The organism is Marinobacter sp. ANT_B65 (assembly GCF_002407605.1).
GTDB lineage: Bacteria > Pseudomonadota > Gammaproteobacteria > Pseudomonadales > Oleiphilaceae > Marinobacter.
Genome location: NZ_NXGV01000003.1, coordinates 287,957 through 403,299, shown reverse-complemented (window position 1 = coordinate 403,299; position 115,343 = coordinate 287,957). Strand labels below are relative to the sequence as shown.

At 53.7% G+C, this 115,343-nt stretch carries 105 protein-coding genes (2 of these 105 running past the window's edge); 64 read left to right on the top strand and 41 right to left on the bottom strand.

The genetic code is table 11. The annotated features are described in order from the left end of the window. From rlmD to CPA50_RS14905, 4 genes are all read left to right on the top strand, one after another. A protein-coding gene (gene rlmD / locus CPA50_RS14920; protein WP_096783323.1) for a 23S rRNA (uracil(1939)-C(5))-methyltransferase RlmD crosses the window boundary here: on the top strand, positions 1-680 show its 3' portion. 670 nt of this gene lie to the left of the window's left edge; only the last 680 of its 1,350 coding nucleotides appear in the window; its start codon lies off the left edge, out of view; its stop codon occupies positions 678-680. Between the two features lie 58 nt (positions 681-738). Next, positions 739-2,979: a GTP diphosphokinase gene (relA, locus tag CPA50_RS14915; protein ID WP_096783322.1), complete on the top strand. Its 2,241-nt coding sequence runs from the start codon at positions 739-741 to the stop codon at positions 2,977-2,979. Next, the gene (gene mazG / locus CPA50_RS14910) at positions 2,976-3,842 is read left to right on the top strand and encodes a nucleoside triphosphate pyrophosphohydrolase (RefSeq protein ID WP_096783321.1); all 867 of its coding nucleotides are present in this window, start codon (positions 2,976-2,978) and stop codon (positions 3,840-3,842) included. Before relA ends, mazG begins: the two co-directional genes overlap by 4 nt. A 118-nt stretch (positions 3,843-3,960) precedes the next feature. Then, a complete protein-coding gene (locus CPA50_RS14905; RefSeq protein ID WP_096783320.1) occupies positions 3,961-4,305 on the top strand; it encodes a pilin assembly protein in 345 nt (114 codons plus the stop codon). Positions 4,306-4,334: 29 nt separating this feature from the next. Here CPA50_RS14905 and CPA50_RS14900 read toward each other — a convergent pair whose 3' ends face one another. Beyond that, positions 4,335-4,568, bottom strand: coding sequence for a hypothetical protein (locus CPA50_RS14900; protein WP_096783319.1), 234 nt, complete (start codon positions 4,566-4,568; stop codon positions 4,335-4,337). A gap of 123 nt (positions 4,569-4,691) precedes the next feature. Here CPA50_RS14900 and ppc point away from each other — a divergent pair, with 123 nt between their 5' ends. The 6 genes from ppc (at position 4,692) to CPA50_RS14870 (ending at position 11,648) form a co-directional block, all read left to right on the top strand. Beyond that, complete coding sequence (gene ppc / locus CPA50_RS14895) at positions 4,692-7,337, top strand: phosphoenolpyruvate carboxylase (protein WP_096783318.1); 2,646 nt, start codon at positions 4,692-4,694, stop codon at positions 7,335-7,337. 57 nt (positions 7,338-7,394) lie between these two features. Continuing rightward, positions 7,395-8,768 carry an HDOD domain-containing protein gene (locus CPA50_RS14890; RefSeq protein WP_096783317.1) on the top strand — a complete coding sequence of 458 codons (1,374 nt, stop codon included), beginning with the start codon at positions 7,395-7,397 and terminating at the stop codon, positions 8,766-8,768. 199 nt (positions 8,769-8,967) lie between these two features. Next, positions 8,968-9,621 (top strand): adenylate kinase, encoded by a 654-nt coding sequence (adk, locus tag CPA50_RS14885; protein ID WP_096783316.1) that lies wholly within the window; start codon positions 8,968-8,970, stop codon positions 9,619-9,621. Positions 9,622-9,654: 33 nt separating this feature from the next. Next, a complete protein-coding gene (tsaB, locus tag CPA50_RS14880; RefSeq protein ID WP_096783545.1) occupies positions 9,655-10,353 on the top strand; it encodes a tRNA (adenosine(37)-N6)-threonylcarbamoyltransferase complex dimerization subunit type 1 TsaB in 699 nt (232 codons plus the stop codon). Positions 10,354-10,431: 78 nt separating this feature from the next. Then, a complete protein-coding gene (locus CPA50_RS14875; RefSeq protein WP_096783315.1) occupies positions 10,432-10,791 on the top strand; it encodes a UDP pyrophosphate phosphatase in 360 nt (119 codons plus the stop codon). Beyond that, positions 10,791-11,648: a class I SAM-dependent methyltransferase gene (locus CPA50_RS14870; protein WP_096783314.1), complete on the top strand. Its 858-nt coding sequence runs from the start codon at positions 10,791-10,793 to the stop codon at positions 11,646-11,648. The genes CPA50_RS14875 and CPA50_RS14870 overlap by 1 nt, the downstream gene beginning before the upstream one ends. 20 nt (positions 11,649-11,668) lie before the next feature. On the opposite strand, the gene plsB is transcribed toward CPA50_RS14870, so the two are convergent. Continuing rightward, positions 11,669-14,137: a glycerol-3-phosphate 1-O-acyltransferase PlsB gene (plsB, locus tag CPA50_RS14865; protein ID WP_096783313.1), complete on the bottom strand. Its 2,469-nt coding sequence runs from the start codon at positions 14,135-14,137 to the stop codon at positions 11,669-11,671. 138 nt (positions 14,138-14,275) lie between these two features. Between plsB and nudC the strand changes: the two genes are divergently transcribed. After that, a complete protein-coding gene (gene nudC, locus CPA50_RS14860; RefSeq protein ID WP_096783312.1) occupies positions 14,276-15,103 on the top strand; it encodes an NAD(+) diphosphatase in 828 nt (275 codons plus the stop codon). Then, the gene (gene murI / locus CPA50_RS14855; RefSeq protein ID WP_096783311.1) at positions 15,100-15,960 is read left to right on the top strand and encodes a glutamate racemase; all 861 of its coding nucleotides are present in this window, start codon (positions 15,100-15,102) and stop codon (positions 15,958-15,960) included. The genes nudC and murI overlap by 4 nt, the downstream gene beginning before the upstream one ends. A 62-nt stretch (positions 15,961-16,022) precedes the next feature. Here murI and CPA50_RS14850 read toward each other — a convergent pair whose 3' ends face one another. Next, the gene (locus tag CPA50_RS14850; RefSeq protein WP_096783310.1) at positions 16,023-18,200 is read right to left on the bottom strand and encodes an EAL domain-containing protein; all 2,178 of its coding nucleotides are present in this window, start codon (positions 18,198-18,200) and stop codon (positions 16,023-16,025) included. Between the two features lie 19 nt (positions 18,201-18,219). After that, complete coding sequence (locus CPA50_RS14845; RefSeq protein WP_096783309.1) at positions 18,220-20,202, bottom strand: HDOD domain-containing protein; 1,983 nt, start codon at positions 20,200-20,202, stop codon at positions 18,220-18,222. A 209-nt stretch (positions 20,203-20,411) separates the two neighbouring features. On the opposite strand from CPA50_RS14845, the gene CPA50_RS14840 reads away from it, so the two are divergent. From CPA50_RS14840 to CPA50_RS14825, 4 genes are all read left to right on the top strand, one after another. Further along, positions 20,412-21,704 carry a MinD/ParA family protein gene (locus tag CPA50_RS14840; protein WP_096783308.1) on the top strand — a complete coding sequence of 431 codons (1,293 nt, stop codon included), beginning with the start codon at positions 20,412-20,414 and terminating at the stop codon, positions 21,702-21,704. Positions 21,705-21,807: 103 nt separating this feature from the next. After that, on the top strand, positions 21,808-23,346 hold the full coding sequence (locus tag CPA50_RS14835; protein WP_096783307.1) for a fatty acyl-CoA reductase: 1,539 nt from the start codon (positions 21,808-21,810) through the stop codon (positions 23,344-23,346). 163 nt (positions 23,347-23,509) lie between these two features. Beyond that, on the top strand, positions 23,510-25,459 hold the full coding sequence (gene acs / locus CPA50_RS14830; protein WP_096783306.1) for an acetate--CoA ligase: 1,950 nt from the start codon (positions 23,510-23,512) through the stop codon (positions 25,457-25,459). A 40-nt stretch (positions 25,460-25,499) separates the two neighbouring features. Further along, positions 25,500-26,165, top strand: coding sequence for a response regulator transcription factor (locus tag CPA50_RS14825; RefSeq protein ID WP_096783305.1), 666 nt, complete (start codon positions 25,500-25,502; stop codon positions 26,163-26,165). A 78-nt stretch (positions 26,166-26,243) separates the two neighbouring features. Here the strand turns inward: CPA50_RS14825 and CPA50_RS14820 are convergent, their stop codons facing one another. Next, positions 26,244-27,227, bottom strand: coding sequence for a D-2-hydroxyacid dehydrogenase (locus CPA50_RS14820; RefSeq protein ID WP_096783304.1), 984 nt, complete (start codon positions 27,225-27,227; stop codon positions 26,244-26,246). 255 nt (positions 27,228-27,482) lie between these two features. Between CPA50_RS14820 and CPA50_RS14815 the strand changes: the two genes are divergently transcribed. Genes CPA50_RS14815 through CPA50_RS14805 form a run of 3 tightly spaced genes read left to right on the top strand, consistent with a single transcriptional unit; the run spans position 27,483 to position 29,534 of the window. Further along, positions 27,483-28,709, top strand: a complete 1,227-nt coding sequence (locus tag CPA50_RS14815) for a pyridoxal phosphate-dependent aminotransferase (protein ID WP_096783303.1) — start codon at positions 27,483-27,485, stop codon at positions 28,707-28,709. A 10-nt stretch (positions 28,710-28,719) separates the two neighbouring features. Next, positions 28,720-28,911: a CPXCG motif-containing cysteine-rich protein gene (locus CPA50_RS14810; RefSeq protein ID WP_096783302.1), complete on the top strand. Its 192-nt coding sequence runs from the start codon at positions 28,720-28,722 to the stop codon at positions 28,909-28,911. A gap of 53 nt (positions 28,912-28,964) precedes the next feature. Next, positions 28,965-29,534 carry a DUF1439 domain-containing protein gene (locus CPA50_RS14805; protein ID WP_096783544.1) on the top strand — a complete coding sequence of 190 codons (570 nt, stop codon included), beginning with the start codon at positions 28,965-28,967 and terminating at the stop codon, positions 29,532-29,534. 64 nt (positions 29,535-29,598) lie between these two features. Here the strand turns inward: CPA50_RS14805 and CPA50_RS14800 are convergent, their stop codons facing one another. Further along, positions 29,599-30,768: an isocitrate/isopropylmalate dehydrogenase family protein gene (locus CPA50_RS14800; protein ID WP_096783301.1), complete on the bottom strand. Its 1,170-nt coding sequence runs from the start codon at positions 30,766-30,768 to the stop codon at positions 29,599-29,601. A 187-nt stretch (positions 30,769-30,955) separates the two neighbouring features. On the opposite strand from CPA50_RS14800, the gene CPA50_RS14795 reads away from it, so the two are divergent. Further along, positions 30,956-31,312: a hypothetical protein gene (locus CPA50_RS14795; RefSeq protein WP_096783300.1), complete on the top strand. Its 357-nt coding sequence runs from the start codon at positions 30,956-30,958 to the stop codon at positions 31,310-31,312. Here CPA50_RS14795 and CPA50_RS14790 read toward each other — a convergent pair. After that, positions 31,306-32,199, bottom strand: coding sequence for a LysR family transcriptional regulator (locus CPA50_RS14790; protein ID WP_096783299.1), 894 nt, complete (start codon positions 32,197-32,199; stop codon positions 31,306-31,308). The genes CPA50_RS14795 and CPA50_RS14790 overlap by 7 nt on opposite strands. 146 nt (positions 32,200-32,345) lie before the next feature. Between CPA50_RS14790 and CPA50_RS14785 the strand changes: the two genes are divergently transcribed. The 6 genes from CPA50_RS14785 to CPA50_RS14760 all read left to right on the top strand — a co-directional run bounded on the left by CPA50_RS14785 (position 32,346) and on the right by CPA50_RS14760 (position 37,432). Beyond that, positions 32,346-33,560, top strand: coding sequence for an acyl-CoA dehydrogenase family protein (locus CPA50_RS14785; RefSeq protein WP_096783298.1), 1,215 nt, complete (start codon positions 32,346-32,348; stop codon positions 33,558-33,560). Positions 33,561-33,573: 13 nt separating this feature from the next. Then, on the top strand, positions 33,574-34,395 hold the full coding sequence (locus CPA50_RS14780; protein WP_096783297.1) for an SDR family oxidoreductase: 822 nt from the start codon (positions 33,574-33,576) through the stop codon (positions 34,393-34,395). Between the two features lie 31 nt (positions 34,396-34,426). Beyond that, positions 34,427-35,491 carry a phosphotransferase family protein gene (locus CPA50_RS14775; RefSeq protein ID WP_096783296.1) on the top strand — a complete coding sequence of 355 codons (1,065 nt, stop codon included), beginning with the start codon at positions 34,427-34,429 and terminating at the stop codon, positions 35,489-35,491. Continuing rightward, positions 35,491-36,180, top strand: a complete 690-nt coding sequence (locus CPA50_RS14770) for a histidine phosphatase family protein (protein ID WP_096783295.1) — start codon at positions 35,491-35,493, stop codon at positions 36,178-36,180. The genes CPA50_RS14775 and CPA50_RS14770 overlap by 1 nt, the downstream gene beginning before the upstream one ends. A 17-nt stretch (positions 36,181-36,197) precedes the next feature. Further along, positions 36,198-36,968, top strand: a complete 771-nt coding sequence (locus CPA50_RS14765; RefSeq protein ID WP_096783294.1) for an SDR family oxidoreductase — start codon at positions 36,198-36,200, stop codon at positions 36,966-36,968. A 197-nt stretch (positions 36,969-37,165) separates the two neighbouring features. Then, positions 37,166-37,432: a DUF2798 domain-containing protein gene (locus CPA50_RS14760; RefSeq protein ID WP_096783293.1), complete on the top strand. Its 267-nt coding sequence runs from the start codon at positions 37,166-37,168 to the stop codon at positions 37,430-37,432. Positions 37,433-37,453: 21 nt separating this feature from the next. On the opposite strand, the gene dacB is transcribed toward CPA50_RS14760, so the two are convergent. Next, positions 37,454-39,022, bottom strand: coding sequence for a D-alanyl-D-alanine carboxypeptidase/D-alanyl-D-alanine-endopeptidase (gene dacB, locus CPA50_RS14755; RefSeq protein ID WP_096783543.1), 1,569 nt, complete (start codon positions 39,020-39,022; stop codon positions 37,454-37,456). A 296-nt stretch (positions 39,023-39,318) separates the two neighbouring features. Here dacB and CPA50_RS14750 point away from each other — a divergent pair, with 296 nt between their 5' ends. Continuing rightward, positions 39,319-39,732, top strand: coding sequence for a GFA family protein (locus CPA50_RS14750; RefSeq protein WP_096783292.1), 414 nt, complete (start codon positions 39,319-39,321; stop codon positions 39,730-39,732). On the opposite strand, the gene CPA50_RS14745 is transcribed toward CPA50_RS14750, so the two are convergent. After that, positions 39,726-40,850: a PQQ-dependent sugar dehydrogenase gene (locus CPA50_RS14745; RefSeq protein WP_096783291.1), complete on the bottom strand. Its 1,125-nt coding sequence runs from the start codon at positions 40,848-40,850 to the stop codon at positions 39,726-39,728. The two genes, CPA50_RS14750 and CPA50_RS14745, sit on opposite strands and share 7 nt — an antisense overlap. A gap of 214 nt (positions 40,851-41,064) precedes the next feature. Continuing rightward, positions 41,065-41,511, bottom strand: a complete 447-nt coding sequence (locus CPA50_RS14740; protein WP_096783290.1) for a YaiI/YqxD family protein — start codon at positions 41,509-41,511, stop codon at positions 41,065-41,067. Between the two features lie 130 nt (positions 41,512-41,641). Between CPA50_RS14740 and CPA50_RS14735 the strand changes: the two genes are divergently transcribed. Both CPA50_RS14735 and CPA50_RS14730 read left to right on the top strand, forming a co-directional pair. Next, positions 41,642-41,980: a zinc ribbon domain-containing protein YjdM gene (locus tag CPA50_RS14735; protein WP_096783542.1), complete on the top strand. Its 339-nt coding sequence runs from the start codon at positions 41,642-41,644 to the stop codon at positions 41,978-41,980. Positions 41,981-42,133: 153 nt separating this feature from the next. Continuing rightward, a complete protein-coding gene (locus CPA50_RS14730; protein WP_096783289.1) occupies positions 42,134-42,664 on the top strand; it encodes a copper chaperone PCu(A)C in 531 nt (176 codons plus the stop codon). Positions 42,665-42,753: 89 nt separating this feature from the next. Here CPA50_RS14730 and CPA50_RS14725 read toward each other — a convergent pair whose 3' ends face one another. Then, positions 42,754-42,954, bottom strand: coding sequence for a CCGSCS motif protein (locus CPA50_RS14725; protein WP_143750753.1), 201 nt, complete (start codon positions 42,952-42,954; stop codon positions 42,754-42,756). A 268-nt stretch (positions 42,955-43,222) separates the two neighbouring features. Here CPA50_RS14725 and CPA50_RS14720 point away from each other — a divergent pair, with 268 nt between their 5' ends. After that, entirely contained in the window at positions 43,223-44,281 is a 1,059-nt protein-coding gene (locus CPA50_RS14720) for a GGDEF domain-containing protein (RefSeq protein ID WP_096783287.1), read from the top strand. 50 nt (positions 44,282-44,331) lie between these two features. Here the strand turns inward: CPA50_RS14720 and CPA50_RS14715 are convergent, their stop codons facing one another. Further along, the gene (locus CPA50_RS14715; protein ID WP_071266268.1) at positions 44,332-44,538 is read right to left on the bottom strand and encodes a cold-shock protein; all 207 of its coding nucleotides are present in this window, start codon (positions 44,536-44,538) and stop codon (positions 44,332-44,334) included. 305 nt (positions 44,539-44,843) lie between these two features. Between CPA50_RS14715 and CPA50_RS14710 the strand changes: the two genes are divergently transcribed. Together CPA50_RS14710 and CPA50_RS14705 are read left to right on the top strand one after the other, a co-directional pair. Continuing rightward, complete coding sequence (locus CPA50_RS14710; RefSeq protein WP_096783286.1) at positions 44,844-45,698, top strand: crotonase/enoyl-CoA hydratase family protein; 855 nt, start codon at positions 44,844-44,846, stop codon at positions 45,696-45,698. Continuing rightward, on the top strand, positions 45,699-46,301 hold the full coding sequence (locus CPA50_RS14705; RefSeq protein ID WP_096783285.1) for a CPBP family intramembrane glutamic endopeptidase: 603 nt from the start codon (positions 45,699-45,701) through the stop codon (positions 46,299-46,301). Here CPA50_RS14705 and CPA50_RS14700 read toward each other — a convergent pair. Further along, positions 46,298-47,164 carry a LysR family transcriptional regulator ArgP gene (locus tag CPA50_RS14700; protein ID WP_096783284.1) on the bottom strand — a complete coding sequence of 289 codons (867 nt, stop codon included), beginning with the start codon at positions 47,162-47,164 and terminating at the stop codon, positions 46,298-46,300. The two genes, CPA50_RS14705 and CPA50_RS14700, sit on opposite strands and share 4 nt — an antisense overlap. Before the next feature lie 89 nt (positions 47,165-47,253). Between CPA50_RS14700 and CPA50_RS14695 the strand changes: the two genes are divergently transcribed. Next, on the top strand, positions 47,254-47,862 hold the full coding sequence (locus CPA50_RS14695; protein ID WP_096783283.1) for a LysE/ArgO family amino acid transporter: 609 nt from the start codon (positions 47,254-47,256) through the stop codon (positions 47,860-47,862). A gap of 15 nt (positions 47,863-47,877) precedes the next feature. Here CPA50_RS14695 and CPA50_RS14690 read toward each other — a convergent pair whose 3' ends face one another. Beyond that, entirely contained in the window at positions 47,878-48,378 is a 501-nt protein-coding gene (locus CPA50_RS14690) for a C40 family peptidase (RefSeq protein WP_179397239.1), read from the bottom strand. 93 nt (positions 48,379-48,471) lie between these two features. On the opposite strand from CPA50_RS14690, the gene arfB reads away from it, so the two are divergent. Continuing rightward, complete coding sequence (gene arfB / locus CPA50_RS14685) at positions 48,472-48,885, top strand: alternative ribosome rescue aminoacyl-tRNA hydrolase ArfB (protein ID WP_096783282.1); 414 nt, start codon at positions 48,472-48,474, stop codon at positions 48,883-48,885. Here the strand turns inward: arfB and CPA50_RS14680 are convergent. After that, positions 48,876-49,952, bottom strand: a complete 1,077-nt coding sequence (locus tag CPA50_RS14680) for an alpha/beta hydrolase (protein ID WP_096783281.1) — start codon at positions 49,950-49,952, stop codon at positions 48,876-48,878. The two genes, arfB and CPA50_RS14680, sit on opposite strands and share 10 nt — an antisense overlap. Positions 49,953-50,067: 115 nt before the next feature. Between CPA50_RS14680 and CPA50_RS14675 the strand changes: the two genes are divergently transcribed. Next, positions 50,068-50,382 (top strand): DUF2007 domain-containing protein, encoded by a 315-nt coding sequence (locus CPA50_RS14675; protein WP_096783280.1) that lies wholly within the window; start codon positions 50,068-50,070, stop codon positions 50,380-50,382. A 21-nt stretch (positions 50,383-50,403) separates the two neighbouring features. Here the strand turns inward: CPA50_RS14675 and rluF are convergent, their stop codons facing one another. After that, positions 50,404-51,333, bottom strand: a complete 930-nt coding sequence (rluF, locus tag CPA50_RS14670) for a 23S rRNA pseudouridine(2604) synthase RluF (RefSeq protein ID WP_096783279.1) — start codon at positions 51,331-51,333, stop codon at positions 50,404-50,406. 170 nt (positions 51,334-51,503) lie between these two features. Between rluF and CPA50_RS14665 the strand changes: the two genes are divergently transcribed. After that, the gene (locus CPA50_RS14665) at positions 51,504-52,175 is read left to right on the top strand and encodes a class I SAM-dependent methyltransferase (protein ID WP_096783278.1); all 672 of its coding nucleotides are present in this window, start codon (positions 51,504-51,506) and stop codon (positions 52,173-52,175) included. Between the two features lie 43 nt (positions 52,176-52,218). On the opposite strand, the gene CPA50_RS14660 is transcribed toward CPA50_RS14665, so the two are convergent. The 7 genes from CPA50_RS14660 to CPA50_RS14630 form a co-directional block, all read right to left on the bottom strand. Next, entirely contained in the window at positions 52,219-53,526 is a 1,308-nt protein-coding gene (locus tag CPA50_RS14660; protein ID WP_096783277.1) for a short-chain fatty acid transporter, read from the bottom strand. 148 nt (positions 53,527-53,674) lie between these two features. Beyond that, positions 53,675-55,120, bottom strand: a complete 1,446-nt coding sequence (locus CPA50_RS14655; RefSeq protein WP_096783276.1) for a phospholipase D family protein — start codon at positions 55,118-55,120, stop codon at positions 53,675-53,677. Positions 55,121-55,138: 18 nt separating this feature from the next. Next, positions 55,139-55,873: a glutamine amidotransferase gene (locus tag CPA50_RS14650; RefSeq protein ID WP_264754002.1), complete on the bottom strand. Its 735-nt coding sequence runs from the start codon at positions 55,871-55,873 to the stop codon at positions 55,139-55,141. Beyond that, complete coding sequence (locus CPA50_RS14645; RefSeq protein WP_096783275.1) at positions 55,870-56,595, bottom strand: YebC/PmpR family DNA-binding transcriptional regulator; 726 nt, start codon at positions 56,593-56,595, stop codon at positions 55,870-55,872. The genes CPA50_RS14650 and CPA50_RS14645 overlap by 4 nt, the downstream gene beginning before the upstream one ends. A gap of 97 nt (positions 56,596-56,692) precedes the next feature. Further along, the gene (locus CPA50_RS14640) at positions 56,693-57,493 is read right to left on the bottom strand and encodes an MBL fold metallo-hydrolase (protein ID WP_096783274.1); all 801 of its coding nucleotides are present in this window, start codon (positions 57,491-57,493) and stop codon (positions 56,693-56,695) included. Between the two features lie 147 nt (positions 57,494-57,640). Then, the gene (locus tag CPA50_RS14635; RefSeq protein WP_096783273.1) at positions 57,641-58,069 is read right to left on the bottom strand and encodes an SRPBCC family protein; all 429 of its coding nucleotides are present in this window, start codon (positions 58,067-58,069) and stop codon (positions 57,641-57,643) included. Positions 58,070-58,158: 89 nt separating this feature from the next. Further along, positions 58,159-59,034, bottom strand: coding sequence for an AraC family transcriptional regulator (locus CPA50_RS14630; RefSeq protein ID WP_096783272.1), 876 nt, complete (start codon positions 59,032-59,034; stop codon positions 58,159-58,161). Positions 59,035-59,198: 164 nt separating this feature from the next. On the opposite strand from CPA50_RS14630, the gene CPA50_RS14625 reads away from it, so the two are divergent. From CPA50_RS14625 to CPA50_RS14590, 8 genes are all read left to right on the top strand, one after another. Next, on the top strand, positions 59,199-60,689 hold the full coding sequence (locus CPA50_RS14625) for a CoA-acylating methylmalonate-semialdehyde dehydrogenase (protein ID WP_096783271.1): 1,491 nt from the start codon (positions 59,199-59,201) through the stop codon (positions 60,687-60,689). A gap of 93 nt (positions 60,690-60,782) precedes the next feature. After that, positions 60,783-61,949 (top strand): acyl-CoA dehydrogenase family protein, encoded by a 1,167-nt coding sequence (locus tag CPA50_RS14620; RefSeq protein WP_096783270.1) that lies wholly within the window; start codon positions 60,783-60,785, stop codon positions 61,947-61,949. Positions 61,950-61,974: 25 nt separating this feature from the next. After that, positions 61,975-62,754: an enoyl-CoA hydratase gene (locus tag CPA50_RS14615; protein WP_096783269.1), complete on the top strand. Its 780-nt coding sequence runs from the start codon at positions 61,975-61,977 to the stop codon at positions 62,752-62,754. 33 nt (positions 62,755-62,787) lie between these two features. Next, complete coding sequence (locus CPA50_RS14610; RefSeq protein ID WP_096783268.1) at positions 62,788-63,870, top strand: enoyl-CoA hydratase/isomerase family protein; 1,083 nt, start codon at positions 62,788-62,790, stop codon at positions 63,868-63,870. Between the two features lie 65 nt (positions 63,871-63,935). After that, entirely contained in the window at positions 63,936-64,823 is an 888-nt protein-coding gene (gene mmsB / locus CPA50_RS14605) for a 3-hydroxyisobutyrate dehydrogenase (RefSeq protein ID WP_096783267.1), read from the top strand. Between the two features lie 199 nt (positions 64,824-65,022). Beyond that, a complete protein-coding gene (locus tag CPA50_RS14600; RefSeq protein ID WP_096783266.1) occupies positions 65,023-65,961 on the top strand; it encodes a DMT family transporter in 939 nt (312 codons plus the stop codon). An 11-nt stretch (positions 65,962-65,972) separates the two neighbouring features. Beyond that, on the top strand, positions 65,973-68,165 hold the full coding sequence (locus CPA50_RS14595; RefSeq protein ID WP_096783265.1) for an OsmC domain/YcaO domain-containing protein: 2,193 nt from the start codon (positions 65,973-65,975) through the stop codon (positions 68,163-68,165). 99 nt (positions 68,166-68,264) lie between these two features. Further along, a complete protein-coding gene (locus CPA50_RS14590; RefSeq protein WP_096783264.1) occupies positions 68,265-68,564 on the top strand; it encodes a YkgJ family cysteine cluster protein in 300 nt (99 codons plus the stop codon). Between the two features lie 23 nt (positions 68,565-68,587). On the opposite strand, the gene CPA50_RS14585 is transcribed toward CPA50_RS14590, so the two are convergent. The 5 genes from CPA50_RS14585 to CPA50_RS14565 form a co-directional block, all read right to left on the bottom strand. After that, entirely contained in the window at positions 68,588-68,836 is a 249-nt protein-coding gene (locus tag CPA50_RS14585) for an RNA recognition motif domain-containing protein (protein WP_096783263.1), read from the bottom strand. An 80-nt stretch (positions 68,837-68,916) separates the two neighbouring features. Further along, on the bottom strand, positions 68,917-70,002 hold the full coding sequence (locus CPA50_RS14580) for a peptidoglycan-binding domain-containing protein (RefSeq protein ID WP_179397238.1): 1,086 nt from the start codon (positions 70,000-70,002) through the stop codon (positions 68,917-68,919). Positions 70,003-70,431: 429 nt separating this feature from the next. Beyond that, positions 70,432-70,761 carry a hypothetical protein gene (locus tag CPA50_RS14575; RefSeq protein WP_096783261.1) on the bottom strand — a complete coding sequence of 110 codons (330 nt, stop codon included), beginning with the start codon at positions 70,759-70,761 and terminating at the stop codon, positions 70,432-70,434. A 46-nt stretch (positions 70,762-70,807) separates the two neighbouring features. Then, positions 70,808-71,503 (bottom strand): PspA/IM30 family protein, encoded by a 696-nt coding sequence (locus tag CPA50_RS14570; RefSeq protein ID WP_096783260.1) that lies wholly within the window; start codon positions 71,501-71,503, stop codon positions 70,808-70,810. Between the two features lie 14 nt (positions 71,504-71,517). Next, positions 71,518-71,922, bottom strand: coding sequence for a YjfI family protein (locus tag CPA50_RS14565; protein WP_096783259.1), 405 nt, complete (start codon positions 71,920-71,922; stop codon positions 71,518-71,520). Between the two features lie 203 nt (positions 71,923-72,125). On the opposite strand from CPA50_RS14565, the gene CPA50_RS14560 reads away from it, so the two are divergent. From CPA50_RS14560 to CPA50_RS14485, 16 genes are all read left to right on the top strand, one after another. Then, positions 72,126-72,752, top strand: coding sequence for a hypothetical protein (locus CPA50_RS14560; RefSeq protein ID WP_096783258.1), 627 nt, complete (start codon positions 72,126-72,128; stop codon positions 72,750-72,752). Positions 72,753-72,794: 42 nt separating this feature from the next. After that, positions 72,795-74,798 carry a flotillin family protein gene (locus tag CPA50_RS14555; protein ID WP_096783257.1) on the top strand — a complete coding sequence of 668 codons (2,004 nt, stop codon included), beginning with the start codon at positions 72,795-72,797 and terminating at the stop codon, positions 74,796-74,798. 82 nt (positions 74,799-74,880) lie between these two features. Beyond that, positions 74,881-80,142 (top strand): DNA repair ATPase, encoded by a 5,262-nt coding sequence (locus CPA50_RS14550; protein WP_096783256.1) that lies wholly within the window; start codon positions 74,881-74,883, stop codon positions 80,140-80,142. 200 nt (positions 80,143-80,342) lie between these two features. After that, positions 80,343-81,455, top strand: a complete 1,113-nt coding sequence (locus CPA50_RS14545) for an AI-2E family transporter (protein WP_096783255.1) — start codon at positions 80,343-80,345, stop codon at positions 81,453-81,455. A gap of 116 nt (positions 81,456-81,571) precedes the next feature. Then, the gene (locus CPA50_RS14540) at positions 81,572-82,717 is read left to right on the top strand and encodes a zinc-binding dehydrogenase (protein ID WP_096783254.1); all 1,146 of its coding nucleotides are present in this window, start codon (positions 81,572-81,574) and stop codon (positions 82,715-82,717) included. Beyond that, positions 82,714-83,757 carry a proline racemase family protein gene (locus tag CPA50_RS14535; protein WP_096783253.1) on the top strand — a complete coding sequence of 348 codons (1,044 nt, stop codon included), beginning with the start codon at positions 82,714-82,716 and terminating at the stop codon, positions 83,755-83,757. The genes CPA50_RS14540 and CPA50_RS14535 overlap by 4 nt, the downstream gene beginning before the upstream one ends. A 93-nt stretch (positions 83,758-83,850) precedes the next feature. Further along, complete coding sequence (locus CPA50_RS14530; protein ID WP_096783252.1) at positions 83,851-85,500, top strand: AMP-binding protein; 1,650 nt, start codon at positions 83,851-83,853, stop codon at positions 85,498-85,500. Continuing rightward, positions 85,497-85,925, top strand: coding sequence for a PaaI family thioesterase (locus CPA50_RS14525; RefSeq protein ID WP_096783251.1), 429 nt, complete (start codon positions 85,497-85,499; stop codon positions 85,923-85,925). The genes CPA50_RS14530 and CPA50_RS14525 overlap by 4 nt, the downstream gene beginning before the upstream one ends. Positions 85,926-86,003: 78 nt before the next feature. Further along, positions 86,004-86,804 carry an ABC transporter ATP-binding protein gene (locus CPA50_RS14520; protein WP_096783250.1) on the top strand — a complete coding sequence of 267 codons (801 nt, stop codon included), beginning with the start codon at positions 86,004-86,006 and terminating at the stop codon, positions 86,802-86,804. Further along, entirely contained in the window at positions 86,801-87,523 is a 723-nt protein-coding gene (locus CPA50_RS14515) for an ABC transporter ATP-binding protein (protein ID WP_096783249.1), read from the top strand. The genes CPA50_RS14520 and CPA50_RS14515 overlap by 4 nt, the downstream gene beginning before the upstream one ends. Before the next feature lie 80 nt (positions 87,524-87,603). Further along, positions 87,604-88,818 carry an ABC transporter substrate-binding protein gene (locus tag CPA50_RS14510; protein ID WP_096783248.1) on the top strand — a complete coding sequence of 405 codons (1,215 nt, stop codon included), beginning with the start codon at positions 87,604-87,606 and terminating at the stop codon, positions 88,816-88,818. 113 nt (positions 88,819-88,931) lie between these two features. Beyond that, positions 88,932-89,819: a branched-chain amino acid ABC transporter permease gene (locus CPA50_RS14505; RefSeq protein WP_096783247.1), complete on the top strand. Its 888-nt coding sequence runs from the start codon at positions 88,932-88,934 to the stop codon at positions 89,817-89,819. 2 nt (positions 89,820-89,821) lie between these two features. Beyond that, positions 89,822-90,817: a branched-chain amino acid ABC transporter permease gene (locus tag CPA50_RS14500; RefSeq protein ID WP_096783246.1), complete on the top strand. Its 996-nt coding sequence runs from the start codon at positions 89,822-89,824 to the stop codon at positions 90,815-90,817. 200 nt (positions 90,818-91,017) lie between these two features. Continuing rightward, positions 91,018-92,160 carry an HlyD family secretion protein gene (locus tag CPA50_RS14495; protein WP_096783245.1) on the top strand — a complete coding sequence of 381 codons (1,143 nt, stop codon included), beginning with the start codon at positions 91,018-91,020 and terminating at the stop codon, positions 92,158-92,160. Positions 92,161-92,216: 56 nt separating this feature from the next. Continuing rightward, positions 92,217-93,653: a DHA2 family efflux MFS transporter permease subunit gene (locus CPA50_RS14490; protein WP_096783539.1), complete on the top strand. Its 1,437-nt coding sequence runs from the start codon at positions 92,217-92,219 to the stop codon at positions 93,651-93,653. Positions 93,654-93,794: 141 nt separating this feature from the next. Next, positions 93,795-95,411: a DUF4124 domain-containing protein gene (locus tag CPA50_RS14485; protein WP_143750752.1), complete on the top strand. Its 1,617-nt coding sequence runs from the start codon at positions 93,795-93,797 to the stop codon at positions 95,409-95,411. Between the two features lie 60 nt (positions 95,412-95,471). Here the strand turns inward: CPA50_RS14485 and CPA50_RS14480 are convergent, their stop codons facing one another. The 13 genes from CPA50_RS14480 to CPA50_RS14420 form a co-directional block, all read right to left on the bottom strand. Next, positions 95,472-96,161 (bottom strand): aspartate/glutamate racemase family protein, encoded by a 690-nt coding sequence (locus CPA50_RS14480; RefSeq protein ID WP_096783243.1) that lies wholly within the window; start codon positions 96,159-96,161, stop codon positions 95,472-95,474. A 79-nt stretch (positions 96,162-96,240) separates the two neighbouring features. Continuing rightward, a complete protein-coding gene (locus tag CPA50_RS14475; RefSeq protein WP_096783242.1) occupies positions 96,241-97,866 on the bottom strand; it encodes a phytoene desaturase family protein in 1,626 nt (541 codons plus the stop codon). Next, positions 97,863-98,534, bottom strand: a complete 672-nt coding sequence (locus CPA50_RS14470; RefSeq protein WP_227519666.1) for a TetR/AcrR family transcriptional regulator — start codon at positions 98,532-98,534, stop codon at positions 97,863-97,865. The genes CPA50_RS14475 and CPA50_RS14470 overlap by 4 nt, the downstream gene beginning before the upstream one ends. A 103-nt stretch (positions 98,535-98,637) precedes the next feature. After that, positions 98,638-100,323 carry an AMP-binding protein gene (locus CPA50_RS14465; protein ID WP_096783241.1) on the bottom strand — a complete coding sequence of 562 codons (1,686 nt, stop codon included), beginning with the start codon at positions 100,321-100,323 and terminating at the stop codon, positions 98,638-98,640. 51 nt (positions 100,324-100,374) lie between these two features. Next, positions 100,375-100,953, bottom strand: coding sequence for a peroxidase-related enzyme (locus CPA50_RS14460; protein ID WP_096783240.1), 579 nt, complete (start codon positions 100,951-100,953; stop codon positions 100,375-100,377). Between the two features lie 9 nt (positions 100,954-100,962). Further along, positions 100,963-101,862, bottom strand: coding sequence for a hydroxymethylglutaryl-CoA lyase (locus CPA50_RS14455; protein ID WP_096783239.1), 900 nt, complete (start codon positions 101,860-101,862; stop codon positions 100,963-100,965). Continuing rightward, entirely contained in the window at positions 101,862-103,865 is a 2,004-nt protein-coding gene (locus tag CPA50_RS14450) for an acetyl/propionyl/methylcrotonyl-CoA carboxylase subunit alpha (RefSeq protein WP_096783238.1), read from the bottom strand. The genes CPA50_RS14455 and CPA50_RS14450 overlap by 1 nt, the downstream gene beginning before the upstream one ends. A gap of 1 nt (position 103,866) precedes the next feature. Next, the gene (locus tag CPA50_RS14445) at positions 103,867-104,673 is read right to left on the bottom strand and encodes an enoyl-CoA hydratase-related protein (protein WP_096783537.1); all 807 of its coding nucleotides are present in this window, start codon (positions 104,671-104,673) and stop codon (positions 103,867-103,869) included. Positions 104,674-104,715: 42 nt separating this feature from the next. Beyond that, positions 104,716-106,323 (bottom strand): carboxyl transferase domain-containing protein, encoded by a 1,608-nt coding sequence (locus CPA50_RS14440; RefSeq protein ID WP_096783237.1) that lies wholly within the window; start codon positions 106,321-106,323, stop codon positions 104,716-104,718. A gap of 177 nt (positions 106,324-106,500) precedes the next feature. Beyond that, positions 106,501-107,667 carry an isovaleryl-CoA dehydrogenase gene (locus CPA50_RS14435; protein ID WP_096783236.1) on the bottom strand — a complete coding sequence of 389 codons (1,167 nt, stop codon included), beginning with the start codon at positions 107,665-107,667 and terminating at the stop codon, positions 106,501-106,503. A 75-nt stretch (positions 107,668-107,742) separates the two neighbouring features. Next, on the bottom strand, positions 107,743-108,183 hold the full coding sequence (locus CPA50_RS14430; RefSeq protein WP_096783235.1) for a MerR family transcriptional regulator: 441 nt from the start codon (positions 108,181-108,183) through the stop codon (positions 107,743-107,745). A gap of 238 nt (positions 108,184-108,421) precedes the next feature. Next, on the bottom strand, positions 108,422-109,996 hold the full coding sequence (locus CPA50_RS14425) for a fatty acyl-CoA synthetase (RefSeq protein ID WP_096783234.1): 1,575 nt from the start codon (positions 109,994-109,996) through the stop codon (positions 108,422-108,424). Between the two features lie 130 nt (positions 109,997-110,126). Beyond that, the gene (locus CPA50_RS14420; protein ID WP_096783536.1) at positions 110,127-111,140 is read right to left on the bottom strand and encodes an AraC family transcriptional regulator; all 1,014 of its coding nucleotides are present in this window, start codon (positions 111,138-111,140) and stop codon (positions 110,127-110,129) included. Between the two features lie 123 nt (positions 111,141-111,263). Here CPA50_RS14420 and CPA50_RS14415 point away from each other — a divergent pair, with 123 nt between their 5' ends. From CPA50_RS14415 to CPA50_RS14400, 4 genes are all read left to right on the top strand, one after another. Further along, positions 111,264-112,406, top strand: a complete 1,143-nt coding sequence (locus CPA50_RS14415) for an acyl-CoA dehydrogenase family protein (protein WP_096783233.1) — start codon at positions 111,264-111,266, stop codon at positions 112,404-112,406. A gap of 50 nt (positions 112,407-112,456) precedes the next feature. Further along, positions 112,457-113,644, top strand: a complete 1,188-nt coding sequence (gene bktB, locus CPA50_RS14410; protein WP_096783232.1) for a beta-ketothiolase BktB — start codon at positions 112,457-112,459, stop codon at positions 113,642-113,644. A 107-nt stretch (positions 113,645-113,751) separates the two neighbouring features. Further along, positions 113,752-114,513 (top strand): SDR family NAD(P)-dependent oxidoreductase, encoded by a 762-nt coding sequence (locus tag CPA50_RS14405; RefSeq protein WP_096783231.1) that lies wholly within the window; start codon positions 113,752-113,754, stop codon positions 114,511-114,513. Between the two features lie 25 nt (positions 114,514-114,538). Beyond that, positions 114,539-115,343 carry the 5' portion of an acyl-CoA dehydrogenase family protein gene (locus CPA50_RS14400; RefSeq protein WP_096783230.1) on the top strand. 347 nt of this gene lie beyond the right edge of the window, so only the first 805 of its 1,152 coding nucleotides appear in the window; the start codon lies at positions 114,539-114,541; its stop codon lies beyond the right edge, outside the window.

Below are 115,343 nucleotides of genomic sequence, written 5' to 3'. Positions count from 1 at the left end.
TGATTTCGTTTGGTCAGGCTAATGATCTGCATGTTTATCTGCAGCCCAAGGGGCCGGACACTGTTCACAGAATCTGGCCTGAGTCAGCAGGCAAGGATGATGAACGTCTCAGCTACAGGCTTGATGCGTTTGATCTGACCATGAAGTTTCATCCCATGGACTTTACCCAGGTTAATGCCGGGATCAACAAGACCATGGTAAGCCGGGCTGTGGAATGGCTGGATGTGCAGCCTGGTGAGCGGGTTCTGGATCTGTTCTGTGGGTTGGGCAACTTTACCCTGCCTCTTGCACGCAGGGGCGCTCAGGTCGTCGGTGTGGAAGGCGATGATGCCATGGTAGCCCGGGGTCGGGAAAATGCTGAACTGAACGGGCTTGAGAACGTGTCCTTCCATGGCGCTGACTTGCATGGCGATTTTACAGGCCAGAGTTGGGCAAAAGAGGGATTTGATAAAATCCTTATCGATCCGCCGCGCTCTGGTGCCGAGGAAATCTGCAAATATCTGACCGCATTTAATGCGAAACGTATTGTGTATGTTTCCTGCAATCCCGCCACTCTGGCCCGGGACGCAGGAGTGATGGCGCAAAACGGGTATCGCCTTGTCCGCGCCGGTGTGATGGATATGTTTCCTCATACTACGCATGTGGAGTCCATGGCACTGTTTGAGCGGGACTCACACTGAATTTTGTTGTCCGCAGCCATGGATGGCTGTGTGAATCACCTGGAACAATAAGACAGATATGGTAAAAGTTCGCGAAGACTATGCAATGACTGGCGATGGCCAGATCGATATTGATGGCTGGGTTCAGCAGATCGCCTCGCAGACCCACCTGGATGATGTGGAGCAGTTTCGCCGGGCCTGTGAAAAAGCCGCTGAAATCGATTTACAGGCTTTCCGGGAAGACCGGTTGTGGGCGTCCGGTTCCAGCAGCTTCCGAACAGGCATTGAAATGGCTCAGGTGCTTGCCGGCCTGCGACTGGATCAGGCCAGCCTTGTAGCTGCCATTCTTTACCGGGCAGTGCGGGAAGAACGGGTTACCCTGGAGGTTATCCGTAAGGAATTCGGTGACGAGATAGCCGGTCTGATTAATGGCGTGCAGCAAATGGCGGCCATTTCTTCCATACATCACCCGCTCAAGGGGAACGTGCTCGGGCAGAGCGAAGGCCAGCTGGATAATGTCCGGAAAATGCTGGTCACCATGATTGACGATGTCCGCGTTGCCCTGATCAAGCTTGCGGAGCGTACCTGTGCTATTCGTGGCGTAAAGAACGCGCCGGAAGAAAAACGCATGAGGGTTGCCCGGGAAGTTTTTGATATATATGCGCCGCTGGCCCACCGCTTGGGTATCGGCCATGTTAAGTGGGAGCTGGAAGACCTCTCGTTCCGGTATCTGCATGAGACAGCGTATAAAAAAATTGCCAAGCTCCTGGATGAGAAGCGCCTCGACCGGGACGGGTATATCCGCCGTGTCATTGACACGTTGCAGTCAGAGTTGAAAGCCTCGGGTATAGACGCCTCTCTTTCCGGTCGAGCCAAACATATTTACAGCATCTGGAGGAAAATGCGTATAAAAGGCATTGATTTCTCCCAGGTGTACGACATAAGGGCGGTTCGGATTCTTGTTCCCGAAGTGCGTGACTGTTATGCCGCACTCGGGATTGTGCACACGCTCTGGCGTCACATTCCTAATGAGTTTGATGATTACGTTGCCAGCCCCAAGGAAAATGGCTATCAGTCGCTGCATACCGCAGTGATCGGGCCGGAAGGAAAAGTGCTGGAAGTTCAGATCCGCACCCATGCGATGCACGAGGATGCAGAGCTGGGCGTTTGTGCGCACTGGTTATATAAGGGTACGGACAAGGGTAATAAATCTGCGGGGTATGATGCCAAGATCAACTGGCTCCGGCAGGTGCTGGAATGGCAGGAGGAACTGGGGGATCTGTCCGATCTGTCGGATCATCTCAAGTCTGACGTGATCTCGGACCGGATATACGTTTTCACGCCCGAAGGCCATGTAGTTGATCTCCCCCAGGGTGCCACTCCGGTTGATTTTGCTTACCGTGTTCACACCGAGATTGGCCATGCCTGTCGTGGTGCCAAAGTGAACGGCCGGATTGTACCTCTGACATATCCCCTGAAAACCGGAGAGCAGATATTCGTTCTTACCTCGAAGAATAATGCTGTGCCCAGCAGGGACTGGCTCAACCCTAGTCTTGGCTATATTCAGACTTCACGGGCTCGGGCGAAGGTAACTCACTGGTTCAAAGAGCAGAATCGCGAGCGGAACATAACAGATGGTCGCGCTATTCTTGAAGATGAATTCAGACGTCTCTCGTTGCACGATGTGGATCTGGGTGAACTGGCTGAAAAAGTGAATTATCACAGTGCCGAAGATATGTTTGCTGCCGTAGGAGCCGGTGACCTTCGCCCAACGCACGTTGCCAATGTCGCCCAGCAAATGCTGGAGCCAAAGTCTGAACAGCTTGATCTGAAGCTGAGCGCTCAGCGGCGTAAACCCTACGATACCGAGTCTGATATCCATATTCTGGGTGTGGGCAAACTGAAGACTCAGGTAGCGAAGTGCTGCAAGCCACTGCCAGGAGACGCTATCGGCGGGTACATTACGGTGGGCAGAGGCGTGACTGTGCACAGCCAGGACTGTCTGACCTTTCTGAACCTGCAGGAATTCGAGCCCAACCGGATTATTGAGGTGAGTTGGGGTGGCCAGCAGGCTTCCGTCTATCCGGTGGATATCGAGATTGAGGCATACGACAGATCCGGTCTGTTGAGGGATATTACCCAGGTCCTGTCATCCTCAAAGAGTGATGTTGTGGCTCTCCATACAGTGACGAACCGTGACGACAATACCGCTACCATGGTGGTAAAAGTGGAAATACATAGTCTGGAGCAGTTAGCACGGTTGCTGGCCAAGATCCGTAACCTGTCCAATGTTATCGACGTCAGGCGCAAGCGCTCATGAGCTATTCCATTGAAGACCTGAAAGTTCTGATGGCCCGGCTGAGAGATCCGGAGACTGGCTGCCCCTGGGATGCAAGGCAGACATTCAAAAGTGTTGTGCCGCATACCCTGGAAGAAGCCCACGAAGTGGCAGATGCCATTGCCCGGGAGGACTATGTAAACCTGAAAGACGAATTGGGTGATCTGTTATTTCAGGTAATTTTTTATTCGCAGATAGGGGCCGAGGAAGGCCGCTTCAGTTTCGATGCTGTTGTGGATAATCTGGTGCGTAAGCTTGTGCGTCGTCATCCCCATGTGTTTCCGGGCGGCACGCTGGAAAGTCGTATTGACCCGAACAACCGGCCAGACGAAGCCTGGATAAAAGAGAGCTGGGAGCGTATCAAAGCCGGGGAGAGGGCTCAGAAGCAGGCTGAGGATGTCCAGCCGGCGACATCACCAAGCCGGCTTGACGGGATTGCCCGGGCTCTGCCAGCGATGGTGCGGGCTGAGAAATTACAGAAACGGGCTGCGCGACACGGGTTTGACTGGCCAGACGTCAGCCAGGTGTTCGACAAGCTCCATGAAGAAATCGACGAATTGAAGGAAGCCTGGCAGGCTGCTGAAGCCGGGCAGGGTGAACACGATGCCGTTGAGGATGAGTTGGGTGATTTACTGTTTGTTTGCGTGAACCTTGCTCGCTTCATGAAGGTCAATCCCGAACAGGCGATTGGAAGGACCAACCACAAGTTCGAAGCGCGTTTCCGCGCTATTGAGCAGGTTCTGGAGCGTGAAGGTCGCTCGTTCGACGCAGAAACTCTCGAGGCACTCGACAAGATCTGGCAATCAGTCAAGGGTGTGGAAAAGAAAAGCTGGCAGCAGAAGTAGGTACAATTCGTTACCAATTTCCTTGGTTGCCAATCCTGAGCTTCGTCTAAACTTTGAAGAACGAGTGCACTTTTTTTGTGCATTGTGTGTCGTCAACAGAATTCAGGAGTCAGGCTTAATGAAAATTAAAGATCTGGTCAGTTATTGGGACAAGCATGCAAGAGGCAGACTGACCCGGGATGCCATGTTTACGGCTTTGTCCGACCAGCATCACCGGCAGCTTGAAAAGCTGGCGGCACTTTATCCCCTCAAGTCTTCGCAAGATCTGATGCGTGATCTGATTTCTGCAGCCCTGGATGAAATAGAAACCAACTTCCCCTATGTTCAGGGCACAGAAGTAGTAGCCCATGACGAAGATGGCTTTGAAATATATGAAGATAAGGGGTTAACCCCCGAATTCGTGCGTCTGAGCCAGAAGCATATCAAACGCCTGAAAGCTCGCCAGCTCGAATCTGCAGCGTGACCGGGACGGCCCCTTTGGGGCCGGTTGACTCAGTTCTTTTTGCTGTCCAGCCGTTCTTTTAACTGGCCCTGGCTGGCGAGATCGTCCAGAGCTGCGCCAATCACGTCGTTGAGAATGTCACTTTCACTTCTGTCAGGATAAAGCTCTGCGAGTGCGGAGATCCTTGCAGCGTCCTCCAGCGGAAGCCTGAGATTGTAATTGTGAGTTCGCTCTGCAGGCTTTTTCTTTTGTTCCCATTGTTTGGGCAGGTCCGTTACTTTCATGAGCACTCCTCATAAATATGGCATCGATGTCACAAGTAAGGCGTTAATGGCCAATAGACTTTTCCGACAATTCCTTAGTATCGTTAGTTTACTTTGTCTCCGTCAATTCAAAAGGAAGCCAATGTGACTGAACTGCACCCTGATCTCCGCGAAAATGTCCGTATGCTGGGTGAGCTGTTAGGGCAGAGTATCCAGCGCCAGCCTGGGCGGGACTGCTTTGAGCTTATTGAGGAAATCCGGGCTGCCGCAAAATCTGATCGCCGGCAGGAAAGCGGTTCAGGTCAGCGCCTGGTAAACCTTCTTGGCAAGCTGCGCGATGATGAGCTGTTACCTGTTACCAGAGCTTTTAACCAGTTTCTTAACCTTGCGAATCTGGCTGAGCAATATCATGGAATTCGCCGCAAGCGGGATCACCATTCCGACCTTATGGTAGAGCCCCTGAGCGGGGTGTTCGATCGCCTGAAAGGCAGTGGTGTGAGTGCCGAAGCACTGCACAAGTGCGTGATGGACCTGCGTGTAGAGTTCGTGCTGACTGCGCACCCTACTGAAGTTGCGCGACGCACGTTGATCATGAAATACGACGAAATGTCTGAGTGTCTCGCCAGCCTGGATCATGATGATCTTTTACCAGCGGAGCGGGAAGCTATTACGGAGCGTTTGTCGCGTCTTGTAGCAGAAGCCTGGCATACGGATGAGATCCGTCATGAGCGCCCGACGGCGATTGATGAAGCCAAATGGGGTTTTGCTGTCATAGAAAACAGTTTGTGGCAGGCTCTTCCGCGTTTTATGGGTAACCTTGATAAATCGCTTCAGGAAGCGACAGGGAAGGGGTTGCCTTTACAGGCTACACCAGTCCGCATTGCTTCCTGGATGGGCGGCGACCGCGACGGTAACCCGAATGTCACTCATCAGGTGACCCGCAAAGTATTCCTGCTTGGGCGCTGGATGGCTGCAGACCTGTTTCTCCGGGATATCCAGTCGCTTCGGGCAGAACTCTCCATGTGGCAGGCGAGCGATGAGCTAGGTGCCATGGCTGGTGACTCCCGGGAGCCTTACCGGCATGTACTGGCGGAACTCCGGGACAGGCTCATCAGCACGCGGGACTGGGCAGAAGCCTGCATCAATGGTGAGCCAACGGATACAGCCGGTATCCTGTTTGAGAATAACGACCTGACAGCGCCGCTTGAGCTCTGTTATCGCTCATTGGTTGAATGCGGGCTTGAATATATTGCCCAAGGCACCTTGCTGGATACCATTCGCCGCGCTCATACCTTTGGGCTGCCCCTGATTCGCCTGGACATCCGTCAGGAGGCGACCCGCCACGCCGAGGCTGTTGCCGAGATGGTGGATTACCTGGGTCTGGGTGATTACCTGTCCTGGCCGGAAGCCGAGCGTCAGGCATTTCTGGTACGGGAGCTTCAGGGCCGGAGGCCGCTTGTTCCCCGGAACTGGGAGCCTTCTGCCCAGGTGCGAGAGGTATTGGATACCTGTGAAGTAATTGCGCAGCAAACGCCGGAAGCATTGGGCTCCTATGTCATTTCCATGGCCAGTAAGCCTTCCGATGTGCTTAGCGTCATCCTGTTGCTTCGTGAGTCAGGCATGAAGTTCCCCATGCGGGTGGTTCCTCTTTTTGAAACCCTTGACGATCTGCGCGGTGCACCCGAGAGCATGGCAGCATTGTACGAAGTAGATTGGTACCGGGATTATTGTAAGGGACGGCAGGAAGTCATGATTGGCTACTCCGATTCCTCCAAGGATGCCGGGCAGCTTATGGCAGCCTGGGCTCAGTATCAGGCTCAGGAAAGGCTCGCTCAGGTTGCGAACAGGTACGATGTCCATCTGACCCTGTTTCACGGTCGCGGCGGAACCGTGGGCCGTGGCGGCGGCCCTGCGAATCGTGCAATTCTGTCCCAGCCTCCCGGGTCGGTTAACGGCAGTTTCCGTATCACTGAGCAGGGCGAAATGATCCGCTTCAAGTTTGGTCTGCCTCAGCTGGCGGTGCAGAGCCTGACGCTTTATACCTCCGCGGTGATTGAAGCGACTCTGGTGCCGCCACCCGAGCCTGAAGATAACTGGCGTGACACCATGGACTGGCTGACTGAGCGTTCGCTTAAGGCGTATAGGGAAGTTGTCCGGGATAATCCGGATTTTGTACCCTATTTCCGCCAGGTGACACCTGAGCAGGCACTGGGAAAACTGGCCCTGGGAAGCCGGCCAGCGCGCCGTAAGGCTTCTGGTGGCGTCGAAAGCCTGCGGGCAATCCCCTGGATTTTTGCCTGGACTCAGATGCGACTGATGCTGCCGAGCTGGCTGGGTAGCGATGTGGCACTTGAAGACGCGGCCAGAGAGGGACGTCTGCCTGTATTGCGTGAGATGATGCAGGGCTGGCCATTTTTCCGCACCTACGTCGATATGCTGGAAATGGTGCTGGCCAAGGCGGACCTGCGCATCGCCGGTTATTACGAAAAAACCCTCTTGGATGACGATAAGCTGAGAGAGCTTGGCGTCAGTCTGGGTAAGCGACTTGAAGGCTGTGTCCGGCGTCTTCTGGAGCTCAAGGAACAAAGTGAGTTGCTGGAAGATGAACCTGTGTTCGCTCATTCAATGCGGGTACGTAACCCCTATACAGACCCCTTGCATTATCTTCAGGCGGAACTGCTGAAGCGTGACCGTGAGAGCGAAGGCAAGGGTGAAGTGCCGGAGCTGGTAGAACGTGCGCTTAAGGTTACAATGGCAGGAATTTCCGCCGGTATGCGTAATACCGGTTAATGCAACCGGGAACGGATAAGGGGCGCAGCCCCTGCCATGGACAACAGGAGTATATCAGTGGCTCTCGCAGTGCGACTGGCGCGGTTCTTCGATCAGCAGGGTATAGCATATAAAGAGCGGTCTATTGATCGGGCTCCAAGTCTCGATGCGGCGGTATCCGCGCTGGGGCAGTCCCGGGAGCTGCTGATCAAGGCGACGCTTCTGATTGATATCACCGGCATAGTGATGGTGGTTCACCGATACGACAGCGCGCTTGATATAGAAGCACTTCAGCACATGACCGGCCGTCATCTGCAACCACTCACCGCGCAGCAGATTGCCCGGTTGTTCAGCGACTGCGATCCGGGCTTCATACCGCCGATAGGCAATGCTTATGATCTGCCTGTGCTGTTGGATGAAGGGGTTGCCCGGGCAGAGCCAGTGCTGTTTTCCAGTGGCACCAATCATTCTCTGGTCGAAGTAGATGGCCGCTCGTTACGCCTGGCAATGGCTGGCTCACGGGAAGGGCACCTGGCTATTCGCGTCCCCGGAAGTGAGGGTGTCCGAGAGGCACTGACGTTGGAAGAAGTAGCCAGCAAACTGAAAAAACTGTATCGGCTTCCACCGATGCCGGCTCTGGCGTTGCGCATTTTGCGGCTGACCTCCAACACTGAGGCAACGGCCCGTGAGCTGGCAGAGCTGATCGAGTTCGACCCCAGTCTGACTGCGCAGGTTATGCGTTATGCACGTTCGGCTCTGTTCCATTACCCAGGGCAGATCAACTCTGTTCAGGAGGCCGTAACCCGGGTATTGGGGTTTGACCGGGTTGCCCATATCGCTTTGGGTATCGCCTCTGTGCGTGCGTTCGATGTGCCAAGAGCAGGTATTCTTGGCATGGATAATTTCTGGCGACATTCACTGTACTGTGCCTTTCTGTGTCAGCGTATGGCGCCACACTGTGGTGCAGACAAGGGCCTTGCATACCTGTGTGGTCTTTTGCACAACTTTGGTTTACTGCTGGTGGGGCATCTGTTTCCGGTGGAATTCAAGGAGCTCAACCGGCTTCGGGAGGCTAACCCCGAGGCAAGCATGCAATCTCTTGAGCAGCAGGTATTTGGCCTTGGCAGCGAGCAGGATATTATTGCCGTTGGACATGGCGCTATCGGTGGTATTCTGCTCCGGTTATGGGAGTTGCCTGACCCCGTTGTCAAGGCTGCCGGTGTCCATCAGCAATCAGGTTATCAGGGCGAGCATGAGAACTATGTGATGATGGTTCAGCTTGCTAATGCTCTGTTAAAGAAGCGCGGTATCGGCGATGAGTTTAACCTTGATGACATTCCCGTGCTGGTACAAGGGTTAGGGCTGGAGCCTGTCGTTATTGATGAACTGGTGGCTGAAATCAATCAGGTTGCTCCGGAGCTGGATGCTCTGGCGCTGTCACTGATCACCTGAAAGCTGCTTTTGAAATTTTCGATATATGTCCATTTTTTGAAGATGCTACGGAGGTCGACTTTCTCTGTGATGCCTGACTTCGTATAATGCGCCATCGCCGTATTCGGCTGACACCTGTTCCGCAGGGAGAGGTTGTCGCAAAGGCACAGATTTTTGCCGCAACTTTTCAAACGATAATGACAAATGGGAGCACAGCGTTATGCGAATCATCATGTTAGGCGCGCCAGGCGCGGGGAAGGGGACTCAGGCCCAGTTCATTACTGAACGTTTTGGCATTCCCCAGATTTCTACCGGTGACATGCTTCGGGCAGCGGTGAAGGCCGGATCCGAGCTCGGCAAGCAGGTCAAGGAAGTTATGGCAACCGGCGGCCTGGTGTCTGACGATATCATTATTGCGCTGATCAAGGAGCGGATTCAGCAGCCGGACTGCAAAAATGGCTTTTTGCTGGATGGCTTCCCACGCACTATTCCGCAAGCTGAAGCCCTGAAAGACCAGGGTATTGTGATCGATTACGTTGTTGAGATAGCAGTGGATGACGAAGAAATTGTCAATCGCCTGTCTGGCCGGCGTGTGCACGAAGGCAGTGGTCGTATCTATCACGTTAAATACGATCCGCCCAAAACGGAAGGCCTGGACGACGAAACCGGTGAACCTCTGATGCAGCGTCCAGACGACAAGGAAGAAACCGTTCGGAAGCGTCTGATGATCCATCATGATCAGACCGCACCTTTGATTGGCTACTATCAGGAGTTGGCTAAAAAACAGCCAGATGTGGCGCCTGAACATGTGCGTGTAGAAGGTGTTGGTAGTCTGGAGAGCATTCGCGAACAGATTCACTCCAGCCTCAAATAATCCACTGATGTTTTGATGAGGCCAGTCACGCCTGTGAAACTTTTGGCACTGGACACCTCCTCAGAGGGCTGCTCTGCAGCCCTTTTTGTTGATGGGGAGGTTGTCGAAAAATTTGAGATTGCGCCCAGAGGGCATACCCGTCTGCTGATGCCGATGATCCGGGCGTTGCTGTCGGAGCAGGGCCTGAAGCCGGAAAATCTCGATGCATTGGCCTTTGCATGTGGCCCCGGATCCTTTACCGGAGTTCGTATCGCTACGGGTGTGGTTCAGGGGCTGGCATGGGGCCTGGATCTCCCTGTCATTTCTGTTTCTTCTCTGGAAACCGTGGCTCTGGGGGCTATCGAAGCCCTACGGGTAGGCGAGGGTGAGGGTGTTGCTGTCGCTTTTGATGCCCGTATGAGTGAGCTGTACTGGGGGTGTTTCCACAATCGGTCGGGATTACCAGAGCTTCTGGGCGAGGAGCGGGTTTGCCCGCCGTCCAGAGTTGTTCTGGCGCCTGGTGTCGTAACCTGGGTTGGTGCAGGGCAGGGCTGGGCTTTCCGCGATGGCATGCCTGATGATGTATCAGACCGGGTCAGTACCGTGGATGTAACTCTTGTCCCCCGTGCAAACTGGGTCGCTCGTCTGGCTGCTGTGAAGTTCGGTCAGGGCCTGGCTGTATCAGCAGAACAGGCGCAGCCGGTATACATCCGGGATGAGGTTACATGGAAGAAACTGCCTGGCCGTGAGTAAGTCTTTTAATCGGCGCAGACTTCTTCCATACTTCAGCAAAGCGCAATTATTTCTTCCCGAGCGAATGGCACCCTGACGATGATTGGTGGTATTAATCCAGGCAGTACACTTTCCTATCAGCCGGGCAGCAATAGCCCCGCGCGGGAACGAAGTGATGTTGCCCGTTCCCCGGCGTCGGCTCCCGAGAAGACTACCGAAACGGCCCGTCGCGATCTTGCAGACAGCCCCCGTTCCCCGGCATCTGAACGAAGTGTCGGTGATAACCCTGAGCGTCGTGTAGAGGCTCGTCGGGCATCTGAGGATGCGCGTCTGGAGCGTTTCCGGGCTGATGAGGTTCCGCTCCCTGCTGCCAGGGCACTGTCTGCGTTTGCCAGCGTTGCCGCAGCAGGACAGGAATCTGATGGCGCAGCACTAGCCGGAATTGATATTCTGGTCTGATGTCACGCTCCAAAACTTCGAACTCCTCCGCTGTAACCGAAACTATTCCGCTGGCAATTGCCAGAGGCCCGCTGGGTGACGAGCACCAGGCTCGGACGTTAAGCCTTGACCTCTCATTGCCTTATCTAGGCGTTGTCTGTCCGAAAGATATAAGGCATGCCAGTGCTTTGCTGTTTCTGGATGAAAGTGGTCTGTGTCTTCAGGTGGCCGGAAAGGGCGCCCCGGGCCCTGTCAGAGCAGAGTTTGTAAGGGGGAAGATGGGTTATCGTCGTGAGCATGGCGGCGGCTCGGGCCAGCTTGTAGCCCGTGCAGTAGGTTTGCAGAAAACCAGGGCCGGCCTGCATGTTCTCGATGCCACTGCGGGCTTGGGTCAGGATGCTTTTGTACTTGCCAGTCTGGGTTGTCGGGTAAGTTTGTTTGAGCGAAACCCGGTGATTCATGCGCTGCTGACTGATGGGCTGGCCCGGGCCGCGCTGAATACGGAGTGCGCGCCAATCGTCGCCCGAATGACACTTCACTCCGGTAGCAGTATTGGCTGGCTGGATCGTGTTGCTGCGAGTTGTGAAGAAGGTGCTGAAGAGACCGCTGCTGATGTTGTTTATCTGGATCCCATGTTCCCTCACAGAGAAAAATCTGCGCTGGTAAAGAAAGAAATGCAGGTGTTCAGAACGATTGTGGGTGACGATGATGACTCAGACGATCTGCTCGCAGCTGCATTGAGTGCCGCGAGGTATCGGGTGGTGGTCAAGCGCCCGCGCAAAGCTCCGGCCATCAATGGTCCGGAGCCTGGCACTCGCATTGAGGGTAAGAGTAGCCGTTACGACATTTACCCTGTCAGGGCTTTACCGCCGCGTTAATCGATACCATGCCACAGGCTTCAGACGCCCAGTATCGTTACTTGTTGTATGGCCTGGCGTTTTTCCACGCTCAGCACTAGCCGGGCATCGTCTGCCACCTCATCCAATCCCTTGCCGTAACAGAGTAAGCCGTTGTCGTCGGTCGTGATGACGCCGTTCTTTTGCATGTTGGCGATAAAATTCCGGAACAGGCTCTTGTCAAAAAACTCAGGTGCATTCAGGCCGAACAGTATGGACATGCGCTCGGCCAGTAGTGTGCTTTGTTCTTCCAGCTCCTCTGCGGTGATTTTCCCTGGGCCATACTTTCGCAGAGTTCCCACGGCGATGTGGTACCGCTCTATAGTCTGAATGATGAACCTTGACAGTATCCTGAGCCTTAGCATGGCTTCGGTGCCCTCTTCCGGGCGGGTGATCCGGTCGTTCGGCGCAGCCTCAAGCAGGCCCTGATTGACCAGCTCATCAATCCACCTGTTAGTCACATCTTCGGCTTCGTCCGGCTGATACCTGAGAAACAGCTCTGATTGCAGGTAGGGGTAGGCAACACCAGCCAGATAGACGATCTTGCTCCGGGTCAGGGAGCTTTTGTTCTCGAACAAGCTGGCAATCAGCGAGGGCAGGGCGAACAGGTGCTGAATGTTGTTGCGGTAGTACGTCATCAGGATGGCATTACTACCCTCCAGGCCGATGATGTCGCCCAGCTTCTGGGGTTGACGTGATACCAGTCCCATGGATTCGCAATAAGCCACCCAGTCCCTGCCCGTGCCCTCGGGTAAGGTTACGGTTTCGGCATAAGGGTAGGCTTTCAAAAGATCCGCGTATTGATCAGCCAGGCGGATAAGCTGTCCCTCATCCATGGCCAGCCTTTCGGCGCCCAGAAGCACGGTTGCAATCATGCCTATTGGATTGACGGCAACAGACGCATTGATGTTGGAGGCAACTCGCAGGGCCAGCTCAGAGACAGTGTCATTAAGCCAGGTGGGGCGAGACGCGGAATCGTAGGTCTCTTCTCTCCAGTTGCCATGAACCTCGTCCAGAACGTCAGAGAGATGTATGGCTTCACCAAAGTTGACTGCAACCCGGCCAAAGGAGTTGTTGAGCTTGCGGGCAGTTTTTGCCAGGCCAAGCACGCTCTCTTTCTGCTTTTTCTTGCCTCTGAGTTCTCCGAGGTACGAGCGACCTTCCATCACTTTTTCGTACCCGATGTATACCGGCACAAACACAATCGGTTTGCGATGATCGCGCAGGAAGCTGCGCACGGTCATGGATAGCATGCCGGGGCGGGGCTGCAACATCCGCCCGGTACGGCTGCGACCGCCTTCTACAAAATACTCAACCGAGTAACCGCGAGTGAACATGACATGCATGTATTCGTTGAAAACCGTTGAGTAGAGTGGGTTATCACGGAAGCTCCTGCGCATGAAAAAAGCTCCGCCCCGGCGGAGGATTGAGCCTACGATTGGCATGTTCAGGTTGATACCGGCCGCAATGTGTGGCGGCATAAGGCCATTTTTATAGAGCACGTAGGACAGCAAAAGGTAGTCGATATGAGACCGGTGGCAGGGCACATAAACCACAGCGCTGCTCTGAGCACTTTCTGTCACTACTTTGATGTTGTTAACGGCGACGCCTTTGTAGAGCCGGTTCCATAGCCAGGCCAGAGCTACTTCGAAGATGCGGATGGTGACAACAGACATGCTGGCGGCGATTTCATCGGCGTATTTGTAGGCACGGGCGCGGACTTTTTCAGGTGCTATGTCTTCTTTGGCTGCGGCTTCCCGGATAGCTTCTTTTACCGCCTGGGTTCTCAGTAGACCCTGAACAAGTGTTCTGCGGTGAGACAGGTCCGGACCCAGAACGGCTTGCCGTACTTTGCGGAAGTGGGTGCGCAGGATTCTGGCAAGCTTGCGGTTGGCACGTTCTTCGTTATCACGGTGCTCATCGATGACTTCTTTCAGGGACAGCGGCTTGTTGAACTGTACATAGGTATTGCGCCCGTGCACCAGAATAATCAGGAATTTCTGTAGCCGGCCAGCAACAGACCAGGTGTCGGATAGCAGCAGCTTTACCAGGGACTTCTCTTTGTCCGGGGAGCGGCCCCAGAACAGGGATACCGGAACAATCTGGACATCCTGGTCCGGGTTATCTAGGCCATAGCGAACCAGGGCCTGGAATTCAGCCGTAGGAACAGGGGTCTGCCTCCTGCGGAACAGGCCCCCAACACGCCGGTAGAGGAAAAAAAAGGAATGAGAAGGGCCATTCTTGACCGGGAGCGACGTGGTTGCACCCGGCAGTTTTGCCCGAATCACTTCCTGCTCAAGCACCAGGCGGCTGGATAGAGAGCTGTATGGCAACACGTAACAAACCGGTTTTTCAGGCGACAACCCCAGGGCCTCGACGCTGTTCCCGCTGACATCTGTCCGGACCCACAAAAATAGCATCTTCCGGAAAAAGGTCAGAATCAGGCTTCGAATACCCTGGTAAAGACGCATAAAATGTCGCTCCGATTAAAACAGGCGCCAAGTTTACTTGGTTGCGAACGGACCGGAAAGTCACGGATGCATTCTTGATGTCCATAGCTCTGTGATACATTTCTGTCTGGCTCGTTTCCCACTAAGGTACTTTGGCAGATGACGGCATCAAAAATTCACTGGAATCCTGGCTGGACCACTAAGGCTCCAGAGCAGGGCGACCTTGTGCTGGAACTGTCCGGGTCCGGGGTAGTCAAACCGGCCGATGGCTGGCTGCGACCTCTGGAAAGCATGACCGGCAACCCGGAAAGCGCTGAATTTGTATCTCTGGGTAGTGCCAACGGTCGTCCGGTTTTCGTAACGGAGGTGCCGGAATCCAAGGCAGAAGGCCAGGAAGTCGTTTCCTTGCGGGATGCGCTTCTGATGATCAGTGATGCACCGGCGGCGATGCTCAGTACCGGTTTTCAGGTGTGGCAGTGGTTTCAGGATCATAAATACTGCGGGCGCTGCGGCGGCAGCACGGGCTTCCATCCTCGGGAGCGGGCAAAGTGGTGCAGTACCTGCAATATTCCCTGGTATCCGCGGCTGGCCCCCTGTGTGATTGTAGTCATACGCCGGCAGGACCAGTATCTCCTGGCAAAGTCGTCCAGGGTCAAGCGTCATTTCTACAGCCTGATTGCAGGCTTTGTGGAACCTGGAGAGAGTCTGGAAGGTGCCGTTGTCAGAGAAGTGAAAGAGGAAACCGGGCTGGATGTAACCAATATCCGCTATCAGGGTTCAGAGCCCTGGCCATTTCCGCATCAGCTTATGGCAGGTTTCTTTGCAGATTATGCGGGGGGAGAGCTGGTTTTGCAGGAAGACGAAATTGCAGACGCGGGCTGGTTTTCGCCTGAAAGCCGGCCCCCAGTGCCCCCGGAAACCACTATTTCCGGGCGCCTGATACGTGATATGGAAAAAGTGATCGTTGCTGGAGGTTCCGGGTCTTGAGTGAAGGTGTCATCCCCCGGATTCTTGTTTTTGATTCTGGTATCGGTGGGCTGAGTGTTGCTGCATGCGTTCACGACAAGCTGCCGGATGCTTCAATTATATATCTTGCTGACAACGCGGCCTTTCCATACGGAGATCAGCCCGGATCTGTGGTGATAGACCGCTGCTGCACTCTTATTGCAGCGGCCCTTGAACAATTCCCTTGTGATGTTGTTGTCATTGCCTGTAATACCGCCAGCACAGTTGCTCTGCCGCGTTTGCGGTCCATATCGGATGTGCCGGTGGTTGGGGTGGTGCCAGCGGTGAAGCCGGCAGCTGCACAGACGTTGAATAATCGCATTGGCCTTTTGGCCACACCTGCAACCATACGAAGGCCTTATCTTGATCAGCTGGTCAGGGATTTTGCATCTGGTTGCCAGGTTGAGCGGGTAGGCCACCCAGGTCTTGTGCAGTGGGCAGAAAACCTGGTTCGGGGAATTCCGGTGCCGCAGGGGGATCTTGATGTTGCTGTTGCCGGCCTGCGTAATGCCGGGGTCGATACTGTTGTTCTCGGGTGTACCCACTATCCGCTTTTGCTGGATAGCCTCAAGCGGAGCCTGCCCGATGTAAAGTTCTGGGTGGATTCCGGGGAAGCAATTGCCCGTCGTGTCAGCTCATTGATAGCGACAGCTGGTCACTCCGTGGAGGCCGCTGGCTGCGCCGGCGAACCTGAGGCTATGGCTTTATTTTCTGGAAGGGCCCCGGAAGGCATCGTTGATTTTATGACAGCTCAGGGGCTGGAGCCGCCAGAGATCAAGGAGAACTGGCCTGAAAATTCATCTGATTCTGATAGGGGAAGTCTCAATATTCCGGGATAAACACGCGAACGCATGGCACTATCTTGAGGCAGGATTACTGATGCAGGGCAGCCAATATGGGTTCAGCTGGATATGGCATTGCAGGCAGTTGTCTGAACCAGTAATTTGCTGATGTCTGTTGCGGGTTGTGCCGGACCATAGAAGAAACCCTGTACCTGATGACAGCGGAGGGTACGCAAGTATTCAAGCTGTTTTTCTGTCTCTACCCCCTCGGCAATAATTTCCAGTTTCAGGCCGTGAGCCATGGCAATAATAGCGTTCACAATGCAGACATCATCGACGCCGCTATGAATTCCCTGAACAAAAGACTGGTCTATTTTCAGGGTATGAATAGGCAATCTGTGCAGATAATTAAGCGATGAATAACCAGTGCCAAAGTCATCAATGGCAATGCGGACGCCCAGACCTGCCAGTTCGCGAAGCTTCAGGCTGATCTGTTCCAGGTCGTTCATGATGACGTTTTCGGTTATTTCGATTTCCAGGTTGCCGGGGGGGAACTTGCAGGCTTTCACCCGTTCCATCAGGGTTTCTACAAATCTGGGATGTTCTACCTCAACAGGTGAGAGGTTTACGGCCAGACGCAGATTCTGATGACCTGCACGAATCCACTGGCCGACATCACGGCAGGCCTGATCGAGAACCTGCTCGCTCAGCTGACTGATCAGCTTTGTTTCTTCTGCCAGCCCCAGAAAGTCTCCAGGGTAGAGCAAACCGCGTTCAGGGTGCTGCCAGCGCACAAGGGCTTCCAGCCCTACGATTTGGTTCGTACTCGCGCAAACCTGGGGCTGGTAAAACACCCGCAACTCATTTCTGTCGAGTGCCAGGCGCAGATCCCGTTCCAGGTGCAGCCGATGAGTGCTGTCAACGCTCATGCTCTCGGAAAAAAAGCTGTAGCTGTCTTTGCCTTTGGCTTTAACGTGGTACATGGCGATATCGGCGTTCTGGATCAGTTGATCCATACTGTCGCCTGCATCCGGGTATATGGCGATACCAATGCTGACACCCACGAACACTTCATGCTCACCCAACAGGAAGGGTGTCTTGAGTGCTTTGATGAGTTTTCTGGCAATCTGGCTGGCGTCTTCTGGTCCACGAATTGACGGCAGCAGCAGTGTGAACTCGTCACCACCGAAGCGTGACAATGTATCGCCCTTGCGCAGACAACTCTCAAGGCGGTGGGTTACGGCTTGTAGCAGCCGGTCCCCCATGGCATGGCCAAGGGTATCGTTGATTATCTTGAAACGGTCAAGATCAAGAAACATCACTGCCAGAGTTTGTTGTTCGCGCCGGGCATGGGTGATCGCAAGTTCCAGTCGGTCTTTGAACAGGGCCCGGTTGGGCAGGCGTGTAAGCAGGTCGTGATACGCCTGGAAATTAATAAACGCCTCGGCCTCCTTGCGCTCGGTGACGTCCCGGGCAGTTCCGTAATAGCAGGCATTCTGGCCACCGCCACCACCTCGGTTGTTTTGATCGTGTGCCCAGGTCTGGGGGTCGACAGGAAAAGCGGTTATTTCAAAATGTCGCGTGGCTTTCTGGCTGCCGCGGGTTTTAAGACGAACCTCCAGAGTGCGGGGATTGTCTGCGCTGATGTCCGGGGCATTTAATGCGTAGATGCCTCTGGCAACATCGCGGTCGTCCAGAATATATCGGAAATTTCGCCCGCAAAGTTCATCTGGCATGTAGCCCAGCATGCTTTCGACTTTGCTGTTGATGAAGCAGAAGCGACCATTCGCATCGAGCATGAAAACGATATCCGGCGAGCTGTTTACAATATAACGGTGCAGGGCTTCAGACTTCTCAAGGCGTACCTGCACGTCCTCATGGGCCTTGACGAGGGTTTGTTTGCCGATGACGCGTTTTACTGTGGCGATTAGTTCTTCCGGATCAAAAGGCTTGCGAATATAGTCAAGGGCGCCGCGACGGAGTGCCCGGCTAACCGCCGCAAACGAGCTTTCTCCGCTGACAACGATGATTCCGCATTCGGGTTGTCTGCGTCCAAGGTGTGTCATAACAGCAAAACCATCGACTTCCGGCATGCGTAAATCCAGCATGGCGAAATCAAAGTTCCGGGTATCTATGAGTTCACAGGCGTGCTTTCCACCATTGGCTTCAGTGACTTCATAACCGCAGTTGCGAAGCAGGGAGGCCAGCGCGCTCACCAGACGTGGCTCGTCGTCCACCACCAGAATGCGCGTTATAGCCTCTGGCGAGAAGTGCCCGTTGGTCTGTCCTGGTGCCATCTGAGTGTATCCGTTTGTGTCAGTCGGATGTCGTTTTTACCTGGCTGGAGGCCGGCAGCAAAACCCGGAAAGTAGTGCCTTTCTTTCCCGTGTGGCAGGCGATGACCCCCTCCATGTCATCAACGAGCTGCTTCACAATACTCAGGCCGAGACCACTGTGCCCCTTTCCCTTTGTGGTTTCTCCCGGCGTAAACAGAGCATCCCTAACTGCGTCAGGGATGCCCGTACCGGTATCAGTAACTTCCATCTCTACCCAGTTGCGGTGACCTTGCCATACCGGGGCTGATGTTTTGATCGTAACTTCACCACCTGCCTCTGGCAGGCTTTCGGCAGCATTTCTGACCAGGTTTATCAGTACCTGGTGGATCGCTGCCGAGTTCGCAATAACAAGCGTGTCAGCATTGCACATTAGCATATTAAAATGTAGGTTGCTGTTGCTGAACAGGCTGGTTTCAAGCATCCGGGCAAGGCTGCGTATTTCTGCGTTCAGGTCGAACGTTTCTTCGCCTGAATCTCTGGTGGAATTGTTGCTCATCTGCAACAGAAGATTCCCCGCGCGGTCCAGTTCGTCCCGCACCACATCCAGATCTTCCCGGGCCTCCGGGTCATCAAGCCGGTTTCGTAGTTGGTGAAGATACTGCCGAATTATGGTGAGAGGGTTACTGATCTCATGCACCTGTTCGCGCAGCTTTTCGAGAGTAGTCTGGTGATGCCTTGCAGCGCTTTCGTTTTCTCTCTCGAAGGTTGTGTCTTTTTCATGAAGAACGGTGGACAGTTGGTGGATAAACAGGCGTATAAGTTCGGTGGTTGAATCGGGAGTGTTGCCGTCAGTTCCCAATACAAATACGCCGGGGCAAAGGTTTCCTGTAACTACCGGAATTGCTGTCAGAGAACGGGTTCGCAGTAGCGATAAAATCTGGCGGTCGAGCACTGCAGGTGCCTGCTCGTCGAGGCTGACGGGTATTCGTGAGGCAAACGCCTCGGTGAGAGCACTGCCCCCGGCTTTTGCCGTTACCTTCAGGTGAGGGTGGGCCCCTGTTGTGCCTGAAAGCAGAACAAGGCTGTCGTCATCGTACCCGAAACATAATGCAGGTAGCCCGGTAATCAGCGTCAGGCTGTTGACCGTCTCGGCAAGAATTGCACTACTCTTGCCTGTAAGGTCGGCAAAGCCTATAGCTTGCCGGGCAATGGCCTGGCGTAATACTACCTGACGAAGCTCTTGTGATGCAGGCTCGGCGTTGTAACTGTTGATCAGCGGTATTCCCAGCGAATCAGCCATAGCGGATACGTCGTGGCTGATGCGCCGATTGATTTCCCGGGTCAGCTCTTCACTGAGCCCGAACATGGTTCCTGCAGCTGCAATGCCTGCGGAATCAGAAAGCGCCAGGCGAGTTGCAAGGCTGATGACTTTGACCAGGTGCCCCGCATCCCGCAACTCAGAAGGCAGAGCCTGTTGATAACGCATGGCGTCAGCTGCCAGGGGCCCGAGACCCCATGATGTAACCAGTTCTGCGGCAATTTCTGACTGCTGATTCATATATTGCTGCCCGGCTTCCAGACTCGGGGTCTTGATCGCAATCAACTCTCCGATGTTATGAAGCATGCCCAGCATAAAGGCTTCGTCAGATTCAGGGTAGCGCGTCAGGGTTGCCAGAGCTCTGGCGGTCAGGGCGGTGGTAAGGGCATGTCGCCAGAAATCCCGCAATTGCTGCCAGGCGCCGTCGCCCAGGTCGAACATGACCTGGCGCAGTGCGGCCGTGAGTATCAAAGTCTTGAATCGCCTGTTTCCAAGACGCAGCAAGGCCTGATCTATTGAACGAACTCCGGGGGTGGGGCCATACAGAGCGGAGTTGGCCAGGGCCAGTATCTGAACTACGAGAGCAGTATCCGAGGCAATGATTTCGCTGATTTCGCGATAGTTGCCGTCCCGGTTACAAACTTCAAGTGCACGCAGTGTGACCTCCGGAAGACTTGGGAGTTGGAGGTCGGATACTGTACTCATAATTTTGCCTGTCGTGCGAGGAGAAAAACTTCTGAAATTCTGTTCGCTATTTCCAGAGTTCAGTGAACGAGCTTAGACAAAAAACCATAAATTTCAAACAACAGCTGTTCTTTATCTGATCAGTGTATTCACCGTAACACGATATGTGTACAATTTTTACATACCAAAGCGTCTTTTGTCGTCATTTCAAGGATGTAAAATCTCCCGCCATGAGTGTGCAGGAACCCCAAAAGCACAGCACAACCCCGCCCCGGACTATTGCGGTAACTGGCGGCAAAGGAGGGGTCGGTAAAACGTCGGTAGCTCTTAACCTGGCCCTCACTCTGGCGCGTTACGGAAAGCGTGTGTTATTGCTTGACGGCGACACCGATCTTGCCAATGTTAGCATCATGTTGGGCCTCTATCCTGAGCGAACCCTGGCAAATGTTGTTGCCGGAGAGTGTCGCCTTGAGGACGTTCTCCTGAAGGCAGATTACGGTCTGCATATTGTTCCAGGCGCTTCCGGTGTTCAGGAATGTATGGAGCTGGAGGCTGAAGAAAGCTTTCGTGTATTGCGAGCCCTCTCAAGGCTTGAGAGCCGGTATGATTACGTTATAACGGATACTGCGGCAGGTCTTCAGTCTGCAGGTTTGCACATGATTGCCGCGGCTGAACTGGCGTGCGTTGTCGTTACTCCGGATCCGGCCTCGCTCACGGATGCGTTTTCGCTGATTAAAGTTCTGAAGCGCAAGGGCTACCGGAGAACGCCCAGTGTGTTGATCAATATGGCTCAGGGCGCCAGCCAGGCCCGCTCGGTTTTTCAGCGCCTTGATTCGGCGGCCCGGCGCCATCTGCAATGCTCTCTTCATTACATGGGGGGCGTATGGCGTGACGAGACTCTGCGCCAGTCTGTGCTGAACCAGCGGCCGGTTGCATTGTTGCCATCTTCCGATCCTTCGTGTCGCCAGTTCAGCACGCTGGCAGATATGCTCGACGTACGTTTGTCACAATTGCCTGCCCGCAAAGCAGGCATTGCGGCTTACTGGCACTCGGTTTCGAAACGCCAGCCCGGGCGCAGGCAAAAAACTGATTCGGCTACAGCCGCTACACCTCGCGAACGCAGCCTGCAGGCTGTCGGCGAACTGGAGTCTGTATTTGCCCAGGCGCCTGAGAGCGCAGAGCTTCGTTACGAAGTGTTCATCCGCTTGTTTGCATTGTTGGGGCGGACGCCAGACAGTGATACGGTTAAGATTATCAAGGCAGGGCTTGGAGTCATTGAGTGGGGGGCGCTGGACCCTGAGCAGCGAAACAATCTGGCAACTCATTTCAGGCGTTTTGCAGATGAACTTCCGCAACCACCGGGCGTCAGAGAGTGCGCTCAGGCCTCCCCGCAACATGCGCTTCCCGAGCCGTTTTATGATCGCGTCAGATTTGGTGATCAGGACGCGCTTGTAAAGGTGCTGAAGGAACAACCCTCCGATATTTCCTTGAATCAGTTCCTCCAGGCGCTGGCCAGCAAATGAAATGACAACACTTGAGGGCTCACAATTTGGTTTGTAACTGCATTGACACAAAAATTGTGCAAGGATCAAAGAGTGTGAGAGGCCCGAAAAAGGAGTTTTCATCATGGCAAAGCAGCAAAAGCGGACGGGGGGAACTTCCTCAAAGGTGCTTGCGCAACTTAGTGGCAAGCATGTTCTGATTACAGGTACTACGGGCTTTCTTGGCAAGGTCGTTCTGGAAAAACTGATTCGTGCGGTGCCAGACATCGGTGGCGTCCACCTGTTGATAAGAGGCAATGCACGCCGTAATGATGCCCGTTGCCGTTTTCTCGAGGAAATTGCGACTTCTTCAGTATTTGATCGCCTGCGCCAGGAAAGAGGAAAGGTTCTCGAGACTTTTCTGGAGGATCGCCTGCATTTTACCACCGGAGAGGTAACGCAGCCCCTTTTTGGCCTGCAGCCCGATGCGTTCCGGAAACTGGCGGGCAGTATCGATGCCGTTATCAACTCCGCAGCCAGTGTTAATTTCCGCGAAGAACTGGACAAGGCTCTGTCCATAAACACATTAAGCCTGGAAAATATCGCCGAGTTGGCCCGCCTGAATCCGGCCCTTGCGGTTGTTCAGGTATCAACCTGCTACGTAAATGGCATGAATTCAGGGCAGATTACCGAGTCGGTGATAAAACCCGCCGGCGAGGAAATTCCCCGTAGTTCTTCAGGCTATTACGAGATTGATGAACTGGTCCGGCTGCTTAACGACAGTATTGCAGACGTTCGTTCGCGCTATTCGGACAAAGCCCTTGAGCGAAAGCTTGTGGACCTCGGAATACGTGAGGCCAACCGCTATGGCTGGAGTGATACCTACACGTTTACCAAATGGCTGGGTGAGCAGTTACTGATCAAGGCTCTGGAAGGTCGCGCACTTACAATTGTGCGCCCGTCCATTATTGAAAGCGCTCTGGAAGAGCCCGCCCCAGGCTGGATTGAAGGTGTGAAAGTGGCTGACGCCATTATCCTTGCCTATGCCAGAGGAAAGGTCACGGTGTTTCCAGGCAAGCGCTCGGGGGTTATTGATGTTATTCCCGTCGACCTTGTGGCGAACTCTATTATCCTGGCAGTAGCAGAAGCTCTTGGGGAGCCCGTCCGGCAGCGGATCTACCAATGCTGCAGCGGAAGCTCCAATCCGGTGACTCTGGGAGAGTTTATCGATCATTTGATGGAGGAAGCCAAAAGCAACTACGCAGAGTACGACCTGCTTTTCTCTCGACAGCCGGTCAAGCCTTTTATCGCGGTAAACAGGACCCTGTTCGATGCCATGGTGAGTGGTGTTCGGTTTCCCCTAAGCCTGGCCCGGCGAACGATGCGAATGCTGGGGCAGAATCATGAGCTGAAAATGTTGCGAAACCTTGATACGACCCGTGCGCTGGCAACGATTTTTGGTTTCTATACTGCCCCGGATTATATTTTCCATAATGACGAATTGCTGGCCCTTGCCTCGCGTATGGGCAAGGAAGATAAAGTGCTGTTCCCGGTAGATGCGCGCAAGATCGATTGGGCAGTGTATCTGCGCAAGATTCATCTGGCAGGTCTGAACCGTTACGCACTCAAGGCGAAAAATAAGCTCCGCCCGCGTTCCTCAAGGGCTCGCAAGCAGGCAGCCTGATCATGCTGCGCTAAAAGTTCAAGAGCGTTAGGACGTTAGTCTAATTCAATGTTTGGTGGTTCGCATGGTGAACTACAGCCATGTGTCCACAGGGCATTGCGCCCTATCGCTCTGAACAAACAAAATTGACAATTACAATAGACTCTGATCTAGGGGGAGCACAATGACTGATAAACACCTTTATCCGGTAAGCCAGGACGTGGCCGAACGGGCATTTGTGAATCGCGAGCAGTATGACGAAATGTATCGTCAGTCTATCGAGGAACCAGATGCGTTCTGGGGAGAGCATGGCAAGCGCCTCGAATGGATCAAGCCGTATTCCAAGGTAAAAAACACCACGTTTGATTACAATAATCTCTCCATCAAGTGGTTTGAAGACGGGCAGCTGAATGCTTCAGCAAACTGCCTGGATCGTCACCTTGCAACCCGGGGCGACCAGACTGCCATTATTTTTGAAGGCGATGACCCCTCTGACTCACGTCACGTTACTTACCGTGAACTGCACGAAGAAACCAGCAAATTCGCCAATGTTCTGAAAGGCCTGGGTGTGAAGAAGGGTGACGTGGTCACTATCTACATGCCAATGATTGTTGAAACCGCTGTAGCCATGCTGGCCTGTGCTCGTATTGGCGCAATCCACTCTGTTGTCTTTGGTGGCTTCTCACCGGAAGCACTGGGTGCCCGTGTCGTAAATGGCAAGTCCCGGTTTGTCATCACTGCCGATGAAGGTCTTCGTGGTGGCCGCAAAGTTCCTCTGAAAAAGAATGTGGATGCGGCTCTCAAAAATGAAGACGGTGCCGGTGTCGAGAAAGTTATCGTTGTCAGCCGGACAGGTAACAAGGATGTGCCCTGGAACGAAGGGCGCGATGAGCGTTATGAAGACCTTATGGCGACTGCCTCTGCAGATTGTCCGCCCGAGCCCATGAACGCGGAAGACCCTCTGTTCATGCTCTATACATCGGGTTCAACCGGTGCGCCCAAAGGTGTTTTGCATACGACTGGCGGTTACATGGTTTATGCCTCCATGACGCACCAGTATGTGTTCGACTATCACGATGGCGATGTTTACTGGTGTACAGCGGATTTTGGCTGGGTTACCGGGCATAGCTACATTCTTTACGGGCCGCTGTGTAACGGAGCGATCTCCGTACTGTTTGAGGGTGTGCCAAACTATCCTGACAGCTCCCGCATGGGGCAGATTGTCGATAAGCATCAGGTTAACACTCTTTATACCGCGCCTACTGCCATCCGTGCACTGATGGCTGAAGGCGAAGCCTGCATGAGCGGCACATCCCGTAAGAGCCTGAAGTTGCTTGGTTCAGTAGGTGAGCCGATCAACCCGGAAGCATGGGAGTGGTACCATCGTGTAATCGGCAACAGCAAATGTCCCATTGTGGATACCTGGTGGCAAACTGAAACCGGCGGTATTCTGATTGCACCGTTACCTGGCGCGATAGATCTTAAACCGGGTTCTGCGACCGTTCCGTTCTTTGGCGTACAGCCGGCGCTGGTGGATAGCGAAGGTAATGTGCTGGAAGGTAAAGCCGACGGCAATCTCGTGATTCTGGACAGCTGGCCTGGTCAGATGCGGACGATATATGGCGATCATGAGCGTTTTGCCCAGACTTATTTCAGTGCCTATAAAGGTATGTACTTTACCGGTGATGGTGCCCGTCGCGATGAAGATGGGTATTACTGGATTACCGGCCGCGTTGATGACGTACTAAACGTTTCAGGGCACCGCCTGGGTACTGCAGAGGTTGAAAGCGCTCTGGTAGCTCACGATAAGGTTGCCGAGGCGGCGGTTGTTGGTTTCCCTCATGACATCAAAGGACAGGGCATTTATGTCTATGTGACGTTGATGCAGGGTGAACAACCTTCAGACGAGCTCAAGAAAGAACTGGTGCAGTGGGTTCGCAAGGAAATCGGTCCAATTGCGTCTCCGGATGTGATTCAGTGGGCACCCGGTTTGCCTAAAACACGATCAGGCAAGATTATGCGCCGGATTTTGCGTAAGATTGCAGCTAACGAGCATGACCAACTGGGAGACACTTCTACTCTGGCAGATCCTGGCGTGGTTGATGAGCTCATTGGCAGTCGCGAGTTCAAATAAGGTCTGAGGGCAGGCCATAAACCTGTGAGGAAATGGTTGAATGACACAAACAATTATCGTCGCTGATGATCACCCACTGTTTCGGGCAGCCCTGAAACAGGCGGTCAATCAAGCAGTGCCTGATGCGGAAACCGTAGAAGTTGACAGCATCAAGGCGCTTCAGGCGTCGGTAGATTCGCACCCGGATGCAGATCTGGTTCTGCTTGATCTCAATATGCCGGGCGCCCATGGCTTTTCGGGGCTGGTGTTCATGCGTGGACAGTATCCCGGATTGCCGGTGGTGGTTGTGTCAGGCTCTGAAGAATTGCAGGTAATGCGTCGCTCGATTGATTACGGGGCGTCTGGCTTTATTCCCAAGTCGGCGCCTCTGCCCACCATTACGGAGGGAATTCGTGCTGTACTGGAGGGTGATGTATGGCTGCCGGAAGGTGTGGCAGACAAGCTTGAGCGCATGCACTCAGATACCACCGATTTTTCCGAAAAGCTCGCATCACTGACCCCGCAACAGTTCCGGGTACTGGGGATGCTGGCAGAAGGGCTGTTGAACAAGCAGATTGCTTACGATCTGGATGTTTCTGAGGCTACTATCAAAGCACATATTACGGCTGTTTTCCGTAAGCTTGGGGTGCGGAACCGTACCCAGGCAGTGATTGCGATACAGCAGATGGAGATTGATCCTTCGGATCAGTCGTTGTCTGGAAGCTGAAGTTCAGATCTTTGGTTTGTACAAAAAACGGGAGCCTATGGGCTTCCGTTTTTTGTAAGGACTTTAATCAGAAATCGGTCATTTGCTTCCGGCGTAACCCAGTTCTTTGTCCACCAGATTGAACAGCTCTTCACCATTGCTCCAGCGGTCAAAATTTTCAAGAAACTGGTCGGTAAGGGCGCGCTTCCAGCCAATGAAATCACCAGCCATGTGGGCCGTCATGATTACGTTCTCCATATCCCACAGCGGATGATTTTCGGGCAGCGGTTCTTCTTCAAACACGTCGAGCCCTGCACCGGCGATCTCCCCAGCCTTGAGTGCAGCGATCAGATCGCCGGTTTTTACAATGGGGCCACGGCCGATATTAATCAGGCGTGCGGTGTTCTTCATGGCCTTGAAGGCATTTTTGTCAAATAACCCTTCCGTCTGGGGCGTCAGCGGCGCGGCTATAACTACGTAATCGGCCTGGCCCAGCTGTTCGTAAAGGTCGTTATTGCCATGCACTGCAACAAAGTCCGGGTCGTCCGTGCGGGCCGTTCTGGCAATGCCGTGGGGTTTCAGTCCCGCCGCAGCAACAAGGCGGCCAATCTGGCGACCGATGGATCCTGCGCCGACCACCAGAACCCGCTTCCCTGAGGCTCTTTCAGTGTCCCTGTGCTTCCATTGATGTTTCATCTGCAAACGAATAGATCCGGGGAAGTCCTTGGCGAACATCAGAATGGTACAAAGCACGTATTCGGCGATGGTTCTGTCAAATATACCTCTGGCATTGGTGACCACAACACTGCCTTTCGTGAGAGCGGGGAACATCAATGCGTCCACCCCTGCACTGGTAGCATGTATCCATCTCAGCTCGTCTGCACAGGCCCAGGCAGCTTCCAGTGCCTCGGTGCGAAAATCTGTCACCATCATCACATGGGTACCCGGAAGAGTGCTCCGCAGAGTGGCTTCGTCACTGGCGAAGCGTACCTCTGCGCGGGCCCTGAGAGAGTCCATGCCTGGCGGCTCCTGCTCTCCGGGCGCAGTAAGAACGGTTACCACGAGCTTGTTGCGCTGAGTCATTGAACCTCCGCCTGGTCAGATGGCTGATTTCGGGTTGAGTTTTCTCTGAGGTTTCCTTTCACACTCTCAGTCTCTCGACACAGTCTGGTAGGCGGATGCGATCGGGTCAACCCGGTGTTTCCGGTAAAAGGGTTTTCAGGCAGGTAAATTATGCCTGCACAATGTTTGTATGTTTTTGCCTTGTATGCCCAGACCTTACTGGCTAACCTGCAAGGTAGTTGATTTTCGCCATCGTTCCCGTTTCAGGAGGTTGTTATGGTAGGCGCCGCCAACAGAGATACCGGCCAGGATGCACCACGTAAAGTGAAGTACCGGAAAACCAAGGCCAGTTGGAATCCAGCCATGCAGGCGGTTCCGGTGCCGGGTATCCGGCGTATGGTGAATATGGCAGCCACTATGAAGGATGTTATTCACCTATCCATCGGCCAGCCGGATCTGCCGACCCCCAGACATATTATTGATGCGTATATTGATGCCTTGAATGCGGGGCAGACCGGCTACACTATGGACGCCGGTCTGCCCGAGTTACTGGTAGCCCTGAGGGACTACTATGGCAAGCGCTATAACCGCAAACTTACCAGAGACAATATTCTGGTTACCAGCGGTGCCACTGAAGCAATGTACCTGGCTATTTCTGCGACTGCAGCGCCAGGGCGTCAGTTTATCGTGACCGATCCTTCTTTCCTGTTGTATGCGCCTCTGATCCGTATGAATGGCGGGGAGGTCAAGTTTGTATCGACTCATGCGGAAAATAATCATCAGCTTGATCCGGATGAGGTCATCAAGGCGATGGGGCCGCGCACTTTTGCCCTGATACTCAACAACCCGAATAACCCGACCGGAGCTGTATATCCCCGCAGCACGGTGGAAACCATTCTGGAAGAGTGCGCTTACCGGGGCATACAGGTTTATGCCGACGAGGTTTATGATCACCTCATTTTTGATGACGAGGATTTTGCCAGTGTCCTGAACTGCTCCATGGACCTGGACAACATCATGTGCATCAGCAGTTTTTCGAAGACATACAGTATGGCGGGGTTACGCGTCGGTTGGGTGATTTCCAGCCAGGCGGCAATCAAATCCCTGAGACGCTATCACATGTTCACCACATCGGTTGCGAATACACCGTCCCAGTTTGCCGGTGTTGCGGCTCTGACGGGCGATCAGCAGTGTGTCGCTGACATGCTGGATATTTACCGGGAACGCCGGGACAAAGTCGTGGAGTTGATAGAGCAGACCCCATACATGACCGGGTATAAGCCTGGCGGCGCATTTTTCGCGTTCCCGGCCTTGCCTCCCCATGTTGATGGTTCTGATCTGGCGCTGCGCATGCTCAAGGAAACCGGAGTGTGCATGGTGCCCGGGGATGCCTTTGGCGAAGGCTCTACAAACGCAGTTCGTATCAGTTTCTCGACCAGCTGTGAGAAGCTTGATGCAGCGTTTGATCGCATCATTCCATGGATGGCTAAACAACAGTTCTGAGGGGGGAGTTATGTCGGCCCTGGATTCTGTACTTATCCAGTGTCCCTATTGCTGGGAGACGCTGGATGTCAGCGTTGATCCGTCAGTAGTGGAGCAGGAATACGTGGAAGACTGCCAGGTATGCTGTCAGCCCATTCTGTTGCGGGTTGTTTTTGATGATAACCTCACTCCTCACGTAGAGGCGCGGGCCGAGAATGAGTAAGTGGCCTGAGGTGCCTGCCCTTGGGTAAGCGCTCAATACATGGAGAACAAATGATGAATGAACTGCGCCTGAGTGGCCTTTGGGGCATGATTATACTCGTGCTTGCCTTGTCCAGTGGCTGTGCCAGCCTGTCCCCCTATTCAATCTCGGAAGGAGAACTGGAAAGTCACCTGCAGGACGTCGTTCGTGATTACGATCGCATGCAGCTGAAAAGCGGGTCGCCGCTAAGCTTAAGCCTTGATGATGCGGATATTACTTTGGGTCCGGATGGCCGTGACGTGGCTGTGATTGATGTCAGAGGACAGGTCGCACTGAATGCGTTTCTGGCCAAGCTGCCGGTTGATATCGCTTTGAAAGTTGAAGGTGCGCCGGTCTATGACAGTCAGGAAAAAGCTATTTACATTCGCAGAATAAAGCTCCTTGAAAGCAGTGTCGATTCAGGCTTTTTCAAGGGCGATCTTGCGCCGGTCACAGACAGTGTGATGAGAGTTGTTGCCCAGATGCTGGAAACCATGCCGGTTTATCGTCTGGATGACACCAAACTCGCCCAGCGGATGTTCGGAATGGTGCCTATGGATATCCGGGTGGCACCCGGTCGTCTCGAATTCGTGATGGCTGAGTAAGTAGCCGCTTTTTGGAAAAGCAGGGCAGGGAAGTATTTCCTGGCCCTGCTTATGATGCATCCTGTCAGGCTGCTGACAGTCTTTGACAGATCGCTTCGCCGACCTCCTGTGTCCTTCGCTGTGCGCCGGAGTTTTCCTTCAGATCCGCTGCCACAGCGCTGAACAGTTCTTTACCTGCCTCTGCCATAGCCGCGTCTTTTCTCCCAAGCCACTCAAGCATGCGGGCGGCCGTAAACAGCATGGCTGTGGGGTCAGCCAGGCCCTGGCCGGCAATGTCGGGAGCGCTGCCGTGTGTAGGCTCAAACATGGACGGCATATCCGGATCCGTAGGGTTGAGATTGCAGGAAGGCGCAACGCCCATGCCGCCAGAGAGCACTGCGGCAAGATCCGTCAGAATGTCTCCCTGAAGGTTGCTGGCGACAACCACGTCGAATGCCCACGGGCTTTGTACGAACTTCATACAGGCTGCATCGACCAGTTCATGGTGCGTGGCGACATCAGGGTACTCTTTACTGATTTCCTCGAATGCTTCGGTGTACATATCACCCCAGTAACGCAGCGCGTTACGCTTGGTGATCAGGCATACCTGACTTTCACAGGGGCGCCCATCACGAGAACCGTCAAGGGTATAGAAGGTCCTGGTGCGGCTTTCCTGAACGCGCTCCGCTGCCCTGGCACGGGCCTGTTCGAAGCCATAGCGAATAATGCGATTGGTGGCTTTGCGGGTAAATACCTCCATCTGGGTCGCGATTTCATCCTCGGTTCCTTTACGGAGCCGTCCGCCCTGGCTGACATACTCACCTTCGGAATTCTCCCGGATAACGAGCATATCTATGTCTTTGGCCCGCTCATCGGCAAGATACTGGCGGGCACCGGGCAGCAGTCGGGCAGGGCGTTCGCACACCCACTGATCAAAGCCTTTACGCATGTCCAGCAAGGGTGCCAGCGAAACGCTGTCAGTTAAAAGATAACGGTTCGGATCGTCCAGCGGGCCCGGATCACCGAGCGCGCCAAGCAGTATGGCGTCGTAGGCTTTGAGCTGCGTCAGTGCATCTTCAGGCATGGATTCGCCATGCTCCTGATGCCAGGCGTGGGAGGGCCAGGGGAAACGGGTCCATTCAAGCGCCAGATTATGCCTGGTACGCAGGATTTCCAGACAGCGTATTGCTTCCCCTACGACTTCAGGGCCAATACCGTCTCCCGGCGTTACAGCAATGCGGGTAGTTTGGGCCATGTTGGCGACTCCTTTTTCAAATTGACGCGTATAGATAACAAGCCCAGTTTAGCCCTCTGGACACGAGACGCCACCGAGCTGGTAAATAAAGCCGTTTTACCCTTATGGGGCCCAGCGTTTATAGTGTCCGCAGTAGCTGGCGTACTAACGCCGAAAATTGGTTTAACGAACTTACAGGACGGTCCCGTTGCTCTATCGACTTATTACCATCATTGGCGCCCTTGTTTTTGTTGCAATCCTGTATGCACTGGTCTGGTTTTTCTGTAAAAAGTTTCTCGAGCATCATGGAGTCAGAGAAGGCGTATCAGACCGTGCCACGGTGCTTGCAACCTGGACATTTGCGGGTATCAGTGTCGGGCTGGTTTTTGCTGTAGTCGGTTCGTTTGTGCTTGGCCCCTGGGCGTTTTACCGTACGCTGCGAGGTCACGGTGTTGATATTTCTGATGGTGCGGCTGTCTGGTGGGGCTTTGGTATTGTGGTCGCTTCACTTGGGATTACGGCTATGGGGCTTTTTGGCTTCCTTGCCCTTGTAGGTGCTTACTGAATCGCGTTGAGCTGTTCCCTGAACCAGATTAAAGCCGGCTCCTGACTGTAAGCTTTATGCCAGTATAAATGCACATCGAGTGACGGCAGATCTGCTGGAGGCTTCATTATTGTAATACTGGCGCGCTCCGAAATGATTCTGGCGTAGGTTTCCGGCATAGTCAGCAGAAGATCGGTCGCTTCCACGACCCGGCAGGCTGCGTAGTAGTGCTGGCAGCGCAGGCGGATACTGCGCTGAACCCCTAGCCGTGATAGTTCAAAATCTTCGATTCCCGGGCCTTCCGTGCGTGATGAAACCAGTATGTGACGTGCTGAAAGGTACCTGTCCATGTCCAGAGCCTGTGATGCCAGGGGATGACCTTCCCGTGCCAGAACCACAAGCCTGTCCTGCCTTAGCAATTCGTGAGATGTCTGGCTGCTGACCGGTAGCAGTACGTCAACAGCGAAGTCCAGTTTGCCGGCCGCAAGCTGTGTTTCCATATCCCGTCGAGGAATACGCTTGCTGACAATTTCCAGTTCCGGATAGGGGTCCAGTCGCTGCATAAGCTGGGGCAGAAAGGTTGATTCCAGAACATCCCTTAGGCCCAGAGAATAGGTTTTGCGCTGATTGGCCGGATCAAAAGCATGGAACTGGTTAACCGCGCCCTGAATCTGGGTAAGTCCGGGTTTCATAGACTCAAGGAAGCGGCGGGCCAGGGGTGTTGGCATCATCTGATTACCCTGCCGCGTAAACAGGGGATCGTCGAAATGATCCCGCAGGCGTGCCAGTGAATGGCTGACGGCCGGCTGCGTCAGGTGTAGTGCCTTTGCGGCACGGGTAAGGCTGCCTTCCCGGTAGATAGTGTCAAAAACATGCAAAAGATTGAGGTCCAGGCGAGTGCTGGCCATAGTAGCAATACCCTTTATTAATAAATATTATTAATAGTAAACGATTAAAATAATTCAGTCGCGTAATAGTTGGCGTAGTCATAGACTGGCATCAATGTGCTTATGTTCATGGCACCAGTATGTGTAATTTCTATGAGGATCAGACAATGGATTTCAGTATCTCCGAGAAAGGTCAGGATTATCTCAAGCGTGTAAAAGCGTTTATGGCGGAAGAGATATTCCCGGTTGAAGCTCAATACCATAAGGAATTGGCGTCCCTTGAAAACCGCTGGGTTGTGCTTCCGGTTATCAAAGAGCTGAAGGACAAGGCCAAGGCCCAGGGGCTCTGGAATATGTTCTTTCCGGATGAGAGGTATGGTTGTGGTCTGCTTAACTCCGATTACGCGCTGATTGCAGAAGAGACCGGTCGCAGCTTTATTGCGCCTGAGATTTTTAACTGTAATGCGCCGGACACAGGCAACATGGAAGTACTGATTCACTATGGCTCCGAGGAGCAGAAGACTGAGTGGCTCCCCCGCCTTCTTAGTGGAGAAATCCGGTCAGCATTCTGCATGACTGAGCCGGCGGTAGCATCATCTGACGCAACCACCATGGAAGCGACTGCAGTAGTTGACGGTGACGAAGTGGTGCTGAATGGCCGCAAATGGTGGAGCACCGGTATTGGTCACCCTGACTGCAAGGTTGCGATTTTCATGGGCCTTTCTGACCCTGATGCCCATAAACACCGCCGCCACTCGATGGTTCTGGTACCTCTGGATACACCGGGGGTGAAAATCGAGCGCATGCTGCCGGTGTTCGGCGAGTATGACGAACCATACGGCCATGGTGAAGTGCTGTTTGACAATGTTCGTTTGCCGAAGAGTGCATTTATTGCCGGCCCGGGACGCGGCTTCGAGATTGCTCAGGGGCGCCTTGGGCCTGGCCGTGTGCACCACTGTATGCGTGCTATCGGAGCAGCTGAGCGTACGCTTGAGTTGCTGATCAAGCGGGCCACAAGTCGCGAGGCGTTTGGTCGCCCACTGGCCAAGCTTGGTGGTAACCCGGATATTATTGCCAATGCCCGTATGTCTATTGAGCAGGCTCGCTTGTTGACACTCAAATGTGCCTGGGCGCTGGACACCAAGGGTATTGCAGGTGCAATTCAGGAGGTTGCCATGATCAAGGCGGTTGTCCCTTCGATGCTGCAAACCATTGTTGATCAGGCAATCCAGATTCACGGCGGTGCTGGTGTGAGCGATGACGACTTCCCACTGACCCAGTTGTTTGCCTATGCACGGGTATTGCGGCTGGCGGATGGACCGGATGAAGTACACAGGGCGACTGTTGCTCGCCTTGAGTTGCGTAAATATAAAAACCAATAAAACGGAAAACACTATGACACAACGAGTATTCATAACAGGCGGCGCAAGCGGCCTTGGTCGTGCCATTGCGCTGCGTTATGCCAGAGAAGGTGCCAGGGTCTGTATCGGTGACATTAATCCCGATCAGGGCGTTGGTGTCGAGCAGGAAATCAATAATGCCGGTGGCGAGGGCTACTTTGTGGAATGTGATGTCCGGCGTCTGACCGATCTGGAGAAGGTCTGTGCAGACCTCACCCGGAAGTGGGGTGGTGTTGACGTTGTGGTGAACAACGCCGGTGTTGCGTCTGCCGGCTCGATCGAAGACACCACTATGGCGGACTGGGAGTGGATTATTGATATCAACGTTCTGGGAGTGGTGAGGGGCTGTAAAGCGTTTACACCGCAGTTCAAGAAACAGGGTTCGGGGGCGTTTGTGAATATTGCTTCCATGGCGGGCCTTATGCTGGCGCCGCTTATGGACAGCTACAATGTATCCAAGGCAGGCGTTATCGCCTTGTCGGAGACGTTGAGCCAGGAATTGCGGGATGATGGCATTCATGTGAGCTGTGTGTGTCCGGCATTTTTCCAGACCAACCTGGCCAGCAGCATGCGTTCGGATATACCGGGTATTCAGCAGAACGTGGGTAAGTTGATGAAGCGCTCCAGTATTTCGGCAGATCACGTTGCCGAAGATATTGTGCGCTCGGTAAAGAACAGGAATTTCTGGGTGTTGCCTCATGCCAGGGAGCGTCGCCTGTGGATGCTCAAGCGTGTTGCCCCTTGGGCGTTTGATCGTTTGATGTACGAGGAGAGCAAGCGCTGGATGAAGAAGATGGGTGGTAAGGCAAAGGCCTGACCGGAACGCTTGAATAAAAGGAGAGCCATGAATGACCCAGATTGATCAGGCAGAAGACATCCGCGAAGGTGAGGAACTGGATCTTCCGGCAGTTGACCGGTTTATGAAAGGCGCAATCCCGGCCTTAACTGGTGAGCCAGAGATCCGCCAGTATCCGGGGGGGGCATCCAACCTGACCTATCAGGTGGACTACGGAGACCGTTCGTTTGTTTTGCGCCGTCCACCTTTTGGCAAAATCGCAAAGTCTGCGCACGACATGCTGCGCGAAGCAAAGGTGATGCAGGCGTTGAAGCCCGTCTATCCATATGTGCCAGGGATCATTGCGATTTGTGATAATCACAGTGTGTTGGGGTGCGATTTTTATGTGATGGAGCGACTGAAGGGCATCATCCTGCGTCAGGATTTCCCCGAAGATCTGGACCTGAATGAAGCTGACACACGTAAACTTTGCCTGAATGTGATCGATAAACTCGTGGAGTTACATCGTGTCGATGCCAGGGCAGCCGGGCTGGATCATCTGGGTAAGGGGCCGGGGTATGTCCAGCGCCAGATTGGCGGCTGGAGCGACCGTCTCCGTAAGTCTCATACAAGCGATGTCGGCGATTTTGAGGCTGTTATGTCCTGGCTGAACAACAAAATGCCAGAGGACATTGCACAGGTTGTTATCCACAACGATTTCCGCTTTGACAATGTTGTGCTGAACCCGGACAACCCCTTTGAGGTGATTGGGGTGCTGGACTGGGAAATGGCGACCATAGGTGATCCCCTTATGGATCTGGGCAACACGCTTGCTTACTGGATCGAGGCAGATGACGAAGGTCCGTTCCAGATGCTGCGCCGTCAGCCAACCCACCGCCCCGGCATGCTGACGCGCAAGGAAGTGGTGGCCTACTACATGGAAAAGTCCGGTTTCAGAGCAGGTAACTTCGATTTTTATGAGGTTTACGGGCTGTTCCGTCTGGCAGTAATTGTCCAGCAGATCTATTACCGCTTCTATCATGGCCAGACCAGCGACAAGCGTTTTGCTGCCTTTGGTCATGCTGCCAACTATCTTGAAAAACGCTGCCAGCGCCTGATTTCGGAGAGCTCCCTGTAATGGCTACTGTGTACCTTGTACGGCATGGTCAGGCGAGTTTCGGAAAAGAGAACTATGACCAGTTGTCTCCGAAGGGGTGGGAACAAGGTAAAGTTCTTGGTCGCTGGATGGTTGATAAAATCACGCCGGCGGCAGTTTTTGGCGGCGACCTGCAGCGCCACAGGGAAACCGTTGAAGCCATTACAACGGGCTACGGTGCGCAGTTACCGGATATGCAGGTAGCTCCCGGTTTCAACGAGTTCGATCATGTTTCTGTCGTTAACCGTTACCGGCCTGAGTGGAGTGACCGGCAGATTATGGCAAGGGATCTTGCCGCATTTCCGAAACCTGCGGCGGCGTTTCAGCAAGAGTTCGTCAACGCGGTGCGTCGATGGGCCTCAGGGAAGTACGACGCAGAATACGAAGAGACATGGACAGATTTCAAAACCCGGGTGCTTGCTGCATTTGATGAAATGATCGAGTACGCAGATGGTGGTGATGTACTGGTTTCGACGTCTGGGGGGCCTATCGCGGTTGTGTGTCAGTATCTTCTGGGTCTGGAAGATGAGCGTGCGCTGGGGCTGAATGATGTTATCGCCAATACCAGCGTCACGCGGGTTTTATATTCCGCTGGCCGTCGTAGCCTGTCTGTTTTCAATAATTACAGCCATCTGGAAGCGGAAGATCCCGCCCTGGTGACGTTCCGATAGCATATTGAGGTGAACGAATGAGTAAGAAAGACCTGTTTGATCTGACTGGCAAAATTGCCCTGATTACTGGTGCCAGCCGAGGCATTGGCGAGAGCATTGCGCGAACTCTGGCGGACTATGGTGCACACGTGATCGTTACCAGCCGCAAGATTGACGCCTGCGAAGCCGTGGCAGGCAGCATTCGCGACGCAGGGGGCAGCGCTGAGGCCTATGCCTGTCATATTGGTGAAATGGAACAGATCGAAGCTATCTGGGCCCATATTGAAAAAGAGCATGGCAAGCTGGATATTCTTGTTAACAATGCGGCAGCCAATCCGTATTTTGGCCCGGTGGAGGACACGGATCCTGGTGCATTCCAGAAAACCGTTGATGTTAACATTCGCGGGTATTTCTTTATGTGTGCCCGTGGCGCGCAGTTGATGAAGAAGAATGGCGGTGGTTCAATCGTTAATGTTGCATCGGTAAACGGTGTGAACCCGGGGCACTTCCAGGGCATCTACTCCATCACCAAAGCCGCCGTTATTTCCATGACGAAATCTTTCGCCATGGAACTGGGCCAGCAGAATATTCGTGTGAATGCACTGCTGCCGGGTCTGACGGATACCAGGTTTGCCAGTGCCCTTACCACCAATGAAGCGATCAAGAAGCAGGCTATGGCACACATTCCCATGAAGCGTGTGGCTGACCCGAGTGAAATGGCTGGCACAGTGCTGTATCTGGCATCGGAAGCCTCCAGTTACACCACGGGTGCCTGCATTAATGCAGACGGCGGCTATCTCACGATTTAATGGTCTTGAGCGTCTGAAGCGACTTTGAAGCCCTGGCGTTACGTAAGGGCTTCAAGGTCGCCGCCTGGTTCTGCTTTGCCCCTATCGCATCTGCCCCGGAAAAAATCTGTCGAATAAAATTCGTAAGCTCATTACCATGGCGTGATTGTGCTTTGACAGTTGGTGTCGGAAGACTTGAAACCTTAGGAACAGAACTCATGAGCCGAATCAAACCAGCACGCGTGCGTCAGCTTGTGTTCGGATTTTACATGTCTGGAATGATGTCAGTGCTGATGTCAGGGGTAATTACCTTCGTCAACACAGGAGTAGACAGCGAATATTTTTCTCGCTGGGGCGCGGGGTTCCTTGTCGCATGGGCGGTTGCTTTCCCATTGATTACCTTTATCGCTCCCATCGCAGTCAAACTCACTGAAGTGACTCTGGGGCGGTTGTACAAGGACGACAAGCCAACTTCTGCAAACTGAACTGGCAAGTACGCCTGGCTGTTATTGGATTGAGCGTCCGGAAGAGCCTGGGGTGGCCTGGGAGAGAGCGGTTCCCGTAGGCGGCCGGAAATGCAGGGAATAAAGAATCCGGTCCAGCACAGCCTGGCCATTCCAGGCAGGATCGTTATTCACCATGCCCACAACGGCCCAGGTCGTGTTATTTTCATCCCGTGTAAAGCCGGCGATAGAACGGACGTTTTCCAGGTAGCCGGTCTTGATTCGACCCTCGCCATCCATGCCGGTGTTGCGCAAGCGCCGGGCCATGGTTCCGTCCATGGCTATAATTGGCATGGAGGCCATAAGGTCAGAGGCGTAGGGGCTGTTCCAGGCGTGCTGTAGTATTCTGGTGCCTTGTCGCGCGGTGATTCTGCCGTGGCGCGTTAGTCCGGCACCGTTGTCGATAACCATTCCTGTGGTATCAATCCCTTTGTTCTCCAGCCACTCGTAAATAGCGCTGATGCCGGCAACCCGGTCGTCGTTCTCATTGTCCTTGCGGTTTTGCGCGCCGATGGTCAGCAGAAGTTGCCTGGCCATCACGTTACTGCTCCACTTATTAATATCCCGCACCATGGTCACCAGATCTGGTGATGTGGTTTTCATCATCAGTCGGGCATTTTCCGGGGTTAATCCGTTCAGGTTCCCGCCGGAAATAACTATGCCCATCTCTCCAAGCAGGGACCGGATCATTGAGGCGCTGTATTGTTCGTGGGGAAGCAGGGAAAGATAGGTCTTTGTGCGACAACCCTGTGGAAGCTCGCCGGTTACCCGCACGGTAACACTTCCCCCGTCCTGAAATACTGGCTCCCATTTGAAACTGCGTCGTGACGGGCAGGGGCCTTCTGCCACTGCGGTTACCCGGTTATCAATAACAATTTCGCTTAGTGCCGGTGTGCTCCAGGCCTGAGTGCCTCGCTCATCGGCACGAATCTGGAAATGCATGAGGTTGAGGTTAGTGAGGTAGGCTGATGGCTCAACCAGAAATGGTGCATGCGGATTGTTCCCGTTATCTTTAAATGCCGGGAAACCGCCATCTGTTTTAAAATAGCTGCCATCAAGCACCAGGCTACCGTCAATGCGGGTGATCCCCATATCACGGAGTTCCCGGAGAGTGCCCCAGAGCCGTTCAAATGTGAGTTTGGGGTCACCACCAAAGCGCACATAAAGATTGCCTTTGAGTGTATCTCCAATTAACTCGCCGTCTGTCAGGAAATCTGTGTTCCAGTGATGAGTGGGGCCAAGAATTTCCAGTGCGGCATAGGTGGTGATCACCTTCATTATAGAGCCGGGGCTCATGGGTACATCGGCATTGATGCTCTGATCTATACCGGGACCGTTCAACGGCACTGCAGCCATGCTCAGCGCTTCTTCACTTTTAAGGGATTTCATGGCGTAGTCGCGCATCTGGCTGGCCCAGAGGCGATTGTCGCTGTAACCCGGGCCGTCGTCATCTGCAGCCTGAGCAGATGGCAGGTATGCCAGAGCAGGGGACAATGCAAGAACTGCTGCGAAAGCCAGCGCTGGACGCTTTTGCCGAAAAGAGACTTTTCCTGCGCTGTTTGAGTGCGGCATGCCCGGAATCACCATAGTGGTCGCTTGATAAGGTATGTGAAGAAGACGTCCTGAAATTAACAATAGCTCATCTTTGGGGGTTGTACTATGCAGAAAACCTCTACATGACGTTAAAAAATGCCAGTAGCCTGCTAGTTTGTATTGGGTTTTTGTGACCGAGTGTAAGGCTGTGGAGAAGCGTTTTATCAGATAGGTAAGATAGTGCTCTGGTTTTATGGGTACTTTGGTAGGTATCCTGAAGATCGATTGAGTGAATTTTTGCGCGCTCGGAACATGAAATGATAAACAGGAAATCTATGTATACCGGCCAGTGTCTGTGTGGTGATATTACATTTGAATATGAAGGGCCTCTGGGGCCGCTTTCGTTATGCCATTGCAGCCAGTGCCGCCGTGCCCATGGCAGTGCGTTTTCTGCCAGTTCTCCGGTGCAGAAAATACGTTTCAGGTTTTTATCGGGGCAGGATCAGGTGTCCGAATATGAGTCGCGCCCGGGTAAATACCGGGCTTTCTGTAGTCGCTGTGGTAGTCATCTATATAGTCGCGTGGATGCGATTCCCGGCATTCTCCGGTTGCGGGTCGGCGTCATCAATGAACCCCTGGGAAGAGGGCCGGCACAGCATGTTTATACCGGCTCAAAGTCTGACTGGTTTGAGATCACCGATGCAGTACCTCAGTACGAAAAAACTGAACGTACGGGGGATCCTCACTGAACCGGCACAGCCTGATAGACTTTCCCCCGGGGTGAGTCTGTCAGCAGCCACAGGCTCCCATTGGGGCCATTTCTGACATCACGTATACGTTCCCCGAGGTTGGTGAGTAAATCCTCTTCCGCGTTTATCCGCCTGTTAGTCACGTCCAGACGAACCAGTTTTCTCAGTTTCAGCGCTCCCACGAACAGGCTGCCTTGCCATTCAGGGAAGTCGGAGCCTGTGTAAAATGCCATCCCTGAAGGCGCAATGGATGGATCCCAGTAATGCAGGGGTTGCGCCATACCTTCCTTTTCAGTTTTCAGAGAGATCGGAAGTCCTGAGTAGTCAATGCCATAGGTTATTTCGGGCCACCCGTAGTTGGTGCCGGCTTCCAGGATATTGATTTCGTCTCCGCCCCGCGGGCCATGTTCATGGGTCCATATATCACCGGTGATGGGGTGAAGAGCCATGCCCTGAATGTTGCGGTTTCCCCAGGTAAACAGGGTGTTATTGATGTTTGGGTCATTAAGCCCGGGATTACCCGGTGCCGGCTCGCCATCAACGGTAATGCGATGGACGCCGCCGGCATCGTCTGTAGTGTCCTGAGCTCTGTCCATATCACCGCGGTCGCCGACAGAAATGTAAAGGTAGCCGGAGGTGTCGAATGCCATTCTGCCACCGAAATGCCGCGATGCTCCTGAACGTGGGAGTGCTTCAAATACGATGTCTACGTCTTTTAGTTGACCGTTCTCAAGCGAGGCGCGGGCAACCCGGGTTGTCATGCCTTCACTGGAACCATGTGCGTAACTCAGGAAGAGTATGCGGTTTTCTTCAAAATCCGGATGCAGAACAACATCGAATAATCCTCCCTGGCCGGATACAACGAGTGAAGGAAGGCCTGGCACAGCCTGGGGTAACAACTTTCCGTTCCGAATGACACGGAGCCTGCCAGTTCGCTCGGTTACGAGCATGGAACCACCGGGAAGAAAGGCCAGGCTCCATGGATGTTCAAGGTTGTCCGCAACGGATTGCAGTTTGAAACGAGCTGTTTCAGAACTGAACGTCTGTTTTTCCGCGGCGTGGGGGAGTCCCGGGATCGACAAAGCACAAAGCAGAAGCAGGGAGCGGTAAGGTCGCATGTTTGTCTTCCTCTGATTATTGCAAATGATAATCAATGCTATTAGTATCTCCTATAAGCCTGTTCTGCCAAGAGTAGCAGGCCTGGGTTCTTCACCAGAAGTGTCAACGTCATAAACCAGGGAAGACGCGATCATGACAGCAGAACAGGAAATGATTGAAGGGCTGAAGATTGCAGCGGGGGCTGGTTTCTTTATTGCGTTGGTTGTTGCCGGGTTAACGGTTGCGCTGTAACCAGCTGTCCAGCTTGTCTGCGAATTCTTTCCGGTCGGTCTGGCTGAATGGTGCCAGACCACCAGTCACCTGCCCGGCATTACGCATTTCTTCCATAAAATTTCTCATGGCCAGTCGCTGGCGGATATTTTCCCGGGTGAAAGCCTGTCCTCTTGGATTAAACACATCAGCGCCTTTCTCAATGGCTTCTGCCGCCAGAGGAATATCCTGGGTGATGACGAGGTCGCCAGAGTTGAGCTGATCCATGATCTCGTTGTCTGCCACATCGAAACCCTGCATAACCTGCCTGGCCTTGATATAGGGGCTGGGGGGCAGTTTGATAACATGGTTGGCAATAAACGTGGTCTGGATTTGCCAGCGCGTGGCTGCCCGACAGAGAATCTCCCGAATGGGAACGGGGCAGGCGTCGGCATCGACCCAGATTGGCATGGCGGTTTCCTCAGGCGGTTTGGTTTTATGGCGCAGTTTACCCGTTGTTGGCCCTTGCCTTCCACTTGGCGGCCACTGCTGGAACGTTGGTGGTATAATCCCCCGTAAATTCAACTACGAGGAAACGCGAATGTCCCAACTTCCACCTTGCCCCAAGTGCGGTTCTGAATATACCTATGAAGATGGTGTTCAGCTTGTTTGTCCAGAGTGCGCCTACGAATGGACAGAAGCAGAAGTTGCCGAAGAAGAAGCGGGTAAAGTGGTGCGCGATGCCAACGGAAATGAACTTCAGGACGGAGATAGTGTTTCTGTAATCAAGGACCTGAAAGTAAAAGGCTCCAGTTCTGTGGTTAAGGTGGGCACCAAGGTCAAGAGTATTCGTCTGGTCGATGGTGATCACGATATTGATTGCAAGATCGATGGCATTGGTGCCATGAAACTCAAGTCCGAGTTTGTCAAAAAGATCTGATATTTGAAGTGCCGGACTCTGGCTGGCTCCATGCGACCATTGGTCGCATGGCTTTTCTTGCGTCGGGCTGGCCTGAAAGTAACACTATGGGCATTACGACCATAAAGCGTGATAACAATCATTTTCGGTTCAACAGTAGCGACGCGAGACACCATGAAAAAACTAATCACACTGCTGTTCGCCAGTGGCGCATTGATCGCATCGGTCTTTGCCAATGTTGCGATGGCTCATGAGTATTCCCACGGGAACATTGATATCGATCACCCGTGGAGCCGGCCGACTCCGCCTGGCACGCCCATGGGTGTGGGTTATCTGGTTATCAGAAATCATGGCGACAAGGAAGTGATGCTGGTTGGCGCAAGTACGCCCAGAGCAAATCATGTTTCAATTCATGAAACGCTTATGAAAGACGGAGTTATGCGCATGCAGCCGGTTAAGAACGGCCTTGCAGTACCTGCGGGTGGAACTGTGGAACTTGAACCTCACAGTTACCATCTGATGCTGGAGCAGCTTGTTGCGCCGCTGAAAGAGGGGGAGTTGATTCCTCTGACTCTGGAGTTCAAAGGCGCGGAAGCTATTGATGTAGAGTTAAGCGTCCAGTCTCTGGACGCTGATATGGATATGCCGGACATGGATCACTCCGGACACAAGATGGACCATTCTGAACACAAGATGGATCACTGATCGTTTCAACTTGAACCGCCAGTGATACTTTCAGTGCCTGATAAAGTGCGCTGGAAGTGTCACTGGTATGTATCTGCTTTGTGCCTCCGTCATGAACAGCCGCCGCAACAAACTCCAGAGCTTCCGTGTGCGTTTTTCTTTTTTGTTTCTTTCTCAATGCCGCTTAAGGCCTCGGCCTTTTTTTCCATAGCGCTATCTTCAGGTGATTCAGTTTCCGCCTTTTCGGCATTTTTCGGGCTGCCTACTTCTTTAAATAATTGCACCATAAGAGATAATTCCCTTTTTTTCAATAAGAGTCATTTTAAATGAATCTTATTGCGTGCGCCTGGGTTAGTCAACAGGTGTTTTGGTTCTCAGGTGGTCGTTGTGTTGGGGAGGAGGGGAATCGCAGGCTATCCGAAAAACAATCCGGGTTGGCCTTTTGTGCTAAAATCATGCGCATTAATACCAGTTGTTCGGGTTTTTTGTGCCCATAGGGCGTGTTGAGCATTTGCTCTGGATTTTCGTGACAGTATTAAGGTCACGCAGACCGTTCTGTTGTAGGGGATTTTGCAGTATATGGATAACAATAACAGGGCTGTAGATCCAGAACCACAGCGTCAGCGTGGGGCGCAATTCTGGCAGGTTATGCTTCGAGTATGTCAGCTTGCTGCGGCTGTCGATATTTCCTTTTTTGTCCTGTTCCATATTCTCGGATCGCCAATTCTGGCATGGGTAAATGTCGGCAGCGTCGCGATGTATGTGACCGCTTATTATGCGCTTAAGCGCAGGTATAATCGTCTGGGCATTTCTCTGATCTGGCTTGAGGCCATGGTTCACTCGGCGCTCGGGACCATTTTGATTGGATGGAGTAGCGGCTTTCACTATTATCTGCTGATGTTTATCCCGGCACTGTGTGTCAGTTCGGTGCGTCGCAACGTTATTCTGTTGTCGGTTATAGCTCTTTGGGGCTATTACATAACGCTTGATATTCTCATGTGGTTCATCGAGCCTGTTCAGCCAATCTCGTCCCAGGCTTTGCTCGGGGTTCATCTGTTCAACCTGAGCGTTGTATTTGCAATGTTCAGTTATCTCTCATTCTTTTACATCAATATGGTTGTTTCAGCGCAACGCAAGCTTCGAAGACTGGCTACCGTCGATTCGCTGACAGGGCTGTTCAATCGTCGCCATGGGAGCTATCTCGCGGAAAATGAAATCGCGCGGTTCCGTCGAACCGGACATCCTGTGGCGTTTATGCTGTTGGATGTGGATTATTTCAAGTCAATCAATGATAGCTTTGGGCATGAGACGGGTGACAGAGTTCTGACTGAAATCGGGCGGCTGATTCCTGATCAGTTACGAACCCAGGACATTGTTGCTCGCTGGGGTGGAGAAGAGTTTCTTGTCATTCTTCCGGGTACCGGAATCGATAGTGCCCTGGTAAGCGCGGAAAGAGTGAAAGATGCGCTTCGGAATCACAACTGGGAAGTTGCGATTGGTACAGTTCTGGATGTAACTGTCAGTGTGGGTGTCAGCGAACTGTGTGAAAGTGATGACATGGCATCAGTCGTCAGTCGTGCTGATAAGGCGCTATATCGTGGTAAAGAGAAGGGAAGGAATCGGGTGGAGCAGATTTAATGCAATAAAAAAGGCAGCCGAAGCTGCCTTTTTTTAACGCAGGCTGTTAATTAAACAGCAACAACGTTCTCGGCCTGAGGACCTTTCTGGCCCTGGGTCACGGTGAAGTCGACTTGCTGGCCTTCAGCCAGAGTCTTGAAACCGCCGCCCTGAATGGCGCTGTAGTGAACAAATACGTCGGGGCCGCCTTCGCGAGTGATAAAGCCAAAACCTTTTGCTTCATTGAAAAACTTAACAGTACCGGTAACAGTAGACATAATAATAAATCCTGAATTCAATCTTTTAAAGTGCCGCCAAGTCATCAAGTTGATGCCTGGTCAGCGGTATGCGGAAACAAAAAACTTGCGTGATCAAAAACAGGACGATGCACTACTTGCGGGTACAAAAATGCGTCTTATTGATGAAGTGCTTTGCTAAATCTTTCCAACGGAGACCACTGTACCCGCTGCCAACCTAAAAGCAAAGCATTTTCTTATAGGCATAAACCCGACATTTTCAGCAACATGAGGTATGTTTGTCTTCATATTTCGGAATTCGCATGAATCAATTGAGGAGCCTTGTCTTGTCTGAACTATCAACTTACGAAAGTTTTTCTGTCAGCGTGGAAAACCATATTGCCCATGTGCAATTCAGTCGTCCGGAAGCACTGAACTCTATGACCAAGGCTTTCTGGCTTGAGTTGCCCAGGTGTATGCAGGAAGTCGAATCAAAAACAGATGCGCGGGTCATTGTAGTGTCATCCACGGGTAAACACTTCTCGGCCGGTATGGATCTTGGCGTTTTCAGCGATCCCAAGGCTGTGCCCATGAGTGGTGATCCTGGCCGTATGGCGGAGAACCTGCGACGTGTTGTACTGCAGCTTCAGGAAACGCTCACATCTCTGGAAAATGTCCGCCTGCCGGTATTGGCGGCAATCCAGGGAGGCTGTATCGGAGGGGCTCTTGATCTGGTGTGTGCGGCTGATAGCCGTTACTGCACCGAAAACGCGTACTTTACTATCAAGGAAACCGAGCTCGGCATGACCGCGGATGTGGGTACTCTCCAGCGTTTACCCAAGCTGATGCCTGAAGGGGTTGTGCGTGAACTGGCCTACACCGGTCGCAGGTTTTCTGCGCAGGAAGCGAAAGACCTTGGTTTTGTTAATGCTATCTATGCGGACCAGGATGCTCTTGTCGCAGGAGTTATGGACGTTGCAGCCCAGATTGCTGCCAACTCGCCGCTTGCGGTCACTGGTTGTAAAGAAATGCTGAATTACAGTCGTGATCACAGCGTAGCCGACAGCCTGAAATACATGGCAACCTGGCAGGCTGGCATGTTCCGTCCTACGGACATGATGAAGACCTTCCAGGCAAAAGCGCAGAAACAGGCGCCCAAGTATGACAATCTGTTTCCAGTGAAAGGTCTCTTCGAACAGTAAATGGCGCTGAAAAAACGGAGCAGATCCAGCCTCTCCCCGATTATCGCCCTGGCCTTCCAGGGCGGAATCGGGGTGGTCGGGATTCTGGTGATTCTGGCTGTGGGCATTCCCGTTCAGGTGGCTGAGGCCGGGGTCTGGCCAAGTGTGTTTTATGGCGTTCTTGGCGCATTCTGCACCTATGGCACATTGCTGCTGCTCACCCGTATTCCTGGATTGTTCCCGGACAACCTCGATAGCCAGATGCGTGGTCTGTACAGGTTCGCATCGGGTTATTCGTGGTTTGCACTTTTTCTGCTTTCGGTTTTTGCCGGTATTGGCGAAGAACTGCTGTTCAGAGGGGCTCTGCAGGGGTGGCTCACTGCCCATACTGGCGCTGCAATCGCTATATTGTCGGCATCAGTGCTTTTCGGACTGGTGCACTACGTTTCCTTTACCTACTTTATCGTGGCGACAGTCCTTGGATTGGTGCTTGGGGCGGCTTATACGTTCACCGACAGTATTCTTCTCGTAATGGTCTGGCATAGCGTTTACGACATGCTAGCGCTGTTCTTCCTGCTTCGGTTTCCGGGCTGGTTCGGTATAACCGGGCGGTCTGAAGGCTAGGGGGATGCTGCTTTCAATGCGGCTGTCAGCCGTTCCATAGTACTTCCGCTGTTGCGCCAGAAGTGCCAGTAAAGTTCCACATCCAGTGACTGGTCCGGAGCTATACTGACAAGTTGTCCTGCCTGTATTTCCCTCCTGGCCTGTATTTCCGGAATCATGCCATAACCCATGCCGGCCAGCGCCAGTTTCACGAAGCCTTCAGATGAAGGGCATAAATGGTACGGGAAGGCACCGTGGTATCCGCTCCGGGCCAGAAACCGATGTTGCAGCTGATCGTTTGGACCGAACACAATCACCGGTGCTGACTTCAGGCTTTGTTCATTAAAGCCCTGGCTGAAATACCTGGCTTTGTATGAGGGCGTCGCCAGCGGCAGATAAGTCATGGTCCCAAGTGGAACGCAGCGGGCCCCTGCTACAGGCTGCGGATTGCTGCACAGGCAGGCAGCAACGTCACCCTCGCGCATTCGTCGCAGTGCGATGTCCTGATCTTCAACCACCATGTCGAGCAAGAGTGATTCGTCATTACAGAACCCCCCAATGGCGTCAGCCCACCAGGTTGCGAGGCTGTCGGCATTGATGGCAATGCGTAGTCGTGCGGCTGGCTCGGAAAGAGTCGGGAGTGATTTCGCCAGATCCCGTTCGAGAAGCTGAACCTGCTGAACGTGGTTCAGCAACTGTTGCCCGGCCGGCGTTGCTCTGGGCACCGGGCTGCGTAACAGAACGGGTTGCCCGGTGCGAACCTCGAGGGTGCGGATGCGCTGAGAAACAGCGGACTGACTCAGCCCGAGCACAGCGCCTGCGCGCTCAAAACCACCAGTCTCGATAACGGTGGCCAGGGCTTCCAGCAATTTATAGTCAATCATAAGTAAAACTTATACATCATTATGAATATGAATTTTAAGTATAGCTGCAAGCGGCTATTCTTGCGGCATCAAAAAAGGAGCTGAATGCAGTGCTTGAAAGTTACCTGACAGGTTTGATTGTCTCGGGCGGTCTTATTGTTGCTATTGGGGCGCAGAACGCCTACGTGCTGAGCCAGTCGATTCGCCGTGAGCATCACTGGTGGGCTGCCGGCTTGTGCATGGTAGCGGATGTGTCTCTTTTTACGCTGGGGATGTTCGGGGTGAGCGCTGCGCTGATGGCCATGCCGCAGGCACTGGAAATACTGCGTTGGCTGGGTGTGGTTTTTCTTGGGTGGCTGGCTGTCCAGGCATTTGTGCGGGCCGGCCGGGGCAGGGCTGCTCTTGAAACCAGAGAGGTGTCACGGCGTAGTTTGAAAGGTGTACTGTTTACGACGCTGGCGGTTACCTTACTGAATCCTCAGGTGTATCTCGATACCCTGCTATTGGTTCCGGCGGTGGGTGCACAGCAGGAAAACGCAACTACTTTTGTGGCGGGCGCTGGCAGTGCGTCTGTTTTGTGGTTTGGTCTACTCGCATGGGGTGGGTCTGCATTGGCTCCGGTGCTGTCAAGCCCGTTGGCCTGGCGGTTTATCGACGGCATTATTGGCACGATGATGGCCGCCATAGCGCTTCATCTGGCCTTCAATGGTGGCTTGTAGTATTAACCGAAAGCTTTAATCAAACCGCCTTGCGCCAGAGAACCGGTCCTTCCAGTAGTAACCGTTCAATTCCGACATGATCACACCGGAAGATGTGGACGCGTGGATAAAACGGTCGTCTCCCATATAGATCCCTGCATGCTGATCTTTCCCGGCGATTCTGAAGAACACGATATCGCCGGGCTTGACGTCTCGGGGATGAACCACATCTCCGTGGCGCAGCATTTGCGATGTTGTGCGCGGCAGTTGCTGTCCCAGCCCCTCACGAAAGGCCGTAGTGATAAAACCTGAGCAGTCGAAGCCGCGTGCTGTGGTGCCACCATACTGATAAGGCGCACCCTCATAGCGTTCGAAAGTCTGCCACAGTTTTTCAGCCTTCGCCGAGCCCGGTGCCGATTCGGCGGGTGAGTACTCGTAGGAAGAGATACCGGACTGTAAATTCTGATTGCTCGCGCAGCCGGTCATTACAAGGGCCAGGCAAACCAACATGAAGGCATATCTGAGAGATTGAAGCATGCAAAATCCTGAGCCGATGTCCTTTCAGTCAACTGTATTACTGATTTACCTCGATGTCAGGTTACGGTTTGTCAGATTTGTTATCCTTGCACCATGCTGAAAATATCCAATGCTGTTGAAATAGCTGACTGGGAGCTGGAAATTACCCAGATCCGGGCTCAGGGTGCCGGTGGCCAGAATGTCAATAAGGTGGCTTCGGCCGTGCACCTGCGCTTTGATATACTGAACTCCGCTTTACCCCCGATCTACAAGGAGCGCCTGATGGCGCTTCAGGATCAGCGTATAAGCAAGGACGGCGTAATCGTGATCAAGGCACAGTCGTTCCGCACCCTGGAGTTGAATAAGGAGGATGCACTCGAACGCCTGAAGGAGTTGATACAGGAAGCAGTTAAGGTGCAGAAGGTGCGTCGTGCTACTCGCCCTTCAAAATCTGCCCGGCGAAAGCGGGTTGACGGCAAAACGCAGAAAGGCAAAACCAAAGCCTTGCGTGGCAAAGTTCAGGTCTGAACGTCTTGCCGTTTGTGTTTGCCCAATTCGATCTCGCGGATAAATGCTTCGATATCAGCGAATGCCTCTTCAGCTGCCGGTAATGTCGGAGTGAAGATCTGCCAGACGTGAACCATGCCAGGCCAGGTGTGCAGCTCCACCCGTGATCCTTGATTTTTCGCCTTTGTGGCATACCGTCTGGCATTGTCCAGAAGCATTTCCGAGTCACTGGCCTGAATCAGGGTTGGAGGCAGGTTGGCGAGGTTTCCCCGAAGCGGTGATGCAACAGGGCTGGTGGGGGAAATACGGAAGGCTGCAAGCGTTGCCCACCAGATAACCGGTAGCGGTATTTTCGACAGCCCACCGAATATGGGGCCCAGCATTGCATCTGTTTCGATGTTATTGCGATTACTCGGTGCGGTAAGTGTCAGGTCTGTAGAAGGTGAAAACGCAAGGGCGCAGTCCGCCTGACGCAGACCGCTGTCCCGGATCCAGGCCAGAAGCCCAAGAGTATGGCTGCCACCGGCAGAATCTCCCGCGACCATAATAAATGTGGCTTTACTCATGCCGTCAGGGCCATTTTCTGTCACCCAGGTGTAGGCAATACGACAATCTCGCACACCGTCCATAAACCTGTGTTCCGGCATAAGGCGATAATCCACGGCAAATACAGCGGCATTGGCAATGCGGGATAAACGATCGGTAATGGCTCGATGGCTGCGCGGGCTGCCTGCTGCCCAGGCACCCCCGTGAATATAGAGGATCCGCCGCCGGGTGTCTGCGCCTGGGGCAATGACCCATTCGCCGTCCGGGCTGGTGTTGCGCCTGAACTCTGAGCGGAAATCCAGTCCATCGCTCAGGGTCTCCATGTGCTCTCGCATCGAGATCAGTCGTGCTTTGCCGCGAAGACCTTTGCCTGCCTTGCCCATGTCGCGAATACGTTCCAGAACCCTCTGGTTTTCCGGGCTGGGGCCTGTCTCTCTCACGGGATAGGTTTCCTTATCCAGATAAGACAAATCCTCTGTGCGAAACAGAAATACAGTCAAGGCAATGATAAGTAAAACAACGGTGGCGATAATCCAGAACATGAGTTGTCCGTATCCTGAGAGTTGGCCCTGATAGCGCAGGCACACTATGCTTGGGTATAAAGCATCGCAGATTTTTTCGATTTATGCCTCTCAATGTCACTAAAGGAGACGGGCGTTGCAAATTGCTTATAAGGCTGGAGACATCACTGAGGCGCATATCGTTGCGGGTCTGTTGAACTCCCACAATATTGAAACGTACGTAGGTGGTCATTACCTGCAGGGTGCGATGGGCGAAATTGGTACAACCGGTTTCAGTAATGTTCACGTCGAGGACGAGGATCTGTACCAGGCGCGACAGGTGATAGCAGAGTATGAGGCAAGTGACCATGCTGGGCTGGTTGAGGATCGCGAGGATGACAAACCGGATTGGTATGCACGCTGGTTTTTGTTGATCCTGGCTGTACTGGCGTTGGTCTGGCTCAATTTTTAACCAGAGTACATTCAGTGTTGCCTAGCGTTTAACGCTGCGCTGTCTTGGTTTTCCAGCTTTTGGGCGCTTTGATGGCTTTGTTTTTTTGCCTGCGGCGGGCCGGGCTCCAGATGTTCCGGGGCCGGTTTTGGTTCCTGCTCTAAGCCCTGTACCCTGGGGTTTTGGTGGGCGTTTGGGCTTGCTGGAAGCCTTCTTTTTTGTAGCTGAGGGTTCTTTCGGGACTCCCTCGGAAGATGAATCACGAACCGCGTCAAACAGCACCGCCAGTTCCTTCTCCGTAAGATCCCGCCATTGGCCTGTGGCCAGGCCTTTCAGGTTGATGTTCATAATACGGACGCGTTCAAGCCGGGTTACTTCATATCCGAAATATTCACTCATTCTGCGGATCTGGCGGTTCAGCCCCTGCACCAGAGTTATGCGAAATACAAAACGGCTCTCCTGCACTACCTTGCACTTTTTGGTCATGGTGCCGAGGATGGGTACCCCTCCTGCCATTCCCTGAATAAATGATCTGGTGATGGGTTTGTCGACGGTTACTACATATTCTTTTTCATGGTTGTTGCCGGCACGCAGAATTTTGTTGACCAGGTCGCCATTGCTGGTCATAAAAATCAGCCCTTGCGAATCCTTGTCCAGTCGCCCGATAGGGAAAATGCGCTCACTGTGGCCAACAAAACGCTGGATGTTGTATTTTTCCGCATCATCTGTAGTGCTGACTATACCAACAGGCTTGTTCAGGGCGATGAACACCAGATCTTCTTCGGCGCGGGGCTCAATAATCTGGCCGTTTACCCTGACCGTATCAGTGGGCAGTACCTGGTCGCCAACAGCAGCTCGCTTGCCATTTATAAAGACATTGCCCTGTTCAATGTATCGGTCGGCTTCCCGGCGAGAGCACATGCCGCTTTCGCTGATGTATTTGTTGAGGCGGGTGGAGTGATTGCTGGTCATCGGTTATCCGGTTGTGTATCTGGGTGGGGGCATCATAACAGGCGGCTGATGCTCCCGCAGCCTGCCGGTTGGCGCTTTGGTGTCGGGTCTGCCATTCTTTTACGCTGGACACTATTCGTCAGGCTACAGTTTACTACGAAGGAGGGCGCTTGCAGGAACCGACTGTGGTAATGGAAAGAGCACAGGAGAGCTTGGTCTGTGCCGGATCTGCCTGCTCTGTATGCAGGGGAGGCCCGCTGGCCGGCTTTCGTGTGGTGGGCGGGCGTGAATATCTGCGTTGCCCGCACTGTGAAGCAACGATCATGGCTCAGGCAAGCTGGCTTGGACCGGATGAGGAGCGAGCGGTTTATGGCCTTCATCATAATGAACCGGGCGACCCCGGGTACCGGGCGTTTCTCAACAAGCTTGCCTTGCCTTTGCTTGATCTCATTGAGTCCGGTAGTTCAGGGCTCGATTTTGGTTGTGGGCCAGGCCCTGCACTGGCAGAGATGCTGCGAGAAGCAGGGATGGATGTGACGCTTTATGACCCCTTTTTCTATCCGTCTCAGGCCGCGCTGGGTCGCCAGTACGATTTCATTACCTGTACAGAGGTGGTGGAACACCTGCACAGCCCTGAAAAAGTGTTCAGCCAACTGGATGGTTTATTAAAGCCTGGGGCCTGGCTCGGTATAATGACGTGCTTTCAGACCTGTGATGACCGGTTTGATAACTGGCACTACCGGAGAGATCCTACTCATGTGGTGTTTTATCGTGAGGTGACACTGGCTCTTTTGGGTAAACGCCTGGGTTGGACTATGTCGGTGCCACGAAAGGATGTGGTGATTTTCCGAAAGCCCTTATGAGGCCGGGGGGCAATATGCCCCCCGGGTGCAGATTTACTTTCAGTTATAGCCAGGTAAGGCCCACGCTGATGATCACGCCCGTGATTATCAGGAGCATAAGGCAGTACCCCATAATGTCTTTGGCTTTGAGCCCTGCAATAGCGAGTACCGGCAATGCCCAGAAGGGTTGGAGCAGATTGGTCCACGCATCTCCCCAGGCAACGGCCATGGCCACTCGTGGAATGCTGGCGCCAAGTTCCTGAGCTGCCGGTAACATAACCGGAGCCTGCACTGCCCACTGGCCGCCACCAGATGGCACAAAAATATTCACCAGGCCTGCGCTGATAAAGCTCCAGAAAGGCAGGCTTTCTGCTGTTGCTATGGATACAAAACCAGATGAAATACTGGCTGCAAGGCCTGATGCTGTCATCACGCCCATGATCCCGGCATAGAAGGGGAACTGAATGACAATACCGGAACCACCTTTGACCGCTTCCTGCAGGCTGCCGAGAAGTCTTTTAGGTGTCTGGTGAAGAATGATCGCCAGAAACAGGAACATGAAATTCACAATGTTAAGGTTCAGACCGCCGCCTTCCATAAAATACTGAAAAATAAATGCCAGACCGCTGAAACCAACAAGCCAGGCCAGGGTTCTGCTGTTTTCGAGATGGTCAGCAGGACGGTTGATAGAAACGCTGGTGTCAGGCTCGTCATCAAGTATTGCAGGGTCTACATAGATGCTGTCTTCTTCTGAGGGCAGCATCATGCGATTAACCAAAGGAACAACAATAAACAGCGCCACAATGATCGCAAGGTTGAAAAACGCAAAAATGGTTTCACCGGTACCGATAACGCCGATTACGTCTGCGGTAAAGTGCCCGTCTGTTGCGATAACCAGGGGGATTGAGCCGGCAAGCCCTCCATGCCATACGATAAAGCCGGAGTAAGCGCTGGCAATCAGCAATGGGTAATGAACCCTGATTTGTCTGGCGAGAGCTTTGGCGAAGAGAGCGCCGACGACCAGGCCAAATCCCCAGTTAATCCAGCTCGCGATAAGTGCAACGAAGGTAACCAGTACAATGGCCTGGCCCGGTGTGCTTGCAAGCGCAGCAACCCGGTTCAGTATTCCCCGTACGAACGGCGTGCTGGCCAACATGAATCCGGTGACCAGAACAAGTAGCATCTGCATCGAGAAGGTCAGAAGACTCCAGAAACCATTCCCCCACATTTCGATCACAGCCATTGGGCTGTGACCTTCAAACACCATGGCGGCGATGAAAGCGAAGAGCGATAGAATCAGCACAAAAATATAGGGATCCGGCAGGTACTTGTCGACCAGTTTGACCATGGGCCGGGCAGCTCTGTCTAGCATTGGGTAGCTCCTTAATTTTTATTGGATTTTGCATACAGCAGCTTAGGTGTTTGCCGGAAAAATGCCAAACCCTGCGAAGTAAGCAACAGGTGAAGGGGAGCTTCGGGAAATAAGGTATCGGTTGTCAGTGTGGAAGGATTTCAGCGTTTCAGAATGTTGAAAGCCCGGTTGCTTCCATCAGGCGATAACGCCAGTAACGCAGGGTCGAATCGTCGGCCCAGTGTTCATAGGGGAGGCTCATGACCGGGTCGCTTTCGGGTCCGGACTGCCACTGCTGTTCGAAAAAGTCAGTAGCCTTTATGGCTACAGCAGAATCCGGCGGGGTGGAGATCCAGACATCGGTTTCCAGGTTCAGATCATCAAGATTGCGCCGGGTAAAGTTGGCTGATCCCAGGAGCAGCTCGGTCTGGCTACCCGGCTGACGCAGGATCAGCAGCTTGCTGTGGCATTGCTCTCCAATAGTATTGCACCAGCGGACAGGAATGCCGGCTTTATGTAGCTCCAGGGCAACCTGGCGGTTGGGAATGCCGCTTTTCTGGTGGCCGAAGGCTTCATTGTTGGCGTCGAGAAGTATGCGCAGGTTGGCACCACGTTCATGGGCGTCGAGCAGGGCGGTAACAATCTTACGGTGCGACAGGTAGAAGAAAGCAAGGTCCAGTCGGCTTCCACTCCGGGCTCCGGAAATCATCTGCAGGGCAGAATCCAGAATGGCGGATTCAGTTTTTACTGCAATCCGACCGTCAGCTCTCGGGGGCATTGTCTGATTGGAGCCCGCCTCACTGATCAGTCTGTCCAGCCCGGGGCTGGCCTGGCCCGACATGGTCAGAACCGCCTGCTCGGTTTTCAGAATGTCGGTTACCGCCGGGCCGGTGAAGCTGATTGCTGTATTGCTGTGCCGGCTGCTGCCATCGTGGGGGTTGGCCGAAGTTACGAGGGCGCGCAGGTTGTCACCTTCGTCGGCCACCAGGACTTTACGATGATTGGCTTTGAAGTTGGGTAGTGCAAGGTAGCTGCGGATGGTGACCGGCTGTGTTCCCAATGCGTTTGGCAGCCAGCCAGCTTCGGGGTCATTGCCGAACCACTGGCAGCAGAGCCTCCATATTGAAGACCAGGCTGGATTGCTGTCCCGTAGCGGTAGCAGGTTGGTTTCTGTTACCGGTATGCCTGCCTCGCGGAGCGCCTGAAACCACGGGGAAACCGAGCCTCCGTAAAGGGTATTCAGCGGATCAGATATCACTACAATTTCCAGCTCAGGCTGTTCAGCCTTTCGCCTGATCAGTGCCTCGGTAAGCTGTTCTGACAGATGCCTGTGTTCCACGCCTTCGGGCCGGCTGCTATTGAACAGGAACATATCGACCAGAATGAAGGATCTGGCCTGGCCGATAAGGTGCAGTATTTCATCGAAAATTTCATGATCGCGGGTTTCAGAGCCATCCCTGTGGTGATAGGTCGCATCTGTCAGCAGTTTCCCATTACTCAGAGGGAATGCGTCGCCGTTGTGACTGATACCGGGAGGCAGGGCTTTGTGGCTGTGATAAAAACCCACACCAGCCAGTATCAGAACAATTATTGCGAGTACTGCCTTCAGAGTCATAAATCGCCCGGTGCTGTTCTAGCCTGATTTGTTTTCTGTAACGAAAGCAGAAAAGCGCTCAAGTAACCCGGATGCCTCCGGGGCACCGGTAACCGCGTCGATCATGGCTTGCGAGTCGAACCCTTCGAGTTCCAGTTCCGGTGCCTGCACGCCCAGATAGGCTCTCATGATCCCTTCGGAAAATTCGGGATGGAACTGCACACCCCAGGCACACTTGCCAACCCGAAATGCCTGGTGCGGTTCAAATTCGTTGCGGCCAAGCAGGGTGGCACTCGGTGGCAGGCGCAATACGGACTGTTTATGGGTGAGATGCGCGCGGAAACTGTCTGGCATGCCACGGAATAACGGATCATTCTGGGCGCTGGCCAGCAGCTCAACGCGCTTTGTGCCACTCTCCCGGCCGCTCGGGTGATAGCCGACATCGCCGCCCAAGGCGTGCGCCAGGAGCTGGTGTCCGTAACATACACCGAGCAAAGGAACGGCTTTGTCCACAGCCTGCGCCAGCCATTCTGCGGCTTTTTCGCTCCAGGGCTCACGATCGCTGACCATGGCGGGGGAGCCCGTTATGACAATGCCATCCCAGGCAGCAGGGTCTCCCGGGAGCTCTCCGGCTTCGGCATTGACCACGGTAAGGTCCAGCGCCTTTGACAGCCCGCGTACGAACCATTCGTCGAAATCACCGAACTGCTTTTTGATGCCGGGATAAGTGCTGCCGGTTTTAAGGATCACCACTCCAGGATTTTGCTTGCTCACTGCTCTGGCAATTCCGCGTTGTGGAAGATGTTCTGCACGTCGTCCAGCTCGTTCAGCATGTCGCAAAATTTCTCGAACATGGGGATGTCATCGCCTTCCACAGGAGTTGTGGTTTTAGGCAGGAACTGGATTTCGTCCACTTCGAAGTCAATGTCGGCAAAGGCGTCTGTCAATGCCTGGCGAGCTTTGGCGTATTCTGTGTTTGGCGTAAATACCGTGATCTGGCCGTCTTCGTTTTCGATGTCAGTCACATCGACATCGGCTTCCATCAGGGCTTCAAGTACGGCGTCTTCGTCTTCACCTTTGAACACAAAAATTGCACTGTGATCAAACATGTGTGCAACGGTACCTGGCGTGCCGATTTTGCTCTTGGTCTTGGTGAAGGCCAGACGGACATCACCGAAAGTACGGTTGGGGTTATCGGTCAGACAGTCCACGATCACCATGCAGTTGCCAGGGCCGTAGCCTTCGTAACGGGCGGGTGAATAGTCCTCGGTGGCGCCGCCACGGGCTTTTTCTATGGCTTTTTCGATAACGTGAGAGGGTACCTGATCTTTTTTGGCGCGTTCAATCAGGCCTCTCAGTGACAGGTTGCCATCAGTGTCTGTTCCGCCGGACTTGGCGCTCATATAGATTTCGCGCCCGTACTTGCTGTAGACCTTGGTTTTGGCTGCGGCCGTCTTGGCCATGGATTCTTTGCGGTTCTGGTAGGCTCTGCCCATTTTTGCGCTGCCTCATGCTTGCTGGAGAAAGGGCTGGATTTTACGCAAGAATCGCCGTTTGGGACAGGCCTATTTGGTTTGCCTGTCCCACGGGCTCTCAGATGTAGTCTGCGGGAGGGCGGTAATTGTCCTGTGTCACCAGGTCGATACCGCATTCTGTATTGCTGACCCACTCAAGAAAATGGTCCACCATCGCGGGGCCTTCGAAGCGCTTTCCGTGCTGGGGTACAATCATTTCAACATCCAGTTGCCGGATCATGTTGGCCCAAAGTCTGCACACTTTGTTTGATGCAATGTAGCGTCTGTGGAACCCCTTCATGTAAGGAATGTGCCGGTCAAAATCTTTAACTGGCATATGATCATCTTCAGCCCCAATGGACGCGCCAAGATCTCCCGAAAACAAAATTTTCGAAACCGGATCGTAGAACTGCAGATTCCCTACCGAGTGCATGAAGTGAGCCGGAAGGCACTGAAGGTAGGTGTCGCCGAACTTTACCTTGGCACCTGCATCCGGAATGCTGACGATGCGGTCGTACACGCTGCCGGTGAGCTGGGAAGTAACGTAACTGGAAACCAGATGTGGCAGGAATCTGGCCCACAGCCTGGAGGTTACGATTTTCGCGCTGGTGTGTACTATCCAGCGATCAATAGCACCGATGATGTCCGGGTCCTGATGCGATGCAAAGACATAGTCCATGTCCCGGAGGTTCATGAACTTGGATGCAGCCACCGCGAGCGGGGTATAGGTGAGGTCGCCGCCAGGATCAATCAACGCTTCATGTTTGCCGTCAACCACCAGAAACTGATTGGACTGGACACCTTCGCCGGTGACCAGAGAATCGAACATCAGACACTTATGGTGCCCGTTATCAAACAGCACAATTGGCTTGTTTGTCATTTTGATCTCCGCAGAATGAGTGCCCACTGAAATGGCCGGATAATGCAAGTTGAGCGGAGGTTATAAAATTGACAGGTTTCAGCAGTTGCCTCAGGTCAATTATCTGATATCCATCAAGTAACATTTTGTTTCGTTAGGTAATCCGGGTTATGCCATTTTTGGCACCTGCCTGACTCCCCGGCGAATGGCCTGTTCCAGAGCTGCGCGCACAAGTTTCCCTGTGAACGGCACAATGTCGTCAAATGAAACGCGATAACGCACGCGAGTATGCCCCTCCGGGGTTTCCTCAAAGCGGATGCGGCCCTGGTGGTTGCGGATCGGGCTGAAGCTTGTGATGGTGTATTCGATCAGCAGGTCAGGTTCGAAGCTTGTTATGGTTTCCTCAAGGCCAATGGGGCTTATGCCCAGTTTGCGTACAGAGCCGAGACCGTTTGGATCGGCCTGATTGCTCTCTTTTATCCGCTTTACTGGCGTACCGAGGAGCTTCCCAAAGCTTTGATGGTCGGCAAACAGTGCAAAAACCTGGCTGCGGGGCAGGTCGAAGGTTTCGTTGATCTCAAAACTATGGGTGGCCATCAGAATGCTCTTGTTGTTGTCGTTCCTGCCAAGACTAGCTGTTATATCTTTCCAGCAAAAGTCGCGGTTGGCGGCAGGTCAGCGCCAGGCTAGTGTCTCGACGTGTGCCGATAGTCCCTCGGTGACTGCCCCATGACTTTTTTGAACAGACGCGAGAAATAGTAGGCGTCGTCATAACCAAGGCGGTGGCTGATTTCTGTGAAGCTCAGGCTGGTAGCATCCAGCATCTGACAAGCCCTTTCTATTTTCAGGTGAAGGAAATGCCGGATAGGGGAAGTGCCTGTCTGTTCTTTATAGCGTGTAGCAAAGTGAGTGGGTGTAAGCCCTGCAAGGTCGGCCAGCTGTTCCAGGGTTATGCGTTCATCCAGGTGTTCGCGCATGTAGTTGTTGATGGTGTCCAGCTCGGCCTGGCCTTCGTGACTGGTTTCATCGACGCTTATGGGAACAGCTGTCATAAGCTGTCGCAAACGATTGGCTGCGTGAATCAGGCCGTGGGCCCGGAAGCCGGTCTGGCGGACAGAGAGCAGGCCGTTAAAGTCCACCAGCAGCCTGGGTTGCCGGCCCAGATGGCGGATCGGGGTGGAATCATCAAACCCCATATATTTGTGAAACTCACTCGCCAATGGTCCTGTGTAATGCACCCAGTGAATAGTCCAGGGGTTCTCCGGGTCGGCGGTGTAACGGTGGTTGGCGCCGGCCGGTAATAGCAGCAGATCCCCGGCTTCTATCGTATGAGGCTCGCCTTTCACGTTCAGAAAAGCCTTTCCTTCGGTGCAGTAAATCAAAAGATTGTCGCGATGATGTTCCCGATGCATGTGGTGGCCCGTCGCCCGGCGGTAATGGCCGAAAGCCAGTGGATACAGGTCCCGGGTAAGGGAATGTTCAGACAAAAGCCTGATGATCGGGGCTGGTACCACATAACGTATGCTGTCTTTTGGCACTGGCCACTGAGAGGTCTGTATCATATTTATCGCTGTTGTTGGTTTTCTGGCAATCGAAAGATAGTCCATCAAGTGCGAAATTTAGTCAATCTTCAAGTGGTGGGGGGCGTGCTATTGTCTTTCCACACATTGCTAAAGCCACGGCGCTTTGGCCCGTCTCTCGCACAACAACAAACAGGGATATTGAGATGAAAAACGTTCCACTGTACTTGGCCGGTGAATTTGTTCAAAGCCAGACCAGCGAATGGATTGATGTCACCAATCCTGCCACCAACGAAGTGATCGCCCGGGCGCCAGCTACCACAGACGCCGAAATGCGTAAGGCTATTGATACCGCTTCTGAAGTGTTCAAAACCTGGAAAGAAGTTCCGGTCTCCGAGCGTGCCCGCGTGATGCTGCGTTACCAGGCGCTGCTTAAAACACATCATGACGAAATAGCTGAAATCCTGTCCCAGGAAACCGGTAAGACCTTCGATGATGCCAAAGGTGATGTATGGCGTGGTATTGAGGTAGTAGAGCACGCGGCCAACGTAGCCTCCATGATGATGGGCGAGACCGTTGAAAACGTAGCGCGGGAGGTGGATACCCACTCCTGGATCCAGCCGCTTGGTGTCTGTGCCGGTATTACCCCGTTTAACTTCCCGGCAATGATTCCTTTGTGGATGTTCCCCATGGCGATTGCCTGCGGAAACACCTTTATCCTGAAGCCATCCGAGCAGGATCCGCTCACCCCGATGCGCCTTGCTGAGCTGTTTGAAGAAGCTGGTGCACCCAAAGGCGTGTTACAGGTGGTACATGGTGGCAAGGCGCAGGTTGATGTACTGCTTTCAGATCCGGCTATCAAAGCCGTGTCTTTTGTAGGCTCCGTGCCGGTTGGCCGTTATATCTACGAAACCGGCACGAAGAACATGAAGCGTGTCCAGAGCTTTGCCGGTGCCAAGAACCACATGGTCATCATGCCGGATGCCGACAAGCAGCAGGTAATCAATGCTCTTGTAGGTGCGTCGGTAGGTGCTGCTGGCCAGCGCTGCATGGCTATTTCTGTCGCTGTATTTGTAGGCGAGGCTCAGGCCTGGATTCCGGAACTGAAAGAAGCCATGGCGAAAGTCCGCCCGGGAGCCTGGAACGATTCCGGAGCAAGCTATGGCCCGGTGATCTCTGCCAAAGCCAAGGACCGTGTTGAATCTCTTATCGCCACCGGCGAAGCCCAGGGTGCCAAGTTACTTCTGGATGGCCGCGGCTGCACAGTCGATGGCTTACCCGATGGCCACTGGGTTGGTCCTACCCTTTTCTCCGGGGTAACTACCGATATGGACATCTACAACGAAGAAATTTTTGGTCCTGTGCTTGCCTGTATGGAAGAGGAAAGCCTGGCCGATGCTATCGCCCTGATCAACAGCAGCCCATACGGCAACGGTGTATCCATTTTCACCAGCTCCGGTGGTGCTGCCCGCCGTTTCCAGCATGAAATCGAAGTAGGCCAGGTTGGCGTGAATATCCCCATTCCTGTACCCCTGCCGTTCTTCTCGTTCACCGGCTGGAAGGGTTCCTTCTACGGTGACCAGCATGCATACGGCAAGCAGGCGGTACGTTTCTACACTGAGACCAAAACGGTTACTTCACGCTGGTTCTCCAGTGAAGCGTCTACAGAAGCGAACTTTTCTATCCAGCTGCGTTAATTGCGTTGACGGTGGGATTATTCGGGCCGGAACCTGTTTCCGGCCCCTTTTTCATCCTGCGTGACCCAAGACTCTTTAATCTGGAGCCTGACGATGGACTTTAATCTGACTGAAGACCAGCTGGCGTTTCGTGAAGCTGCCCGGGCCTTTGCCGTGAAATCCATGGAGCCCCATGCGGCCAAGTGGGACGACGAGCATATTTTCCCGGTAGATGTTTTGAAAGAAGCCGGTGAAATGGGCTTTATGGGAATCTATACACCGGAAGCTCTCGGCGGCATGGGCCTTTCCCGGCTGGATACGTCTGTTATTGTGGAAGAGCTTGCAGCTGCCTGCCCTTCAACGGCAGCGTTTATAACCATCCACAACATGGCGACCTGGATGGTCGCCAGTTTTGCGTCTGATGATCTCAAACAGGATGTTGTGCCGAAGCTGGCCAGTGGTGAATGGCTTGCTTCATATTGCCTGACGGAGCCAGGTGCGGGTTCTGATGCTGCCAGCCTGAGAACCAAAGCGGTTCGTGATGGCGACAGCTATGTGATCAACGGCAGCAAAGTTTTTATCTCCGGAGCGGGGAGCACCGATATCCTTGTGCTCATGGCGCGTACTGGCGCGGTAGATTCTGGTGCCAAAGGCATTTCCACATTTGTGATTCCTGCAAATGCTGAAGGTATTTCCTACGGCAAGAACGAAGAAAAAATGGGTTGGCACAGCCAGCCTACCAGAATGATAAATCTCGAGAATGTCCGCATTCCTGTAGCCAACCGGGTAGGTGAAGAGGGCGACGGCTTTGCCATTGCCATGAAAGGCCTTGATGGTGGCCGTCTCAATATTGCCACCTGTTCTCTTGGTGGTGCACAAGCTGCGCTGCTGCGAGCCCGCAACTATATGCATGAGCGTGAACAGTTCGGTAAGCCCCTGGCAGCTTTCCAGGCTTTGCAGTTCAAACTGGCGGATATGGCGACCAATCTGGTAGCTGCCCGGCAGATGGTGCGCCTGGGAGCCTTCAAACTGGACAAGGGTGATACCGAAGCTACGCTGCACTGTGCCATGGCCAAGCGTTTCGCAACCGATGCCTGTTTCGAGGTAGTGAATGATGCCCTGCAGCTTCACGGTGGCTATGGTTATATCCGGGAATACCCTCTGGAACGTTATCTGCGTGACCTGCGCGTGCATCAGATTCTGGAAGGTACCAATGAAATCATGCGACTGATCGTTGCCCGTCGCATACTGGATAACGGTGTGGCTGAGGCCATTCAATAAACCGCAAAAATAACAGGAGAAACAGATGAGCGATCTGATTCAGCTCGAAAAACGCGGCCACATTGCGGTACTGACTATCAATAATCCGCCGGCCAATACCTGGACAGCGGACTCCCTGCCGGCTCTGACAAAAATCGTCCGGGAACTCAACGAAGACACCAGCATTTTTGCTCTGGTTCTGACCGGGCAGGGCGAGAAGTTTTTCTCCGCCGGCGCAGACCTTAAAACCTTTGCCGATGGCGACAAAGCCCGGGCCAACGAGATGGCTCAGCTCTTCGGCGATGCTTTCGCTGCGCTGACTGCATTCCGGGGTGTCTCCATTGCTGCAGTGAATGGTTATGCAATGGGTGGTGGTCTCGAATGTGCGATGGCCTGCGACATCCGTATTGCTGAAGAACATGCTCAGATGGCACTGCCAGAAGCTTCTGTTGGCCTTCTGCCCTGCGCTGGCGGTACCCAGAACCTGCCCTGGCTGGTGGGTGAGGGGTGGGCCAAACGCATGATTCTGTGTGGAGAGCGGATCAAGGCCAATAAGGCACTGCAGATTGGTCTGGTTGAAGAGGTTGTCCCCAGCGGTAAAGGACTGGAAAAAGCACTGGAGCTGGCGGAAATGGCCTGCAAGCAAAGCCCGTCGTCCATTGCCCGCTGTAAAACTCTGGTGATGAGTGCTCGCGACGGACGCAGTCACAGCGATGCCTGGCGCATGGAGCGTGAGTTGTTTGTTGAGTTGTTCTCAACAGAAGACCAGAGAGAGGGTGTGAATGCGTTTCTCGAAAAACGTAAACCGGAATGGAAAAACCGCTGAAACCCTCGGGCATGCAGGTTCAAGGATTTTTTTATGAGTAATCAACCGATTGTTTTTGAAGAGTGGACGGCAGCTGACGGCGCATTGATTGCTGTAGCCCGGCTGAACACCCCCAAAGCACTCAACTCGCTCTCCCTTGAGATGATTCGGATGCTTACCCCTCAGCTTGAAAGCTGGGCTGGTGACGACCGGATTCGTGCAGTCTGGATCGAGGCAGAAGGCGACAAAGCCTTCTGTGCCGGTGGTGATATCGTTGCTCTGTACCGGAGCATGACAGAACCACAGAGTGGCGGTGGCACGAGTGAAGGAGCCACTTTCTTCACTGAAGAATACGAGATGGATTATCTCATCCACTCGTTTCCCAAGCCGGTTGTGTGTTGGGGCCACGGCATAGTTATGGGTGGTGGCATTGGTATTATGGCTGGCGCCTCGCATCGGGTTGTTACTGAAACCTCCATGCTGGCGATGCCGGAGAGCAGTATTGGTCTGTACCCGGATGTCGCCGCTGGCTGGTTTCTGAACCGTGCTCCCGGACGCACAGGGCTATTTCTGGGGTTGACCGGTGCGCGTATGAATGCAGCTGATGCGATGTTCGTGGGTCTTGCCGATCGCTTTATCAGACATGAACTGAAAGCGGCCGTGGTCGCTGACCTGACGGCCCGCAACTGGCAGGGCGAGGATGCTTTTGCCGTAGTGGGTAGTGTGCTCAGGCAGCATGAGAACCAAAGTGCAGATGCCTTACCGGAATCTCCGGTAAGGGTTCATTTTGATGAGATCAACCGTGTAACCGATGCCGACAGCCTGACGGATATAGTTGCGCAGATGACGGAGTTGACGAGTGGCGATGGCTGGCTGGCCAAAGCAACCCGTGCTTTGAAAACAGCCTCGCCAACGTCTTTGGCCTTGTGTTGGCAGCACCTGCGTAACTGCCGCCAGGACAGCCTCCGTGAGGTTCTCGCCAAAGAACTCACGCTTTCGCGCAACTGTCTGGATAAGGGTGAGTTTGCAGAAGGTGTGCGTGCGCTTCTGATTGATAAAGACAAACAGCCAAGATGGCGCTACGCATCCTTGGCAGAAATGGACAGCGAGTGGATCGACAGTTTTTTTGAAAAATAGCCAAAAGGCCGGCAGTTGAGTAGCTCCGGCCTGATTCAACCGAATACAAAAACAAGGGGATGATTATGGCAACGATTACTTTTATTGGTCTGGGTAACATGGGCGGCCCCATGGCCAGCAATCTTGTAAAAGCAGGGCATGAGGTAACCGTATTTGATCTGTCAAAAGATGCGGTAGCAGCTCTGGTCGCCGAAGGCGCTAAAACAGCATCTACGGCTCATGAGGCTGCCAAAGGTGCGGAGTGTGTTATCACGATGCTGCCTGCCGGCAAGCATGTTGAAGCTGTGTATCTGGGTGATGATGGACTGCTGGCTAACCTGCCTGCGGGCACTCTGGTGATTGATTCGTCCACCATTGCACCGGAAACGGCCCGTGGCGTAGCAGACAAAGCCGAGGCTAACAATATTCTGTTTCTTGATGCCCCGGTCTCTGGCGGCGTAGGTGGTGCGAAAGCCGGTACGCTGAGTTTTATATGTGGTGGTGATGAAGGCACCTTCAGCAAAGCCAAACCGATTCTGGAATCCATGGGCAAGAACATTTTCCTTGCCGGCGGGCACGGTGCAGGGCAGGTTGCCAAAATCTGCAACAACATGCTGCTGGCTATTCTGATGGCAGGCACCAGTGAAGCACTGGCTCTGGGTGTGAAGAATGGACTGGATCCGGCGGTTCTCTCGGAAGTCATGAAGCAGAGCTCTGGCGGAAACTGGGCATTGAATGTATACAATCCCTGGCCGGGCGTTATGGAAGCGGCGCCTGCATCGCGGGGATACGAGGGTGGCTTCCTGGTCGATCTGATGAACAAGGATCTTGGTCTGGCGTTTGATAACGCCGTCAAGAATCATGCTGCAATTCCTATGGGATCTCTGGCCCGAAATCTGTTTGAGCTTCACGCCGGACAGGGCAACGGAACCCTGGATTTCTCCAGCATCCAGCGCCTTTACAAGCCTGAATGATCCCTGCCGGGGCACGGTTCCCGTGCCCCGCTCTTTCCCTCCAGACCGGGAAGGTCCCCCGCTTTCTGAATCCTTGCCATCCTGCTTTATAACTATTGAGCAAGATAACTATGAGGAGGACAATGAACCATCTCATTGTTGAACCGGCCGCGAAGACAATCTGCCCGGTTCCTGATTCAGGTTACAGGCCTATCTACCCATGCTGACGAATACGTTTGTACTTTATTTATCGACGGTGTTGATCTGGGGATCGACATTTATTGCCATACCCCTTCAGTTGGGGGAGGTTCCCGGTGATGTGTCCATTGCCTACAGGTTCGGACTGGCCGCGCTGGTGCTCATGTTCTGGTGTCGCATGACGCGGCGTAACATGGTCTTTGGTTTCCGGCAGCACCTCTGGATGGCTGGCCAGGGTCTGATGCTGTTCGGTTTCAACTACATGCTGGTTTATCAGGCATCTGCTGATATCACCAGTGGATTGATTGCCGTGGTGTTCTCCACAATCATTGTGATGAATATTGTAAATGGTGCTTTGTTTTTCGGTAATCGTGTTCCCCGTGCAGTGATTGCCGGGGCTGCCTTGGGGCTGGCAGGTATCTGTCTGGTATTCCTGCCGGAAGTCCGCGCTCTGGATGCAGACGGCGCCACCTTGCGTGCCATTATCCTGAGCCTGGTCGGTACGTTTATCACTTCATTTGGCAATATGATTTCTGCTCGTAATCAGTCATCAAAACTACCTGTTATGCAAAGTAACGCCTATGGCATGGCTTATGCTGCGCTTGTGCTGGCGCTCATTGCCTGGGGGCGGGGTGAGCCATTTGTATTCGAGGCGAGCTGGACCTATGCGGGGGCTCTGGTTTACCTGGCTCTGGTCGGTTCAGTAATGGGGTTCGGGAGTTTTCTGACTCTGCTGGGGCGAATAGGGCCTGAACGCGCGGCCTATTGTATGGTTCTCTTTCCGATTGTGGCACTTGCGCTTTCAACCGTGTTCGAAAACTACCATTGGACGCCTGAGGCCATGGCGGGTGTTTCGCTGGTACTTGCCGGAAATCTGCTGGTGATTGTTCCCAAACAGCAGTTTTTGCGTATAGTGCGGATATTTCGCCCGGCCATAGCGCGCCAAACTCTGAAAAAATAGGCAGTCTCGCAATGGAAATTAACGTCAATTATCTCGACAACCTCCGTATTGAAGCCAAGTTTGACGACTTCTCGGTGATTGCGGACCAGCCCGTCCGGTACAAGGGCGACGGCTCGGCACCCGGTCCTTTCGACTATTTTCTGGCGTCCTCTGCTCTGTGTGCAGCCTATTTTGTGCGGGTTTATTGCATCGCCCGCAATATTCCCACCGACAATATCCGGCTGTCGCAGAACAACATTGTTGATCCTGAAAACCGTTACAATCAGATTTTCAAAATCCAGGTCGAGTTGCCAGAAGACATTTCTGATAAAGACCGCCAGGGCATTGTGCGTTCAATTGACCGCTGTACGGTCAAAAAAGTTGTGCAAACCGGTCCGGACTTTCAGATTGAAGTGGTAGACAACCTGGATGAAGATGCCCAGGCCCTGCTGATGACCAGGCCCGAGGGTGAGGCCAACACCTATATCCTGGGTAAAGACCTTCCGCTGGAGCAAACCATTGCCAACATGACCGCCATCCTGGCGGATCTGGGCATGAAGATTGAAATTGCATCCTGGCGCAATATCGTGCCGCATGTCTGGTCGCTGCATATTCGCGATGCCGCATCGCCCATGTGTTTCACTAATGGCAAAGGGTCGACGAAAGAAAGCGCCCTGTGTTCTGCATTGGGCGAGTTCATCGAACGCCTGAACTGTAACTTTTTCTACAATGATCAGTTCTTTGGTGAGGAAATTGCCAATAGTGAGTTCGTCCACTACCCGAGGGAACGATGGTTCAAACCAGGGCCAGATGACGAGTTGCCTGAAGAGATCCTGGATGATCACTGCCTGGCCATCTATAACCCGGAAGGTGAGCTCTGCGGTTCCAACCTGATCGATACCAACTCCGGCAAGGTGGAGCGTGGAATATGCTCCCTGCCGTTTGTACGTCAATCTGATGGCAAAGAAGTGTACTTCCCCTCGAATCTGATTGAAAACCTGTTTCTTAGCAACGGTATGAGTGCTGGCAATACGCTTCATGAAGCGCAGGTGCAGTGTCTGTCGGAAATCTTTGAGCGGGCGGTTAAAAAACAGATCATTCAGGAAGAAATTGCATTACCTGACGTGCCGTTGCACGTGCTGGAAAAATACCCGGGCATTCTTGAGGGTATTCAGGCACTGGAGGCTCAGGGGTATCCTGTGCTTGTCAAAGATGCCTCCCTGGGCGGCCAGTTCCCGGTAGCCTGCGTTACCTTGATGAACCCGAAAACCTGCGGAGTTTTTGCCTCTTTTGGCGCGCACCCGACTCTGGAAGTGGCGCTCGAACGCAGTCTGACGGAACTGATGCAGGGCCGCAGTTTTGAGGGTCTGAACGATTTGCCACCACCGACGTTCAACAGTCTGGCGGTCTCCGAACCCAATAATTACGTTGAGCACTTCATTGACTCCAGTGGGGTTGTTTCCTGGCGCTTTTTCAGTGCAAAGCCTGATTATGAGTTTAACGAATGGGACTTTTCGGGCACTAATGAAGAGGAAGCGGCCTGCCTGTACAATATTCTAAAAGACATGGGCAAGGAGGTTTACACGGCAGTCTTTGATGACCTGGGCGCTCCGGTTTGTCGCATACTGGTGCCGGGCTATTCTGAAATCTATGAGGTAGAGGATCTGATCTGGGATAACACCAACCGGGCTCTGGACTACCGTGAAGATATTCTCAACCTTCACTCACTCAGCGATGAGCAACTGGGCGCATTAGTGGAGCGGCTGGAGGAGAGTCAGATCGATGAGCACACGGATATCATTACCCTGATCGGTATCGAGTTCGATGAAAACACTGTTTGGGGGCAGCTTACGATTCTCGAGTTGAAGCTGCTGATCAACCTGGCTCTGCAGGAATACGAAGAAGCCCTTGAGCGGGTAGAAACCTTTATACAGTTCAATGACAACACGGTTGAACGCGGGCTGTTTTATCGGGCGGTGAATGCGGTGCTGGAAATCACTCTGGATGACGAACTTGAGCTGAGTGATTACCTGTTTAATCTCCGGCGCATGTTTGGCGAAGAGATTATGGATGCGGTTGTTGGGTCAGTAGAAGGCCGTGTGCGTTTCTATGGGCTTACCCCAACAAGCATGCAGCTGGAAGGTCTGGATAAACACCTGCGGCTGATTGAAAGCTATAAGAAGCTCCATGCTGCGCGTGCAGCAAGAGTGGGGTGCGCGGACTGACTGGGGGAGTATCTGTCGTTGCCGGTTGCCACGTTACCGTGATGACCTGGCTTTGCAGTATATATCTGAATAGCACGTTCCAAACAGGGTGTAGCAGCGATGATGATAGATGCGATAACCCTTCCAGACCCCAGTATCAGTTGCACAAGTTGCCAGGCATGCTGCTGTCGTCTCGAAGTGATGTTGATCACGGAGACAGGTGTGCCGGAAAGGTTTATTGAGACGGATCATTGGGGCGGTCGAACTATGGCGCGTTTAGACGATGGATGGTGTGCAGCGCTGGACCGCAACACCCTGTCATGTTCGATTTATGAAAAGCGACCCTTGATCTGCCGGGAGTTCGAGATGGGCGGCTATGAGTGTAAAGTCGAACGCGGCCCTGATGCTCCGGTAATGTAAAGTGCCGGTTTATCGCAAGCCGGTTATTCTTCCTTGTCCTGGGCGAACTTCACCCGGATTTTGTTTTTACTGATGCGGGCGTCGTTCAAGCGGGCCTTGGCCATCTTGGCCTCTTTTGGATCTGGCATTTCCACGAAGCCAAAACCCTTTGACAGACCCGTTTCTTTATCCAGAACCAGTGTGCACTCAGTGACCGTGCCGTGAGCAGCAAATAGCTCCTGGATTTCCTGTTCTGTTGTTGTACGTGCGAGGTTGCGGACTAGTAGTTTCATGATTGACCATATAAAAAATGATGATTAATGCTTTGTCTGGCTCCGGTCAAACCGGAGCCCGCCCGAGGATAGGCATCAGGTTAATCTATAATACCCAAGCGTTGTGCTGTTTCTATAGTAATTGCTCCAGAGGCAAGGCCGTTTTCTGTCTGATATTCAGCGAGGGCATTTAGGGTATCGGGGCCGGGTAAGCCGTCCAGCTTCCCGGGGCTATAGCCCAGATTGAGGAGTTTGTTTTGCATCTCCTGAACCATGTCCCGCGTGAGATCCCGGTCGCATACGGCCTGTCGTGCCACGACGTGGGGGCGTCCTTCATATCGCTTGATGTCTACATTCAGTGTTTCTGCCGGCACTTCGCGCTCTTTTGTCTGCGCAGGTTCCACCAGTTCAGTGATTTCGAGCGTATCGATTTCGTCATCCAGTTCAACCGGGATTATCTGGGCCGGGGTATCAACCAGTCGGCGTAAAACTGTTTTGTACTCAGCCGGAATGACCTCGGTGCGGGTAACCTCGGGCGTTATCAGCCTTGATACGGTTACGGTTTTGGTTCTGGCCGGGATCTCTTTGGCACAAAAACCAAAGACAGCTGATGAAGCTCCATAGGCCGCCGCGCCGGAGGTCCTGCAAGCTTCAAGTTCGGTTCTGGCTTGCTCCAGAATCACCTCTTCCTGGAAATCCTTGTAGACCGCGGGCTCTACCACAAGACGGGTTGTTTCGGGTTTAACCAATACCTGTTCTTCGATTTCTCTGTATGAAGCGGGTATTACCCGGAAGGTCTTGGTGCCTTCTCTGGTCACAACCTGTTTGAAACCCCGGCGGAACTCGGCTGGAGTTACATCCAGTCGGGTCTCTGAGTCCCGGACATTGACGGTAACACTATCCATAACCGGGCGAGGGTGAATCTGTGCATAAACCCAGCATTGCCCTGGCCGAATATCCAGCTCCTGGGCATTGATCTGTGGCGGTATCATCGGGGGCAGACCGGAACCTGCACTTGGCGATTGTTCACTAGGTTGGGTATCGGCTATCTCGTCTGCATTTCCGGAAACAGCTTCGACAGGTTCTGGATCGGGCAAAAGGTCCTTGTCGCTACTCTCCAGCGGTTCTGTTCCGTTGGCAGGCGCATCGGTATTTTTTGCAATTTCGTAAGTGTAAATATTCTTCACGTACGAGGCTGGCTGTTTCTTTTGTACTGCACATCCACTTGTAACCAATGAGATGAATACGCCAGCCAGCCAATAGGGTTTATGTATAAATGAAATGTTTGTACCCATGGAGTCTCTCAAGGTTGGCTGGCAGATTGAAGGATTGCAGATGTATGACTACCCGACCCGGTTGCGCTCACCTGCCATCTGTATGGCGCTGTAATTATCCGGATGGGTGCTGTAGCAGCCAGAACGGGGTGATTGCCTGAATATGTTTTAAGTATACCCGAGTAAGGTGAAGTACAGTCGGTCAGATACCATAATTAACAGAAATCAGGCATCCCCGGGCCGGACAACGCTGCAAGAACGCTATGGCAATACTGTTGGCTGAGTGCGGCAGTGTCTCCCGGAACTGCTCGGGATCCAGCAGAAATGAGTGATCCGTATGGGTTAGTCAGATTCTGTCAGGTAGTTGTGGGCAAATGCCTGTAAATCCTCTGAAACACGCTGGCGAATGGTCGCCCGGTCTTGTGGGTCAAGGCCATATTTCCGGGCCAGCAATTCGAAATCCTCATCTTTGAGGGTTATGGTCAGCCGGGGGCGGGCTCTGCCCTTCTTGTAGGGCAGCTGCAGAACTTTCCGGACCATGTCTGAAGCAGCCATGTCCTGCAGTGCTGCAGATACCCGAAAGGCCCGCTGAATATCGTTGGAAAGGTCGAAGGCCATTTGTACTGCCTGAACAGCTTTCTCTTCCTTTGACCAGTCCGGTTTACCTGTCATGGAAATAACCTGAAAATTGGGCCCCCATGTTGCGGGGGCTCCGGATTTATTGTGCGGGGCTGTCTTTCAGGCGAGCGAGTACGTTGTTTACTGCATCTTGCTCGCCATTGATGCCAGCAGCCTTCAGCTTTTCGTCCAGATCTGCGCCGGTGAGTTCTTTTTCGAGGGTGGCGCTGGCGGTCTGGCGGTCTTCTTCCCGAGCCTGGCGCTCCCGAATACGTTCCAGGGTTTCCTTTGCGGTGCTCAGTGAGGATTTTTGGCTGTTGATGCTGGTGTCAATCTGGGCTGTGGTGCGAAGCACTCTCTCGTTGGTTTTTACTACCTGGAGTTCACGGCGGTAGTCGGCCAGTTGTTTTTCTGCCCGCTGAACACGCTCTTTCAGTCCTGTAATCCGTTGTTGCAGCAATTCCCGGGTCTGCGTCAGTTCTGCGGCACGGCGCTCATGGCCAACAATGCGTTCGGCTACTTCTCTGGCCAGATCTTCCTGGCCGGCAACGATGGCCTTGCGGGCATCCTGTTCGCGTTTACTGGCGCTATCCTGTTCAGAACGGATCTGTCGGGCGAGAGAGGCAGACTCGGCCATCAGTGCGGCCAGTTCCTGTTTCGCCTGTTTCAGTTCCTGTTCGGAATCCCGTAGCTCTTGTTCAAGAATACGGTTGCCTTGGCTATCTACTACAGCTTCGCCCAGCTCGTTAACACCACCGCGCATCGCAGTCAGAATTTTATTCAGTACGGATCTCATGTTTCAGTCCTCACTTAAGCCAGGTAGTCTTCAAATGTCTGCAACAGGTCGATTGAATTCTCGGCCAGTGTGACCAGTTCCTGCATGATTTCGGCTGAACCGGAGGTTGGGCTGAGAGCACCGTACGCCACATAGTGGTCACCGGTTTTGCCAAGTGAACTCAGGGGCATGGGTACACTGATGCGCAGCATGTTTTCGTGCAGCTCTGCCAGTCGTTCCGGGTTCAGTTCCTGTTCATCAAAAAGATACACAAGGCACAGAATCTGAGTGTCGGTTACGGTAACGTATACCGGCGTTTCTTCTGCTCCGGAAACGGTAACCTGAAGTACCGGCTCTTCTCCCGCTATGGGCATGACGTCGAAGGTTCGGCCAGCATGAGTAGAGTCACCCAATGCCAGGGTGAGAGTTTGTATATCCACAAATAGCTCCTTCCTGTGGCGTTGAACAGGTTCAGCCGGTTCAGGCGAACCTCTCCTGAGATTTGACATTTTATGTCAATGATTCGAGTCTATACCTCGCAATTAAACATTTGCAAGAAATAGTTTGTATGCGTTATAACGATGCTGTCGTTTGACACAAACTGTCAATTCACAGGTTTACCTGAACGGGTGTCTGGCCGCGTATGGAAACATTTTTCGTTGTAGCCTTCTCTTTCCCGACGGTGGTCTTCTCCGTCTTGTTGTGTGTGGCCATTGTCTATTGGCTGATCTCCCTGCTCGGCATGGGCGATATAGACGCGGACGGCGACATCGATGCGAGTGGTGACTTCAGTGGCCTGATGGTTACTCTGGGGCTTCAGGGGGTACCCCTGCCGTTGGTGCTCACTCTCCTGTTTTTGTTTGGCTGGCTGGCCAGCTATTTCATTGATCTGGTTTGCGGGGCTCTTGTCCCTTCCGGTTTGTTGCATTGGCTATATGGAATCGCTGTTATTTTTGCAGCTCTGGTGGTCGGGGTGCTGACAACGTCAGTTGTGATCCGGCCGCTCAGGCCCCTGTTTCGCCGGGCTTTTCTGCCACCTCTTCAAAAGCGGATTGTCGGCACATCCTGTGTTGTGATTTCGTCGAAGGTTACGGAGGAAACTGGTCGGGGAGAGGCTATTCTTGATGGTGCTCACCTCGTACTTCAGATCCGAAGCCAATCATTACTCTCTCACCGTCAACGGGCAGTCATTATTGAACATATTCCGGAAAAAAATGCCTGGTGGGTAGTTCAGGAATCCGAATTTTATTCCGGTGATTCTGCCGGATAACCCAGTGCTTATACCTTTATAACCAGCTTAGGAGAATTCTGGATGGACTTGTCGTGGATGATGCCGATACTGACAACCGTTGGTGTTTTTGTATTGCTGATATTGGGTGTGCTTGCTCTGTTCAAGGCGTTCTACCGAAAGGTAGATCAGGGGCAGGCTTTGATCGTGAACGATTTGTCTCCTACGCCAAAGGTATACTTCACTGGCGCCATGGTGCTGCCGGTTATTCATCGCTCCGAAACCATGAAGATCTCGGTCATCACCCTGGAACTGAACCGCACCGGCAAGGAAGGCTTGATCTGTAAAGACAACCTGCGTGCTGATATCACGGTTGCCTTCTACCTGCGTGTTAACGAAACCGCTGAAGACGTACTTCGGGTGGCTAAATCTGTAGGGGTCGGGCGCGCTTCTGATCGCGATGCGGTAAACGAGCTTTTCAACGCCAAATTCAGTGAGGCGCTAAAAACCGTTGGTAAGAAGCTGGAGTTTATGCAGCTGTTCGAAGAGCGCCAACACTTCCGTGACTCCATTATCGAAACTATTGGCGAGGATCTCAACGGCTACGTTCTTGAAGATGTAGCCATTGATTACCTGGAACAGACACCCAAAACCTCTCTGGATCCCAACAATATTCTGGATTCTGAAGGTATCAAGCGGATTACTGAAATCACTGCGTTCCACAATGTGGAGACAAACCGCCTGGAGCGCGATCAAGAACTGGAGATTCAGCGTAAGAACGTGTCTGCCCGTGAAGCCTCGCTGGAACTGGAGCGCAGTCAGGCAGATGCAGAGGCTCGTCAGCGCCGTGAAATAGAAACCCTGCAGGCGCGTGAAACCTCCGAGACTGAACAGGTACGTGAACAGGAACGCGCCCGCGCTGAAGCCGCTCGTATCAAAACTGATGAAGAGCTGGCCATTGCGGACGAGAACAAACAGCGCCAGATTGAAATGGCCATGAAAGCTCGTGAACGGGCAGTACAGATCGAAGAAGTGCGAATTCGCCAGGCGCGCGAACTGGAAGATGTAAACCGTGAGCGTGCGGTTGAAATTGAACGGATTGGTATGGAAAAAGCGCTTGAAGGTGAGCGCAAGGAAATTGCTGAAATTACCAGCCAGCGGATCGCAGTTGAGCGCAACGTGGCGGAAGAGGAAGAGAATATCAAGGATGTTCGCAACCGGTCCGAAGCTGAGCGCTTGAAGGTTACGAAAGTGGTGGGGGCTGAGGCCGACGCCGATGAGCTGAAGCTGATGGATGTGAAAGCCGCGGAAGCCGCATTTGAACGCTCCAAGCTGGAGGCAGAACAGATTCGTGTCACTGCTCAGGCGGAACTGGACGCAGCTGAGAAAAAAGCCATTGCCGATGAGAAGCGGGCTCGTGGTCGTCAGGCCATGTCTGCCTCTGACGGGTTGGCTGAGGCCCAGGTCAGGGAAGCTCAGGCGTCTGCCATTCGCGCTGATGGTCTGGCCCGTGCCGAGGTTAAAACGGCCACAGCCAAGGCTGATGAAGACGCCGGGATGGCTGAAGTCCGGGTGCTTGAACAGCGTCTTGAAACGGAAGCCATGGGTGAAGAGAAGTTGGGTCTGGCCAAAGCTGATGCCCGCAAGGCTATGGTGCTGGCAGAAGCCGAAGGTGAGGAACGCATGGGGCATGCGAAAGCCGACGCGCGCGAAGCTATGGCCAAGGCTGAGGCATCCGGCCTGGTTGAGAAGCTGAAAGCCTACGATGGCATGTCTGAAGAAGCCCGTCACTTTGAAGAATTCCGCATGAACCTGGAAGTTCATGAGAAAGAAGTGATGGCCAAGATTGCAGCTCATCAGACGGGCATTCTGGAAAATGGCCGGGTAATGGCTGCGGCATTGAAGGACGCCAAGTTTGAAATGATCGGTGGTGATGGCGGTATCTTCGAAAAGTTCGCCCAAGGCATGGGGTATGGCAAAAGCGTGCAGGGGGTGCTGGACAAAGCGCCATCACTGCAATCAGCCCTGGCGGGTATTGCCGGGCGGGTTGCTGCTGAAAAATCCGGTAATTCCTCTGAAACTGCTTAAAGCTGGAGGTGTCACCAGTGCCTGAATAGGTGCTGGTGATATCTGTTTCGTTCAGGTTTCCATCAGTTCAGGATAATTTGGTATGTCGACCGACCGCACCGGCCTTGAAAATATTGTTCAGGAAGGTTCTGCTTTTGAGATCATTCAGCGTCGCCTGAAAGAGCAGGGCGGGCAGCTTCGGGAGCAGGTGACCGGGCTGAATCAGGCCCGCGAAGAGATTTTCGGCAGTGCCGGCATGAATGTGCTTGGGCGCGCCCGGGTAAGAACCGAAAATAATGCCATAGCTCGTGATGTGGTGCGCCTTGGCGATAAGCTTCTGTTTGGCTTTAACCTGCAGCTGGGGTTGCGTAAAACCCTGGAAATAGACGATGTCTTTTGCCTGTATCACCTGAACGACGGTGACGATGGCTTTGAAATGACCGAAGCTGCTATTGAGGGCTCCTTCCTGAAGGACGCCCGGTTTGCCACCGACTTCCGGGAGCTGCAGCAATACTACAACACCGCTACCTTGTCTCAGTTGGTCATCCTCAAAGGTATGCTGCTGATGGCGTTTCGCATCGGCGACAAGCTGGATGACCTGCGGATTTTCCGCTGGGAACTGACACCGGGCGGCGATGTTAGCCGCTATATCGACAATCGGGGGGAGCGGGATCTTGCTTTTCCTGAACGTTTCAGCTTTCCCTGGAAAAGCGTTGGTCGTGATTTGCAGGTTCAGGGTCGTTCTCCGCACCTGAACATTGCCGACACCCTGTTTGTGGATAACCTGCGGGGGAATATTACCTTCAAGGTAGAAAACAATACTGCCACCGGGGAGGGCATTTATGCAGACCCGGTAGAATCGGATTCCCAGTCTCTGGACGACGCCACTTTTGAATACGCGGATCTGGGCGAGATTCTTCTGGTCCGGATTCTGCCCTTCAATGAAAAACTGTGGCGTTATTACCTGTTCAACCGTACTCAGAGGAAAATTGAGCGGGTTGATAGCATGGCGGGTTCCGTGGTTTCGCTGCCGGATAATCACGGCCTGATCTTCCCGTCCGGCTACTACCTCACCACCGGTGAGCTGAAAACCTTCCAGATTCCGGAAGGAGACTTCCGCCTCAAGCGATTATTGCGCTCACCTAACGGTGAGGATGTGCTGTATGTGTTTTTCGAGCAGCTCACCGGGCAGGTCATTCTGTTTCGCTACAACCTGATCCGTAAACAAGCCGATGTGCCGTTGGTCGGCCATGGATATGCGCTCTTTGAAAACGGTCATCTGGTTATTTTTAATGCCGCTAGCGAGCCGGCTCTGGTGCACCCTTTGCAGGTTTGGGAAACACCGTTTACTTCGGAGAGCTTCCACGCAGAGGCCAGTGTTGCCAATGATTCCGAACTGGCCCGTATAGGTAACCCGGATTTGGTACGCGGCATTGCCGAACTGAACACGGTGATTACTCTGGTGGAAGCCAGGAGCGCGAGTGAACGACATTTTACGGCACTAATCCGCACCGTAGACCGTGTTCTCGACCAGTTTTACTGGCTTACCGCGAGGCAGGATGAAGCGCTGGTTGCTGGTCTGCATGAGCAGCTGAGCACTATTCGCAATACCGCCGAACTGGTGCTGGACGAATACGAAAAGGTTCAGAGCATCCGGGCCCAGACAGAAGCTGCTATCAGTGAAGTGGCAGATGTTCAGAGTGCCTTGATGCGGGATCTGAAGCCGGATAGCTGGAAAGCGCCAGACCAGTTTGTGGGTTATCTGGCCCGGCTGCGGGAGCACCGGGGTCGGGTGCGGACGCTGAGCGATCGCCGCTACGCAGACAAAGACCGCATAGACGCCTTGGAAAAAGAACTGGCGGAGGCTGAAGAGCGGCTTACGGATCGAACGTTCCGCTTTCTGGCTTCGCCCGAGGCTTTAGAGGGCTACCGCAATACCCTGGCAGAATTGCAAGCCGCGCTGGCTGAAGCCGGGAGCCGGGATTCCCTGGGAAAAATTGTGGATCGCTACCGGGAGCTGACCGCCGGTCTGGATATGATTCAGGGCATGCTGGCCTCCATGGCGGGTGATGATGCTGCGCAGGAAACGGCCATCACCGATAACATTTCGGGGATATACGCCAGTATCAATCAGCAGCGTTCAGAAGCAGAAATCCGTCTTAGAGAGCAGGGCAGTGCCGAAGCGCGGGCTCAGTTTGCCGCCCGAATCCGTTTGTTCGAACAAAGTCTGGCTAATGGTGTCAGCGCGCTTTCAGATGTCCGGGAATGTGATGGCTTGATGACTCGTATGCTTGATCAGCTGCAAGAACTGGAAAGTCAGTTTGGCGAGTACGATGAGTTTCTTGCTGCAGTTCTGGAGCAGCGTGAAAATGCACATGAAAGTATCGAGGCCCGGCGCCAGCAGTTGCAGGATCAACAGCAACGCCGGGTGACGACTTTGACGGATGCGGCCGAACGGATCCTGAAAAACGTCAATCGCCGAACGGAACGTTTTACCAGCCCGGAAGAGTTGCACGCTTTCTTTGCCTCCGATGCCATGGTGGCACGTCTGCGCAGTATGGCAAAAGAGCTGCGGGAACTGGGTGCGGCCATGGAAGCTGATGACTGTCTGGGCCAGTTGAAAGCCGCTCAGGACACAGCTCTGCGCAGTGTGCGGGACAAGGCTGATATCTTTGAAGATGGCGGCGCAGTCATTCGTCTCGGCAAGCATAAATTCAGCGTAAACCAGCAGGAGCTGGACCTTACCCTGATTCCCCGGGACGACCACGTACTGCTGCACCTGACCGGCACCCAGTACTACGAACGGCTGGATGAGCCGGAGCTGGATCGTCTTCGGGGCTACTGGAACATGAGCCAGCCGTCTGAGTCTGACAAGGTTTGCAGGGCCGAGTATCTGGCTGCACTGGTGATTGAGGAATTCCGGAAGACGCCCGATTTGCCGGTAAATATCGCTGATATTGAGGAGCTTACCGGTTATATTCGGACTTTTGCCTCGCCCCGCTACCGTGAAGGCTATGAAAAAGGCATCCATGATCACGATGCTGCATTGATTGTCAGCACACTTTGGCCCGCCATTCAAAATGCCGGGTTGTTGCGCTTCAGCCCGAGTGCCCGTGCGCTGGCTATGCTGTTCTGGGCAGAGTTGAGTCAACGGCAGGTTTCTGCACAGCAGCTGCGTTCCCGCTGTCTGTCCGCCGGCATACTCAGCCGCATGATGCAGTCCAATGAGTTGCTGCACGCTCTCGAGCAGGAGCTGGGGCCAAAGCTGTCAGAGTTTGTTGAGGCTCGGGGGCTCAGGTTAACCGAAAAAGGCAGTGCTGAACGCACTCTGCTGAAATCCGCAGCCCAGTATCTGGTTCTGCAATTGGCAGAAGAGGCAGAAGCCTTTGAAATCACCCGCTATGCCGGTGAACTGGCCGAAGGCTTTACCGAAGCCCTGAAGCGGGATAACCAGTTTGCCCAGTACCAGAATGCTCTTGGTGTGGTGGCGGATCAGCCCGCTGCGCGCTGGAGTATCACCAGCCATTGGCTGAAAGCCTGGATGGGCAAGACCGGGCATCAACACCTGCTGCACTACCTGCCGGAAGTTGTGGCTGTACTCAATGCTGAAAAAGCGATCTCTACTACTGTGCGCAGTGTGGAACTGGCGTTTGAGGTTGAAGGTTTGCTGGGCCAGCATGTCAGCATCAACGAGCGTTCCCTGAGTCTGCAGCTGGATGAGTTTGATGAACGTCTGCGCTATCACCGGCAGGAAATCATTCCTGGCTGGCAGCAGTTGCAGGAAGTCCGTCATAAGGTCCTGGAAAAGTGGCGCGATCAGCTGCGTCTTGAAGAATACCGTCCCCGGCCGTTGTCATCTTTTGTGCGCAACAAACTGATCAGCGAAAGCTATCTTCCTGTCATTGGTGACAATCTGGCGAAACAGATGGGCACTGCAGGTGAGGACCGCCGCACCGACCAGTCCGGCCTGCTGATGATGATCTCGCCGCCTGGTTACGGTAAAACCACCTTGATGGAGTATGTGGCCAACCGCCTGGGCCTGATCTTTATGAAGATCAACTGCCCGAGTTTAGGCCATGATGTCACCTCTCTGGACCCCGAGAAGGCACCCCATTCCACCGCCGAAGCGGAGCTGGTCAAGCTCAACCTTGCTCTGGAAATGGGCAATAACGTGATGCTGTATCTGGATGATATCCAGCATACCCATCCTGAATTCCTGCAGAAATTTATTTCCCTGTGCGACGGCACCCGGCGTATTGAAGGCGTATGGCGGGGCCGTACCAGTACTTATGATATGCGTGGCAAGCGGTTCTGCGTGGTGATGGCCGGTAATCCCTATACCGAAAGCGGCGAAATATTCAAAGTGCCGGACATGCTGGCAAACCGGGCGGACATATACAACCTGGGGGATGTGCTGTCGGGTATGGAGCATGCCTTTGAGCTGTCCTACATAGAGAATAGCCTGAGCGCCAACCGGGTGTTGGCACCCCTGGCAACCCGGGGCATGGCGGACTTCTATCGATTTGCGGATCTGGCTGCAGGCAGAACTGTGGCGGATTCGGATTTCGAGCACGACTACAGTGCCGCCGAACGGGATGAGGTTGTTTCCCTGCTGAAGAAGATGATGCGGGTGCGGGAAACCGTACTGAGAGTGAATCAGGCGTACATCGCCTCCAGTGCCCAGGCTGATGCCTATCGTACTGAGCCTGCCTTCAAGTTGCAGGGCAGTTACCGGAACATGAACAAGCTTGCGGAAAAGCTGTCGCCGGTCATGACTGATAAAGAACTGGAAGCCCTGATTGACGATCACTATCAGGGGGAGTCCCAGCTGTTGACTCAGGGCGCGGAAGAGAATCTGCTTAAACTCAAGCAAATGCGCGGCACCTTGACCGAAGCTGAAGCTGCCCGTTGGCAGGCTATCTGTGAAGAGTACCGCCGTCGCCAGCAGGCGGGGGGTGATGAAGAAACCGGCGTTAAAGTCGTTCGCCAGCTCGGTCTGATCGTTGAGCAGATGCAGCAGTTAGTTGCTGGCCAGATTAGCCAGAAAGGCTCGGGGCCAGATCTTGATAAAGCTATTGGTGAGCTGTCCGTTTCCCTGAAATCCGGTCTGACTGAGGGTCTGCAGTCTGTACAGCTGTCCCCGGAGGTTACGGTAAATCTGGATAGTCCCCCTCAGGTAGGCGAAGCTCTCAAGGCTTTTACCCGAATTTTCGAGGAATCCATTGTTCCATTGTTGAAGCTCATGGATGGCAAGCTGGGTCTGGATCTGAAAACCCAACGCGAAATGAGCCGTGTTTTAAAAGTTACCAGAGAGTTGCAGGACAGGCTGGTGGCTCTGGATTCAACGACGAAGGGCACCAGGTAATAGATATAAACCGGGTAATTAGTGCGGCATTTGAGCCAGGTTGTGTATAGGGGGCCTCTGGCTCACCCCGGCCTTTAATGCGGGCAGCCTTCACCAAAGGTACACTGTGTGATCGCATGCCAGTCGGAGTTTTCGGTGGCATACCAAATGACGCTGGCTGCGCTCTTTAGCGTTGCTGGCTGCCAGGCCTGGGGCTCTCTATGGATGACGATCAGAAACCAAGCTTACAATGCAGCCCCGAATCCGGGAAAACACGTGCTGACCTTTCCACGCCTATCTACGGGCTTTTCATTCTGGGAGTGCTGTACACCCTGTATCTCGCCCATCAGATAATTCTGCCGATGGTGCTGGCGCTGCTGACTAGCTTGCTGTTGTCGCCTCTGGCTTCGCGCATGTGCTCTGGCCTGCATATTCCCAGAGTCGTCAGTTCGCTGATTCTGGTGGTGTTGCTACTTGTTTCTATCGCGGGTGTCGCTATGGCGGTTGCTACACCGGCAATGGAGTGGGCAGGCAAAGCTCCGGAGGGTATTTCCCGATTGCTGGTTGGCGAGAGTGAGCTTAAGCGTCAGATCAGCAGGGTGACTGAATCCGCCCAGAAAGTGGAGGAGTCCGTCAGTGGCCTCTCTGATGGAGGTGGTGAAGATACTGGCCAGGAGCCAACCACCGTTGTTCTGCAGACCGAGTCCTGGCGAGCCCAGTTAATGAGCAAAGTCCGGGATGGTCTGGCGGGTCTTGCTCTTGCTATGGCACTTACCTATTTCCTGCTGGTCAGCGGCGACAGACTGGTGCGTAACTTTGTCAGGCAGTTACCGAGAGGTCATCGCCGGACCGTGCTTCGGATTACCAGAGATTCCCAGCACCAGATTGCTCAGTATCTCGGGGTTCTGGGTATCAGCAACACCTCTGTGGGGGTGGCGACGGGGCTTATGGCCTGGGCAGTCGGGTTGCCCGATCCTGCCGTCTGGGGGCTGGTTGCCGGTCTGGCGCGTTTTATCCCCTATCTGGGGGTTATTCTTACTATTCTTTTGCTTGCCATTGTCTCTGCGGTAAGCCTGGACACTTTGTGGATGATGGCGATTGCGCCATTGGGTTATCTTGCCCTGACTACAATGGTGGGTTTCTTTATCGAACCCTGGATCCACGGTTTTCGCATGGCAATTAACCCCGTCATTATATTTGTTTCCATCTTTTTCTGGGGCTGGCTATGGGGACCTGTGGGTGTAGTGCTTGCGGTGCCACTGATGACCGTTATTCAGGTTGTTCTGAAGCAGATCCCCAGGCTGCGACCTGTCTATAAAGTGATTGCCCGTTAGTCTGGCTTTTAATAGATAGAATAACTGATTCAGGCACAGCTCCCTGACACTTGTGTGAATGTCTCCTATCCTGATGGGATGGTTTACATTCTGCAGTCAGGGAGGTTCATTTCCTCATGATCCCGAACACCATGAAAGCCATGCTCCTTACAGGTCATGGCGATGTTGACAGGCTTGTATATAAAGAGGTGTCTACACCATCTCCGGCGCCCGGTGAGGTTTTGGTCCAGGTAACCGCTACCGCCAAGAATAATACTGACCGAAAGGCCAGGGAAGGGCTGTATCCCACTCAAAAGGGCGAAACCACCTCGTTTCAGATGGGGGGGCAGCCCACTCTCATTTTTCCCCGCATTCAGGGCGCTGACATTGTCGGGCGCGTTGTGGCCGTGGGCGCTGGTGTCGATAGTGGTCGTGTGGGGGAGCGAGGTCTGCTGGATTTCAATATTTACGCCAGCGACCGCAGGGATATCAATCTCACTCCTGACTATTATGGCCATGGAGCCGATGGCGGTTATGCCGAGTTCGTTGCTGTTCCCGCAGATCAGTTTCATGCTGTGCCGGGTGAGGCGCTGGATGATGCCCAGTTGGCGGCGATGGGGATGTGCTCATACCAGACGGCTATGCATATGCTCACGTCGGCCCGTGTAAAAGCCGGGGAGCGTGTTCTCGTTACTGGCGCAAGCGGCGGTGTGGGCACTGCGTTGATCCAGCTTTGCCGCATTTTGGGCGCTACCCCTTACGCACTGAGTACATCAGATAAAACCGAAGCTCTCCAGACGCTGGGTGCAGAGACCGTGCTTGATCGTTCTGATATGGACAGTTTTGTAGAGCGAGTTAAGGCAGCGACTGGCGGCAAGCCCTTTGATGCGGTTATGGATCTGGTGGGTGGTGATATGACCGATAGATTCATTGACGCCATGATCTTTGATATGAATTCCCGGGAGACATACCCGCGCCTTAGCATTGCTGGTGCCAGCGGCGGAAACATCAGTGAAATCCTGTGGACGCGGATTTATCTGTATCAGGTGCAGATATTCGGTGTCTCACATGGTACCCGGGAGGAAGCAGAGCAGCTGGTGGAGTGGATTCGCGGCGGGCAGCTCAGGCCGGTGCTTCACGGTGCTTTCCGGCTTTCGCAGCTGCATCAGGCGGAGCGCTACTTTATGAATCGCGGCAGTGATTATCTCGGCAAGATTGTCATAGTTCCGGATTCTCAATGGGAAAAGCACGGAGCCTCCTGGTCTCTGGAGAAGAGTATATGAAGCAGGAATTGACTATTCAGCTTATGGACACCCACGCAGGTGGTGATGTCAGCCGCATTGTGACCGGTGGTATCGAATCACTGCCCGGCGGCAGTGTGCGTGCGCAAATGGAATACCTGCGTGATGATGCAGACGGCCTGAGAAAGCTGTTGCTGGAAGAGCCGTACGGAATCCCGGAAATGTCAGTGGACCTGCTGGTGCCGCCATCCGATCCCCGTGCCGCAGCCGGGTACATCATCATGGAAGTCATGGGATACCCGATTTATTCGGGCTCCAATACCATCTGTACTGCGACGGCAGTACTTGAATTAGGGATAGTGCCCAAAAAGGAGGGTCGGCAGAGCTTCCTCCTGGAATCTCCGGCGGGTCTGGTCGGTATTGAGGCTCTGGTTAAAAACGGAGTAGTTGAAGCAATTACCTGCGAGGGTCTGCCGAGCTACATACACACCCATCGAGCGACAATCGAAGTGCCGTCTCTTGGCACCGTTACCTACAGCGTGGCATACAGCGGCGGGTTCTATGCGCTGGTAGAAGCAAAATCTCTTGGGTTCAGCCTTACTCTCGACGAAGAGCGAGATCTGGCACGCGCTGCCCACGCTATTGTCGAAGCGATTCAGGCGGAGCGTGGTTTTTCCCACTATACGCTTGGTGATGTCGGCCCTTTGCCATTCCTGCATTTCATGGGGCCTGTTGAGCAGATAGCCGAACATTATTACCGCTCCCGTTCTGCAACTTATGTGCATCCGGGAGTGATTTGCCGGAGCACGACCGGAACCGGTACTTCAGCCCGCCTTGCCCTGATGAATTTTGAAGGGCTTATCCGCCCGGGCGACCGGCTTGAAACTGTGTCGCTCCGGGAAACAGGTTTCATTGGAGAGTTTTCGGGTGCAGAGCAGGAAGGTGATTATCAGGTTGTGAAAAACAACATCACCGGGAAGAGCTACGTTATTGCCCGTTCGGACATTGTGGTGAATTGTGAGGATTCACTTGTGGACTGTGACGGGCTTCATCATATCCTCAGTAATCGCACTTCTTTATGAGTCCCATTTTGCCAAAGTTTACCTTTACGTAAAGTGAAAGCTGTGATAAATCTTCATCTATGCATTCAATGATAAAAATAGCAGGAGTTGATCATGAGCCTTCCGGAATACGCAGACGTCTATAACAACTTCGATCCCGCCGCTCTCGAGGCGGACATTCTGGACGGAAGTCTGGATGGTGGGTTGAATGTCTGCCATGAGATTTGTGACAAGTGGGCGACCGACCCGAAGAAAGTCGCCCTTTACTACGAAAAAGATGGCGGCGGTGATGGCGTACTCACCTTTGCCGAGTTGAAAGAGCAATCCGCGCGATTTGCCAACTACCTGACATCGCTGGGAATTGGTAAAGGCGACAGGGTTGCGGGTCTGCTGCCCAGAGGTCCCGAACTGCTCATTGTTATCGCTGGCGCTCTGCGTGCCGGTGCGGTTTATCAGCCCCTGTTTACTGCATTTGGTTCCGGTGCTATTGAATACCGCCTCGAGCGCGCAGGGACAAAACTGGTCGTTACAGATCCGGTGAACTACCCCAAGCTCACAGATGTAAAAGATTGTCCGCCAGTTCTTTGTGTTGATGCTGAAAAAACCGGGGCAGCTATCCCGGATTTCCGGAGTACTCTGGACGGCCAGAGTGCTGATTTTGAGCCTGTCATGATCAAGGGCACCGATCCGTTCCTGCAGATGTTCACCTCAGGTACCGTCGGCAAGTCAAAAGGTGTTGCCGTGCCGGCGCGTGCATTGATGGCTTTCTATGTATACATGAAGTACGCCATCGACCTGCGTGATGACGATACTTTCTGGAACGTTGCTGATCCTGGCTGGGCATACGGCCTTTATTATGCGGTGGTGGGTCCGCTGTTGATGGGGCACGCGACCCACTTCAATCCGGGCGCGTTTACGCCCGAATCTACCTACGACATGATCCGCAAGTACAAGATTACCAATCTTGCGGCAGCGCCCACTGCCTACCGCCTGCTTAAAGCCAATGATCACGTACTTCCGGAAGGCGAAAACCTCGGGCTTCGCGTTGCCAGCAGTGCCGGCGAGCCCCTGAACCCGGAAGTGGTTAACTGGATCAGGAACCGTCATTTCTGCCCGGTTATGGATCACTACGGGCAGACAGAAACCGGTATGACCTGCTGCAACTTCCACGCCCTTGCGCATCCTGTTCGCCAGGGCTCCATGGGCTACTCATCACCAGGTCACAGGGTTGTTGCCCTTAACGAAAAAAATGAGGAAGTGGGTGAGGGTGAGGTCGGGCAGATTGCTGTAGATGTCGAAGCATCGCCGCTGTTTCATTTTGACGGCTACACCTGGGGAGAAAAAGACCCGTTCGTGAAAGGCTATTACCTTACTGGTGATATGGCGATCTGCCATGGTGACGGTAGTTTCTCATTCAGCGGTCGTGATGACGATATTATCACCACTGCCGGTTACCGGGTTGGTCCTGCCGATGTGGAAAGTACACTGCTGGAGCACGCTGCTGTGGCAGAGTCCGGAGTCGTTGCCAAGCCGGATGAAAAGCGTGGCTCCATCATTAAAGCCTATGTTGTCATTAAAGGGGATCAGCAGCCGGCGGATGATCAGACTTTGCGGGATGAACTGCAGGAACTGGTACGCCGGCGCCTTTCTACGCATGCATTTCCTCGGGAAATTGAATTCGTGGAAGAGCTTCCGAAAACGCCCAGTGGCAAGATTCAGCGTTTTGTGTTGCGTAACCGTGCCCAGGAGGAACCTGGTTCATGAAAATTACTTTTGAGGAGCTGGACAGCTTCCTTAAGGAGCAGTTTCCCCAGGGTGCCGCCTATGGCAGCCTGAGGAAGCTGGGTGATGGTTGGGCCGAAATGAGCCTGGATGTGGATGACGGGCACCTCAGGCCGGGCGGGACCGTATCTGGGCCGGCAATGATGGGGCTTGCAGACGTAGCCCTTTACGCTGCGCTGTTAAGCAAAATCGGGCTGGTGCCACTGGCGGTTACCACAAACCTGAATATTAACTTTCTGCGCAAGCCTGCCGCTCATAAGCCCCTCTGGGCGAAAGCGACCATGCTTAAAGTTGGGCGCACCATGGGGGTTGGCGAAGTTTTTGTCTACTCCGAGGGGGGAGAAGAGGAGCCTGTAGCGCATTCCACGATGACATATTCGATACCGCCAAAAAAACATGAGAATTAGATTGACGTTTACGTATACGTCAATCTAATCTGTAGGATAAGTACAAACGTACAACAATAACAAAAGGTAGATTGGCTCATGAGTGACCAGTACGTGCTGGAGACCCGGAACCTTGTTAAAGAGTTCAAGGGCTTTGTAGCGGTTGACGACGTGAATCTTCAGATTCAGAAAGGCCATATACATGCTCTGATCGGTCCCAACGGTGCAGGTAAAACCACAGTGTTCAACCTGCTCACTAAATTCCTCATCCCGACACGCGGACAGATTCTCTTCAAAGGCGAAGATATTACGCCTCTTAAATCCGCGGCCATTGCCCGTAAAGGTATGGTTCGTTCATTTCAGATTTCCGCTGTCTTTCCCCATATGACGGCACTGGAAAATATTCGTGTGGCGCTGCAGAGCTTTGAAGGCAGTTCGTTCAGCTTCTGGAAATCCGGCACATCTCTGAACAGGCTTAACGGTCGTGCCATGGAGCTTCTGGAATCTGTGGGTCTGACTGAATTTGCGAATACCACCACTGTCGAGCTGGCCTATGGCCGTAAACGGGCTCTTGAGCTGGCGACGACCCTGGCCATGGAGCCGGAAATTCTGCTGCTCGATGAGCCTACCCAGGGCATGGGCACGGAAGACGTTGATCGCGTTGTGGAGCTGGTGCGCAAGGCGGCTGAAGGCCGGACTGTTCTGATGGTTGAACACAACCTGAGTGTGGTGTCGAAACTGTGCGACCGTATAACGGTGCTGGCTCAGGGTTCCGTACTTACGGAAGGCGACTATGAAGCCGTTTCTGCCGACCCCCGCGTCCGCGAGGTTTATATGGGAACCGGTTCCAGTGGTGAACGCGGAGCTTCAACCGAAACTGAATCGGAGGCTGCGCAATGAACCAGAATGCGGCAAAGGAGTACGAGCAGCTACGCATTTCCGGGCTGCATGCGTTTTACGGTGAATCCCATATTCTGCATGGTATTGAAATGGTCGTTAACCGGGGCGAGCTGGTTACGCTTCTCGGCCGTAACGGTGCCGGGAGAAGCACCACGCTCAAGGCAATCATGAATATGGTTGGCCGTCGCACCGGCTCCATCATGATTAACGGGGAAGAGACCATGTCTTGTGCCCCGCACAATATTGCAAGGCTGGGTGTCGGGTATTGCCCTGAGCATCGTGGCATTTTTGCGTCTCTCAGTGTTCAGGAAAACCTCACTTTACCGCCAGTAGTGCGCAGCGGAGGTATGAGCCTGGAAGAGATTTACAGCATGTTCCCTAACCTCTACGAACGTCGTTTCAGCCAGGGCACCAAACTCTCAGGTGGAGAGCAGCAGATGCTGGCGCTGGCGCGCATCCTTCGTACCGGAGCCAATATGCTGTTGCTGGACGAAATTACAGAGGGGCTTGCGCCGGTTATTGTTGAAAAACTGGGCGAGGTCCTGGTGGCCCTTAAAAACAAAGGGCTTACCATCATTCTGGTAGAGCAGAATTTCCACTTTGCAGCGCCATTGGCCGACCGACACTACGTGGTAGAGCATGGACAGATAGTGGAAGAGGTCAGTGCCGGCGAGCTGCATGCGAAGCAGTCAGTACTGGATGGCTATTTGGGTGTCTGAGCCCTGATAGGCGTACGTGTAAAGTAAAACAAGAGCAATAAAAAACCGAACCAACGCAAAACAGTAGCGGAGATACAATAATGACAATGATGAAAAAGCTTCTGACTTCAGCTGTTGCATCAGCCTTGATGGTGGGTGGCGCCCAAGCGGAAATATCCAATAACACGGTCAAGATTGGCTACCTGGCCGATATGTCCGGCACCTATCGTGACCTGGCTGGCCCCAATGGCCTCAAGGCTCTGGAAATGGCAGTGGCCGATGTTGGTGGAACGGTCAACGGAGCAAAAATTGAAATCGTCACGGCCGATGACCGTAACAGCCCGGATGTGGCTTCCAGCACTGTGCGGCGCTGGCTGGAAAACGATAACGTCGATATGGTAGCTGGCCTTGTTGCATCCTCTGTAACTATCGCAGCAACCAAAGTCATTGAAGAACATAACAAGTTTGCTTTGGTTAACGGCTCTGCCGCATCAAGTATTACCAACGAGCACTGTACTCCGAACCATATTCACTATACTTACGACACCTATCCACTCTCTGTCGGTACCCCTACTGCGATAGTCAAGGAAGGCGGTAAAACCTGGTACGTCCTGACGGCTGATTATGCGTTCGGGCACTCACTGGAGGCAGACGTAACCCGCATGGTTGAGTCCAATGGCGGGGAAATCATCGGCAGCATCCGCCATCCGTTCCCGACTCCGGACTTCTCCTCATTTATTCTGCAGGCGCAGGCTTCCGGTGCAGATGTTGTCGCTTTGGCAAACGCCGGTGCAGACACCACAAACGCCATTACAACAGCTGCGGAATTCGGATTGACACAATCAGGCCAGACGCTGGCGGCATTGCTGCTGTTCCTGAGTGATGTCCATGCTCTGGGCGCTGAAACTGCTCAGGGTATCCAGCTGACTACTGGCTGGTACTGGGATATGAACGATGAGGCCCGTGAATGGGCTGACCGTTTCATGGAAGAAACCGGTGCAAGACCAACCATGGTTCACGCGGGTATCTACTCCAGTGCGGTTCAGTATCTGAATGCTATTAAAGCGACGGGCTCTGATGATTCCCAGGTTGTGCGTAAACAGATGATGGATACGCCTATCAACGACATGTTCACCAAAAATGGCCGTGTTCGTGAAGATGGCCGTATGGTGCACGACATGTTCCTGGCGCAGGTCAAAACCCCGGAAGAATCCACCGGCGAATGGGATCTTTACAAAATCCTGCGCACCATTCCGGCTGATGAGGCGTTTCGTCCGCTTTCAGACAGCAAGTGCAAGCTGGTCACCAGTAAATAAAGTGTAGGCAAATGAGCTCTCCGGCGTTTGCCGGGGGGCTCAAGGCACTACTCAAGGCATTACGCAAAAATAAAAATTGATTCAACGTCTGTGCTGCTTCTGGAGTTAGCAACATGTCCATGATTTTCGGCGTGCCCATGGCGGTGCTGTCTGGCCAGCTTCTGATCGGGATTATCAACGGCGCCTTCTACGCGCTTTTGAGCCTTGGCCTGGCCGTTATTTTCGGTCTTCTTAAAATTATCAACTTTGCCCATGGCGCCATGTATATGCTGGGTGCCATGGCCACGGTCATTCTGTTCGACACATTGGGTGTGAACTACTGGGTGGCGCTTTTCCTGGCACCCTTGCTGGTTGGCATTGTCGGGGTGCTTGTCGAGTATTTTCTGCTCCGCCGTATTGCCGGGCAGGACCATATTTACAGCCTGCTCCTGACTTTCGGTGTCGCGCTGATCATGCAGGGCATTCTCACCAACATTTATGGTGTATCAGGCCTGCGCTATGCAATGCCTGATATGTTCAAAGGCGGCGTAAACCTCGGGTTTATGTTCATGCCTTACTACCGGGCCTGGGTAATTGTGGCTGCCCTTGTTGTGTGCTTTGGCACCTGGTTCATGATTGAGAAAACCAAGTTGGGCGCTTACCTGCGTGCAGGTACGGAAGATTCCCAGCTCATGCAGGGCTTTGGTATCAACGTGCCTTTACTTGTAAGCCTGACATACGGGTTTGGCGTCATGCTGGCTGCGTTTGCGGGGGTGCTCGCTGCACCCATCTACTCGGTAACCCCGGTAATGGGATCGCACATACTCATCGTGGTCTTTGCTGTGGTAGTTATCGGAGGCATGGGTTCCATAGGTGGCGCCATTATTACCGGTATTCTGATGGGTATTGTGGAAGGTCTTACAAAGACGTTCTACCCGCCAGCGTCCTCTGCTGTAATCTTCCTGGTCATGGTGATCGTGCTGATGATCCGGCCCAATGGCCTGTTTGGTAAGGAGGCATAACCATGAGCCAGATCGATATTCAGTCTGATATCCATAAAACCATCCTTGAGCAGCAAAAAACTGAGGATCGCAGAAAGCTGATGCTCAACGGGGTTCTGCTCGTACTTCTGCTGCTGGCACCGTTTGTGATGTATCCGGTGTTCCTGATGAAAATCCTTTGCTTCGCGCTGTTTGCGGTAGCCTTCAACCTGTTGTTCGGATTCACTGGTTTGCTCTCTTTCGGGCACGCAGCATTTCTGGCGACGGGCGGTTATACCACCGGTTACCTGCTCAGTAATTTCAGTGGTCTTACCACGGAGATGGGCATCATTGCGGGAACATTGGTGTCCACGGTGCTTGGACTGGGCTTTGCTCTGCTGTCTATCCGTCGCCAGGGCATCTACTTTGCCATGGTTACCCTGGCTCTTGCCCAACTGGTGTTCTTCTTCTTTGTGCAGTCGTCATTTACCGGCGGAGAGGATGGTATGCATGGCGTTCCACGGGGTGAGCTGTTCGGGTTGATCAATCTTGAAGACAACCTGAATATGTATTACTTCGTGCTGGCGGTCTTCCTCGGCTGCTACCTGCTGGTTCAGCGCATTGTAAGCAGTCCTTATGGCCAGGTGTTGAAAGCCATTAAACAGAATGAGCCCCGAGCAGTATCTCTGGGCTACAAAGTGGATCGATACAAGATTCTGGCATTTGTGATTTCCGCTGCACTTGCCGGACTTGCTGGCTCCATGAAGTCCGTGGTGTTCCAGCTGGCGTCCCTGAACGATGCGCACTGGCATATGTCCGGAGAGGTCATCCTCATGACCCTCGTGGGTGGCATGGGCACATTGCTGGGGCCGGTTATAGGTGCAATGTTTGTGGTCAATATCGAGTACCAGCTCGCACAAGGCCCGCTCCGGGACTGGGTAGACCCGATTCTCGGTGGTATCTTTGTGCTGACAGTGCTGGCCTTCCGTAGCGGTATTGTGGGCGAGGTTCAGCGGTTTGTGAGGAAAAATATGGGTTAGCGCCGGAAGCTTCGGCAGGTAAAGGGCCACTTTCATGAGTGGCCCTTTTTTTATGTCTGGCCGCCGCTCAAGAGCCTTTGAGCCGGCATCTTTTTTTATCTGCCTGGATTCTTCTCATAAAATGTAAGCATGCTTATAATGCTCTAGCTTATAAATATGCTGGCTGAGCCATGCTTTACACTTTCAGGAACCGGGATACGATGCGCAATAACTCAGAAAGACTATCCGGAAAGTTTATTTCTAACGAATCAGGGCGTGTCAGCAGAAGGTTCGTGCTGCTCACCGTTATCCCTCTCGCAGTGATTCTGGCAGCTGTTATTTTCTACCTCCTTGGCGGCCGTTATATAGAAACTGAAAATGCTTATGTGCGCGCTGACATGATCTCTGTGGTTCCTGAGGTGTCCGGCACGGTTATCAATGTTGGAGTTAAAGAAAATCAGAGTGTGAAAAGAGGGGAGCTGTTGTTTGAGATAGATCCCTTGCGTTATCGAATTGCCCTCCAGAAAGCGCAATCCGGGCGGGAAGAAGTGCAAGCCGAGATTGAAGCCATGAAAGCCAGTTACCGGGAAAAGCAGCAGGAACTTGCGGTGGCCATGAATAATCACGCGTTTGCGCAGCGTGAATATGAGCGGCAAAGGGAGTTAGCGAAAAAGCGTGCGGTTTCCGAATCGGTGCTGGACAGCTATCACCACAAAATGGAACTGGCAGGGCAACAGATTCAGCAGGTACAGACGGGCCTTGAGCGCATTAAGGCTGGTTTGATCGGCGATCCGGATATTGCGGTCGAGAAGCATCCACTCTATCGCGAGGCCCAGTCAGCACTCGATACGGCCCGAAAGGATCTTGATGATACTCGGGTATTGGCGCGTTTCGACGGCATCGCTTCAAAGATACCGGTAGAAGGCCAGTATGCGGATCCCAATCGCGCAGCTATGAGCCTGGTATCCGTTTCGGGTATATGGGTGGAGGCCAACCTGAAAGAAACACAGCTAACCCATGTTCAGCCGGGCCAGAAGGTTGAGGTAAGCGTAGACGCTTATCCGGATTATACGTGGCAAGGGCGTGTTGGAAGTATTGCCGGTGCAGCTGGTTCCGAGTTTTCCGTTTTGCCAGCACAGAACGCGACCGGCAACTGGGTGAAGGTTGTGCAGCGAATTCCTGTGAGAGTCGAGCTGGAAAACACGCCGGATGCGCCTGGTCTGGTTTCAGGAATGAGTGTGACGGTTTCTGTCGATACCGGCCCCCAAACCCGTGGCCCCGCCTTCATACAACCGGTCACGTCCTGGATCCAGCGAGTGTTTGGATCCGACGCCGCGCCTGAACTGGCCGGAGAGGCTGAGTGAGCGGCCAGACAATTGGTTCGGGTACTGCGAACAGGGGGTTGATCACCGTATCTATTATGCTTGCAACAATTATGCAGGCAGTTGATACCACCATTGCAAATGTCGCCTTACCCCATATGCAGGGGAGTATGTCGGCTACCTCAGAGCAGATTGCCTGGGTGCTGACATCGTATATTGTTGCGGCTGCGATCATGACGCCCATGACCGGTTTTCTGGCTGCCCGTATGGGCCGTAAAAGGCTGTTCGTGACCGCTGTTATCGGCTTCACCGTAACGTCAATGCTATGCGGTATTGCCACCTCACTGGAAGAAATGGTGCTGTTCCGGGTATTGCAGGGCGTGTTTGGCGCAGGACTGGTTCCGCTGTCCCAGTCGGTGCTGCTGGATACCTACCCGAAGGAGAAGCATGGCTCCGCCATGGCTATGTGGGGAGTCGGTGTTATGGTCGGCCCTATTCTTGGCCCGACGCTGGGTGGTTACCTTACTGAATATTACAACTGGCGCTGGGTATTCCTGATTAACCTGCCATTCGGTGTTCTTGCTCTCCTGGGCATTCTCATGTTTGTGAAAGAAACCGAAAAGGAACCTCGGCGCTTCGATCTGTATGGGTTTGCGTTGCTGTCCCTGGCCATCGGCTCTCTGCAGTTGATGCTGGATCGTGGTCAGAGTCTGGATTGGTTCTCCTCCATGGAAATCATCATTGAATCGCTGATTTCAGCCTTGTGTCTGTATATGTTCATCGCACACATGATGACCGCAAAGGAACCCTTTCTGGAGCCGGGCTTGTTCAAAGACCGAAACCTGATTCTGGGTCTGGTATTTATATTTATTGTTGGCGTGGTTCTGCTGGCTACTCTGGCGCTGCTGCCGCCATTTCTCCAGAACCTTATGGGCTTTCCGGTGATTACCACCGGCCAGGTGCTGGCTCCCCGTGGCGTCGGCAGTATGCTCGCCATGATTGTTGTTGGCCGCCTGCTCAATGTCGTGGATGCCAGGTTTCTGATAGGCATCGGCCTTATTCTGATGTCCTTCTCTCTGTTCCAGATGGCGCAGTTCAATCTGGATATCAGCCCTTGGGCTCTAGTCAGGACTGGCCTGATTCAGGGGGTTGGTCTGGGGCTGGTGTTTGTGCCACTGAGCACTATCACCTTTTCCACACTGGCAACAGGTTACCGTACCGAAGGAACGTCTATGTTCAGCCTGATCAGGAATATTGGTAGCAGCATTGGTATCTCGGTGATGGTTGCACTCGCTGTCCGCAGTACCCAGACCAATCATGCGGTGCTGGGTGAGCAGCTCTCTCCCTATCGTGATCCGGTTCAGCGGCTGCTTGAGGAGGGCGGTAGCCTTGGCTCAACGGACCAGGCGCTTGCCATTCTCAATGGAGAATTAAGTCGTCAGGCCGCTGCTATCGGTTACCTTAACGATTTTCAGCTCATGGCGTGGATGACACTGCTGGCAATACCCTTATTGCTGCTTTTCCGGAAGCAGTGAGGCAGGTAAAGGTCAGGGACGGGTCACCTTACCAATATGTGACCGTGTACCACTGGATTTTGCTGCTTACGCGTTAGTCTGGTACCGATAACCCCATGGGGCAATTAAGGGTCTGGGGGAAGAAACTGACAAGGAGTGTTCGTGCCTAATATTTTACATTGCAGTCTGTTGTTTATGCTTGCTGTGTCTTCGCTCGCCCAGGCGCAGGTATACCAATGGGTTGATGAGTCTGGCCAGCGTCATTTCAGCGACAGGCCACCGCAAAAGAATGTATCTTCATTGAAGAAGATGGAGTCTGCAAAACCGACTCAAGCTCCCCGGAACCGCCCCTCTCTTGCGGAAACCACGCAGCCAGGCACAGTCGTGACTCGGGTGAACTATAATCATCCTGGTTCAAGCGAGTCTCTGAAGATAAGGCGTATGCTCGAAGCCCGGAACTTCAGCCAGCTTAACGACCTGCTTTCAAGGCTGCAGGTTACTGTCCAGAGCGATATCAGTCAGGACGTTGAGTTGCAGGCTGCGTACAGGGCGTTCTGGCTGAGCGAGAGTCACTGGGAGACAATATTCGATGACTGGGTGGCCCTTTTTCCTGACACCTATACATCCTATCTCGCGCGTGCAAGTTATCGGATTTCCCGTGCCTGGGACGCCAGGGGCGGTGCCTATATTGACAAAACACCTCAAGAAAATATTGACAGCATGAAGCATTGGCTGGCTCTTGCGAACTCGGATGTCGAGCTTGGGCTGTCTCTGGAGCCTCAGGCGCTTTGGGCCTATTGTTTACAGATCAATGCGGCTAAAGCTACAGGGCAGTACATAGTGGCGCAGGAGGCACTTGAGGTTGCAAATGATCGGTACCCGGCTAACTATATTGCGCGTAAATTCTATCTTGAGACTCTGGATCCAAAGTGGGGGGGCTCAGTGATCTCAATGCTGGGCTTTGCTCAGGGCGCTCAGGCCCAGGCTAACCGGAATCCGAATATCAGGCGGCTGCTTGAATATACGGCTTATGAAGCGGGGCGCATGTCCTATATCAATGGAGAGTATGAGAAAGCCCTGGAGTTGCTGGATGTTGCGATAGAGCGGGGTAGCGATGCGCGGACTTTTCATTTGCGTGCAAAAACCTACCGACGCCTGAATAACCTTGAACGAGCCCTCAAGGATGCAAACACGGCCATTGACCAGGAGGAAGATAACAGTAGCTATTTTCTTACTCGTGCTCGCATATATGCCGGACTGAAACATTATGATCAGGCATTCAAAGATGTTGAGCGTGCGAGCGCTCTGGATCCTGACCATGAACCGACAGAGCGACTGCGGCAGAGTTTGTTGGCTATCGCTCGTCATCCTGATTCAGAATTTTTTGAACCGAACACACCCGTCAGTTCTGAAGTTGATACACAGGATCCCGCTTCTCTATTTAATTTTGCCAAGCAATTAATCGCGAACAAGAAGTTTGCGGAGGCCAGGGATGCTCTTGATAAGGCGATAAGCTTGAGCCCTGCAACCTTTGATTATTATAAGGCCGTGGATTACGCACTGTTCAAGATGGGTAAAACTCAGGACATCCTGGAGTACTGGGCGCGCTACCTGTCATACAATCCTGATGATGGCAGGGCATATCTTGAACGCTCCGGAACCCACTATCATCTTCAGGATTTTGCCGCTGCAAAAAAAGATGCAAAACGTGCGGCAGAACTTGGTACCAAGGGCGCAGCGAAGGCTTATAAGCAGCTTCAGGCACTGAGCTCTGGCTGAAAGCATGCACATGTCGTGTGACATTTTCTCTGTACCCATACAGCGGGTAACCATAGCTGGCTATCTGAGTGCCAGTTCGACGGCTTGCGCTGCATGAATTTCTGTTGTGTCGTACAGCGCAACCTGCGAATCAGAGTTCTGGATCAGTAATCCGATCTCGGTACATCCAAGAATGACGGCCTGAGCTCCGCGTGCGGCCAGTGAATCTACGATATCCAGATAAGTAGATTTCGACCCGGAATTGATAATGCCGTGGCACAACTCTTCGTAGATGATCCTGTGTACAGATTCCCGTTCATTATCATCGGGAACGAAAACAGTGATTCCCTTTTCCTCCAGGCGCTCCCGATAGAAAGCCTGTTCCATAGTGAACCGGGTGCCAAGTAACCCTACCGAGGTTATCCCGTCTTCGATCAACACCCTGGCGGTCGCATCGGCGATGTGAAGCAGAGGCATGGCCGTAGCCTGCTCGATTTGTGGTGCAACCTTGTGCATGGTGTTGGTGCAGATAAGGAGGAAATCGGCTCCACCTGCCTTAATGGATTGCGCCGCCGATGTCAGTATTTCCGCCGTTCCGTTCCAGTCCCCCTTGTGCTGGAGAGCTTCAATCTCGGCAAAGTCTAAGCTGTAGAGCAGGATCCTGGCCGAGTGAAGCCCGCCAAGGCGTTCCCGAACTTGCTGGTTGATCAGGCGATAATAAGTCTGGGTAGATTCCCAACTCATGCCGCCGATTAAACCTATGGTTTTCATAAGGCCCCGGTTGCGCAATAGGTCTGTAAGGATTCCGGCATCTGCTTTTCTGCAGCACCGCCGGCATTACGTTTGTTTATTAGCCTACAAACATCTTCTTCGCAAGCGGAAGCCCCTTGAAACCGCTCACCGCAATCGTTGTCAGCAGGCCACCGAGCATTGCTCCAACTACGCCACAGGTCATGATGTCCTGGCCGGTAAGGTAAAGACCGGGAATGCGGGTTTTGGGTTTCAGCCAGTCCAGCTCGAAGCGGTCAGGGGTGTGGTCCAGACCGTAGATTTCCCCTTCGCTGTAGCGGCAGAAGTAATCCGTGGAAAGTGGAGTAGATAACTCGTAATAGTCTACTTTGCCTTCAAGGTGCGGAAACTTCTCGTATAGCTTTTTCAGCAGGCGCTGGGCGTATTCTTCTTTTTTTGCCTCGTAATCTTCACCTCGTTTGCCCCAGGTTTTGTCGGCCCAGTTTTCATACCATTCAAATGGGCCGGGTGCCACGATCTCGATGGTGGCGCGGCCAGGGTAGCGCTCGGCAAAGCTGGGGTCTTTGGCGGAGGGGAACGAAATATAGGTCAGAGGTATGTCATTGGCTTCCGGGTTGGCCATGAAGTCCTTAACCTGTTTTTCGTAATCTGCGCCGGGGTAGATCCAGTAGTTGGTTTTTGGCAGCCCGAGGTTCTCAGCAGTATCCTGCAGGCCGATATACAGGCAATTGCTGGCCATGGAGCGCTTCACGGTCGTCAGCTTGTCCTGGTAGTAGTCCCAGTCCGGTGCCTCTTTGGGTAGCAGTTTGTTAAAGGTATTGAACACGCCGGCGTTGCTGATGACCAGTGGAGAACGAATCTCTGCGCCGTCTGCCATGCGAACGCCCACGGCTTTGCCTTTCTCGATCAGAATGCCGGTTACGTCGGCGTAGGTAAAAACTTCGCCACCGCTTTTCTGTACTACCGGGATGATGGTCTTGGCCATTTCTGAAGCACCACCGATAGGGTAGTAACCACCGTGGAGGTAATGGCGGGCAATCAGTGAGTGAATGATGAAACTGGACTCAGCCGGCGGCAGGCCGTTATCTCCCCACTGGCCGGTAAGCACAGCAATCAGTTCCTGATTGCTGGTAATGCCTTCGAGCACCTCGCGGGTCGGCTTGTTCAGGAAATCCGGGGCACGGCGTTTGGTGAGCATACTCAGCGGGCCGGCAGCCACATCCGGCAGAACCTTGCCCAGAACAATTCCCGGCATGGCCTTGGCTACCTGGCGCAGGTAATCCAGGTATGTGTCTATGGCCTGTTCTTCTTCCGGGAAGGTTTTCACCAGTTCCGCACGGAAGGCCTTCGGGCCGGCGACCAGATCTACCTGTTTGTCGCCCAGGAAAATACGGTCGTAATGGGCATCCAGGGGCGCCCAGTGCAACTGGCCATCGGTAATGTGGTCAAACAGGCGCTTGCCCATTGTCTGGTCGGAGCCCATGTCGCCGATGTAATGCACACCTACGTCCCACTCATAGCCGTTACGGTCGTAGCTGTGGGTGAAGCCGCCTGCAGTGTAGTGCTGTTCAAGCACCAGAACCTTTTTGCCCATCTTGCTCATGCAGGCGGCAGCAGTGAGGCCGCCAATGCCGGAGCCAATGATAATGGCATCATAAGGGCCGTTAAGCCGGTTGGCGCGATAGCGACGGCCAATACGGAGGGTACTCGGTTTGGGGCTGCTCATAAGATCAAATCCTGTTGTGATTGTTGTTGGTGATCAGACCGGGAGCCGTCCAGTAATAAGCCGAGTACGCCTTCGGTCAACATGGGGTCGGTCTTTGCCGCGGGCAAATGGCCGTCGATGGTGAGTTGTGACAGCCCGTGTACCAGAGACCAGGCTGCTGCTGTGATAAGCGAAACAGGGGAAGCCTTGAGATACCCAAGCTGCCTGGCGCGGGCCACGGTGTTTTCGAGAATCTGGAACGCGCTTTTCCCGGCGGCATCCAGCCGGGGATGCGCGCCTTTGGGCAGAACACGGCCGCCGAACATCAGGCGGTAGAGGTTGGGCTCATCCTGAGCGAAATTGACGTACACCCGTCCAATCTCGATCAAGGCCTTGCGCGGGGCCTCCTGATCTACGGCCTGGAGCCGTTCGCGCAGGGCTTCAAACCCGCCGATGGCCAGTTCAGCCAGTAGTGTGTCGCGATCTGAAAAATGCCGGTATAACGCCGGTGCGCTGACACCTAACTGCTTGGCAAGGGCGCGCAGGCTGATGGAGGCGTCTCCTTGCGACCTGAGTGTGTCGAGTGCCAGATGCTGAACCTGCAGAGGCAGGTCGCCATGATGGTAGGCCGGTTTTGCCATGGGTGTCTTGGCTCGCTTGATGTTATCGGCGGTAACAATGTTAACCATGATAACATCACGAAGTTGTGCTTCAGTCAATCAGATTTTAATAGGCAAAAAAAAGCCCCGGTATCCCGGGGCAATCGAACGCTCAGGGGGGCAGCTCTGACGCCTACTTCAGTCCCATTTCCTCAATGGAAATTTCCCGCATCTTGAACTTCTGAATCTTGCCGGTCACCGTCATCGGGAATTCATCCACGAATTTGTAATTCCGGGGGATTTTGAAGTGGGCAATCTTGCCTTTGCAGAAGGCCATGAGGTCATCCGCATCTACCTGGTCAGCATCCGGGCGCAGTTTTACCCAGGCGACCAGTTCTTCACCGAACTTGTCGTCGGGAATACCGGTTACCTGAACTTCTTCGATAGAGGGGTGGGTGTAGAGGAATTCCTCAATTTCTTTCGGGTAGATGTTTTCACCGCCGCGGATCACCATATCCTTGATGCGGCCGACAATCTGAACATAACCTTCGTCGTCCATGGTCGCCAGGTCGCCTGTGTGCATCCAGCCGGCGTCATCTATAGCTTCCCGGGTCTTTTCTTCGTTGTTCCAGTATTTCAGCATCACGCTATAGCCGCGGGTGCACAACTCACCAATTTCGCCACGGGGCATTACGTTTCCGGTTCCCGGGTCGACAATTTTGGTTTCCAGATGTGGCTGTGTCCGGCCCACGGTGGTGACCTGCTTCTCGAAGGGGTCGAGGGAACTGGTCTGAGTGGATACCGGGCTGGTTTCAGTCATGCCATAGGCAATCTGAACCTCTTTCATGTTCATATTACCGTTGACCTTTTTCATCACCTCCGCCGGGCAGATGGATCCGGCCATGATGCCGGTGCGAAGGGTTGAAAGATCATAGGACTCGAAATCCGGTTCAGCCAGCTCTGCGATGAACATGGTTGGGACGCCATAGAGTGCTGTAGCCTTTTCCTGGTGCACTGCCTGCAGAACGGCTTTCGGTTCAAAGCCTTCTCCCGGGTAGATCATTGTGGAGCCGTGGGTAATGCAGCCCAGATTGCCCATCACCATGCCGAAGCAGTGGTACAGAGGTACGGGAATGACCAGGCGATCTTTCTCTGTCAGGACCTGGCTTTCACCCACAAAGAATCCGTTATTCAGAATGTTGTGGTGGGTGAGGGTGGCACCCTTGGGGTTTCCGGTTGTGCCTGAGGTGAACTGTATGTTGATGGGGTCATCAAACTGCAGTTGACTCTGTACCTTGTTTACTTCGTCCTGGCTGATGTCACCCGCAAAGCCGGTGAATTCATCCCAGCTCCACATACCTGCGTGTTTTTCAGTATCCAGATTGATCACTGCGCGCAGATCAGAAAGCTGTTGGGCCTTGATCTTTCCGGGGGTACCCACTTTCAGCTCAGGCGCCAGATCGTAGAGAGTCTGGCGGTAGTTGGACGCTTTAAAGCTGTCGGCTGTGACCAGCACGCTGATACCGGCCAGGTTCATGGCGTATTCCAGTTCATACATGCCGTAGGCCGGGTTGATGTTTACGAGAATGGCCCCGACCTTGGCCGTGGCAAATTGGGTAACCGTCCATTCATACCGGTTGGGTGCCCAGATGCCCACGCGGTCGCCACGTTTGACGCCGATGGCCAGAAACGCTCGCGCTGCCTCATTGACCTTGGCAAGGAATTCCTTGTAGGTCCAGCGGATGTCCTGATGCAGACACACCAGGGCTTCGTTATCGGGATACTTGTCGGCTGTGCGGTCGAGCATTTCGCCGATGGTCATGCCCAGCAACGGTGTTTTGGAGGTACCGCTGGTGTAGCTTGGAAGAGTCTGATTCATTGTTTGCCTCCGGTTGTTTTTGTCTTCGAGGTCTGAGATTTTTTGAGTCTGTCAGCGACTCTGGCTGTGGTATTCAGGGTTAGGGCGCATGTCACTGGCAATAGCTACGCGGTTGGACATATTGTAGAAGCCGATCACGTTGCTAAGATCCCAGATGCCGCGGTCGCTGAACCCTGCATCCCGAAGTGCCTGCACTTCGGCTTCTGCAACCGTTGCAGGGGAACGGGTAAGGATGGACGCGAAATCAAGCATTGCGCGCTGGCGCTTGTCCAGTCGGGCTGACCGGTAATTCATGACCAGATGCTCGCCCAGCGCCGGGTCGCCGCTCAGGACGCGCACAGCGGCTCCGTGAGCCACCAGGCAATAAAAGCATTTGTTTTCTGATGAGACGACAACAGCAACCATTTCCCGTTCCAGCTTGCTGAGTTCACTCTCGCCCATCATTAACTCGTTATAGAAGCGGGTGAAACCATCCAGTTGCTTCAGGTTCTGGCTGAAGGCTGTGAGAACATTAGGAACCATTCCCAGTTTTTCGATGCAGATTTCAAAGTACTTTCTGACATCATCCGGGAGGTCTTTCATGTCTGGAATCGGAAGGTCCAGTGCGACGACATTTTTATTATTGGTCATGTCACATCCTCAGAATTGTAGAGCCTGGCCCACTTTGGAGCCGTTCTGTCGATTGAGTTGGCCGGTGATCCATCTGCCGGTGGTGACCAGTTTGTTCAGGTCTACACCTGTGCGGATGTCCAGGCCGTTGAGCATGTAAAGAACATCTTCGGTTGCCACGTTGCCGGATGCGCCATTGGCATAGGGGCATCCGCCCAGACCGGCAACAGAAGCATCAATTACCGCTATGCCTTCTTCCAGTACCGCATAGAGGTTGGCCAGTGCCTGGCCATAGGTGTCGTGAAAATGTGCGGCAAGGCGCTCAATGGGCACATGGCTTGCCACTGCTTCAACCATGCGCCTGGCTTTCAGCGGGGTGCCTGTGCCGATGGTGTCCCCCAGAGAAATTTCATAGCAACCCATATCGGCCAGAGCTTTTGCGACTTTCGCCACCTGTTCGGGTGCAATATCGCCCTCGTAGGGGCAGCCGAGCACTGTGGACACATAGCCGCGCACAGGTATGTTGTGCTTCTTTGCGGCTTTCATTACGGGCAGGAAGCGTTCCAGGCTTTCAGCAATGGAGCAGTTGATGTTCTTCTGACTAAAGGATTCGGATGCCGCGCCAAATACTGCTACTTCATCAACGCCCGCTGCAAGGGCGCTTTCAAAGCCCCGGAGATTTGGCGTAAGAACTGAGTAGCGTACACCCGGTTTGCGATGGATGCCTGCCATTACCTCGGCCGCATCTCCCATTTGTGGCACCCACTTGGGCGACACAAAGCTGGCAGATTCGATGTGGGTAAGTCCGCAATCTGCCAGCCGGTCAATCAAGCCGGTTTTGATGTTGGTTGCAATCACCGGGCCGGCTTCATTCTGCAGTCCGTCCCGTGGGCTCATCTCAACCAGCCGCACCTGTTCTGGAAAGGCCATCAGACTGCCTCCCCGGCGTTTGCTTCAGCAATCTCGATAGCAATCAGTTCGGCGCCTTCGGAAACCTGCTCGCCTTCCGAGAAGAAAACCTCGGTGACAACACCGTCTGCAGGTGCTTTGATGGCGTGCTCCATTTTCATGGCTTCCATGATCACCAGCGACTGACCGGCGACAACTGCATCACCTGGTTTGGCCTGTACCGCCACAATAGTGCCGTTCATAGGTGCGGTCAGCCCGCCCTCTGGCGCCAGGTCTTCGGAAACATAGTTTTCCCGATACACTGTGCACTGGAAGGTGTCACCCTCGTAAAAGAGTACGAGTTGATCATTGTGGAGGTTGCCGTGAATGCTGATCCGGTGACCATTGACCACTGCCTGCATGTAGTCGTCATCAAGTTTTGCTGTGAGGCAGTAGATGCTGCCATCTACGAATACCTGATAGTTGTCATCCCGCTCGAGAATTTTCAGCTCGTGGATGTCTTCACCCACCTGCAATTGCAAAGGCTGAGCGTATTCCGAATTCAGGCGCCAGCTGTTGCGACGGCCAAATGGTGACCAGGGATCGGTACTCACGGATTCTGTGGATTTGCGTTCTTCCAACACGAAGCCAGCGGCCAGCACCAGTGCCTTATCGATGTCCAGCTTCGATTTCGGGAACAGCAAGTCACGGTGGCTGTCGATAAAGCCTGTGGTCAGGTCGGCTTCCCGGAACGGCTGGGCATCGGCCAGTGCATGGAGGAACCGTATGTTGGTTTTGACACCAGCAATTCGGTAATGCTCCAGAGCCTGAACCATGCGGTTGATGGCCTGGTCACGGGTTTCGTCCCACACGATCAGTTTGGCAATCATTGGGTCGTAGTGAATGCTGATTTCATCGCCTTCGATCACGCCGGTATCCACGCGCACGTGGGCGCTTTCATCAGGCGTACTCAGGTAGCGCAGATTGCCGGTTGCCGGCAGGAAATCCTGATCCGGGTCTTCCGCATAAATACGGGCTTCCAGTGCATGTCCACGGGTTTTTACCTGAGACTGCTCCAGCGGCAGGGGATCGCCCCAGGCCACTTTCAGCTGCCATTCCACCAGATCCTGTCCGGTTACCATTTCTGTAACCGGGTGCTCTACCTGCAGGCGGGTATTCATTTCCATAAAGAAGAATGAACCGTCGACATCGTAGAGAAACTCCACGGTGCCGGCGCCCACATAGTTTATGGCCTGGGCAGCTTTAACAGCGGCTTCACCCATGGCTTTTCGGGTTTCGTCGCTCAGGCCTGGTGCCGGAGCTTCTTCCAGCACTTTCTGGTGACGACGCTGAACCGAGCAGTCGCGTTCAGCCAGATACACACCATTGCCGCTCTGGTCACAAAAAACCTGGATCTCTACGTGACGCGGCTGGGTCAGGTAGCGCTCAATCAACATGTCCGGATTGCCAAATGCGTTCTTTGCTTCGCGCCTGGCTGCGGCGAGGGCTTCGTCAAACTCGCCGATGTTTTCAACAACGCGCATGCCTTTGCCGCCGCCACCGGCGACTGCTTTCAGCAGTAGAGGGAAACCACATTTTCCTGCTTCTTCGCGCAGGGTTTCCGGGGACTGGTCGTCGCCATGGTATCCGGGCACCAGAGGCACGCCCGCTTTCTCCATGATGGCTTTGGCGGCCGATTTTGAGCCCATAGCGGCAATCGCAGAAGAGGGCGGCCCGATAAATACCAGGTTATTGGCTTCGCAGGCTTCTGCAAACCCGGTATTTTCAGAGAGAAAGCCATAACCGGGATGGATTGCCTGAGCGCCACTCTGCTTTGCGATTTCGATGATTTTGTCACCGCGCAGGTAGCTTTCAGAGCTGGGAGCCGGGCCAATGTGAAAGGCTTCGTCTGCCATGGCTACGTGATGGGCATTTGCGTCTGCATCCGAATAGACTGCGACGCAGCGAATACCCATGCGGTGTGCGGTCTGGATAATCCGGCAGGCGATTTCGCCCCGGTTGGCAATGAGGATTTTGCTGAACATGTTAGTTGCTCTCCGGAATCCAGTTGGCGCGACGTTTGTTCAGAAAGGCGTTGAGCCCTTCCTGACCTTCTTTGCCGACGCGGATATCAGCGATGCGGTGCGCAGTGTCATCAATCACAGTGCCGTCTATAGGTTTGTGGCTGACAGCAAATACGAGGTCTTTGGCTGCCTTCATGGCTTCCGGGCCATTCAGGGCAAGCTGCTGCAGCATTTCGTTACAGCGGGCGTTCATGGACTCAACATCGGCACAGACGATATGCACGAGGCCGAATCGCTCTGCATCCGTGGCTGTGAACACCTCCGCTGAAATAAAGAAACGGCGGGCCTGCCGCTCTCCAATAGCTCGTACTACGTAAGGGCTTATCACCGCAGGAATCAGACCCAGTTTTACTTCACTGAGGCAAAAACTGGCCTTTTCTGTTGCAATGACAATATCGCAGCAGGCTGCCAGGCCCACGGCACCACCGTAGGCTGCGCCCTGAACAAGGCCTATGACCGGCTTGCTGAGGTGGTTCAGGCATTCCATCAACCGGGCGAGCTGGCGGGAATCTTCCAGGTTCTCCTGCTGGCTGTTGTCTGCCATGCGTCGCATCCAGCCGAGATCTGCTCCCGCTGAGAAATGCTTGCCTTCGGAGCGCAGGATGACCACTTTCGTTTCACTATCTTCGTCTGTTTCCGTGATAGCAGTGATCAGCTGCTGGATAATTACATCATCAAATGCGTTGCGTTTGTCCGGCCGGTTCAACACGATTTCGGTCACACCGGCATCGCGGCGTCTGAGCAGAACGGCCGAATCCTGGTTTGTCATATCTGGTTTTACGTTGCTGTCTGTCATCGTCATTCTCTCCGGTTACATCCTGAACACGCCGAAGCGGGTGGGCTTCGCCGGTCGGTTAAGGGTAGCGGAGAGACTGAGGGCAACGACTTCCCGGGTCTGGGCCGGATCGATCACCCCGTCGTCCCACAGGCGGGCACTGGCATAATAAGGGTGTCCCTGGTGTTCGTAGGTGTCGGTAATTGGCTTTTTGAACGCGGCTTCTTCTTCCTCGCTCCATTCCTGACCTTTGCGTTCCATGCCTTCACGGCGAACCTGGGCCAACACGCCAGCTGCCTGCTCACCCCCCATGACAGAGATGCGGGCATTGGGCCACATCCACAGGAAGTCCGGGCTGTAAGCGCGGCCACACATGCCATAGTTGCCAGCACCGTAGCTGCCACCGATAAGTACGGTGATCTTGGGTACGTTGGCGCAGGCTACAGCCATGACCATTTTGGCGCCGTGTTTGGCGATGCCTTCGGCTTCGTATTTCTGACCTACCATAAAGCCGGTGATGTTCTGCAGAAACAGCAGTGGGATATTGCGCTGGCAGCACAGTTCTATGAAGTGCGCGCCTTTCTGGGCAGATTCACTGAACAGGATGCCGTTGTTCGCGATGATGCCTACGGGGTAGCCATGGATATGCGCGAAACCGGTGACAAGGGTCTGGCCGTAGTAACGTTTGAACTCGTCAAATTCGGAACCATCCACCGTGCGGGCAATCACGTCGCGTATGTCGAACTGTTTGCGCAGATCTGTGCCAACGATGCCGTAAACTTCACGAGGATCGTACAGCGGGGCTTTAGGCTTGCGAATTTCTACATCGACCGGTTTACGGCGGTTGAGATTGGATATGCAGCGGCGTGCAATTTCCAGGGCGTGGGCATCGTTTTCGGCGTAGTGATCGGCAACGCCCGAGACTTTACAGTGTACGTCGGCACCGCCCAGATCTTCTGCTGTGACAACTTCACCGGTGGCAGCTTTTACGAGTGGCGGGCCAGCCAGGAAGATGGTGCCCTGATTACGTACGATGATGGATTCGTCAGCCATGGCCGGCACATAGGCGCCGCCGGCGGTACATAAGCCCATTACTACTGCGATCTGCGGAATATCATCGGCAGACATGCGGGCCTGGTTGTAAAAAATGCGGCCGAAGTGGTCACGGTCCGGGAAAACTTCATCCTGCAGTGGCAGGTTGGCGCCGCCGGAGTCTACGAGGTAGATACAGGGCAGGCGGTTTTCCAGAGCGATTTCCTGGGCGCGAAGGTGTTTTTTTACCGTCAGCGGGTAGTAGCTGCCCCCTTTTACTGTGGCGTCGTTGGCAATGATCATGCATTCGGTGCCGGACACGCGGCCTACGCCGGCGATGACACCTGCTGCAGGGACTTCTTCATTGTAGACGTTGTAGGCGGCAAACTGGCCTATTTCAAGGAACGGTGAGCCGTCATCAAGGAGGCGGTTTATACGCTCTCTCGGCAGGAGTTTTCCCCGGGCGATGTGGCGCTCCTGGTATGAGGGGCCGCCACCTTGCTGGATGGTGGATACCTTATCCCGCAGGTCTGCGACGGCTTCTTCCATGGAGGCCTGATTGGCCTGAAACTCTTCAGACCTTGGGTTTATTTTGCTCTGGAGTATCGTCATAGGGATTCTGGTCCGTGCATCGGGGGTGAGGCTCTGGCTGTCCGGGAACCGCTACGAGCACATCCCTGTGCACTTGTCTCCGGCCGTCCCTGGCCTCCGACATTCCCGGACAGCCAGAGCCTCACCCCCTTGTTGTACTTGGTACGTTTACCCGCGCTTTTAACTGCCGAGTACCCATTATTTGTTCAGGAACAGTTCCCGGCCGATCAGCATGCGCCGGATTTCGGAGGTGCCCGCACCGATTTCGTACAACTTGGCATCACGCAGCAGACGGCCAGTGGGGTAATCGTTGATGTAACCATTGCCGCCCAGCAACTGAATGGCGTCCAGGGCCAGTTTGGTGGCCATTTCGGCGGAGTAGAGGATCGCGCCGGCGGAGTCCTTGCGAGTGGTTTCGCCGCGGTCTGCTGACATGGCTACCATGTAAACGTAGGATTTGGCGGTGTTCATCCAGGTATACATGTCGGCGATTTTGCCCTGCACCAGTTCGAACTCACCTATGGCTTTGCCAAACTGCTGGCGCTCGCGTATGTAGGGAACCACAACGTCCATGGCTGCTTGCATGATGCCCAGCGGGCCGCCGGAGAGTACGAGGCGTTCGTAGTCGAGGCCGCTCATCAGTACACGTGCGCCGCCACCGACTTGCCCGAGAACGTTTTCCTTGGGTACCTTGCAGTCCTGGAACACCAGTTCGCAGGTGTTGGAGCCGCGCATGCCGAGTTTGTCGAGTTTCTGATGCCTGCTGAAACCTTCGTAATCGCGCTCTACGATGAATGCAGTGATGCCTTTAGAACCGGCTTTCACGTCGGTTTTGGCGTAGATAACGTAGACGTTGGCGTCCGGGCCGTTGGTGATCCACATTTTGTTGCCGTTCAGGACATAGTGGTCGCCGGCGTCTCTGGCGCTCAGTTTCATGGAGACAACGTCGGAGCCGGCATTGGGCTCGGACATGGCCAGGGCCCCGATGTGCTCGCCACTGACGAGTTTGGGCAGGTATTTCTGCTTCTGTTCCTCAGTACCGTTGCGGTGAATCTGGTTTACACAAAGATTGGAGTGAGCACCGTACGACAGGCCTACCGAGGCTGATGCGCGGCTAATTTCCTCTACGGCAATTACGTGGCCAAGGTAACCCATGCCAGAGCCGCCATAGGCTTCATCCACAGTAATACCCAGAAGGCCCATATCGCCGAACTTTTTCCACAAGTCCATGGGGAATTCATTGTTACGGTCGATTTCTTCAGCACGAGGTGCGATCTCGGTGGCAGCAAAACCGTTAACCTGCTCGCGCAGCATGTCGAGGGTTTCGCCAAGGCCGAAGTTGAGTTCTGAGTATTGTGATTTCATGTTTGGTTGCCTTTTGTTCTGCCAGATACGTGTTTTAAAATGGCTTGCCGGGCCGGGCGTTAGTTGCCGTCAGTTCTATTCAGCAATACTTTTGGATTCATCGTTGGCCGGGGCCTGTTGTTTTTTCTTTTTCTGCAGTTCAGAGAGAGCTTCCCGACACCTGGATTCTGCCGTGTCGATTTCCATCTCCGCCATAGCTATGTCGCTTTTCTGCTGTTCCATATGAGCGCGTTTGTTACTCAGTATGGTCAGCATCTTTAACAACTGTTTTTCGTTCCCGGTTGCTGTTTCATCCCAGAGGTCGAAAAGTTCTTTGGTCTCAGCCAGCGAGAAGCCCATGCGCTTACCCCGGAGGATCAACTTCAGGCGCACCTTGTCTTTGGTGCTGAAGATTCGCGTCTGCCCGCGTCGAGCGGGCTTTAACAGACCCTGATCCTCATAGAAGCGGATGCTGCGGGTTGTGACATCGAACTCATTGGAGAGCTCGCTGATACTGAACGTTCTCTTTTCGAGCATGGCGATATCCTTTTTGAGTAAGGTTAGATGAAGTTTACGTAAACGTAAAGCGGTTTTGAGGGTGAAATTATTGGTTTCTGGCTCATAAAAGAAATAAGTCAGTGTGTCTGGCTGGTTGCGACGAATTGTATCAGAGAGTGTTAAGCGGTTGGGCAGGGCGTTCAGATGGGTGGTGGTGGTTTTTCCGGGACTGACTCAGCCCCGGAGACTGCGGGGTTGAGTCAGTTACTCACAGGTTTCAGGAAAGGTTTTCCCTGAGTTTTCGTTTTAACAGTTTGCCCGCAGTGTTTTTAGGCAGTTCGGCTACAAAGTGGATATGTTTTGGCACTTTGAAGCTGGCCAGTCTGGAGCGTGCATGGCTCATCAGGGCTTCGGGGTTATCCGGGTAGCCATCTTTTAAAACCACCACAGCACAAATGGCCTCAATCCACTTTTCATCGGGCACACCGATAACTGCAACCTCCGCAACGGATTCATGCTGGTAAAGGGCTTCTTCTACATCGCGACTGGCAACCAGCACGCCGCCGGTGTTCACAACATCTTTAATGCGGTCGACAATGTAAATGTAGCCTTCTTCGTCCTGGTAGCCCAGGTCGCCGGAACGGAACCAGCCGTCTCTGAATGCTTCATCTGTGGCTTCTGGCTTGGCCCAGTAACCTACCATCAACTGCGGTGAGCGGTGCACCAGTTCTCCTTGTTCTCCGGGTTTGCAGTCTTTGCCGCTCACCGGGTCGACAATGCGGGTCATCACCGTTTGCATGGGGCGACCGGCAGAGGAAGGCCTGTCAGCGTGTTCTTCCGGGAGGAGGACAGTTGCCAGTGGTGCGATTTCGCTTTGGCCGTAACAGTTGTAGAGGCCCGCGCAGGGTAGTTTCTCGCCAAGCTCTTTCACTACCTGAACGGGCATGATGGATGCGCCGTAGTAGAGCTTGTCCATGTGTTGCAGTTTTGCCGGGCTGAATTGCGGGTGATTCAGCAGTGCAATCCATACAGTGGGTGGAGCGAAAAATGTATTGAGTTGTTCGCTGGCGAGTAGCCCGAGGATTGCATCGGGTGTCGGTGTGTTGATCATCCGGCTGTAACCGCCACTCAGCAGCATCGGCATGGTGAATACATGCATCTGGGCTGAGTGATACAGGGGCAGGGCTGCCAGGGACCGGTCGCTGGCCCGGATATTCAGGTGATACTGGCAGGCGCCATAATGTGTCATCAGTGAACGGTGGGTATGCATGGCGCCTTTGGGGTCCGAGGTGGTGCCGGAGGTATAGAGAATCTGCACCACGTCCGTATCGGATAGCTCCAGTTCCGGTGCTGTATCGTTTCCGGGCTCAAGCGCGAACTGGAGTGCGTCGGGTTCGCTCCCGCCATGAATGCTGCCGTAGATGGCAACCTCCGTTGTATCCCGGACTGCATCGACCTGAGGGTGCAGTTCCAGGTCGGAAAACAGAGCTTTGCAGCCAGACTGATTGAGTGCATAGGTGAGCTCATGGCCAATCAGGGCGTAGTTAAGTGGCACATGAATCAGCCCGGCCTTTGTACAGGCGAGCCAGAGCAGAACGTAAGCGTCGGAGTTTTTGCCATAGGCACCAACGCGGTCGCCTTTTTCAAGCCCCAGCCCGATCAGTCGGTGGGCCAGCCGGTTAGAAGCTGCGTGAATTTCTGAGAAGGTCCAGATGCGATCGTCGAAAGCCAGCGCCGTACGGTTGCCGTGGGCGCTCGCGGAGCGGGCAATGGCATCGCCAATGGTATTGCGCAAAGCCCGTTGGATATCCGCCGATACGGAGGAGGAAGCGGATGTACGGGAATTGTTCATGCAGTTACCTCTTTTAGTGTTGTTATTTAATGCGTGCGGGCATTAACTCAGAGGAACGGACCCTGCGGGAATGATCGCTCAGGTCGAAAAATTTGACTCAATCTGCCAGCGAGGTGTTTTAACCGTGGGTTTATCCGTGCCACTGGGAGGGGGGAGTTCCGGTCCAGCGCTTGAAAGCCCTGCAAAACGAGGCGGTTTCTGAAAAGCCAACGCGTTCACTGACGTCTGCAACGCTGAGATTCTCAGTGCTCATGAGTTTTATCGCGTACTCCCGTCGCAATGATGTTTTGATATTGCGCAGAGACGTTCCTTCTTCCTGAAGCTTGCGCCCGATACTTCGGGGCGTCATGTGCAGGAGTTGCGCAAGTTCATCCAGGCTTGGCATGTCTCTGAGACTTTGCCGGGCCAGCAGGGCACGAACCCGGTTCCGCAGACTGTCGTCATGATCCGGGCGGTGGAGAATATTTGCGGGGGCTTCCCTGAGGAATGCAGCCAGTTCAGCTTCGCTCCGGGTCAGGGGTAGCTGCAGATACTTTTCATGCAGATAAAAACCGCAGACAGGGCTGTCAAACTGTAATTCGGATGGGTACATGGCCCTGTATTCAGCAGCATGAGGAGGGGGCGAATAACTGAATTGTGTAGTTGCAAAAGGAATCTGCTGGTCCACCAGCCAGCAGGAAAATCTTTGCCACATAAGCAGCAGGAACTCCTGTAGCAGGTGGTCCGTATCCTGGCTGGCGTCTTTAAGGTTCAGGCGAAAGAAGACCACTTTGTTGCCCTCGCTTTCTTCAAGGCCTATATCGACATTGTCACAGGCTATGTCAAAGAAACGGGCGCTTTTTCGCAGCACTGCACCGAGCGACGCAGAGCCCAGGCAGTAGTCAGTCATCAGTGCAAAGGTACCGTTTTTACAGCGTCTGGTGGATAGCCCCATGAATTCGTCGCGGGTTACCCTCCATACGCTTTTTATAAGACGGGTGAACTGCTCTTCTGAAATCATTTGCTCAGGCTTGTTCAGCCATTCTGCCGGGACTCCGGCGCTTTCCAGCAATGTCTCGTGGTGAAAGCCCTGTCGCTCGGCGCCGCGAATCGCGGCCTGGAGGTAGTGGTTGGCAATGTGGGCTTTGGGCTGCGCGTTGGACATGTCTACCGTGGTTCCGGTGCGTAATATGTCAATTTTTTCGGCCTGTACGGCCATTCTCGGTGAACAGGATAACCCTTTAAATAGGCGGCTGCCTGACTAATCAGACAAAAAGCGGAGTTGTGCATGTCCGGACACCAAGAAGATACTGAGCTCTTTCACTCCATGATCAACCGCGTTCTTGATACGGAGATCGCGCCCTTTTATGAACAGTGGGAGGAAGAAGCTGCGATCCCGCGCACGCTTTGGCATACCTTGGGGCAGGCAGGGATGCTCGGTATTGATATGCCGGAAGAATACGGTGGTGCAGCCGCGAGCTTTGAAATCTCACAACTGGCAATTGAGGAGATGGCCCGAAAGGGTTTTGGTGGTCTGGCCTCCGGTTACAACATCCACGCCAATATTGTGATGCCCTATATTCTGCACCTCGGCTCTGAAGGCCAGAAGCAGCGGTATCTCCCGGATATGATCAGCGGCAATATACTCAGCGCTATTGCAATGACGGAACCAGGTGCCGGCAGCGATCTGGCTGCAATGCGCACTACGGCTCAGCGCACCAGTGATGGCTATGTGATCAACGGCGCAAAAGTTTTTATTACCAATGGCTTGCAGGCAGAACTGGTGATTGTGTGTGCGAAAACTGACCCCGGGGCCGGCGCCAGGGGCGTATCCTTGTTCCTGGTGGATGCCAGACTGCCCGGATTTTCCCGGGGCAAGGGTATTCGCAAAATTGGTCAGCACGCCAGTGATACCGCAGAACTGTTTTTCTCGGACCTTGTAGTTCCACATGACGCGCTGCTGGGTGAAGAAGGGCGCGGGTTCGCCTATCTCATGCAAGAGTTGCCAAGAGAAAGGCTGGGCGTCGGCGCACAAGCCGTCGGGGCCACTGAAGGTGTGCTGGCGATTACTCTCGATTATGTGCAGCAACGCCAGGCCTTTGGCCAGAGAATTGCTGATTTCCAGAATACCCGTTTCAAGCTTGCTGAAGCACGGGCGCGGCTGGAAATGGCTAAAGCTTATCTGAATCAATGCATTGCCAAATATCTAAAAGGCGAAATGGGGCCGACAGAGGCTGCCATTCTGAAGCTGATGCTCACTGAAATGCAGTGCGATATAGCGAATGAGTGTCTGCAGCTGTTCGGGGGCTACGGCTATACGCTGGAGTACCCTGTGTCACGATTTTTTGTGGATGCCCGGGTACAGACAATATATGCCGGGACGTCTGAAATTATGAAAGAAGTCATTGCCCGCTCTATGCTGGGCAAATAGATTATCCGTTATTCGGATTTGTTGTGATCCAACCTTACAAGGAAAAAATGATGAAACTGACCGATGTTGTCATTCTTGACGGTGCCCGTACTGCCATTGGCGGCTTTGGTGGCAGCCTGAGTTCGCTGGGCCCGGCTGAGCTGGGAACTTTTGCGGCGAAGGAAGCCATCAGTCGTTCAGGCGTACCCGCAGAGGACATCGACCATTCGGTGTTTGGTCACATTATTCCGACTGGACCAGCTGATGCATACGTAGCGCGTCACATCGGGCTCAATGCCGGTCTGCAGAAAAGTTCTGCTGCGTTTAACGTGAATCGCCTCTGCGGTTCCGGGGTGCAGTCGGTTATCTGTGCTGCGCAAATGATCCTTATGGGTGACAGCCAGATTGCGCTTGCCGGCGGTGCCGAGAGCATGAGCCAGGGTGCCTACGTATTGCCTAATATACGCAAAGGCCTGCGAATGGGTGACGGTAAAGCCGTCGATATGACGATGGGTACGCTTAGCGATCCCTTCGGAAGCGGCCATATGGGTATGACTGCTGAGCGCATTGCCGAAAAGTACGGTCTCACCCGTGAAGAGCTTGATGCGTTCTCGGCAGAAAGTCACCGCCGCGCCGCTCACGCAATTGAGAGTGGTTACTTTAAAGAGCAGATTGTGCCTGTAACGGTCAAGCAGGGGCGCAAGGAGTTCGTCTTCGAGCAGGATGAGCACGTGCGTGCCGGTACTACAACTGAAAGCCTTGCCGGCCTGAAACCAGCCTTTACCAAAGATGGCATTGTCACGCCGGGCAACGCTTCCGGTATTAACGACGGTGCTGCTGCCATGGTTCTTACCAGCGCGGCAGAAGCTGAAAAGCGGGGCCTTAAAGCCCGTGGACGTATTGTCGGGTATGCCTTTGCGGGTGTGGATCCCGGTGTAATGGGGCTGGGTCCGATCCCGGCAGTCCGCAAGGTGCTGGAGAACACCGGTCTCAGTGTGGCAGATCTGGATGTGATCGAATCCAATGAGGCGTTTGCTGCCCAGGCATTGGCGGTCAGTAAAGAGCTGGGCCTGCCTGCAGACAAGGTAAACCCGAACGGCGGTGCGGTTGCGATGGGCCACCCGGTGGGTGCTACCGGCTCCATTCTCATCATCAAAACTCTGGCGGAGCTTGAGCGCACGTCTGGGCGCTACGGTCTGGTCACTATGTGTATTGGTGGTGGTCAGGGGATTGCGTTGATTGTTGAGCGCATCAGCTGATCTGACAGACTGATTTCTTTTTGAGGCTGAATTGGGTAAAGTTTACGTTAACGTAAAGAGTGATTTATTTCCAGTTCAGCCGATTCAGATGATGTGAGGGGAATACGATGGAATTCAAAAACGTACCGGCCATTGTGACGGGTGGTGCATCCGGGCTTGGCGAAGGCGCCGCTCGGGCACTGGCTGCAGCTGGCTGCAAGGTTGCCATCCTTGATCTGCAAAAGGAGCAGGGCGAGAAGGTTGCTGCGGATATTGGCGGCATCTTCGTACACTGTGATGTGAGCTCGGCTGAAAGTGCAGAAGCTGCGCTGGCAGCGGCCAGTAAGGTCCATGGCCTTTGTGGTATTGCGGTCAGTTGCGCGGGTATTGGCCCTGCAGCCAAAATTCTCGGCCGTGATGGTGTTATGCCGCTGGAGAGCTTTAGCAAGGTAATTCAGGTAAACCTGATCGGGACCTTCAACATTCTCAGGCTTGCAGCTGCCGAGATGGCGCAACGTGAACCCAATGCCGACGGCGAACGTGGGGTTGTTATCAACACCGCCTCGGTAGCCGCGTACGAAGGGCAGATCGGGCAAGCGGCATACAGCGCGTCCAAGGGTGGTGTGGTTGCTCTTACCATACAGTCAGCCCGGGAACTGGCTCGTGAAGGTATTCGGGTAAACACCATTGCACCAGGCCTGTTCATGACACCTATGATGTCTGGCATGCCGCAGGAAGTGCAGGATAGCCTCGCCGCCACGCTGCCATTCCCCAAACGCCTGGGCAAGCCAGAAGAGTTTGGCATGATGGTGGATCAGATGGTGCGTAACCCTGTTCTGAACGGAGAAACTATCCGGCTGGACAGCGCCCTGCGCATGGCGCCTAAATGAACCCGGTTACATGCAGGAGAGCGCAATGACCACCACTATAGATCAGGAAGAACTTTCGCTGTTCCGGGAGTCTGTTATCAAGGCTCTGGAAACGGAAGTTGCACCGCATTACGAAGCCTGGGAGAAGTCCGGTCTTGTGCCTCGTGAGCTCTGGAACACACTCGGTGATGCCGGAATGTTGTGTGTGGACATACCGGAGGATTGCGGTGGGTGTGGCGCACCCTTCCAATACTCTGTGGTTGTTGGAGAGGAACTGGCTCGCATGGGGTTCGGTGCGCTCTCAACCAATGTAATGGTGCATTCAGACATTGTGGCTCCCTACATCAGCCATCTGGGTAATGAAGCCCAGAAGCAGCAATGGCTTCCAAAGATGGTATCTGGCGAGGTGGTTGGTGCCATTGCAATGACGGAGCCGGGTGCCGGTAGCGATTTGCAGGCAATGCGCACGAGCGCAGTACTGGATGGTGACGACTATATCCTGAACGGTTCAAAAACCTTCATCACTAACGGCCAGCATGCCGATATGGTGATTGTTGCAGCCAAGACTGATCCTTCGGCCGGAGCCAAAGGTATCAGCCTGTTTCTGGTGGATACCAGCCTGCCGGGCTACAGCAAGGGGCGGAATCTGGACAAGATAGGTCAGCACAGTGGTGATACTTCTGAGCTGTTCTTTTCGGATATGCGTGTACCTGCATCGGCACTTGTGGGTGAAGAAGGCAAAGGTTTTGCCTACCTTATGCAGGAGTTGCCACGTGAGCGCCTGGTTATTGGTGCCTTGGGTGTTGCTGCAGCCAGAGGGGCACTGGATCTCACCATAGCTTACAGCCAGG

Excerpts from the sequence above, each read along its gene's own strand:
- relA (WP_096783322.1), top strand. The coding sequence starts at position 739 with ATGGTAAAAGTTCGCGAAGACTATGCAATGACTGGCGATGGCCAGATC.
- mazG (WP_096783321.1), top strand. The coding sequence starts at position 2,976 with ATGAGCTATTCCATTGAAGACCTGAAAGTTCTGATGGCCCGGCTGAGA.
- CPA50_RS14905 (WP_096783320.1), top strand. The coding sequence starts at position 3,961 with ATGAAAATTAAAGATCTGGTCAGTTATTGGGACAAGCATGCAAGAGGC.
- CPA50_RS14900 (WP_096783319.1), bottom strand. The coding sequence starts at position 4,568 with ATGAAAGTAACGGACCTGCCCAAACAATGGGAACAAAAGAAAAAGCCT.
- adk (WP_096783316.1), top strand. The coding sequence starts at position 8,968 with ATGCGAATCATCATGTTAGGCGCGCCAGGCGCGGGGAAGGGGACTCAG.
- CPA50_RS14875 (WP_096783315.1), top strand. The coding sequence starts at position 10,432 with ATGATTGGTGGTATTAATCCAGGCAGTACACTTTCCTATCAGCCGGGC.
- CPA50_RS14870 (WP_096783314.1), top strand. The coding sequence starts at position 10,791 with ATGTCACGCTCCAAAACTTCGAACTCCTCCGCTGTAACCGAAACTATT.
- plsB (WP_096783313.1), bottom strand. The coding sequence starts at position 14,137 with ATGCGTCTTTACCAGGGTATTCGAAGCCTGATTCTGACCTTTTTCCGG.
- nudC (WP_096783312.1), top strand. The coding sequence starts at position 14,276 with ATGACGGCATCAAAAATTCACTGGAATCCTGGCTGGACCACTAAGGCT.
- CPA50_RS14850 (WP_096783310.1), bottom strand. The coding sequence starts at position 18,200 with ATGGCACCAGGACAGACCAACGGGCACTTCTCGCCAGAGGCTATAACG.
- CPA50_RS14845 (WP_096783309.1), bottom strand. The coding sequence starts at position 20,202 with ATGAGTACAGTATCCGACCTCCAACTCCCAAGTCTTCCGGAGGTCACA.
- CPA50_RS14840 (WP_096783308.1), top strand. The coding sequence starts at position 20,412 with ATGAGTGTGCAGGAACCCCAAAAGCACAGCACAACCCCGCCCCGGACT.
- CPA50_RS14835 (WP_096783307.1), top strand. The coding sequence starts at position 21,808 with ATGGCAAAGCAGCAAAAGCGGACGGGGGGAACTTCCTCAAAGGTGCTT.
- acs (WP_096783306.1), top strand. The coding sequence starts at position 23,510 with ATGACTGATAAACACCTTTATCCGGTAAGCCAGGACGTGGCCGAACGG.
- CPA50_RS14825 (WP_096783305.1), top strand. The coding sequence starts at position 25,500 with ATGACACAAACAATTATCGTCGCTGATGATCACCCACTGTTTCGGGCA.
- CPA50_RS14820 (WP_096783304.1), bottom strand. The coding sequence starts at position 27,227 with ATGACTCAGCGCAACAAGCTCGTGGTAACCGTTCTTACTGCGCCCGGA.
- CPA50_RS14815 (WP_096783303.1), top strand. The coding sequence starts at position 27,483 with ATGGTAGGCGCCGCCAACAGAGATACCGGCCAGGATGCACCACGTAAA.
- CPA50_RS14810 (WP_096783302.1), top strand. The coding sequence starts at position 28,720 with ATGTCGGCCCTGGATTCTGTACTTATCCAGTGTCCCTATTGCTGGGAG.
- CPA50_RS14805 (WP_096783544.1), top strand. The coding sequence starts at position 28,965 with ATGAATGAACTGCGCCTGAGTGGCCTTTGGGGCATGATTATACTCGTG.
- CPA50_RS14800 (WP_096783301.1), bottom strand. The coding sequence starts at position 30,768 with ATGGCCCAAACTACCCGCATTGCTGTAACGCCGGGAGACGGTATTGGC.
- CPA50_RS14790 (WP_096783299.1), bottom strand. The coding sequence starts at position 32,199 with ATGGCCAGCACTCGCCTGGACCTCAATCTTTTGCATGTTTTTGACACT.
- CPA50_RS14785 (WP_096783298.1), top strand. The coding sequence starts at position 32,346 with ATGGATTTCAGTATCTCCGAGAAAGGTCAGGATTATCTCAAGCGTGTA.
- CPA50_RS14780 (WP_096783297.1), top strand. The coding sequence starts at position 33,574 with ATGACACAACGAGTATTCATAACAGGCGGCGCAAGCGGCCTTGGTCGT.
- CPA50_RS14775 (WP_096783296.1), top strand. The coding sequence starts at position 34,427 with ATGACCCAGATTGATCAGGCAGAAGACATCCGCGAAGGTGAGGAACTG.
- CPA50_RS14770 (WP_096783295.1), top strand. The coding sequence starts at position 35,491 with ATGGCTACTGTGTACCTTGTACGGCATGGTCAGGCGAGTTTCGGAAAA.
- CPA50_RS14765 (WP_096783294.1), top strand. The coding sequence starts at position 36,198 with ATGAGTAAGAAAGACCTGTTTGATCTGACTGGCAAAATTGCCCTGATT.
- CPA50_RS14760 (WP_096783293.1), top strand. The coding sequence starts at position 37,166 with ATGAGCCGAATCAAACCAGCACGCGTGCGTCAGCTTGTGTTCGGATTT.
- dacB (WP_096783543.1), bottom strand. The coding sequence starts at position 39,022 with ATGCCGCACTCAAACAGCGCAGGAAAAGTCTCTTTTCGGCAAAAGCGT.
- CPA50_RS14750 (WP_096783292.1), top strand. The coding sequence starts at position 39,319 with ATGTATACCGGCCAGTGTCTGTGTGGTGATATTACATTTGAATATGAA.
- CPA50_RS14745 (WP_096783291.1), bottom strand. The coding sequence starts at position 40,850 with ATGCGACCTTACCGCTCCCTGCTTCTGCTTTGTGCTTTGTCGATCCCG.
- CPA50_RS14740 (WP_096783290.1), bottom strand. The coding sequence starts at position 41,511 with ATGCCAATCTGGGTCGATGCCGACGCCTGCCCCGTTCCCATTCGGGAG.
- CPA50_RS14735 (WP_096783542.1), top strand. The coding sequence starts at position 41,642 with ATGTCCCAACTTCCACCTTGCCCCAAGTGCGGTTCTGAATATACCTAT.
- CPA50_RS14730 (WP_096783289.1), top strand. The coding sequence starts at position 42,134 with ATGAAAAAACTAATCACACTGCTGTTCGCCAGTGGCGCATTGATCGCA.
- CPA50_RS14720 (WP_096783287.1), top strand. The coding sequence starts at position 43,223 with ATGGATAACAATAACAGGGCTGTAGATCCAGAACCACAGCGTCAGCGT.
- CPA50_RS14715 (WP_071266268.1), bottom strand. The coding sequence starts at position 44,538 with ATGTCTACTGTTACCGGTACTGTTAAGTTTTTCAATGAAGCAAAAGGT.
- CPA50_RS14705 (WP_096783285.1), top strand. The coding sequence starts at position 45,699 with ATGGCGCTGAAAAAACGGAGCAGATCCAGCCTCTCCCCGATTATCGCC.
- CPA50_RS14700 (WP_096783284.1), bottom strand. The coding sequence starts at position 47,164 with ATGATTGACTATAAATTGCTGGAAGCCCTGGCCACCGTTATCGAGACT.
- CPA50_RS14690 (WP_179397239.1), bottom strand. The coding sequence starts at position 48,378 with ATGCTTCAATCTCTCAGATATGCCTTCATGTTGGTTTGCCTGGCCCTT.
- arfB (WP_096783282.1), top strand. The coding sequence starts at position 48,472 with ATGCTGAAAATATCCAATGCTGTTGAAATAGCTGACTGGGAGCTGGAA.
- CPA50_RS14680 (WP_096783281.1), bottom strand. The coding sequence starts at position 49,952 with ATGTTCTGGATTATCGCCACCGTTGTTTTACTTATCATTGCCTTGACT.
- rluF (WP_096783279.1), bottom strand. The coding sequence starts at position 51,333 with ATGACCAGCAATCACTCCACCCGCCTCAACAAATACATCAGCGAAAGC.
- CPA50_RS14665 (WP_096783278.1), top strand. The coding sequence starts at position 51,504 with ATGGAAAGAGCACAGGAGAGCTTGGTCTGTGCCGGATCTGCCTGCTCT.
- CPA50_RS14660 (WP_096783277.1), bottom strand. The coding sequence starts at position 53,526 with ATGCTAGACAGAGCTGCCCGGCCCATGGTCAAACTGGTCGACAAGTAC.
- CPA50_RS14655 (WP_096783276.1), bottom strand. The coding sequence starts at position 55,120 with ATGACTCTGAAGGCAGTACTCGCAATAATTGTTCTGATACTGGCTGGT.
- CPA50_RS14645 (WP_096783275.1), bottom strand. The coding sequence starts at position 56,595 with ATGGGCAGAGCCTACCAGAACCGCAAAGAATCCATGGCCAAGACGGCC.
- CPA50_RS14640 (WP_096783274.1), bottom strand. The coding sequence starts at position 57,493 with ATGACAAACAAGCCAATTGTGCTGTTTGATAACGGGCACCATAAGTGT.
- CPA50_RS14635 (WP_096783273.1), bottom strand. The coding sequence starts at position 58,069 with ATGGCCACCCATAGTTTTGAGATCAACGAAACCTTCGACCTGCCCCGC.
- CPA50_RS14630 (WP_096783272.1), bottom strand. The coding sequence starts at position 59,034 with ATGATACAGACCTCTCAGTGGCCAGTGCCAAAAGACAGCATACGTTAT.
- CPA50_RS14625 (WP_096783271.1), top strand. The coding sequence starts at position 59,199 with ATGAAAAACGTTCCACTGTACTTGGCCGGTGAATTTGTTCAAAGCCAG.
- CPA50_RS14620 (WP_096783270.1), top strand. The coding sequence starts at position 60,783 with ATGGACTTTAATCTGACTGAAGACCAGCTGGCGTTTCGTGAAGCTGCC.
- CPA50_RS14615 (WP_096783269.1), top strand. The coding sequence starts at position 61,975 with ATGAGCGATCTGATTCAGCTCGAAAAACGCGGCCACATTGCGGTACTG.
- CPA50_RS14610 (WP_096783268.1), top strand. The coding sequence starts at position 62,788 with ATGAGTAATCAACCGATTGTTTTTGAAGAGTGGACGGCAGCTGACGGC.
- mmsB (WP_096783267.1), top strand. The coding sequence starts at position 63,936 with ATGGCAACGATTACTTTTATTGGTCTGGGTAACATGGGCGGCCCCATG.
- CPA50_RS14600 (WP_096783266.1), top strand. The coding sequence starts at position 65,023 with ATGCTGACGAATACGTTTGTACTTTATTTATCGACGGTGTTGATCTGG.
- CPA50_RS14595 (WP_096783265.1), top strand. The coding sequence starts at position 65,973 with ATGGAAATTAACGTCAATTATCTCGACAACCTCCGTATTGAAGCCAAG.
- CPA50_RS14590 (WP_096783264.1), top strand. The coding sequence starts at position 68,265 with ATGATGATAGATGCGATAACCCTTCCAGACCCCAGTATCAGTTGCACA.
- CPA50_RS14585 (WP_096783263.1), bottom strand. The coding sequence starts at position 68,836 with ATGAAACTACTAGTCCGCAACCTCGCACGTACAACAACAGAACAGGAA.
- CPA50_RS14575 (WP_096783261.1), bottom strand. The coding sequence starts at position 70,761 with ATGACAGGTAAACCGGACTGGTCAAAGGAAGAGAAAGCTGTTCAGGCA.
- CPA50_RS14570 (WP_096783260.1), bottom strand. The coding sequence starts at position 71,503 with ATGAGATCCGTACTGAATAAAATTCTGACTGCGATGCGCGGTGGTGTT.
- CPA50_RS14560 (WP_096783258.1), top strand. The coding sequence starts at position 72,126 with ATGGAAACATTTTTCGTTGTAGCCTTCTCTTTCCCGACGGTGGTCTTC.
- CPA50_RS14555 (WP_096783257.1), top strand. The coding sequence starts at position 72,795 with ATGGACTTGTCGTGGATGATGCCGATACTGACAACCGTTGGTGTTTTT.
- CPA50_RS14550 (WP_096783256.1), top strand. The coding sequence starts at position 74,881 with ATGTCGACCGACCGCACCGGCCTTGAAAATATTGTTCAGGAAGGTTCT.
- CPA50_RS14545 (WP_096783255.1), top strand. The coding sequence starts at position 80,343 with ATGGATGACGATCAGAAACCAAGCTTACAATGCAGCCCCGAATCCGGG.
- CPA50_RS14540 (WP_096783254.1), top strand. The coding sequence starts at position 81,572 with ATGATCCCGAACACCATGAAAGCCATGCTCCTTACAGGTCATGGCGAT.
- CPA50_RS14535 (WP_096783253.1), top strand. The coding sequence starts at position 82,714 with ATGAAGCAGGAATTGACTATTCAGCTTATGGACACCCACGCAGGTGGT.
- CPA50_RS14530 (WP_096783252.1), top strand. The coding sequence starts at position 83,851 with ATGAGCCTTCCGGAATACGCAGACGTCTATAACAACTTCGATCCCGCC.
- CPA50_RS14525 (WP_096783251.1), top strand. The coding sequence starts at position 85,497 with ATGAAAATTACTTTTGAGGAGCTGGACAGCTTCCTTAAGGAGCAGTTT.
- CPA50_RS14520 (WP_096783250.1), top strand. The coding sequence starts at position 86,004 with ATGAGTGACCAGTACGTGCTGGAGACCCGGAACCTTGTTAAAGAGTTC.
- CPA50_RS14515 (WP_096783249.1), top strand. The coding sequence starts at position 86,801 with ATGAACCAGAATGCGGCAAAGGAGTACGAGCAGCTACGCATTTCCGGG.
- CPA50_RS14510 (WP_096783248.1), top strand. The coding sequence starts at position 87,604 with ATGACAATGATGAAAAAGCTTCTGACTTCAGCTGTTGCATCAGCCTTG.
- CPA50_RS14505 (WP_096783247.1), top strand. The coding sequence starts at position 88,932 with ATGTCCATGATTTTCGGCGTGCCCATGGCGGTGCTGTCTGGCCAGCTT.
- CPA50_RS14500 (WP_096783246.1), top strand. The coding sequence starts at position 89,822 with ATGAGCCAGATCGATATTCAGTCTGATATCCATAAAACCATCCTTGAG.
- CPA50_RS14495 (WP_096783245.1), top strand. The coding sequence starts at position 91,018 with ATGCGCAATAACTCAGAAAGACTATCCGGAAAGTTTATTTCTAACGAA.
- CPA50_RS14490 (WP_096783539.1), top strand. The coding sequence starts at position 92,217 with ATGCTTGCAACAATTATGCAGGCAGTTGATACCACCATTGCAAATGTC.
- CPA50_RS14480 (WP_096783243.1), bottom strand. The coding sequence starts at position 96,161 with ATGAAAACCATAGGTTTAATCGGCGGCATGAGTTGGGAATCTACCCAG.
- CPA50_RS14475 (WP_096783242.1), bottom strand. The coding sequence starts at position 97,866 with ATGAGCAGCCCCAAACCGAGTACCCTCCGTATTGGCCGTCGCTATCGC.
- CPA50_RS14470 (WP_227519666.1), bottom strand. The coding sequence starts at position 98,534 with ATGGTTAACATTGTTACCGCCGATAACATCAAGCGAGCCAAGACACCC.
- CPA50_RS14465 (WP_096783241.1), bottom strand. The coding sequence starts at position 100,323 with ATGAATCAGACTCTTCCAAGCTACACCAGCGGTACCTCCAAAACACCG.
- CPA50_RS14460 (WP_096783240.1), bottom strand. The coding sequence starts at position 100,953 with ATGACCAATAATAAAAATGTCGTCGCACTGGACCTTCCGATTCCAGAC.
- CPA50_RS14455 (WP_096783239.1), bottom strand. The coding sequence starts at position 101,862 with ATGGCCTTTCCAGAACAGGTGCGGCTGGTTGAGATGAGCCCACGGGAC.
- CPA50_RS14450 (WP_096783238.1), bottom strand. The coding sequence starts at position 103,865 with ATGTTCAGCAAAATCCTCATTGCCAACCGGGGCGAAATCGCCTGCCGG.
- CPA50_RS14445 (WP_096783537.1), bottom strand. The coding sequence starts at position 104,673 with ATGACAAACCAGGATTCGGCCGTTCTGCTCAGACGCCGCGATGCCGGT.
- CPA50_RS14440 (WP_096783237.1), bottom strand. The coding sequence starts at position 106,323 with ATGACGATACTCCAGAGCAAAATAAACCCAAGGTCTGAAGAGTTTCAG.
- CPA50_RS14435 (WP_096783236.1), bottom strand. The coding sequence starts at position 107,667 with ATGAAATCACAATACTCAGAACTCAACTTCGGCCTTGGCGAAACCCTC.
- CPA50_RS14430 (WP_096783235.1), bottom strand. The coding sequence starts at position 108,183 with ATGCTCGAAAAGAGAACGTTCAGTATCAGCGAGCTCTCCAATGAGTTC.
- CPA50_RS14425 (WP_096783234.1), bottom strand. The coding sequence starts at position 109,996 with ATGAACAATTCCCGTACATCCGCTTCCTCCTCCGTATCGGCGGATATC.
- CPA50_RS14420 (WP_096783536.1), bottom strand. The coding sequence starts at position 111,140 with ATGTCCAACGCGCAGCCCAAAGCCCACATTGCCAACCACTACCTCCAG.
- CPA50_RS14415 (WP_096783233.1), top strand. The coding sequence starts at position 111,264 with ATGTCCGGACACCAAGAAGATACTGAGCTCTTTCACTCCATGATCAAC.
- bktB (WP_096783232.1), top strand. The coding sequence starts at position 112,457 with ATGAAACTGACCGATGTTGTCATTCTTGACGGTGCCCGTACTGCCATT.
- CPA50_RS14405 (WP_096783231.1), top strand. The coding sequence starts at position 113,752 with ATGGAATTCAAAAACGTACCGGCCATTGTGACGGGTGGTGCATCCGGG.